Raw genomic sequence first — 115,343 nt, forward strand, 5'->3', positions numbered from 1 at the left:
GTAATATGGGTTGAGGTGAGAAAAATGACACAAAAAAAATTACACCCTACCGTTATACAATTCAAAGAATTTGTTAAAAACAATCCTAAACTTGTCCAGGAAGTACGGAGGGGGAAGGCAACCTGGCAAGAGTTATATGAAGAGTGGTATTTATTGGGGGAAGAGGATACTCGCTGGGAAACGATTGGATCCAATAATGAGTCCGCTGAAGAAGAAAGCACAGAATCGAAAAGTGATTGGATTTCCACGATTATGGGGGTGGTTAAGAAAATGGACCCGAATCAGATGCAAAACCATATTAATAACTTAAGTCAGGCCCTCGGAGCGGTCCAAAGTGTACTTTCGCAATTTCAAGGAAACAATCCAGCTGGGGGCCCAGCAAAACCACAAGAAGGACCAAGACATCCCTTTTTGTTTAGAAAAGACTAATAGGAAGGGGTATTAATTTATGCGTAGAGATGTGCTTGAATATATTGAAAGTCAAAAGGATTTAAAGCAGTTTATCCGCGAACAACCCATCTGGTATCGAAAGTTATCAAGAAATCCATATGATTTACAAGCACTTGAAATTGAGTCGTTACACTATTATAAAAAGACTATTCCAGATCAAGTGAACAAATTTTCAAATAGCGTACAAATGGCTTCTATGATGTATCATATGTTTCAAGCCATGAAAACTCAAAATTAACAAAGTCCACATAATTTATTTTGTGGCTTTTTTTGTTGTTAGCAAGAAGACTAAAAAATGAAATGGAGGCGAACAATACAAGCAAAGAAGGAGTGAATCAAAATGAAAAAGCCGTTTCCGCAGGTAGTCCTTATTATCTTTTTGATTGGAATGCTTTCCGGATTTAATCATATTAAGCCAAGAACCGAAATACCTTCATTATTTGTCCATCACCAAATAAAAGGGGAAACAGTATTAGTTAATTGTATTGTTTCAGGAATTAGTTTTCGAGAAACTGATCATTCAAAGAAGAAGTTAGGAAAGCTTGTTATATGGATTGATGGTAAGAAAAAATCCGAAGTTAATGCGGCGGCATTTATTATAAAAGGGCTAACGCCGGGCAGCCATAGTGTTAAACTTGAAGTGGTCGATTTAAATAATCAACCGTATGGAATGGAAAAAGAATTTATGGTAAATATCTCTAGATAAACTGTATATTTCGCATTACTAACACTTTCATGTTAAAATATCAGTGGAGGTGGGCGTGATCGTGCTTGCTACATTAGAAAGAGTCGAATTATTGGAACAGGCTGAGCAACTAGCAAAAATGGTTCTGGAATCCGAAATTGCAGAACAATATCAAATTTGTTTATATAAATTGCAAAATAATAGGGAGTCACAGCGTAAAATAAAGCGTTTTGTTAGTCTAAAGGAATTGTATGATGAGGTTCAACGCTTTGGGAAATACCATCCTGATTATAAAAAAGTAATGACTCAAATCCGTGAAAGTAAAAGAGAAATGGATTTGGATCCACTAGTAGCGGAGTTTAAATTGGCAGAAAATGACCTGCAAGACCTTCTAGATGCCATCAGCATCATCGTAGGCGGTGCTGTCTCAGAACATATAAAAGTCCCAACCGGCAACCAGTTTTTCGAAACAAAATCTAGCCATAGCAGTGGATGTGGCGGCGGTGGCAGCTGTAATTGCGGGTGAAAAATCAGCTAAAGAAAGCTGACTTTTTCTTTTAGAGTGCGTTATTTTCTTTTGACAGCCATATAATATTGAAATGAAACAAAGTTTGAATTGAAATGAAGCGTTTTTATATGCTAGACTTAGTTAAAATGATGGTTCTGTTGAAGGGGAAATAGTATGTTTGTTCAAAGACAAGGAATGGTGGTTTGGCTTTACTCTTTAAAACAAGCTAAAATGCTTAGACGCTTCGGAAATGTACATTATGTTTCAAAAAAGCTGAAATATGTTGTACTGTATTGTAATCAACAAGAAGTAGATGAGATCATGGAAAAGTTGAATACTTTTTCGTTTGTAAAAAAAGTAGAACCTTCATATAAACCATTCTTAAGAATGGAGTATGAAAATTCAGCACCTGATAAAGCAAAAGAATATGATTATAAAATGGGTATTTAAAAAGGTGAGGGAATATTTAGTCCCTCACCTTTTCTTATTGTAGTGGTAATAAATAATGATTAAGCCTCAGAATACCAATTAGGTATTGGAAATAAAGTTCCTTTTCATAAAAGATAGAAGAGGGCTTTACCGATAGTTCGTGAATTTGTTTATTGTAAGCAGCGGCGGTTTGGGCAAAAAGTTCATACCTTTTATTAGGACAATAATTTGGATTCGGTATGCCCTCACGACAAACATAAAGCGGTTGAAACTTTCCAGGATCAGTAGGTTTTAAAATAACGACTAAGGAAGTCAGTTCCTTACCATCAATCTTTGTGTGAAGTGCAAGCAGATGTTGAAGACGGTGCTGATTGGAATTTATAAGTTCTAGTAATTCATATAAATCTGAATATCCTTCACCTAATTCAATAAAACGCTGGATCAATTAAAACGCTCCTTTATAATGGATCAATTCTTCAATACTTTATCACTTATAATGGATTTTTTGAATAAAAAGCAAAAAAAAAACCTGCAGAACTTTCTGCAGGGTCCTTCTACATCCTCTAAAGGATAGAAGGCAAAGGGAGAGGAGAAACCGGAGGAAGAACTTATGGGGAAACGTAAGTCTTCTCCGCGGTTGGCAACAACATCCTCGAATTGATGTTGTTAATTACATTATTTCCACAACCCAAAAGCTTATACGTGTTTTATGATAAAATTTCGAGATATAACAATCTTTGGTGTGTTTCGATAAAATTAATAAGATATCATCCGCAGAAATTGTCTAGTTTTTATAAATTATGGTAGGATGTATTAAGAAATTATTTCTGAAAAAAATGTGGTGATAGGTAAGTGAGAGTGGTTTCAGGCAGTTGTAAAGGAAGACCGCTGAAAGCAGTTCCAGGGAATACGACGAGGCCGACAACGGATAAGGTCAAAGAAGCTTTATTTAATATGATTGGTCCTTATTTTGATGGAGGGATCGGGTTAGACCTGTTTGCTGGCAGTGGTGGGTTAGGTTTGGAGGCACTTAGTAGAGGATTGGATAAAGTAATCTTTATTGATCGAGAGTCAAAAGCCATTCAAGTGATTCAGGAAAATATAAAAGCTTGTAAATTTGAGGACCAGGCGGAGGTGTATCGGAATGATGCTGATAGAGCACTGAAGGCCCTCATAAAAAGAGAAATCCGCTTCGATTACATATTTTTAGACCCGCCATACAAAAAACAGCAACTGGTCAGTTTAATGGAAAAGATGGATAAACAGAATGTAGTGAACGAGGATGGAATCGTTGTCTGTGAACATAGCTTTGATGTTGAATTACCAAAATCGGTGGGACGATTCAGCCAGATAAAACATGAGAAGTATGGGATAATTGCGGTAACCATTTATATCCGTACAGATATTGAGTAAGGGGGAGTCAAGTTGACAAGAATAGCCGTTTGTCCAGGAAGCTTTGATCCAATTACATATGGTCATTTAGATATTATTAGAAGAGGTGCCAAAGTATTTGATACCGTCTATGTGAGCGTTTTAAATAATTCATCTAAAAATCCGTTATTCACTGTTGATGAGCGAATGAATCTAATAAAGGCTGTAACAAAAGATCTTCCAAATGTTAAAGTAGATGTCCATTCTGGCTTACTTGTTGATTATGCCAAGGCTGTAAATGCTAATGCCATCATCCGTGGATTGCGTGCTGTTTCGGACTTTGAGTATGAAATGCAAATTACTTCAATGAACAGAGTTCTAAATGATGAGATTGAAACCTTTTTTATTATGACGAACAATCAATATTCCTTCTTAAGCTCAAGTATTGTTAAAGAAGTGGCAAAATATAACGGGGACATTTCGTCACTTGTCCCGCCAATCGTTGAAAAAGAATTACAAAAGAAGTTTATAGGGTAAATGAAAAAAAGAGCCAGGCTTGCTGCCAGCTCTTTTATTATTGTTTTTTTAAGCGGGAAAACAAAATAAGCACATACACTAAGAGTGAGATGATGGTGATAATCGGCCCAACGACCATCATTTTATGAAATAGGTGGTCCGCCCATGATCCATCCTCGAAAAAACTAACCGGCAAAGCATTTGAAGGCTGTTCATTCCCATTAAAGCGCAAATAAACAGGCTTCCATAAGATCAATGCAAACAAACTTGCGAAAATACCTTGAAGAATTCTCGCCATAAAAAATGGCTTAAATCTAATATCTGTTTGTGCCAGAATGCTTGCAACCTGGGCTTGGACACTAAAACCACTAAAGGCTAAGATAAAGCTGGTAATCATCGCTTTTTGTAAAAGGGTAGCATCTGGATTTTGACTAGTTAGTTGACTGCCTAAAGTGATCTCAAATAAACCTGAAATAAACGGAATACTTAACATTTCTGGAAAGGACAACGCTGATAGCAGCACCTCAACAGATTTTGCCAATATGGCGGTGATATGTAAATGATAAAGTATTTTGTTTATTACAGAGAATAGAATGATAAACCCGCCAACCATTAATAAGGTTTGAATGGATGAATTAACGGCATCCCCAAGTAGTTTTCCAATTGGTCGATTATCTTTTAATCTCGTTTGATGCAAAGCTGATAAAGCGGAACGGATTTTGAACTTATTCCTTTTTGATGTGATTTCATCAGGTGATTCTTTTCCATAAAAGCGCATGATTACTCCAACACAAATATTTCCCAAATAATGAGATAGTGCAAGGATAACCCCTAAATTTGGATTATAGAAAAATCCTACTGAAACAGCTCCAAAAATAAATAATGGATTTGATGAATTAGTGAAAGAAACAAGTCTTTCAGCTTCAATTCGTGTTAGCTGGCCTTCTTCTCTTAATCTTGCCGTGAACTTTGCTCCAGCAGGGAATCCAGAAGCCATACCCATCGCCCAAACAAATCCGCCCACACCAGGAACCTTAAAAAGGGGTCTCATTAACGGTTCCAATAATACACCAATAAATTTTACAACCCCGAAGCCAATTAACATTTCAGAAACAATAAAAAATGGTAATAAGGATGGAAAAACAATTTCCCACCACATATTTAGACCGCGAATGGATGCATCTAAGGACTCTTGTGGATAAAATATTAGAGAGCCAGCTAGAATGGTGACGGATATGGATAAAAAAATTGTTTTTAATTTGGACCGAAACAATGAAGAGACCTCCTCCCGAGGAAATCGTTGAACTGTGCAATCGATTAAATGAATGGTAAAATAAAGAAATATTCCATCCTGACTTGTCCTCATATAACTCAAATATACTCATAGAACGTTTATTTAGACCATAAGATTGAACGAGATTTCACTTTTACATGGAAGGAATTCGTAAAGTCCGTCAATTAAGAAATCAATTATTTTGATTAGGTATTGATAGGAGGTCTACAATTATGGAGCACCCAAAAATAGGTTTGGCGCTTGGTTCAGGAGGTGCACGCGGGTTTGCTCATTTAGGTGTCATTAAAGCATTAATAGATGCTGAAATTCCGATTCATCTAATTGCAGGCAGCAGTATGGGAGCACTAGTTGCCAGTTTTTACGGTGCAGGTATTGATATGGATCGGTTATATAAATTATCCACTGCCTTCAAGAGGAAGTACTTTTTGGACTTTACAGTTCCAAAAATGGGCTTTATTTCAGGAAAAAAAGTAAAAGAATTTATCAAGGTATTTACCCACGGGAAAAATATTGAGGAGCTTTCGATTCCAATTGGAATCGTTGCTACTGATTTATTGACGGGGGAAAAGGTGGTATTTAAAACGGGTTCTGTCGCAGAGGCTGTCCGAGCAAGCATTTCGATACCTGGAATTTTTGTACCGGAAAAATATAATGGCAGAATTCTTGTAGATGGCGGCGTATCTGATCGTGTTCCTGTTTCTGTCGCTAAGGAAATGGGGGCGGATATCGTTATCGCAGTCGATGTTTCCAGGGTAAAGCGTAATGCCGAAATTACCTCTATTTATGATGTCATCATGCAGAGCATAGATATTATGCAAGCAGAAATAATTAACAATCGGGAAATTGCTGCTAGTGTAATGATTCGCCCTCCTGTCGAAATCTATAGTTCACGAGCCTTCACAAATATAGAGGAGATTATTAATCTAGGTGAGGCAGAAGCGAAAAAACACTTAACGCAAATAAAAACCGTGATTGAACAGTGGAAGGGGTAAATACTGCGATGCGCAAAAAAATATATATAGGTTCTGCTCTAATTATTACGATTCTTTTTATTTGGGGTATGTTTTATTCATTGCCATATTATGTCTCCAAACCGGGAATGGCGAAGGAACTTGGACCAATCATTACTGTTGAAGGCGGGGATAAGGATGAAGGGAATTTTATGCTTACGACGGTTAGAATGGGTAGAGCCAATATATTCTCTTATATAGAAGCAAAGGTTAGAAATTATGAAGAGCTTTATCCACTTGATATGATATTAAATAAAAAAGAAACCGAGGAAGAATACAATGCGAGACAGCTTCATCTTATGGCGGGGTCGAAACTAAATGCAATAGAGGTAGCTTACCGGAAAGCGGGGTTGCCTGTAAAATACAAATATAAAGGGATCTATGTGGTCCAAGTGATTCCTGATATGCCTGCATATGGGAAACTTTCCGCGGGTGACCGGATTTTTAAAGTGGATGGGAAGCAATTACCTTCATCGGAAAAATTCATTGATTACGTAAGTAAGAAAAATGCGGGTGACAAGGTAGAATTAACATATTTACGAAATAAAAGTACAAAGACTGTCACATTAAAACTTCAGGCTTTTAAGGAGGATCCTCAAAAGGTTGGAATTGGGATTTCGCTCGTTGATGATAAAGAAATAGTAGTTGATCCAAAAGTTAAGGTAAAAACGGATGAAATTGGCGGACCTTCCGCAGGGTTCATGTTTTCTTTAGAAATTTATAACCAGTTGGCTGAAGGAGACTTGACAAAAGGTTATCAAATTGCAGGAACAGGGACTATCGAAGTGGACGGGACTGTTGGTCCTATTGGCGGAATTGAACAAAAAATTGTTGCAGCAGACAAGGCAGGCGCGGAAATCTTTTTAGCCCCTAATGAAAAAGGAATAAAGAATTCCAATTATCGGGATGCAGTAAAGACCGCCCGTGAGATAAAAACCAAAATGAAAATTGTTCCTATTGATACATTTGACGAAGCTGTTAGTTATTTAGAAAAGCTAAAGGAAAAATAAAAAGATGGTGCACACACATCATCTTTTTATTTTGGTTAAGTTGGGAAATATTGTTTTATTTTGGCGCCCTGTTTAACAGAGCTTTTTACTTTATATAAATAGGTGGCTGCTCATATTCTTGATGGATCATTTTATTTTTTAAATGACTTGGGATGCCGAGAGAATAAATCCGTGCTGCCTTAATATCTAGGTTAATCTCTTTTCCTTTATAAGAAGAAAGTTTCGATATTAGAGGGAGACTGAGATGAGCCTTGTTTTTATTTAGATATTCCTTGCCCCTTGTAGTCATACCAAGAAGTCTTAAATAAGAGGCTTTTTCTGAGATTATTGCCATGTCCACTTTTTTCGAATTAGTTAAAATATGAACACATAACCTCTGCAGTCTTGTCCAAGTATAACGTTTCGTTTTAATTTTCTGCATAAACTCAAGAAAAGTATCAGCCTCCCTTGCTGCAGAGAGAAGTCTATTTTCAAGCCCCTCTTCCATTTCATAAATATCTCTCAGCTCTTCCGGGCTAGCATGAATTAAACGAAATTGAAGATAACTCCAATAGTTTTCCCATTGGTGAAATACTTGATAAGATTGTAAATATTCTTTTAGCAACTGTTTGGTCGGCTGTGGTACATATTGGTCAATAGCAGATTCACCATCGCTGTCAGCAAAGATGGCTTTCCTGATACTGGTTGCACTTGCAATTGTTGCAGAGGTAAAATCTTGATCATGGTAGTTAGCATTTTTTCGAGCAATCGTCATTGGGATGACAGTCGACTTTTGTTGTTTTATAGCTTTTATGTATTCGAGTCCTAGAATATTATTTGGCTTAGCTAAATCCAAAAATTTATCCGAATCTGGCAATTGCTCATAAGCAAGGGATAAAGCTTTTGGATAACTGACACCTGTGTCCAGGTACTGTTTAATGTTTTTATTAAATGGATGATGCTTCTCTTCTAAGTATTCTATTGTTTGAAGGAAATCATTTATGTCTCCGCTTTCACTCCCGAAACAGAGGCAATGAGTGCCCACTGCATCCAACATTGACACCGCACCATTTGCAAAGGTTTCCGCTTTCTGAGTTGCAAAGCAATATGGAAGTTCAAGAACAATATCTACACCATTAAGCAATGCCATTTTAGCTCGCTGCCATTTGGATACAAGTGCAGGTTCCCCGCGTTGTAAAAAGTTACCACTCATTACTGCAATAACAATATCAGCTTCTGCTGCTTCCTTAGATGATTGTAAATGATAGGCATGCCCATTATGAAAAGGGTTGTATTCCACGATTAATCCAACAGCTCTCATTTGTACTCTCCTTATAACCTTAAATTCTCATATGCTTCCGCTTTTCTTAACATTATAGCAATATTTTAAGGAAACCAATCAAATTATATGGTAAGATATTAAGGATGTTTGCAAAAGACGTATCTGGTTAAACTAGTATAGAAAACAGGTAGGTACATTTTGCTTTTTTAATCATCTGACGGGGTGTAAAGAAAAAACATTGACAAAAAATTTATCGAAGGCTATAATTACCTTTGTTGCCTTGGGGTGATTCAATTGAAATGGACATTAAGTCAATTACAAAAATATCGAAACAAGGAATTTATTATTGATGAGATAGTTCGTGTGGACGAGATTAAACAAGATGATCCAACCATCCGAGAAGTTTCTCCGATGCATATTACTGGTCGGGGCGATATCGATTCAACCAAAGTAACATTCCATTTAACAATAGAAGGTTACTTAATACTTCCATGTTCTCGTACTTTAGTGGATGTTAAACTTCCAATTAATGTCGAAACAACTGAAACGTTTCTCTTACAAGGTTCAGTTTATGAAGCTGAAGAGGAAGCATATCAAGTGAAAGGTGAAGTGATTGATGTAATGCCAATCCTTCGAGAGATTCTTTTACTTGAGGTACCAATGCAAGTTTTTTGCGAAGATGTTAATCGTGAAGATGCTGCTCCACAATCTGGCAAGGATTGGGAAGTTGTTCATGGAGAAGATCAATCTAAAAAAATTGATCCGAGACTAGCAGGTCTCGCAAAGTTTTTCGATGAAAACAATTCTTCTTCGTAAATTTAATCGACAAATCTAAGAAGCAAAGTGAAGACCCAGAATTCCTGGCCTTCATTACTTTCTTAATACTCTTTAAGGAGGTGGGAAGAATGGCTGTACCTTTTAGAAGGACTTCTAAAACTGCAAAAAGAAAACGTCGTACTCATTTTAAATTAAACGTACCTGGTATGGTAAGCTGCCCAAACTGTGGTGAAATGAAACTTTCACACCGTGTATGTAAAGCTTGCGGAACATACAAAGGAAAAGACGTAGTGAACGACTAATTTTCGATAAGATAAAAAGCACAAGGGTTTAATTCCCTTGTGCTTTTGTCGTTTCTTTGGATTTATACATACTCATCTTTGCGAAAATAATAACGAAGGGCTGTGTTGTAGGTTGTCGTACAAGATAGAAAAGCGTGATATGGGTTTTTTGATATTTACTATTACTAGAAGTGAAAAAAGAAATGCTATTAATTTTGACGTTATGGAAGGATTGGCAGAAGCAATAAAAAGATCTTTTCACCCTGATATTAAGGCACTGGTTATTACCGGAGAAGATGATCGCGCTTTTTGTTCAGGTGGAGACTTATCTGTTTTTCACTCTCTTCGCACAAAGGAAGAAGCTTATGGGATGCTCTCAAAAATGGCAAATATTCTTTATTCGCTGCTTACACTTCCTATTCCGACGGTTGCTCTCATTAATGGAACAGCCGTTGGCGGCGGTTGTGAACTTGCGGCTGCCTGCGATTTTCGCATAGCGCGAGAAGGTATATTGGCAGGGTTTGTGCAAGGGAAGCAAGGAATAACAACGGGATGGGGAGGAGGTTCAATTTTAGCAGAGAAGTTGCCTGTTGCCAGTGCAATGAAGCTCTTAATGGAAGCAGAACTCCAAACAGCCTCATATTTAAAGGAAATTGGGTTTATTAACTCTCTATATATTGATCAATCTCTTCAGGCTTGTGAAACATACCTTGGACAATTGATATCTAGAGATGTAAATGTACTGAAATCCTATAAAAGGATTTGGATTAAAAAGTGGGAAGAAACAAATCTGCGCGAAAGAATAGAGGAAGAGGTTAGGAATTGTGCTATCTTGTGGGAAAGCGATATCCATCATGAATATGTAAGTGCGTTTATACAAAAAAACAATGAATAAAGATGAAAAACACAAGGCTTGATTAAGTCTATCTTTTCTAGTAGATGCATATGTATTATAAAAACACTAGGAGGGATGATTTAATGTCACCAACTCGACAAGATGCATGGTCCCAAGATGAAGACTTGTTGCTTGCTGAGGTTGTGTTACGACACATCCGGGAAGGCGGGACGCAACTGCAAGCATTCGAAGAAGTAGGAAAGCAGCTCACGCGTACCTCAGCAGCCTGTGGCTTTCGTTGGAATTCGTTTGTAAGAAAACAGTATAAATCAGGCATAGAGCTGGCTAAAAAGCAGCGTAAAGAGTTGAAAAAACAGCCAGTGTTGAATGAAATAGAAACCTATGAAGAACCAGTTAAAGTAGAAGCTGTTCCTTCACCAACAGGAAATGAACAAGGAGGCACGATTACATTTACGGCGGTGATCCATTATTTAGAGGGGCTTCAACAAAAAGCACAAGCCTCATCTAACAATGAAGCGGAACGGAAGAAATCGAATGAAAAAATCAAAGAGTTGGAAAAAAAGGCATACTATTTGGCCGCAGAAAACGAAAGATTATCTAAAAATTTAAAAGCAATCGAAGAGGACTATCGATCATTAATTGAAATTATGGAAAGAGCTCGGAAAATGGTAGTTCTTCAAGATGAGGACCGACAACAAAAAGTAAAATTCCAAATGGACAAAAATGGTAATCTTGAAAGAGTAGAAAAGTAGAAAAAGCGGACTCAATGTCCGCTTTTTTTATCGTTTAGAAGATATATTTATTGTATTGTAGATAATTGTAATAGCTCTCTGAATCCAGCTCCAGCGCCCAGCGGCTAGTGTACTTCGCTCTCCGCCCTACGATAAGTCAAGCACGAATGCGCTATCGCTTTTCGTGTTTCCTTTATCTCAGTTGGAGTGCTCCAGTCCATACGCCGCTAAACGGGCGCTTGCGCTTTTTAATGATGTTGTGCCTCTACTCCTGAAGGGTACCAAACCAATGGATTTTCGCCACGGTCACGCTCCATATCGTAATCTACATTCGCAAAGCCCATCTTTTCCCAAAAATCTCTTGATTGTACTCTTGGATTCGTCTTAATCGGGAGACCATAGCTTTTTGCAAATTCGACAAGCGCCATGCCATAACCCTTACCTTGATAATCGGGTAGTACCTCAAGTTTCCATAACTCTAAGTAATCTTGAGGCGGATAGAAATAGCGGTCAAACTTGGCATCAATTTGGTATAAACTCATTCGAGCTACTAATTTGTCTCCAAAATAAATTCCGTAAAAAGGGGAGTCACTATTATTATCAACCATATTTGCTTCAAGATCTTCAAGCATTGATAATTCTTGAATCCCATATTCTTTAAATTTTTTAAATTCTTCTAGTGTTTTAAAATTAACCTTGAGTCTTTCCACTTTTACTGCCATAGTCAACCTCCTAAATATGATTACTCAAAATCTTGTATATATTCTTTTGCTCTTGAATAACATGAAATGAACTAATTTTGGCATTTTTCAAATGAATCCCTTTCATTATATAACAAAAACTCAAAAAATTCTTCTTATAAGTTCGGAAAGCGTTTTCAAAAATTTGCAGGAAATTAAGAGAATCATGTAGAAACATATAAATGGTGGAATAAAAAGGGGACGAAAGGGGAAAAAGTGTGCAAAAAATTTTAATTGCTAATCGAGGAGAAATTGCCCTTCGGATTATTCGAACCTGTCAGGAGATGGGGATTGAAACAATTGCTATTTATTCCGAAGCTGATAAGGATATGCCCTTTGTAAAAGAAGCAACGATGGCTTTCTGTGTGGGGGAACCTCCTGTAAACAAGTCCTATTTACAAGTTGATAAAATTTTAGAAATAGCAAAACGGGAGAAAGTAGATGGAATTCACCCTGGTTACGGCTTTTTATCTGAAAATGCTGCATTTGCTAAACGAGCAATGGAGGAAGGTATTATTTTTATCGGCCCGAACCCGGGAACTATTGAATTAATGGGTGATAAAATTATTTCGCGTCGAACGATGGAAAAGGCGGGGGTCCCGGTCGTTCCCGGCAGTGGCTGCGGTTTAAAAACCAGTGAGGAAGCAATTGCTCTTGCAGATACAATCGGCTACCCTGTGATGCTGAAGGCAAGCAGCGGCGGCGGCGGGATTGGAATGGTATTTTGTGAAGATGAGCAAGCGCTCGATAAGTCTTTTGCTCAGACTAAAGCCAGAGCAATGGCCTATTTTGGCTCAGACGAAGTCTTTATCGAAAAATATATCAAAGATGCAAGACACGTTGAAGTCCAGGTGTTTGGAGACAGCCATGGAAATGTCGTCCACTTGTTTGAAAGAAATTGTTCGATTCAAAGAAGACATCAAAAAGTAATCGAGGAATCTCCGTCACCTAGTTTATCGGACGATTCACGAAACAAGATGTTTGAAACAGCCTTAAAAGCGGCGAGTGCTGTTAATTATACAAATGCAGGGACAATTGAATTTATAGTTGATGAGAACGAAAATTTTTATTTTCTAGAAATGAATACCCGCCTCCAGGTTGAACATCCGGTGACTGAAATGATAACTGGTCTCGATTTAGTGAAATGGCAAATCCTCATCTCTCGTGGTGAACGGTTACCGTTGCTCCAGGATGAAATCACTTTGTCAGGCCACGCCATTGAATTTAGGCTTTATGCTGAAGACCCTGTCCGCTTTTTACCGTCGCCAGGTAAAATCAACACGCTTGATTGGAGTCATTCTGCGGGAGTGAGAATTGATACAGGTTATGATGAAGGTGGAACGGTTACACCGTTCTATGATCCAATGATTGCGAAAATTATTATTCACAATGAAACACGTGAAAAAGCATTAGAAGAAGCGGTTCGCTTCTTTAAAGACCTGAAAATCGAAGGAATTAAAACAAATGCACCACTTTTCCTTAATGTACTAACAGATAATGACTTTCAAAAGGGGAAGTACAACACAAGCTTTTTAACAAAAAATTTAGTGAACTAAGGGGAGAATGAAAATGAAAGAAATAACAGCAAGCATGGCAGGTACAGTTTTAAACATATTCGCGGCAAAAGGGAATCAAGTTCAACTTGGTCAGGAAGTGGTGATGCTTGAATCTATGAAAATGGAAATTCCGATTGAAAGCAATGCAGAAGGTTTGGTATTAGATGTAAAAGTAAACATTGGTGATTTTGTTAATGAAGGCGACGTACTGATCGTCCTAGAATAAAAGTTTTGAGGGGGGAAAATTGTGTCTGTTACCAATACATTGAATGAGCAATTAAATGAGAATCGTAAACTGATTGAAGCTGGCGGGCATCCAAAATATCATCAGAAAGCTAAAGAGCAAAAAAAGTTATTTGTACGTGAGCGACTTTCCTTATTGTTTGATGAGGGAAACTACGAGGAAGATGGTAAATTTGCCAATTTTAAAGCTGGTGATCTGCCTGCAGATGGTGTTGTCACAGCAATTGGGAAAATTAATGGCCAAACGGTTTGTGTTATGGCGAATGATTCAACGATCAAAGCTGGTTCATGGGGAGCAAGAACCGTTGAAAAGATTATTCGCATTCAAGAAGTTGCAGAAAAATTAAAGGTCCCGTTATTCTATCTTGTCGATTCTGCAGGGGCAAGAATAACTGATCAATTAGAGATGTTTCCAAATCGCCGGGGAGCAGGAAGAATCTTCTACAACCAAGTGAAACTTTCCGGGATGATTCCGCAGGTATGCATTTTGTTTGGCCCTTCCGCGGCTGGTGGAGCCTACATTCCTGCCTTTTGTGATATCGTCATAATGGTCGACCAAAACGCATCTATGTATTTGGGGTCACCAAGGATGGCTGAAAAGGTAATTGGCGAAAAAGTAACACTTGAGGAAATGGGCGGTGCAAGAATGCATTGTTCAGTTAGCGGCTGCGGGGATATTCTTGCCTATAGTGAAGAAGAAGCGATTGAATCAGCCAAAAAATATATCAGCTACTTTCCTGCTAGTTTTAAAGATAAACCAAAAATGACTGCTGGTGTAGAAGCAAAACAGGGTCGTGAATTAGAAGCAATTATTCCTGAAAATCAAAATGCACCGTTTGATATGTATGAATGTATTGATAGGCTTGTGGACAATGCAAGTTTTTATGAAATAAAAAAATTGTTTGCCCCTGAATTGATAACGGGGTTTGCGAGAATCGATGGAAGACCAATTGGAATTATTGCTAATCAACCGAAGGTGAAAGGCGGTGTTTTATTTGTAGATTCTGCAGATAAAGCTGCAAAATTCATTCAACTCTGTGATGCCTTTCATATTCCTCTTTTATTTTTGGCAGATGTACCTGGTTTCATGATTGGAACAAAGGTGGAGCGTGCGGGCATTATCCGTCATGGAGCCAAGTTAATTGCAGCGATGAGTTCAGCAACGGTCCCGAAAATTTCTGTCATTGTTAGAAAAGCCTATGGTGCTGGTCTCTATGCTATGGCTGGCCCAGCTTTTGAGCCGGATTGCTGTATCGCTTTACCGACCTCACAAATTGCCGTTATGGGACCGGAAGCAGCAGTAAATGCGGTTTATTCCAATAAGATTAATCAAATCGAAGATCCGAAAGAAAAAATCGCGTTTGTCCAAGAAAAGCATAAGGAATACAAAGAACATATCGACATTTATAAGTTGGCGTCTGAATTAATTGTAGATGAAATTGTCGCACCTTCAGAATTACGAAATGTTCTGATTCAACGCTTTGCCTATTATGAAACCAAGGAATTAAATTTTAGCATGCGTAAACATCCGGTATACCCAGTCTAACTTTTTTGGCCCTATTCGGTGTTTGTCGAATAGGGTTTAATTTTTTCGAATTCTTAGTAACAAACTATCGGCAGCTTCTGATAAAATATGGGTAAAGACGACTAAAAGAGGGGTTACCATGAGGGTTGGAATTATTGGTGCAGGGTCGATTGGCCTGTTATTCGCAGCATATTTTAGTAGAATATTAGATGTTACGGTATACACCAGAACACCAGAACAAGCAAAAGAGATAACTAAATATGGAATTGTGCTGAAGAAAAAAGAAGAACAAACGATATCCAAAATAAAGGCTTTGCCAATAAATGAATGGAAGGGAAATGAGAATCTTACCATCATTTCCGTTAAGCAATATCAACTTCAGCCAATTATTGAAAAAATTAATCAGTTGCCCATTCTTCCTAACAATCTCTTATTTTTACAGAATGGTATGGGCCATTTAAAACAGATTGAAACCATCCCGTTCACTAATATTTTTGTTGGTTCAGTTGAGCACGGTGCGCTGAAAGAAAATTCATATACCGTTTCCCATAATGGTGAAGCTGTGACAAAAGTTGCAGTATTTAAAGGGGACCCAGCACTGTTGTTTAAATGTATCTCTTTTGCACCATTGGAATTTCCACTTGTTTTTAAGGAGGATTATTTTACAATGCTGCTGAGTAAACTAGTTGTCAATGCCGTTATTAATCCATTAACTGCCATCCTCGAGGTGGAAAATGGCAAATTAATAAAAAATGAATACTATTTTCAGGTCCTAAAAAATTTATATTCCGAGGTATCTTCGATTTTAAATCTAGAAAATACAGAAGAACAATTGCAGCAAATTATTACTATTTGTAAAAATACTTCTGCTAACCGTTCCTCCATGCTTAAAGATATAGAAGCGCACAGGATTACAGAAGTGGATGCAATTTTGGGATATATCTTAGAGGAGGCTGAGCATAAAGGTTTGAAAGCTCCACAAGTTGAGAACCTATATTATTTAATTAAAGGAAAAGAAATGATAAAGGAGGATTACGTTTGATTACTTTTCTATCCTATTTCATCTCTATTTTCTTTGCCATCCCATTTTTAGGATTTTTATTTGTTTTTATGGTAATGAAACTTGTGACAAAAAACACGCGAAAGGCAGTTCATATGTCACTAGATTCTACAACATTTTTATTTATTATATCCGTTCATTTTTTAATTGTTACTATATGGGAAAAATCATATTTTTGGTTAATAATATTAATAATGATTTTAATTGCGATGATTTTTGTGTTGGTTCATTGGAAAGTAAAAGAAGAAATTATCTTAAAAAAAGTGATAAAGGGTTTTTGGCGTTTTAATTTTCTCCTTTTTCTTCTTGCATACCTCACCTTAACATTTTATGGATTAATTCATCGAGCATTGATTTTTACTTTTACCAACTGAAATATAAGCCAAAGTTTTTTTCAAATTTGGTTGGTAGTGGTATACTCTTAACAGAATGAATTTGGGTGATCAGAAAGGAAGTACATGAATGGAGATTTTAAATCTCTCTTTACCAGCAACCAATCGGTTTGCTTCGAATTATTTGGAACAATCTCCAGAAATCCAGCCTTTTTTTCATTACCGGTTTAATGATGGAACCGATGATGCCAAACGAGTTGCTGAACTTAGTAACCGATCATTTCCTCGCTTAGAGGTTGCTGAACACATTGAGAGCTTTATGAAGCGGTTTCCATCGTCAGAAGCTGTTATAAAGTCAATCGATAAACTAAAATCAAATAATAGCCTCGTTGTTATTGGGGGACAGCAGGCAGGTATTTTAACCGGCCCGTTATATTCAATACATAAGGTTATCTCTATTATTAAATTGGCGGAGCAAAAAGAGGCACAGCTAGGCGTGCCGGTGATTCCTGTTTTTTGGATTGCTGGAGAAGACCATGATTTCCATGAAGTTAATCATGTGTTTGTACCAGCGAACCAAAAGGCTGATAAATGGACATACCCTGCAAGAATGCTTCAAAAGAAGATGGTCTCTGATATTCAGCTAAACAAAGAAGACTGTCTTACTTGGGTACACAATTTAATTGAAAACTTCGGTGAGACAGAACATACGAATACATTATTAAAATTCGCTGAAGAACAAATATCGAAATCAACCACCTTCGTCGATTTCTTTGCCAACATTATAATGGAATTGTTTAAGGATTACGGGTTATTAATTGTTGATTCTGGAAACAAAGAGTTTCGAATGCTGCAGAAAGAATTTTTTAAAAAGCAAATCCTACACCATGAAGCGATTACAAACAAATTATTGGAACAACAAAGGCGAATTGGCGAAAAAGGTTTTCCGATAACAATTGATGCAAGTGAAAGGAATGCGAACCTTTTCTTTTATGACCAGAAAATGCATGACCGGAATTTACTTGAATATGATCGCGATAATGATTGTTTTGTGGGGAAGAATGGGGCTTTATCATTTTCAAGAGAACAACTAGTGGAGTATGCAGAGGAGAATCCAGCTTCTTTAAGCAATAATGTGGTGACTCGGCCATTAATGCAGGAATGGCTCTTCCCATCCATTGCTTTCATTGCGGGACCGGGAGAAATTTCTTACTGGGCAGAACTAAAACTAGTCTTTGAGCATTTTCATATTAAGATGCCTCCTATTGTTCCTCGTTTGAACATTACGATCTTTGATCGATCTGTTGAAACAGATGTTACTGATTTACATTTAAACTTAACCGATATATTAAGCAATGGAATGGAAAAAGAGAGAAATCAATTTCTAGAAAAAATAAAAGATAAAGAAGTGGTTTCGCTATTTTCGTTAGCGAAAGAACAATTAGTAAATCAGTACCGATTAATAGAAGATAAGACAGTTGAGTTGGACCGCGGTTTATTACCTTTGTTAAAGAAAAACGAAGGTTACTTACTTAAAGAAATCGAGTTTATGGAAACCAAATTATATGAGGCAGGAAAGCTGAAACACGATAATATCCTTAAAAAATATGACCGTGTGGAACTGTCATTAAGGCCGGATGGCTTTCCCCAAGAAAGGGTTTGGAATATATTTTATTACCTAAATCAATATGGGTTGAATTTTATTCATGACTTAATGTCAGGTACATTTGAATTTGATGGCCGGCATAAGGTAATGAAAATGTAGAAAACTTCACAGCTGTGAAGTTTCAGACTGTCGACAAATCCGATGGATTTGTCGACAGTCTTTTTTGTTTTGGCTAATTAAACTAGTCTGTTGATTTCCGTTTCAGGCGGCTTCGCTTTCCGCGGGCGGTTCGGGGAGCCTCCTCGCCGCTTTCAGCGCCTGCGGGGTCTCCCCTGTCCCGTACTCCCGCAGGAGTCTTCGCCGCCTGGAACGAAGGTCAACAGGTGTATTCAATAAAGTTCTGCAATACAATAAAGAATAAAAATATGTGGTGAATTCAATGTTTAAGCCAAATATGTCTAGTCAAAGCTGGAATCGCTAACATCGTATTAAAGATAGAATTTTCTTTCAGAATACTAGTGAAATGGTTCTCCTTATTGCATCTCCCAAAAATAATAAAGATTGCAACCCATTTAGCAAGAGTATATAAAGAGTGTGGGAAATGATTAGGTTGATTTACCTCTCTGTTGATTGAAGCGAGTGACCGGATCGGAAATCAACAGGCCAGTTTGCATAGACACTCCTGAGAACCTTTCTCGATAATCTGAACTTCACAGCTGTGAAGTTTTTTTTTTTTTTGAGAAATTTCTGGATAAAAAAGGATTTCAGGGTTTTAAGAAGAATAGTTTAAAAATGGGTGGTGGAAAGTGGGGGAATGTGGTACATTTTTAATAGAAAGTGGGGGTCGAGGGTATGTTCATGGGTGAATACCATCACAGCATTGATAATAAAGGCCGACTGATCGTGCCCTCCAAATTCCGTGATGAGCTTGGTGACATGTTTATCATTACACGTGGATTGGATCAATGTTTGTTTGGTTACCCGTTATCAGAGTGGGGGCTGATTGAAGAGAAATTAAAAGGCTTACCTCTGACAAAAAAAGATGCCCGGGCTTTTACTAGATTCTTCTTTTCAGGAGCAACAGAGAGTGAACTTGATAAACAAGGAAGAATTAATATCCCTGCACCACTTTTGCAATATGCAAAGTTGGAAAAAGAATGTGTAATTTTAGGTGTTTCCAATCGAATTGAAATTTGGAGCAAGCAGATTTGGGAAGACTATTTTACCGAGTCAGAAGAATCTTTTGCAGAAATTGCAGAAAATATGATTGGCTTTGATATATAATGGATAAATTATGTTAATATATTTTCTGTTATATATCGTTCGATTGGAAAAGGTGGTTACTACATGTTTGAACATACAACTGTATTGTTAAAAGAAGCTGTTGATGGCTTAAATATTAAGCCTGATGGAATTTATGTTGATTGTACTTTGGGTGGCGCGGGGCATAGTTCACTTATTCTTTCAAAACTTGGAGCCCAAGGTAAACTATTTGCATTTGACCAAGATGAAACAGCAATTGCACACGCAAAAGAGAAGTTAGCTGAATATGGGGATCGTTTAGAAATTATTAAAAGCAATTTCTTATACTTGAAAGAAGAACTTGAAAATCGAGGAATTGTTAAAGTGGATGGAGTTCTTTACGACCTAGGAGTTTCCTCTCCGCAATTGGATACTCCCGAAAGAGGTTTTAGCTATCACCATGATGCACCACTTGATATGAGAATGGATAATGAAGCCGATATTTCTGCCTACGACGTGGTTAATCATTGGGCCTATGAAGACTTGGTTCGCATCTTTTTTCGCTATGGGGAGGAGAAATTCTCTAAACAAATAGCTCGAAAAATAGAAGCAGCAAGGATGGTAAAGCCGATTGAAACCACGGCAGAATTAGTAGAGTTGATTAAGGATGCGATTCCAGCCCCTGCCAGAAGGAAAGGTGGACATCCGGCGAAGCGAGTTTTTCAAGCAATCAGAATTGCCGTGAATGATGAATTAGCGGTGTTCGAACAGTCAATAAATCAAGCGATTGACTTGCTAAACCCTGAGGGAAGAATAAGCGTTATTACCTTCCACTCACTTGAGGACAGGATTTGTAAGGCAGCCTTTAAGAAGGCAAGTGAGACTCCTAATTTACCCCCAGGTTTACCAATCATTCCAGATGAATTTAAACCAATATTAAAGTTAATTTCACGGAAGCCGATCCTTCCATCTGATGAAGAATTAGAGCAAAATAATCGCGCTAGATCTGCTAAATTAAGAGTTGCCGAAAAGCTGTGAGAAAAAATCCAGAAATTCAAACCTAGATTTAAAAATAGATAATAAGCTGGAGGGGAAAAGTTTGAGTAATCTTGCCAGGAAGAAATTAGAACAGCAACACACGGAGCAGGAAGTCCAACAAAAGAGACAAGTCATTATTAAAAAATCCTGGCTCACTCCAGGGGAAAAAATTATTGGAATAGCTTTTGCCGGATTTGTATGTTTTGGTGCGGTCCATATTATTTCAAATCAAGCCAAAATTTATGATGTTAACAAAGATATACAAATTATGGAAGCAAAAGTGTCGGAACAACAGAAAGTAAATAGTGATTTGCAGGTTCAAGTAAGTGAATTGAGTGCGTACGATCGAATTTATAAGAAGGCCAAGGAAATGGGTCTTATAAAAAACGAAAATAACGTCAAGGTAGTGCATTAGAAATGAACAAGAAACAGCCCTATATGAATGCAGGAGCAACCCTTTTATTTGGATTTTTTGGTTTGCTCTTTTTTGTTTTACTCTTCAGATATTTTTCAATTCAAATCACTGGTGAGGTTGATGGACAGCCTCTTGCTGCAAAGGCGCAAGAAAAATACAGCAGGGAAGGGAATTTGGCTGCTTTAAGGGGCGATATCTTAGACCGGAATGGCGAAGTAATTGCTGAAGATACCAATGCCTATACGTTAATTGCTATATTAGATAAAAAGATGACAACTAATTCCAAAAAGCCTCAGCACGTAAAAGATCCAGAGAAAACGGCAAAAGAATTAGCTAAATATCTAGAGATGGACGAATTAGAGATTTATAGTATCTTATCAAAAGGAATAAAAAATCATAAATTTCAGGTTGAATTCGGCAAAGAAGGCAGAGATATTACCCACGAAACAAAGAGTAAGATTGAGAAACTTAAACTTCCCGGCATTACATTTATCCGTGATTCCAAACGCTTCTATCCTAATGGTGTATTTGCTTCCCACTTAGTGGGTTATGCTGACCGGATTGAGCAAAAGGACAAAAGTATTAAGTCAGTGGGTAAAATGGGCATTGAGAAAAGTTTAAATGATGAATTAACGGGGACAAATGGGAAGGTTAATTTTGAAAGTGATTTGTGGGGGTATATCCTTCCTGATGGAAAAGAAAAAATTACACCTGCCCAAAATGGGAATGATGTTTATTTAACCATTGACCAAAAAATTCAAACCTTTTTAGAAGATGCAATGAACAAAGCAGCAAAGGAATATAACCCGGAAAAAATCATTGCGATTGTTGCGGACCCGAAAACTGGTGAAATATTAGCAATGGGACAACGTCCTTCTTTTGATCCAAAAACAAAAGAAGGAATTGAAGACGGCTGGCATAATGAAGCGATTGAAACTTCATTTGAACCTGGTTCAACCATGAAAATTTTTACGCTTGCAGCAGCTGTCCAGGAAAAGGTGTTCAATCCAAACGAAACCTATCAATCTGGTTCATATCAAGTAACGAAAAGGGATAAAGCAATTCATGATCATAATTACTCTGGATGGGGTCAGATCACCTATCTAGAAGGTGTACAGCGTTCATCAAACGTTGCTTTTGCAAAAATAGCAAAAGAGAAGCTTGGTTTTGAAAAGTACCGAGAATATTTAACAAAGTTTGGCTTTGATAAGCCCACAGGAATTGACCTTCCCAACGAAACATCAGGGAAAATTCAATTTACCTATCCGATTGAAAAAATTACTACTGCTTACGGGCAGGGAACAGCAATAACACCTATACAGCAAATTCAAGCGGCAACAGCCATTGCAAATGGTGGGAAAATGATAAAACCGCATGTGGTTAAAAAAATTGTCAATCATGATACAGGTGAGGTCATTAAATCATCATCCTCTCAAGTTGTTTCAACACCAATCACAAAAGAAACGGCCAAAGAGGTTCGAGATATCCTTGAAACTGTTGTTACCTCACCAAAGGGTACTGGCGGCCGTTATAAAATTGATGGATACAGTGTTGCTGGAAAGACGGGAACAGCTAATATCCCTGGACCGAATGGCGGGTATTTACAAGGTGCTAATAACTATATGTTCTCATTTTTAGGGATGGCACCAAAGGATGATCCGGAATTAATAGTTTATGTTGCGGTTCAACAGCCTAAATTAGAAGGGCTTGAAACTGGTCAAGGTGCTATTCCTGTTTCGGCAATTTTTAACCCAGTCATGAAAAACAGCCTTCATTACTTAAACATTAAGCCTTCTCAACTTGAGGAGGCAAAAATGGATAAACTAGAAGATTTTAAGGGCAAATCGGTTGTTGAAACCGTAGCTGCTCTAAAAGGAAAAGGTATTGAACCTGTCGTAATTGGAAAAGGATCAAAAGTTATTAGGCATCTGCCAGAGTCTGGGACAACAGTTTTACAGGGTGAGAAAGTAATCATACAAACGAATGGTGAAATTATTGCCCCTGATATGACAGGTTGGTCACTTAGAGATGTAATGAAAGTAGCGAATATTGCTGGATTAAAGTTAAATTCAAAGGGCAAAGGGTTTGTAACCCAGCAGAATATAAAACCGAAAACACATGTTCAAAAAGGAGATTTTTTAATCGTAGACTTAAAGACTCCTGAAGAACAGTGGAATCAGGAAAATAATGAAAAAACAAATGCCCAGGAAGAAAATACTGAAGAACCAGTCCAGGATTAATAGAAGATCCCGCTGTCTTAGCGGGATTTTTCCTATCTAATCACCCTAACCAGCGTTCTAAGGGAAAAAGTACAAGCATATAAATGAACGATAGAAAAAGGAGGGTCGTTCAAACTATGCGTGTTTCAAATGTTACTGTTCGTAAACGATTAATGATTGCACTATTCCTTGGTATTCTCACCTTCTTAATTATTGATGTCCGGCTAGGATATGTTCAATTTGTCCTTGGTGATTGGTTAACAGCAGGTGCTAAAGACTCTTGGAGCCGTAATATTCCCTTTGAACCTGAACGAGGAGAAATTGTTGACAGGAATGGCGTACCGCTGGCAACAAATATTAGTACTCCAACCGTCTGGGTTGTTCCAAGACAAATTAAAGACCCGGCAACAACAGCGGAAAAGCTTGCTTCCGTTTTAAATATGTCAAAAGAAAAGGCTTATAGGGATATTACCCTGAGAGAAAGGATTGTTCGAATCAAGGAAGGCAGAAAAATTTCACATGAAAAGGCTAAGGAAATCAGGTCATTAGGACTTGAAGGTGTCTATATTGGTGAAGATTCTAAGCGGCATTATCCAATGGGGAGCTATCTATCACATGTTCTTGGGTTTGCAGGAGTGGACAACCAGGGATTGATGGGCTTAGAACAATATTATGATAAAGAGCTAAGTGGTGAACGGGGCTCAGTTAAATTTTATGCAAATGCTAAAGGGGAAAGAATGAACGATATGGCAGATGATTATGAGAAGCCGACAAATGGTCTCGCATTGAAGCTGACAATCGATTCAAAAATCCAAACAATAGTGGAAAGAGAGTTGGATATCGCAGACGCAAAATATAACCCGGACGGGATTGTTGCAATTGCAATGAACCCAAACAATGGAGAGATATTAGCCATGTCGAGCAGACCGACCTTTGATCCAGCTAATTTTCAAAATGTACCACAAGAGGTTTATAACCGCAATCTCCCTGTATGGTCAACGTACGAACCAGGATCTACTTTTAAAATTATTACCCTGGCAGCAGCCTTGAATGAAGGAAAAGTGAATTTAGAAAAGGAACATTTCCATGATTCAGGGTCGGTTCAGGTAGCGGGAGCTAGATTAAAGTGCTGGAAACGAGGCGGTCACGGCGATCAGTCCTTTTTAGAAGTTGTGCAAAATTCCTGCAACCCTGGGTTTGTCGAATTAGGACAAAGACTTGGGAAAGAAAAATTGTTTAAATATGTGAAGGATTTTGGTTTTGGTCAGAAGACCGGTATTGATTTACAAGGCGAAGGAACGGGGATTTTATTCAATTTAGATCGTGTAGGGCCTGTTGAACAAGCAACGACAGCCTTTGGACAAGGGGTATCAGTTACACCTATCCAGCAGGTTACGGCTGTATCAGCAGCCATTAATGGCGGGATATTATATAAGCCGTATATTGCAAAAGAGCTCGTAGATCCAATTACCAACGAAGTCGTAATGAGAAATTCCCCAGTTGAAAAACGCCGGGTAATTACGGAAGAAACTTCAAAAGAAATCCGCCATGCTCTTGAGAGTGTAGTTGCCCAAGGGTCCGGTGGAAGGGCATTTGTTGATGGTTACCGAGTAGGTGGAAAAACTGGAACAGCCCAAAAAGCGAAAAACGGAAGATATTTAGAAAATAATTTTATCGTTTCCTTTGTTGGATTTGCTCCTGCAGATGATCCACAAATTGTTGTCTATGTGGCAGTCGATAATCCAAAAGGAGTAACAGCCTTCGGTGGAACAGTCAGTGCTCCAATTGTTGGTAATATAATGAAGGATAGTTTGAGCCAGATGGGGATTAAACCTCGAAAGGGTCAAATTGAAAAGGAACTGAAATGGCCAGATACACCGTTAATAAAATTACCTGATTTCACAGGATTAACAAAAATGGAGCTAATGGATCAACTGATAAATCTAAAAATTGATGCTAGTGGTGAGGGTGATGTAGTCGTAAGGCAATCTCCCGAAGCAGGCGCCAAGGTTAAAGAAGGGTCAAAAATTAGGCTTTATTTTGGTAAAGAAGATTAATGCAACTAAAAGTTCATGTAAGAAGAGGCGGTCGGAATGATTTCCGCCGCCTAATTTTTTCATTAAGCTTTGATTACTAAATAGCAAAATAAAATGTTTTAATGTAAAATAAGATGGAACTTTCTTAAGAGGAATTTCCAAAGGTGAAAATTAGTCATATGTATGTACGGTTATGAGAGGATTTGAGAGAAATGAAGCTACAAAAGCTGCTTAAGAATTTGCATCTTCTAGTTCCTTATCTAGGTGAGGATCCAGAGATAACTTCGATTGAGAACGATAATCGGAAGGTGCAAAACGGGAGCTTATTTATTTGTATTAAGGGATACACAGTAGACGGTCATGATTTTGCTGAATCTGCTGTGAAAAGCGGGGCAGCAGCCGTATTAGCTGAGCGTCCGTTATCACTAGATGTACCTGTCATTCTTGTTAAAGATACAACGAGAGCAATGGCAGTGCTAGCTGATGCTTTTTATGAGCAGCCAACGAAAAACCTGCACTTGATCGGAATTACCGGAACAAACGGAAAAACAACCACCAGCCATTTAATTGAGAAAATATTCGCCGATGCCAATCAAAAAACAGGTCTAATTGGCACGATGTATACTAAAATAGCTGACAAGACGATTGAAACTAAAAACACAACCCCGGAAAGTTTAACACTTCAAAAAACCTTTAGACAAATGGTTGAAGCAGGTGTTGATATAGCAGTAATGGAGGTTTCCTCGCATGCGTTAGATCTTGGCAGGGTACATGGCTGCGATTATGATGTGGCTGTGTTTACAAACCTTACGCAGGACCATTTGGATTATCATAAAACAATGGAAGAATATAAGCGTGCAAAGAGTTTATTATTTGCCCAGCTTGGTAATACATTTGATCACCAAAAACCTAAATTTGCCATATTAAATGCTGACGACCCAGCTTCTGATATGTATCGCAGGTCGACTGCTGCACATGTTATTACATATGGAATCGACAATAAAGCTGATCTTCAAGCGAAGAACATCCAAATGACTTCTTCAGGTACCCAGTTTGAGCTTGTTGTCCAATCGGAAAAATATCCAATTAAGATGCAATTAATTGGTAAATTCAGTGTTTATAATGTTTTAGCAAGTATTGCGGCTTCCGTTGTGTCCGGCATTGATATTAAGGCAGTTATTCAGTCGATTGAAAGTGTAAAAGGCGTATCAGGTAGATTTGAGCTTGTAAATGCAGGACAGGAATTTACGGTTATTGTTGATTATGCCCACACACCTGACAGTCTTGAAAATGTATTAAAAACGGTTCAGCATTTTGCAAAGAAGAAGGTTTTCGTTATTGTTGGCTGTGGTGGTGACCGTGATCGGACGAAGAGACCGTTGATGGCTCAAATAGCATGTCAGTTGGCCTCCGACCCAATCCTAACCTCGGATAACCCAAGAAGTGAGGACCCGATAGCAATATTAAAGGACATGGAAGCAGGAGTGCAAGGTTCAGCATACCGAATGATCCCTGACCGCAAAGAAGCAATCCAAACTGCTGTTCGAGAGGCATCAGCAGGTGATGTGATTTTAATCGCAGGTAAAGGCCATGAAACCTATCAAATTATTGGCAATGTAGTTCACGATTTTGACGATCGGTTAGTTGCTAGGGAAGCGATTGAGGGGAGATAGCTATGTACTTAGCTTTAAAAGACTTGACAAGTCTATTTGAGAATAGTCGTGGAGTCAAAGATAACCTGCTATTTTTTACAGTTTGCGACCATGCTCACACAGCACAGCCAAAAGGATTATTTGTATCATTAACTAAAAACGCAGGGGAACTTTCTGAGGCAATTTCTAACGGAGCAATAGCCGCGATTTGGGAGGAAGGAAACGAAGTTCCAAGCTATACACCGAACCATTTTCCAATATTCTATACACCAGACCAGGCAGAGGCGATTGTAACTATCCTAAATCGTTATATTGAAAAATTAAATGGAGAAACAGATGAAATTATGGAAATAACTAACTTTAAAATTACAAATAAAAAACTTCTTAATAAAAATAAAGAAACATATGATATAGCTGAGATGTTAAATGAAATTACTAGCAAATACGACGCTGAAAGGAGGGAATAAAATGCTCGAGCAAGTTATTTTCTTCACAATAATTATGGGATTTCTTATCTCAGTATTGCTTTCTCCAGTTTTTATTCCCTTCTTAAGAAGGTTGAAATTTGGACAAAGCATTCGTGAGGAGGGGCCAAAATCCCATCAAATAAAATCAGGCACACCCACCATGGGTGGTGTAATGATTTTGTTTTCGATTGTTATTACGACACTTGTAATGACAGGTAAGTTTTCTGAACCGACGGTTAAAACTTATTTGCTGCTTCTTGTTACACTTGGTTTTGGATTGCTGGGGTTTTTAGATGATTTTATCAAAGTTGCTCTTAAAAGGAATTTAGGATTAACTTCTAAACAAAAACTGGCAGGACAAATCATTATTTCAGTAATTTTTTATCTTATTTATAAACAACAAGGTTTTTCTACCGAAATAAGCATTCCCTTTACGGATTCCACATTTGATTTAGGATGGTTTTTCATTTTCTTCATCATATTCTGGTTAGTTGGGTTTTCCAATGCTGTTAATTTAACAGATGGACTGGATGGCTTGGTGTCAGGCACCGCAGCTATTGCATTTGGTGCACTTGCTGTCCTTGCGTGGAATCAATCTCAGATGGAAATTGCTATATTTTCTGTGGCGGTGGTAGGCGCTGTACTAGGATTCTTGGTATTTAATGCCCATCCTGCTAAGGTTTTTATGGGAGATACAGGTTCACTTGCACTTGGTGGTGCAATTGCAACGATTGCTATTCTTACCAAGCTTGAAATTTTACTTATTATCATTGGTGGAGTATTTGTTATTGAAACGTTATCGGTTATTTTACAGGTTATTTCCTTCAAAACGACGGGTAAACGGATTTTCCGTATGAGCCCATTACATCATCATTATGAATTAGTTGGCTGGTCGGAATGGCGGGTGGTTGTCACTTTTTGGAGTGTAGGATTAATTCTTGCGATATTAGGAATCTATATTGAGGTGTGGTTATAATTGAAACAGAATAACTCTTTCAGTCATAAAAAAATTCTTGTCCTAGGTTTGGCGAAAAGCGGGGTAACAGCTGCCGCCCTATTACATAAGCTTGGTGCATTTGTAACTGTTAATGACAAAAAGCCATTTTCGGAAAATCCAGAGGCTCAGGGATTACTAGAGCTAGGAATTAAAGTAATTTGTGGTGATCACCCAATTGAGCTGCTTGATGAAGGATTCGAGTTAATTGTCAAGAATCCTGGTATTCCATATAACAACCCAATGATTTCAGGTGCTATAGAAAAAGGGATCCCTGTAATTACTGAGGTCGAACTTGCTTATGAAATATCTGAAGCCCCGTTTATTGGGATCACAGGGACAAATGGGAAAACAACAACGACAACTTTGGTTTATGAAATGCTAAATGAGGGTCAGAAACACCCGTTAATCGCAGGGAATATCGGTACCGTTGCATCAGGGGTAGCCGAGGAGGCAACGGCAGAGAATACAATTGTCATTGAATTATCTTCTTTTCAGTTAATGGGAATTGACACGTTTAAACCTAAGATCGCCATACTTACAAACCTTTATGATGCCCATTTAGATTATCATGGGACAAAAAAGGAATATATTGCTGCAAAGGCAAACATTACAAAAAATCAAACTGAAGTTGACTATCTTATTGTTAATGCGGATCAAGAAGAAACATTAGAAGTTGCACGTCACTCTAAGGCCAAAATTATTCCTTTTTCGACAAAGAAGAAGCTGACTGAAGGTGCATATCTATCTAATGGCTGGATTATGTTTAATAATGATAAAGTAATGGAAATTGAGAACATAGCTTTGCCGGGCAATCACAACCTTGAAAATATCTTATCTGCTATGGCTGCAGCAAAGCTTTCAGGTGTAGAAAATAGCGCCATCCAGCAGGTTCTCCGAACGTTTACTGGTGTCAGGCACCGTCTGCAATACGTAAGAGAAGTGAACGGAAGAAAGTTTTACAATGATTCGAAAGCAACGAACATTTTAGCGACGGTTAATGCCTTGGCTGCTTTTGAAGCCCCGGTAATTCTCCTTGCAGGTGGTTTGGATCGCGGAAATGAATTTGATGAACTACTTCCTTATTTAAAAAATGTAAAAGCAATGATAACCTTTGGGCAAACTGCACCTAAAATGGAACGCATTGGGAAGGAAGCGGGAATAAAACAGATTAACCGTGTCGATAATGTTGACAAGGCTGTGCCTGAGGCTTATCGATACTCTGAATCAGGTGACGTGATATTATTATCTCCAGCATGTGCCAGCTGGGACCAATATAAAACTTTTGAGGTCAGGGGAGACATTTTTATCGATGCGGTGCATAAGCTTAAGTAAGGGCTTGTCCATTGGGCGCTAGAGCTAGACGTTCATCTAAGTTCAGCTTAAAACTATAACTACTAGCTAAGCCCTAAAACTAGCAGTTGAGGTGTATGGTGGTGCCGACAAAGAGAACAACTCCTGATTTTATTTTATTGATTGTAACATTCACGCTTCTGGCAATAGGACTTATCATGGTTTACAGCGCAAGTGCTATTTGGGCTGAATATAAATTTAATGATTCCTTTTTCTTTGCAAAAAGGCAAACTCTTTTTGCCGGAGTTGGAGTTGCTGCCATGTTTTTCATAATGAACATCAATTATTGGACGTGGCGGACCTGGTCCAAAACCTTTTTACTAGTTTGTTTTGTGTTACTTATTCTTGTGTTAATTCCTGGGATTGGAAATGAAAGAAATGGTTCTCGTAGTTGGATTGGTGTTGGTGCCTTTTCAATCCAGCCTTCGGAATTTATGAAACTGGCAATGATTGCTTTTTTGGCTAAGTATCTTTCCGAACGGCAAAAGTTAATTACTTCGTTTAAGAAGGGTCTTATTCCTTCATTAGGTCTTGCTTTTCTAGCCTTTTCAATGATCATGCTTCAACCGGATTTAGGCACAGGCACAGTGATGATGGGAACCTGTGTTGTGATGATTTTTATTGCAGGTGCTCGTGTAAGTCATTTTGCCTTTCTGGGACTGTTAGGAGTCGCTGGATTTATTGGTCTTATTGCCTCCGCTCCATACCGAATTAAACGGATCACATCTTTTTTGGATCCATGGTCGGATCCGTTAGTGACAGGATTTCAAATTATTCAATCACTCTATGCGATTGGTCCTGGCGGATTGTTTGGGCTCGGACTTGGCGAGAGCAGGCAGAAGTTCTTCTACCTGCCTGAACCTCAGACAGACTTTATCTTTGCGATTCTTTCTGAAGAACTAGGCTTTATTGGTGGTTCATTCATATTACTTTTGTTTGCACTGTTATTATGGAGAGGGATTCGAATCGCATTAGGTGCACCGGATTTATATGGCAGTTTTCTAGCAGTAGGTATCATCGCCATGGTAGCGATTCAAGTTATGATTAATATTGGTGTTGTTACAGGTCTTATGCCTGTTACAGGCATTACCTTGCCATTTTTAAGCTATGGAGGTTCTAGTTTGACCTTGATGTTAATGGCGATTGGTGTACTCCTTAATATCAGCAGGTATTCGAGATTATGAACCTTCCCCCTGTTTAGCGGCAGGGTTCTTTTTATTTTAGGCTGTGATAATTTACAATTAGATAACATTCTTTTTTCATTTGCGTTATTACGATTGTTTTTATAGTAAGATAGGGTAGGCATTAGGTGTTAAATAGTTAATGAGGTGGAAAAAATGAAAATAGTTGTTAGTGGTGGAGGGACAGGCGGGCATATCTATCCTGCTCTCGCACTCATTCGTGAAATACAAAAACAGAACAAAGAGGCACAATTCTTATACATAGGAACAACTAATGGCTTGGAAAGCAAATTAGTTCCGAGGGAAAATATTGATTTTAAAGCGATTCATATTACAGGTTTTAAGAGAAAACTCTCCTTTGAAAATGTAAAAACGGTACTTCGCTTCCTAAAAGGTGTGAAAGACAGTAAAAGAATGTTAAAGGAATTCAGACCAGACATTGTCATCGGAACAGGCGGATATGTTTGCGGGCCTGTTGTGTATGCTGCATCTAAGCTTGGCATCCCTACGATCATTCACGAACAAAATAGTGTTCCGGGCTTAACAAATAAATTTTTAAGCAGATATGTAAACAAGATTGCCATTTGTTTTGATGAGGCAAAAGAGTACTTTCCAGCACAGAAAACAGTTTTTACAGGGAATCCTCGTGCATCTGAAGTAATTGGCAAGGACGGGATTCAAGGTCGTCTTGCTGCTGGGCTTAGTGCAACCATGCCGGTGGTTTTAATCTTCGGTGGCAGTCGAGGTGCCAGGCCGATAAATGAGGCAGTGGTTAAGGCATTCGCTGATTTGGCTGAGAAACCATATCAAGTACTTTATATTACGGGAGACGTCCATTTTGAGGATGTCAAAAAGGAAGTTGACTTGATTGGAAACCCTAAAAATGTAGTCATTAAACCGTTTATTCATAATATGCCAGAAGTACTTGCCGGGGTAGATTTAGTGGTATCGAGAGCAGGAGCGACGACACTTGCAGAAATAACCTCACTTGGTATCCCAAGCATCTTAGTCCCAAGTCCATATGTAACAAATAATCATCAAGAGAAAAACGCTCGGTCATTAAGTGACCATGGTGCTGCAGAACTATTATTAGAAAAGGACTTAAACAATAATAGTCTTGTGAATCATATTGATCGCATTCTTTTAAATAAAGATAAATTAAAAGAAATGAAAGTAAAGGCTAAAAAAATGGGTGTGCCGGATTCAGCTTCAAGACTTTATTCCTTAATGCAAGAACTGGTAAACACAAATCAAAAGTAGCCCAAAAAGATTTTTAGCATAAACTGATTTAAATGCTTCTAGGAAAGTAAGGGTGGTAATTATGGACGGAATCTTAAATGAGTTAATAGCTTTAAATATCGGAAAGGTTAAGGAAAATGAACCGTTAGCTAATCATACGACGATGAAAATAGGGGGTCCTGCAGACCTTTTTATTGAACCGTCTTCGGTTGAAAATTTAAAAACCGTCATGAGTGTGATAGAAAAACATGGATTGCCATGGCGTGCAATTGGCCGTGGGTCGAACCTGCTAGTGTCAGATAGGGGGATTGAAGGGGCTGTTATTAAACTTAGTTCTGGAATGGATCACCTTGAGATTAACGATACAAGTATTACAGTTGGCGGTGGTCATTCACTTGTCAGTTTATCGACACTTATAAGCAAAAAGGGCCTCGCAGGACTGGAGTTTGCTAGTGGGATTCCTGGCTCAGTTGGTGGGGCTGTATATATGAACGCAGGAGCCCATGGTTCGGATATTAGTAAAATCTTAACCAAAGCACATATTTTATTCGATGATGGAAAATTGGAATGGCTCTCAAATCATGAAATGGGGTTCTCCTATAGGACCTCTGTGCTTCAAAAAACTCGTCCTGGAATTGTGGTGGAAGCCATTTTTGACCTTGTGAAAGGTGATCGAGCAGCCATTGTGGCGCAAATGCAAAAAAACAAAGATTATCGAAAAGAGACCCAGCCATGGAATTTTCCGTGTGCTGGAAGTATTTTTAGAAATCCACTCCCGAATTACGCTGGGAAATTAATTGAAACCGCTGGATTAAAGGGATTTAGCATTGGCGGTGCAAAGATTTCGGAAATGCATGGGAATTTTATTGTAAATGCTGGAGGTGCCACTGCGGAGAATGTGCTGGCATTAATTCAACATGTCAAGGATACCATCTATAGCCTATATGAAGTAAAAATGGAAACTGAGGTTGAAATAATCGGTAGGGAGTAAGAATGATGGAAGGATTTATACAAAATTTCCAAAGAAATTATCCTTACTTTTCTTGTAAGAAATGTCGTCCGAATGACAAATATTGTGATATAATTACTGATAATATTATAGGTGCAACCTCGAAAAAGTTAGAGACGGCATGGTTTTTCGTGCCGTTGTTTCTCTTTTCGAGGTAACACTATCGAATGTTGGACAGGCTTAGTCTATTTATTTTAGAGCAGCTGCTTTTTATGTGGAGGAATTTAAATGGAAAAAGGTAAAATTGTAGCTCTCGAGGACCGTATTCCTAAGCTAAAGGAGCAAAGACGACGAAAAGCAAACCGACGCCTTGTTCTCCTGTTAATTCTGTTTTTTACAATGATAGTAGTTATCGCCTATTCACAATCACCCTTAAGCCATGTAAAGACGATAACGATAAAAGGAAATGGTGTGTATTCTGATACGGAATTGATCAGTCAGAGCGGCCTTTCGAATAATACGAATATTTGGAAAATAAAAAAGGATGAAACGGCATCGAGAATAAAACGTCTATCTGAGATAAAGACAGTTACCATCAAGACTCATTGGCCCAATACAGTGGTCATCCAAGTAAAAGAACATAAAAGAATTGCTTATCTTAAAAAAGCAAATAAGTTCTTACCAATTATGGAAAATGGGAAAATAGTGAACGAAAATGCAGCAGAAAAAATTCCTGTAAATTCTCCAATTTTATTTGAGTTTAAAGAGGGGGCAGCCCTCAATAAAATGGTGAAAGAGTTAGAGAAACTTCCAAGTGAAATATCCAACTCTATCTCTGAAATCCATTATACTCCGAAAAAAACTGATCAATATCATATTTCCTTATTTATGAATGATGGATTTGAGGTTAGTGCCACATTAAGAAGCTTCTCTGAAAAAATGGTACATTATCCATCAATTATCTCTCAAATTGATCCTAAGAAGAAGGGAATTATTGACCTAGAAGTAGGAACGTATTTTAAGGCCTTTGAAACCGAAGTGGAGGAAAAAGAAGTTGAGCAAGATAAGGGTGAAGGGTAAGCATGTTGTTATGTCCCTGGTCTGCCTTGTATTAGGATTTATGCTGGCCTTTTCCTATCATTTAACACAAATGGAAATGAATAAAGGGAAACCTAAAGTGTCTGATAAACAGTGGGAACAGACCCTTGCACTACGAAACCAATTAATTGCCGAGGAAAAGAGCAATCGCGAATTGCAAAAGGAATTAAATCAAAAACAAGAGTTGGTCCTAAAAAATGAGAAAGACCTCTCGAAAGAAGCAGAGGTTTATGAGAATCTCGCTGAGAATGCTGAGAAATATCGGATGTTCTTGGGGAAGGTGAAGGTAAAGGGTAAAGGAGTAAAGATTACACTTACAGACGGTGCTTATGATCCGAAAGAGGATAATATTAATAATTATCTTGTTCATGAACACCATGTCTTTAAAGTAGTTAATGAGCTTTATATTTCCGGGGCAGCAGCAGTTGCTATAAATGGACAAAGGTTGACTAGCCATTCTTATATTATTTGTAATGGACCTGTTATTACGGTTGATGGAGTCGAGCATCCAGCCCCCTTCATAATTTCAGCAATTGGTGATCCTGATGTTCTTTCATCTTCAATTAACTTAATCGGAGGGGTTAAAGATCAGTTAGTAAACGATAACATTGTTTTCACAATGGAAAGAGATGATGAAATGGTACTAGATCCAATCCTAGGTAGTTAGTTATGAAGTAATGTCCACGGTATGATAATTTAAAAGGTTAGGTGAAAAAAGTGGACAAAAAAAAAATAAATGTAAGTTTTACATTGATCTCAGTCTTGGTAGGATTCATGATAGCGATCCAATTTCAAACAGTCCAAAAACCTGCTGAACGTGATACCCGTGATATTTGGCAACTTCGTGAAGCAATACTGAAAGAAAAAGAACTACAATCCAACTTATTAAGTGAAATTCGTTCAAATGAGGAAAAACTAGCAGCCTATGAATCTAAACGAAAACAAAGCAAGGAACAAGTCTTAAGTGATACATTAAAAGAATTAAAGCTAGAAGCTGGACTGACTGAAATTACTGTTCCTGGTATTAAATTAAAGATTGAACCAGTAATCGAAGAAATAAAGACGGGTACTCCTGTTAATAGAGTTATTCCACCGGAACTTCTAACGAGATTACTAAACGAATTGAATATGTACGAAGCGAAATATGTAGCAATTGATGGGAAGAGAATTATTAATACCACTGTGATTCGAGACATTAATATGGAAACAAAAATTGATGGGCATACCATTGAAAGGCTGCCAATTGAAGTTGTTGTCGGTGTAGACGATAACTCTACAGCTGAAAAATTATATAATCGGATGAAAGTATCAAAAGCAACGGAAGAATTTTTTATTGAAAATCTAAGACTTTCGATTTCAAAACCAATTCCGAACTTAACGGTACCAGCCTACGATGATTCCATTCGCATCCGATATATGGAACCGACAAAAGAAGGAGGCGATTCTTAATGTGGCTTCCATTCATAGGATTAATAATTGGGATTATTTTGGGGCTGTTAACAGAAATACGCATTCCTGAAGAATATTCCAATTATTTGTCGATTGCTGTCTTAGCGGCATTCGACACTCTTTTCGGTGGGATCAGGGCATACCTGCAAAATATATATGATGAAAAAGTGTTTGTATCAGGGTTTTTCTTTAATATTATACTTGCTGCAAGTTTAGCTTTTCTCGGTGTTAATCTTGGTGTAGACTTATATTTAGCGGCAGTTTTCGCGTTTGGTGTCAGATTGTTTCAGAATATTGCTGTAATTAGGCGAATATTATTGACAAAATGGTCAACGAACAAAGAAAAAGTAGAAAAAAATTGAATTTTTTTAAAGGGAATCATTTAGTTGTGACGAATAATTTTATATGATATGAATATTGAACTTTTATTGGACAAAAAAAATATAGTTGTTGTTCAACTTAAGGAAATCTAAAGGAGGTGCCAAAGAATGAACAGCAATGAAATATATGTTAGTCTTGACATCGGTACATCCAGTGTAAAAGTAATCATTGGTGAAATGGTCAATGACTCGGGTAAAGACTCATTAAATATAATTGGTGTTGGAAATGTGAAATCTGAAGGATTACGCAAAGGTTCAATTGTTGACATGGACGACACCGTTCATTCGATTAGAAGGGCGATAGAGCAGGCAGAAAGAATGATTGGGATGGAAATCAGAGATGTGGTGGTTGGCATTTCAGGTAACAATGTTATGCTTCAACATTGTCATGGTATTGTAGCTGTTTCCAGCCAAAATAGAGAGATTACGAATGAAGATGTCATTCGTGTCATTGAAGCGTCTCATGTTGGTTCGATCCCGCCTGAAAGAGAAAACATCGGAGTTATTCGAAAACAATTTATCCTAGATGGTAAAGATGAAATCAACGATCCCCGCGGTATGATAGGAGTTCGTTTGGAAATGGATGGTACACTCATTACCGGCTCCAAATCAATTATCATTAATACCCTTCGATGTGTTGAACGTGCCGGTCTTGAAATAGTGGATATTGTTCTGCAGCCGTTGGCAGCTGGTGATTATGCACTGTCAAAAGATGAGAAAAACCTCGGTGTTGCTCTTATCGATCTTGGTGGCGGCTCAACAACAATAGCTGTTTTTGAAGAAGGATTTATCACACAAACTAGTGTTATGCCTGTTGGCGGTGATTATATCACAAAAGATATATCTGTAGGGTTACGGACCTCAACGGAAGATGCAGAAAAAATAAAAATAAAACATGGACATGCATTCTATGATGAAGCCTCAGAAGATGAAGTGTTCAGTGTACCAATCATTGGCAGTGATCAGCACCAACAATTTAATCAGCTGGAAATTTCGGATATTATTGAAGCAAGAATGGAAGAGATATTCGAACTAGTACTACATGAAATGAAACGCTTAGGATATAGTGACCTGCCAGGCGGTTATGTATTAACTGGCGGTATTGCAAATATGCAAGGTGTTCTAGAACTTGCTCAGGTAATTCTTCAAAATCGAGTCCGCATTGCCGTGCCTGACTATATTGGTGTAAGAGAACCTCAATATACCACAGCGGTTGGTTTAATTAAATATGCGTACAAGAATGCTAGATTGCCAGGTGGACACGTTGGTTCTTCAACCATTTCTGAACCTGCTGAAAAGAGAGTACCTAAACAACAACAACAACAACCTAAACAACAAAAAGCAGAAAAACATCCGGAAGATAAGATGTCATCAAAAGTAAAAAAATTCCTTGGTTACTTTTTCGAATAGGCTAATCGAATAGGTACCGACGAATTAGGAGGATTGTCATGTTAGAATTTGATACAAATTTAGATTCTCTTGCAACTATAAAAGTAATCGGTGTCGGCGGCGGTGGCAATAACGCGGTAAACCGAATGATTGAACATGGCGTTCAGGGAGTAGAATTTATCGCTGTTAATACTGATGCTCAAGCACTAAATCTTTCCAAAGCAGAAGTTAAGATGCAAATTGGTGCTAAACTGACTCGTGGACTAGGAGCAGGTGCTAATCCAGACGTTGGAAAGAAAGCGGCCGAAGAAAGTAAAGAGCAATTGGAGGCAGCATTAAGTGGTGCGGACATGGTATTTGTTACTGCAGGAATGGGCGGAGGCACAGGTACTGGTGCAGCACCAGTTATTGCTCAAATTGCCCGTGACCTAGGTGCATTGACTGTTGGTGTAGTAACTCGTCCGTTCACATTTGAAGGAAAAAAACGCTCCGGACAAGCATCAGGTGGAATTGGTGCCATGAAGGATGCGGTTGATACACTTATTGTGATTCCTAATGATCGTCTCCTTGAAATTGTTGATAAAAGCACCCCAATGCTGGAAGCATTCCGTGAAGCAGATAATGTTCTTCGTCAAGGTGTACAAGGTATATCAGATTTAATTGCTGTACCAGGTCTTATTAACTTGGACTTTGCTGATGTTAAAACAATCATGTCTAATAAAGGGTCTGCTTTAATGGGTATTGGTGTATCTGCTGGTGAAAATCGTGCCGCAGAGGCTGCTAAGAAAGCAATTAGTTCTCCATTATTAGAAACATCTATTGATGGAGCACAAGGTGTACTAATGAACATTACAGGCGGTACAAATTTGAGTCTTTATGAAGTTCAAGAAGCTGCTGATATCGTAGCAACCGCTTCTGATCAGGAAGTAAATATGATATTTGGTTCTGTTATTAATGAGTCATTAAAAGATGAGATTATCGTTACTGTCATCGCTACTGGATTTAAAGAAGAAACCTTGCAGCCAAAAGCTACTCGTCCTACTTTTGGTCAAACTAAACCTCAGATGGGTAATGTTAAACGAGAACAGCCAAAACGCGAAGAGGTTCAGCAAGAGCCTGTCCGCCATACCCAAGTTTCCCAAGAAGAAACATTAGATATTCCAACCTTCTTACGGAACCGTAATCGTAGAAGGTAAAAAGTGAATACTTATACAAAAGACACGGCCTGTTTTGGGTCGTGTCTTTTGTATTTAAGCTAATTTAAATTGTGTTGATATAATTAGCACCTGTTGATTGGAGTGGAAAGCGAAGTGCGTGGAGCGGAAATCAACAGCCGTGTTTTATGTATGACAAAATTCATCTGACAAAATACGTTGTGAATAGTGGAAATTTTTGTTTATTTGATTACAGAAAGTGACACACTTCAGCCATGCAAGTACGATATACTTTTTCGTAAACAGAAAGGAAAAGCTGATAAATTTTTAGAGAGGAAGCTGGTAACTATTTATTTAGATGTGATCTGGGCTCTAAATTTATTCTTTGATAGTCTGCTTCTATATTTAACAGCTATTTTTCTAAAAAGAGAGATTAAAATAGGGAGACTAGCCGCTGGTGGATTTATTGGTTCATTGATAATTTTATTATCATTTACGCCATTAAATGTCTATACAAGCCATCCCATATCAAAATTCTTATGCTCAATCCTAATGGTGTTAATAACGTTTGGATATAAGCGGATGACTTTTTTCTTTAAGGCGTTAATGACACTTTATGTGTCCACCTTTTTAATCGGCGGGGCATTAATGGGGGCCCATTACTTTATTCAGTATGATTCTGAGTTAACAACCAAGGTCCTCGTTTCTAGTACAAAAGGGTTTGGCGATCCGATAAGTTGGATATTTGTTCTAATTGGATTTCCCGTCGCTTGGCACTTCTCAAGAAAAAATGTTGAAAGCATGGAGATGACAAAAATTCAATTTGATCAAATTGTTAAAGTCAGAGTCAATATAAATAACGAAACCCTTATCTTTAAAGGATTAGTGGATAGCGGGAATCAGCTTTATGATCCATTGTCAAAGCAACCTGTGATGTTTGTCTCCATTAAAAACATTCAAGAAACGATCCCAGAATCAATAAAGAAACTTGCCGATGACCCAGAATTACTTATCAATGGCAGTGGAGACCTTCCAGAGGAGTGGCAAAATAGGATCCGAATTGTTCCTACTCGCGTGATTGGACAAGAGCATCAACTAATAATTGCTGTAAAACCTGAAAGCATTTTTATTGAACATAAAGAAACTCAATATCTATGTGAAAAAGGTCTAGTTTCCTTTACAACAAAGCAACTCTCAAGCGAAGATGCATTTCAATGTATTGTTCATCCAAAGATGCTCACAGGTCCTAGGCAGCAAATAAAAACCATTAAGGTGAGTTAGTATTACTATACTCAGAAAAACATATTTTAGAAGGAGGAACACACATGAAAAAATGGAGGCTTCGCCTATCATACTACTGGTATAAACTATTAATGAAATTGGGTTTAAAAACAGATGAAGTTTATTATATTGGTGGTAGTGAGGCCTTACCGCCTCCTTTAAGCAAAGATGAAGAAGAGATGCTGCTGAAAAAATTACCTGGTGGTGATAAAGCAGCAAGGTCAATATTAATTGAACGAAATCTTCGTCTTGTTGTTTACATTGCTAGAAAATTCGAGAATACCGGGATTAATATCGAAGATTTAATTAGTATCGGAACTATTGGATTAATTAAAGCCGTCAATACCTTTAATCCCGAGAAAAAAATAAAACTTGCTACATATGCCTCACGATGCATCGAAAATGAGATTCTCATGTACTTAAGGCGTAATAATAAAATCAGGTCAGAAGTATCCTTTGATGAACCCTTAAATATTGATTGGGATGGGAATGAACTATTATTATCTGACGTTCTAGGAACTGATGATGATATTATTACAAAGGATCTAGAAGCGAACGTGGACCGAAAGCTCTTGACAAAAGCACTTCATCAACTGACTGACCGTGAAAAACAAATTATGGAACTTCGGTTTGGTCTTACAAATGGAGAAGAAAAAACCCAAAAAGACGTAGCTGACATGCTGGGAATATCCCAATCTTATATTTCCCGCTTAGAAAAAAGAATTATAAAAAGGCTGCGAAAAGAATTTAATAAAATGGTGTAAAGAAGAAAAAAATTTTTCCATTAAAAAACCTATGATTTTCATGACTTAATTGCATTTTTCGACAAATGTGCACTTGTCCACCATCGTGGATAAGTGCATATTTTTCCTTCTCAAGGAGATACTGTTTTTTGTACAGCAACTCCTGTGAGGAGGGAAAAGGATTGACTCGAAATAAAGTTGAAATTTGCGGTGTGGACACAGCAAAACTTCCTGTCTTAAAAAACGAAGAAATGAGAATACTCTTCAAGCAAATGCAAGAGGGCGATATTTATGCCAGAGAAAAGCTCGTCAACGGTAATTTACGACTCGTATTAAGTGTCATTCAACGTTTTAACAATAGAGGCGAGTTTGTTGACGACTTGTTTCAAGTTGGCTGTATTGGGCTGATGAAATCTATCGATAACTTTGATTTGGGCCAAAATGTAAAGTTTTCAACCTATGCGGTTCCAATGATTATTGGTGAAATTCGAAGGTACTTGCGTGACAATAATCCAATTCGCGTTTCTAGATCTTTGAGGGATATTGCATATAAAGCCCTTCAGGTAAGAGAGCGATTGATGAGCGAAACTTCAAGGGAACCAACCGCGGAAGAAATTGCGAAGGTCTTAGAAGTTCCACATGAAGAAATCGTTTTCGCCCTTGATGCCATTCAGGACCCAGTGTCCCTTTTCGAGCCAATTTATAATGATGGCGGCGACCCAATTTATGTAATGGACCAATTAAGCGATGAAAAAAATAAAGATATCAATTGGATTGAAGAAATTGCCTTAAAAGAAGGAATGCGCAGGCTAAACGATCGCGAAAAGTTAATTTTACGGAAACGATTCTTTCAAGGAAAAACACAAATGGAGGTCGCAGATGAAATTGGGATTTCCCAAGCACAAGTTTCTCGGTTAGAAAAAGCTGCGATAAGACAAATGAATAAAAATATCCAAAGTTAGGCTGTCCTTAGGGCAGCTTTATTTTTATTCCTTTTACTAAAAGTCTTAGAGTAAACATATATTTTATAGAAATAAAACCGGGAGTGAGAAAAGATGGTAAAAATTTCTGAGTTCCAAATAAAAGATGTGGTTAATGTAGCAGATGGAAAAAGGCTTGGAAATATTGGTGATATTGAGATAAATTTATCAACAGGAAAAATTGAAGCAGTCGTCATTAGCGGCAGTGGAAGAGTGCTTGGCTTTTTTGGTAAAGATGACGATGTAGTTATTCCTTGGAAGAATATTTTAAAAATAGGTCAAGATGTTATTTTGGTCAGATATAAAGGCAGTACAGAAAATATAACGGAAGAAGCAGAAGTTTAACTATTTTATTTGCGGTGACCAATTTTTCTTTTCATGGTAAACTATAGAAAAAACATTAGAGGTATGAAAATGGAACCCTTTGTTTTAAAAAATCAATCCTTTTTAACTATCGAAAACTGGGTAAGCAAATATCCAGGTTTAGTTGCGGGAATAACAACTACTAATGGCGGAGTAAGCAAAGGGGTTTACGAATCCCTTAACCTTGGTTTTCACGTTGGTGATAATCAAAGCGATGTTTGTTCCAACCGAGAAAAAGTTTCAGACTTGCTCACATTTCCGCTAAAGAATTGGGTCGGAGCTGAACAAACACATGGGATTCAACTTAAAAAAATTTCTAAACATGACCGTGGCAAAGGCTCAAATTCCTATGAAAATGCTATTAAAGATACAGATGGTTTTTATACCAATGAGGAGGGCGTCTTGTTAACACTCTGCTATGCCGACTGTGTCCCTCTTTTTTTTATTGCACCTGAATCAAAAATGATAGGGGTTGCCCATGCTGGCTGGAAAGGGACCGTAGGTCAAATTGCAAGGGAAATGATCATTGCGTGGAAAAGAGAAGGAATTAACCCAGAACAGATTCTAGTTACAATTGGCCCATCCATTTGTGAAAAATGTTATATTGTTGATAAGTATGTTATAAACTTGGTCGAAAATACACTAGAAGATGTCGAAATTTTACCCTATAATTTAATTAAAGACGGCCAATATTCCTTAGATTTACGTGAAGTAAATAGACAAATACTAATGAAGTCTGGTGTACCAGATACGAATATCCAGTTGACTAACTTTTGTTCTAGTTGTGATAAAGAGTTTTTTTCCCACCGTCGTGACCAAGGGAAAACAGGAAGAATGTTAACTTTTATGGGCTGGAAGGAGACTATGTAAAGTTTATGAGGGTAGCAGAAAAATACGAGATAATAAAACAACAAATAAATGAGGCCTGCCTTCGAGTCAAGCGAAACCCTGAAGAAGTCAGGGTGATTGCGGTTACGAAATATGTTAGTACTGAGAGAGCAAATGAAGCACTACATGCAGGTATAATAAATTTAGGCGAGAATCGGGATGAGGGACTCCTTCGTAAGTGGGAAGAACTCAAGGACAAGCCTGTATGGCATTATATCGGTTCACTTCAGACACGAAAAGTAAAAAATATCGTTAATATTGTTGAGTATATACATTCTTTGGACAGGATTTCTCTTGCAGAAGAAATTAATAAACGGGCAGAACATAAGGTGAAATGCTTGGTACAAGTTAATGTCTCTGGAGAAGAATCAAAGCATGGCTTACCGGCAGAAGAAGTGCTAACCTTTATTGAATCACTTCGTAACTTTGAACATATAAGTGTTGAAGGTTTAATGACAATGGCTCCACTTACTGATAATGAATCTCAAATACGTGAATGTTTTCATAAATTAAGAGAACTTCATAAACAAGTCCAAGCCTTAAATTTGGATTATGCTCCTTGCACAGAACTTTCGATGGGCATGTCCAATGATTTTGAAATTGCTATTGAAGAAGGGGCTACAATGGTAAGAATAGGCACTGCGCTTGTTGGTGAAGATGGTTAGGAGAGAAAATCATGACGATTAAATCGAAATTAAAAACATTTTTCTTTTTGGATGATGAATATGATGATAGCAAAGTTGAATATCCAGAAGTAGTTGAGCCACTTCCTGTAAAACAAAAGCAACAACCTGTGGTAAAGAACCAAAACGTTGTCAGCTTGCAAACCGTGCAAAAATCTGCCAATTCTACAAAGTCATCCAAAGTAATTTTAGTTGAACCACGTTCTTATTCTGAGTCAACTGAAATTGCTGACCATTTAAAAAACCGCCGCGCAGTTGTCGTGAACCTGCAGCGAATTGACAGTGACCAGGGCAGACAAATTGTCGATTTTCTAAGTGGTGCTGTTTATGCAATTGGTGGAGACATTCAAAAGATTGGTTTTAGTATATTCTTATGTACACCTGATAATGTTGAGGTTTCAGGAAATATATCAGAACTTATTCCTGACTTTGAAAATCAAAATACGAGGTGGTAATGCTTAATGGCACTTGTTTTTAGTTTATTACAGAAGCTAATACAACTTTATTCGTATGCCTTAATTATATATATTTTAATGTCTTGGTTTCCAAACGCTAGAGGGACATCTATTGGACAATTCTTTGCAAAAATTTGTGAACCATATTTAGAGCCATTTAGACGAATCATTCCACCCATTGGTATGATGGACATCTCTCCAATCGTTGCTTTTCTTGTTCTTAATTTTGCTCAAAGTGGATTATCAAGTGTCTATCGTTTTCTTGTTTCTTAAGAATATTGAATCTAGGTTGTGTTTTGAAAAATGAATATCTATCAGCACTTTCGTCCAGAAGAACGAGAATTTATTGATCAGGTGTTAAATTGGAAGAATTATGTTGACACACAATATACTCCTAAATTAACCGATTTCCTTGATCCAAGAGAACAACATATTCTAAGAATGTTGATTGGTGAACATGGAGAGGTAAAGTATAAACTTTTTGGCGGCAGCACGGAGGTAGAACGAAAACGAGCCCTAATTTTTCCAGATTACCTAACTTCGATTAATAATGATGAATTTCAAATAAGCCTTTTCGACATCCACTATCCAACCAAGTTTGTTACGATCGAGCACCGGCAGGTATTGGGAACACTTATGTCCCTAGGTCTGAAGCGGGGAAAGTTTGGGGATATCCTCAATATAGATGGGAAATGCCAATTTTTTGCCGCAAAGGATATTAGCGATTATATCCTAAACAATGTTGAAACAATTGGCAGGGCAGGCGTAAAACTAACTGAAACGAATATAGAAAATGCACTTTCCACCAATGAAAAATTGGTGGAAAGTGACTTAACGATATCTTCCCTACGGCTTGATACTGTCATTTCAGGAATTTATCATGTGTCACGGCAGAAATCACAACTTCTTATTCAACAAGGACTCGTGAAGGTGAATTGGACAATAATTGAAAATCCTTCATTTGAATGCGGTGTGGGTGACATGATTTCAGTTAGAGGAAGTGGCCGAGCAAAGATTCTTGCCATTCAAGGGAAAACGAAAAAAGAAAAATGGCGACTAAATGTCGGAAAACAAAAATAACTATATAAATAAAGAAGGAAAATCGATGAAAGATGTCGAATTCTTGTATATACATATAGAATTAGAGATTGTATGGAGGTGGCATCATGCCGTTAACACCGTTGGATATTCACAATAAGGAGTTTAATAAGGGTTTTAGAGGATATGATGAGGATGAGGTCAACGAGTTTCTCGATCAGGTAATCAAGGATTATGAATTAGTACTTAGAGAGAAAAAAGAATTAGAAGAACGCTTGAACGATATGAATGAGCGTCTTGGTCACTTTGTTACGATTGAAGAAACTCTAAATAAATCTATCATCATTGCTCAAGAAGCGGGTGAAGATGTTAAACGAAATGCTCAAAAGGAAGCAAAGTTGATTATTAAAGAAGCGGAGAAAAATGCGGATCGGATTGTCAATGAATCCCTATCAAAAGCAAGGAAGATTGCTCTTGAAATCGAGGATTTAAAAAAGCAGTCTAAAGTATTCCGTACACGTTTTAAGATGTTGATTGAGGCTCAGCTTGATATGTTGAATACCGATGATTGGGATCACCTATTAGAATATGAGGTAGATGCAACAGAACTAAAAGTTCATGAAGAAGAAGATTCATTAGCTTGACGAAAAGCGTTTTTATAGCATATAATTTCTTAACAGTTATAAAGAATGGTCAATGACGATGATAGGGACAGTATAATTTTTCTAGGACTTTTTTAGCGAGCCAGGGGCGGTGTGAGCCTGGTAAAGTTGAAAAATTGAAGATCACCCTTGAGTTCCATAGCCCAACCTCCTTATTTAAGGATAGTAGGCTTAGGCGTGTTATTCACGTTACGAATGCTAAAGAGGATAGACGATTTGATTCGAACTATCTATCAGGGTGGTACCGCGGGAATAAAACCTTCTCGTCCCTATTTTGGGATGAGAGGGTTTTTTTATTTGTCTATTGGCTATTCTGTTATATGAAGAGGATTACAGGAGGAAGAAAAAATGGAGTATAAAAATACGTTATTAATGCCACAAACTGAATTTCCGATGCGTGGCAATCTTCCACAAAGAGAGCCGGAGATTCAGGCGAAATGGGAAGAATTAAATATTTACAAAAAAGTTCAGGAACGAACCAAAGGACGTCCGATGTTTGTATTGCATGATGGTCCTCCATATGCCAATGGTGACATCCATATGGGGCATGCCCTTAATAAAATTTTAAAAGATATGATTGTTCGCTATAAGTCAATGAGTGGTTTCCATGCACCATACGTACCAGGCTGGGATACACATGGTCTTCCAATTGAGCAAGCGTTAACCAATAAAGGTGTGAAACGTAAAGAAATGACGGTCGCAGAATTCCGTCAACTTTGTACAAAATATGCACTAGAACAAATTGATAATCAGCGTGAACAATTTAAACGTCTTGGTGTACGCGGTGACTGGGAAAATCCTTATATTACCCTAAAGCCGGCTTATGAAGCACAACAAATTAAAGTCTTTGGTGAAATGGCTAAGAAAGGTTATATTTATAAAGGACTCAAGCCTGTCTATTGGTCACCATCCAGTGAATCTGCACTTGCTGAAGCTGAGATTGAATACCAAGACAAAAAATCCGCATCCATTTATGTGGGCTTTAAGGTGAAGGATGGAAAAAATGTTCTAGATACAGACACCCAAATTATTATCTGGACAACAACTCCATGGACAATTCCGGCGAACTTAGGTATTTCCGTTCATCCGGATCTAACATATGTTGTGGTTGCGGCAAACGGAAAAAAATACCTAGTTGCTGAAGCTCTTCTCGAATCAGTTTCGAAGGAAATTGGCTGGGAAGAAGTAACCGTTGTTAAAAAGGTAAAAGGAAATGATTTAGAAAATATTTTAGCTGTTCATCCTCTTTATGGCCGCGATTCATTGGTGATGTTAGGAGAACATGTAACAACAGATGCAGGTACTGGCTGTGTCCATACAGCACCTGGTCACGGGGAAGATGACTTTTATGTAGGCCAAAGATATGGATTAGATGTCCTATGCCCTGTCGATGATAAAGGTGTGATGACGAGTGAGGCGCCAGGTTTTGAAGGATTATTTTACGATAAAGCAAATAAACCAATCACACAAGCATTAGAAGATGCAGGTGCATTACTCAAACTTTCTTTTATTACCCATTCTTATCCACACGATTGGAGAACGAAAAAACCGGTAATCTACCGTGCGACAGCACAATGGTTTGCATCTATTAAAGATTTCCGAAATGAATTACTAGATGCAGTCAAGGAAACAAAATGGATTCCTGCTTGGGGTGAAACGCGTTTATTTAATATGGTTCGTGACCGAGGGGACTGGTGTATTTCTCGTCAACGTGTCTGGGGAGTACCAATTCCTGTTTTCTACGCAGAAACTGGCGAAGAAATCATTACAGATGAAACGATTAATCATGTTTCAGATTTATTCCGTGAATTTGGTTCGAATGTATGGTTTGAGCGTGAGGCAAAAGAATTACTACCTGCTGGCTTTACTCATCCAGGAAGTCCAAACGGTATTTTTACTAAAGAAACAGATATCATGGATGTATGGTTTGATTCAGGATCTTCCCATCAAGCTGTTTTACTTGAAAGAGATGATTTAGTTCGACCAGCTGATCTTTATCTTGAAGGCTCGGACCAGTATCGCGGCTGGTTTAACTCATCATTATCTACTGCTGTAGCCGTGACAGGTGAAGCACCATACAAAGGAGTATTAAGCCACGGGTTTGCACTTGATGGTGAAGGCAGGAAGATGAGCAAGTCCATCGGTAATGTCGTTATCCCTGCAAAAGTAATGAACCAGTTAGGTGCAGATATTTTACGCCTTTGGGTTGCTTCAGTTGATTATCAAGCAGATGTTCGTGTTTCAGATGCAATCTTAAAGCAGGTCGCTGAGGTTTATCGTAAAATTCGTAACACCTTCCGTTTCTTATTAGGAAATTTAGCTGATTTTACTCCAGCCGATAAAGTGGCATATGAAAATCTGCGCGAAGTCGACCAATTTATGCTTGTTAAATTAAATAAGTTGATTAAAAATGTTCGCAATGCCTATGAAAACTATGAATTCGCTGGTATCTATCACGCGATTAATAATTTCTGCACCCTTGATTTAAGTTCATTTTATTTGGATTTTGCGAAAGATGTCCTTTATATTGAAGCTACAAATAATCATGAGCGACGTGCTATCCAGACAGTGTTATATGAATCGCTGCTTGCTTTAACAAAATTAGTTTCACCTATCCTTTCACACACTGCTGATGAAGTGTGGAAGTTTATCCCAGCGGTAACAGAAGAGAGTGTTCAGTTAACTGACCTTCCTGAATATCAGGAATTAAAAAATGCTCAAGGTTTAGAGGAAAAGTGGACTGAATTCATGAAACTTCGTGATGATGTGTTAAAGGCTCTTGAGGAAGCGCGTAATCAAAAAGTGATTGGGAAATCGTTAACTGCAAAGGTTACGCTTTATGTCAATGAAAAATCAAAAGCTTTATTAGACTCGATTGAAGAAAATATGAAACAACTCTTTATTATCTCAGGCTTTGAAGTAGCAGGTGCCTACGAGGAAGCACCTGAAAATGCAATCAAATTAGAAACTGCAGCCATTGTTATAACAAAGGCTGAGGGTGAAACATGTGAGCGTTGCTGGATTGTAACACCAGAAGTAGGTCAAGATCCAGAACACCCATCACTTTGCCCGCGTTGTGCTGAAGTAGTAAAAGCTAACTATACTCATAATTAATCATAAAAGCCCTGTGCAATTGCATAGGGCTTTTAAATTTTTCCTTCTCCGTTAATTGTTGTTGTAGTTGTCAAATGTTTTTCCGAGTCGGTTAATGGATGCCGGAAATAATAAGACAAATGAAACACGGAGGTAACAACTATGAATGCCACGCAGGAACAGCTGTTTTTGGAACTCCGTCAAACGAAAGAAGAAATTGAATATTCCTTAAGAAACAAACCGAAGCAGGACTGGTTTACATCCGTTTTAGAAGAGGAATTATCAGATATTAATACAGCAATTCAAAAGCTTAAAAATGGAAATTTTGGGCAATGCGAAATTTCTGGAGAATTTTTGCCTAATGAATTATTAAAAATCATTCCTACCTTAAAGTCAGTAAAGGATTCAGAGTATTTAATGCATTATTACAAAAAACCGATTTATTGATCTTTTCATAAAGTTACATTTTCGTTTAGCGAAAAAGTATGCTAAAATGCTTAAGAAGTATGATAAGCGAAAGCGTCTAGACATGATGAGTCTAGCTGATGTGGAGGTATTTCTTAGTGTTTTATTACTTAATCGCTCTTTTTGTTATTTTATTAGATCAAATTACGAAATGGCTTATTGTAAGTAAGATGTATTTAGGGGAGAGTATACCTATCATTGATAATATTTTCTATATTACTTCTCATCGCAATCGTGGAGCGGCGTGGGGAATATTACAAGGACAAATGTGGCTCTTTTATGTTATTACCATTGTTGTAATAATCGCAATTATGTATTATCTATACAAAGCTGCAAAAGGTAAAAGGATACTAGGTGTATCTTTAGCATTGATGCTTGGAGGCGCGATCGGAAACTTTATTGACCGTGTCATTCGCAAGGAAGTTGTTGATTTCATTCATACGTATGTTTTTGGCTATAATTTCCCTGTCTTTAACATCGCAGATTCAGCTTTAGTGATCGGTGTCATCTTGTTAATGATTCAAATGGTACTAGAAGAGAGAGAAACAAAGGAGAAATCATATGGAGAAAATGGAACACATCATTCTTGAGGAGCAAAAAGGGGATCGGATTGATAAGGTGATCTCTGGTCTTGATGAAGAATGGTCAAGAACTCAAGTACAGCAATGGATTAAAGAAGGCAATATAACGGTAAACGGGCAACAGATTAAAACAAATTATAAATGTAACGTAGACGACCAAATAGAAATTACGATTCCGGACCCCGAAGAGTTAGATGTGGTCCCAGAAGATCTTAATTTAGAAATTTACTATGAAGACAGTGATGTTTTGGTAGTAAACAAGCCGAGGGGTATGGTCGTTCATCCAGCGCCAGGTCATATGTCTGGAACATTGGTCAATGGTTTAATGTATCATTGTAAGGATTTATCAGGGATTAACGGTGTGTTAAGACCAGGGATTGTACATCGGATTGATAAGGATACATCTGGACTATTAATGGTGGCTAAAAATGATTTGGCTCACGAAAGTCTTGTCAATCAGTTAGTGGCCAAATCGGTTACCCGTAAATATAAAGCGATTGTCCATGGAGTCATTCCCCATGACTTTGGAACTGTTGATGCTCCACTTGGCAGAGATACGAAAGACCGACAAAGCATGACAGTCGTTGACCATGGCAAACATGCGGTCACACATTTCCATGTTCTTGAACGCTTTAAGGATTTTACATTTGTTGAATGTCAATTAGAAACAGGTAGAACACACCAAATCCGTGTTCATATGAAATACATTGGCTACCCTCTCGCTGGAGATCCAAAATATGGTCCGAAAAAGACGCTCGAAATTAATGGACAAGCATTACATGCAGGTGTGCTTGGTTTTAACCACCCGAGAACTGGCGAATATTTAGAATTTGAAGCCCCACTTCCAGAAGATATCGAGTTATTACTTAATCAGCTTCGAAATAATCGTTGACACAGTCGTTAATTTGAAGTAAGATAATTTTAGCTTAATAAGCCTTTAAAACAGTCCCGTGAGGCTGAGAAGGAAACGGTTAAGATCATGGGGAGAACTATACCCATATCTGTAAATTAACTAGTTAACCTCTCGCCAGAATTGGGTGAGAGGTTTTTTATTTTTACAAAAGAAGAAGGTGTAGTATGAACCAAAAAGCAGTTGTCCTGGATGAACAAGCCATTAGCAGGGCCTTGACTAGAATTGCCCACCAAATTATTGAAAAAAACAAAGGTATAGATGATAGTATTTTGGTTGGTATTCGAACGAGGGGCATTTATTTGGCCAATCGACTTGCAGCCAAAATTGAGGAGATTGAGGGAAAAGCAATCGCTGTTGGTGAGTTAGATATTACCCTTTATCGAGACGATTTAACAAAGAAAACAGATAATCAAGAACCACTGGTTAAAGGATCAGATATTCCGGTGGGGATAAATAATAAAAAAGTGATACTTGTTGATGATGTTCTATATACGGGGAGGACAGTCCGAGCTGGTCTAGATGCTTTAATGGATATTGGACGACCTGCAGTCATTCAACTGGCGGTCTTAGTCGACCGCGGACACCGGGAACTTCCAATCCGGGCAGACTATGTGGGGAAAAATATTCCGACCTCAAGTGAAGAAAAAATTGTAGTTGAGTTAGCTGAAGTGGATCAGGTCGATCAAGTCAGTATTTTTGAAAAATAAATAGTTACCCTTTTAAAAGTAGTCCTGTGAGGCTGACAAAGGGGAATATGCCCAAAGAATCTATATTTAGGCATGTCCAAACCCTCTTTGTACCCTCACGGATAAAGAGGGTTTTTTTATGGGAAAAATAAAAAACTAAAGCAAAGCATTATACAAAATGGGGGAAATCACAGTGACCAATAAACCTATCTTAGACGTAAAAGATATTCCTAAACCCTTTCAATGGATCACATTAAGCTTACAACACTTATTCGCCATGTTTGGAGCCACTATATTAGTACCTTACCTTGTGGGATTAAGCCCAGCGATTGCACTTATATCAAGTGGACTTGGCACATTAGCATTTTTATTAATAACTAAATTCCAAGTTCCAGCTTACTTAGGCTCATCCTTTGCATTTATCGCACCTGTGATTGCCGCTAAAGCAGCTGGGGGACCTGGCGGCGCCATGGTGGGTACTTTCATTGCAGGACTTGTTTATGGACTGGTTTCACTTATCATCAGCAAGGCAGGCCATCGCTGGATCATGAATCTTCTCCCGCCAATTGTTGTCGGACCAGTTATTATTGTCATCGGATTAGCCCTATCCGGAACCGCCGTGAATATGGCTATGAACAATCCTGTGAGTGGAAAATACAGCATGCTTCATTTCTCTGTAGCCCTTGTCACGCTAATAGCAACGATTATCTTTTCGATATATGCAAAAAAAATGTTAAGTATGATCCCAATCTTAGCGGGGATTATTGTCGGATATATCTACGCACTAGTGGTTGGAGTGGTCGATTTTAAACCAGTATTAGAGGCTAAGTGGTTTGAAATGCCTGAATTTATTATTCCGTTTGTAAGCTATAAAGTAAAATTCACTTGGGATTTAGTACTGTTAATGGTACCAGTTGCGATTGTTACACTATCAGAGCACATCGGACACCAGTTGGTGCTAAGTAAGGTAGTCGGCAGAGATTATATTGAAGAACCTGGCTTACATCGCTCGATCCTTGGGGATGGAACAGCAACGATGATTTCCGCTCTGATTGGCGGACCGCCAAAAACAACTTATGGTGAAAACATCGGTGTCCTTGCCATTACTCGAATTTACAGTGTGTATGTCATTGCTGGTGCTGCAATCTTCGCGATCATCTTTGGCTTTATTGGAAAAATAACTGCTCTAATCAGCACCATTCCAACTCCGGTTATGGGCGGAGTTTCAATCCTTCTTTTCGGAATTATAGCTTCCTCTGGTTTACGTATGCTAGTGGATAGCAAAATTGATTTTGGCAACAAACGTAACCTTGTCATTTCATCTGTCATCTTGGTGGTTGGCATCGGTGGAGCTGTCATAAAAGTATCAGAGTCATTACAAATACAAGGGATGGCACTAGCAGCCATTTGCGGGGTATTGTTAAACCTTATCCTTCCTGGCAGAGAAACAGCAAATGAAAATATGCTTGAGGAGATTGAATCCTCTGATAAGCGGAAAACTGCATAATTAAGTTTCAACTCTTTAAATAAATCCAGTGAGGTTTAAAAGGGTGTATGCTTAATACCATGATTTTGACTCATGGATTATCTTGGCATACATACACCCTGAACTTTCTGGTCAGGGTGTTTTTTTATTCAAAATGAGGGAGGCGGATGATTGATGTTAAGTCACTTACTAACCACGAATGAATTAAAGGTGGATGAGATTTATCAAATCTTAACAGATGCTCATAACTTTAAAAACGGAATGAAATGGTCTCCGGACAGGCAAATGTTTACTGCCAATCTATTTTTTGAACCGAGCACAAGAACCAAGAGCAGCTTTGAAGTGGCCCAAAGGAGATTAGGATTAGAAGTAATCCCGTTTGAAGTACTTACTTCAAGTGTCCAAAAAGGCGAAACACTTTACGATACGGTAAAAACATTAGAATCAATCGGTGTCAACTCCATTGTCATTCGTCACGAACAAGATCGCTATTTTGATGAATTGGTTGGTAAGGTAAACATTCCAATCATAAATGGCGGGGATGGATGCGGGCATCATCCGACTCAATCACTTCTTGATCTATTGACAATCCAGCAAGAGTTTGGACAATTCACAGGCTTAAAAATTGCCATTATCGGCGACATTCGTCATAGCCGGGTAGCTCGTTCCAATGCAGATGTTCTAACAAGGCTGGGAGCAGAAGTGATTTTTTCGGGACCAAAAGAGTGGTTCGATACTAGGAGTACAGATATATCAAGGTATAGGCCGATTGATATGGCCGTCCAAGAAGCCGATGTAGTCATGCTACTTCGTGTACAGCATGAACGGCATCAACAAAAAAGCAGCTTTACGGCAAATGAATATCACAAACAATATGGTCTTACACTAGAAAGAGAAAAGATGATGAAGCAGGGCAGCATTATCATGCATCCTGCACCTGTTAATAGGAATGTAGAAATAGCTGATAGCCTTGTAGAGTGCAAGCGATCAAGGATATTTAAACAAATGGAAAACGGTGTATACGTCAGAATGGCAGCCATTAAAAGATCAATCGAAAGCCTTGAAGGAGGAAACCAAAATGAAACTACTTATTCAGAACGCGTGCTACATAGCATCTAATAGAGAAAAGAAACAAGCTGATATATTAATTGAAGAAGGAATAATAACTAAGATTGAAACACAAATTGACGCAATTGTGGATCGCACAGTGAACGCGGAAGGTAAATTAGTTTCACCTGGATTTATCGACCTACATGTCCACCTTCGTGAACCAGGCGGAGAAAAAAAGGAAACCATCGCAACCGGAACACAAGCCGCAGCAAGAGGCGGATTTACCACTATTGCCAACATGCCAAACACAAGACCGGTGCCTGACACCATTAATAATATGGAGGACTTGCAAAAGCGCATTAAGGATACTGCGAAAGTTAGAGTGTTGCCGTATGCGTCCATCACAATCCGCCAGTTGGGTCAGGAGTTAACGGATTTTGAGGGCTTGAAAGCTAAAGGTGCATTTGCCTTTACAGATGACGGAGTAGGCGTGCAGTCAGCTGCAATGATGCTAGAGGCAATGCGTAAAGCTGCTGCACTAGATATGGCGATTGTTGCACACTGTGAGGAAAATACATTAATCAATAAGGGCTCAGTCCATGATGGTTCATTTGCTAGAAAACATGGATTAAATGGAATTCCATCTATTTGTGAATCAGTTCAAATTGCAAGGGATGTACTCCTAGCCGAAGCAGCAGACTGTCATTATCATGTCTGCCACATCAGCACAAAGGAATCTGTCCGGGTAGTTAGAGATGCTAAACGGGCAGGAATAAAAGTTACTGCAGAGGTAACGCCGCATCACTTATTGTTATCTGAAGATGATATCCCAAGCTTGGATGCAAACTTCAAAATGAATCCGCCACTTCGTGCTGAAGAAGACCGTAAAGCCTTAATAGAAGGGCTCTTAGACGGAACCATTGATTTCATTGCAACTGATCATGCTCCACATACAACAGAAGAAAAAGCGGAGGGAATGACACTTGCACCGTTCGGTATTGTTGGGCTCGAAACAGCATTCCCATTACTATATACGCACTTCGTTTTAAAGAATATCATCACACTCGAACAATTAATTGAGTATCTAACCGTCAAGCCAGCCGAAGCATTTGCGCTTCCGTACGGGAAAATTGAAGTGGGAGCACCGGCAGACTTAGTACTCTTGAACTTAGAAGAAGAACGTGAAATTAATACAGAAGAATTCTTATCAAAAGGAAAGAATACACCATTTAGCGGTTGGAAATGTAACGGATGGCCTGAGATGACAATCGCTGGAGGAGAAATTGCTTGGGAAAAAGGGAGTGTCTTAGTATGAAAAAACAACTTATATTAGAAGATGGTACCATTTTTATCGGTAAAGGCTTTGGAAGTGATACGGAAACAATTGGTGAAGTTGTTTTTAATACAGGGATGACAGGCTATCAAGAGATTATATCCGACCCTTCTTATTGCGGACAGATTGTTACATTAACCTATCCACTAATCGGAAATTACGGAATTAACCGAGACGATTTCGAATCAATCAATCCGGCAATAAAGGGTTTAATTGTGAAAGAAGCAGCAGACTTCCCTTCCAACTGGAGAAACGAATACACATTAGATGAATATTTTGACATGAAAAAAATCCCAGGGATCGCAGGAATCGATACACGAAAATTAACTCGGATTATCCGTCAATATGGGACTCTGAAAGGTGCAATCTGCAGCATTGAAAAAGATCCGAATGAAGTCATAACTCAGTTACGAAAAGCACCGCTTTCAACAAATCAAGTCAAACAAGTTTCCACAAAAAATGCTTATCCAAGCCCAGGTCGAGGCAAGCGAGTAGTCTTAGTTGATTTTGGAATGAAGCACGGAATCTTAAGGGAACTAAACCATCGGGATTGTGATGTGGTTGTTGTCCCTTATCATACAACAGCTGACGAAATCCTCCAGTTACGTCCGGACGGAATTATGCTTTCTAATGGACCTGGGGATCCAAAAGACGTTCCAGAAGCAATTGATATGCTAAAAGGTGTATTAGGCAGAGTACCATTGTTTGGAATTTGTCTTGGTCATCAGTTATTTGCCCTAGCATGTGGAGCTAATACGGAAAAAATGAAGTTCGGTCATCGCGGTTCCAACCATCCAGTTAAAGACCTATCGACAGGAAAGGTTGCGATTACCTCGCAAAATCACGGCTATACAGTAGAGGAAGACTCTATTAAGAATACAAGATTAGAAATTACTCACATCGCAGTAAATGACGGAACAGTCGAAGGACTGCAACACCTGGATTACCCAGCATTTACTGTTCAGTATCATCCCGAAGCATCTCCAGGACCAGAAGACGCAAACGGCTTATTCAATCAATTTCTTGACTTGATGGAAAAGAACAAACAGGAGGTTACAGCAAATGCCTAAACGTACAGATATCAACTCCATTTTAGTAATCGGTTCAGGACCCATTGTCATTGGGCAGGCAGCAGAGTTTGACTATGCTGGTGCCCAAGCATGTATCGCTCTGAAAGAAGAAGGCTACCGTGTTATTCTAGTTAACTCAAATCCGGCTACCATCATGACGGATACAGAGATGGCAGATGCTGTTTATATCGAACCCTTGACTGTGGAATTCGTCAGCAGAATCATTCGCAAAGAACGTCCAGATGCACTGCTCGCGACTCTTGGTGGACAAACAGGTCTTAACCTAGCGGTGGATCTTACAAAATCAGGCGTCTTAGCTGAATGTGAAGTAGAAATTCTTGGCACGAAACTTTCAGCGATTAACCAAGCAGAGGATCGCGACCTTTTCCGCAGCCTAATGAATGAATTAAACGAACCAGTTCCAGATAGTGAAATCATTCATGAATTAGCAGAAGCAAAAGCATTTGTTGAAAAAATTGGCTTCCCTGTCATTGTCCGTCCAGCGTTTACATTAGGAGGAACAGGCGGCGGTATCTGTCATAATGACGAGGAATTAGAAGAAATCGTTACTAGCGGCTTAAAGCACAGCCCTGTAAATCAATGTTTACTAGAAAAAAGTATCGCAGGCTTCAAGGAAATAGAATATGAGGTAATGCGTGATGCAAACGACAATGCCATTGTTGTTTGTAACATGGAAAACATCGATCCTGTCGGCGTACACACTGGAGATTCCATTGTTGTAGCGCCGAGCCAAACATTAAGTGACCGTGAGTACCAGCTGCTTCGCAATGTTTCATTAAAAATTATTCGTGCCTTAGGAATTGAAGGCGGCTGTAATGTTCAGCTGGCATTAGATCCATACAGCTTCAACTACTATATTATTGAAGTAAATCCACGAGTTAGCCGTTCTTCGGCATTAGCGTCAAAAGCAACCGGTTATCCAATTGCTAAGCTTGCAGCTAAAATCGCCGTTGGCTTAACACTTGATGAAATGTTAAATCCGGTAACAGGAAAAACCTATGCAAGCTTTGAACCGGCACTAGATTATATCGTAACCAAAATCCCTAGATGGCCGTTTGACAAGTTTGAATCAGGTAACCGTTCCCTAGGGACACAAATGAAAGCAACGGGAGAAATTATGGCGATTGGCCGTACATTTGAAGAATCTCTTTTGAAAGCGATCCGCTCCCTTGAGGCAGGGGTTTACCATTTCGAATTAAACGACGCTTTAGTAATCGATGATGAATTACTCGAAAAACGGATACGCAAAGCAGGGGACGAACGCCTCTTTTACATCGCAGAAGGGTTAAAACGTGGATTAACCATAGAGAAGATTCATGACTGGAGTAAAATTGACTTATTCTTCCTAAAGAAGATGGAAGGAATTATCGAACTGGAAAAAGAAATTGCTGCAAATCCTTTTGAAACGGAAATCTTCATTGAAGCAAAACAAAAAGGCTTTACAGATAAAAAAATTGCTCAGCTATGGAATACATCTGAACAAGAAATTAATAAGACTAGAAAAGATCTCGGAATTATCCCAGTATATAAAATGGTTGACACATGTGCAGCTGAATTTGAATCAGCAACACCATACTACTATGGCACCTATGAAGAAGAAAACGAGTCAATTGTAACGTCGAAAAATAGTGTTATTGTTCTTGGTTCCGGTCCAATCCGCATCGGCCAGGGCATTGAATTTGATTATGCGACCGTACACTCTGTAAAAGCCATTAAAGAAGCAGGCTATGAAGCGATTATCATTAATAATAATCCAGAAACAGTATCAACGGATTTCAGTATTTCTGATAAGCTATACTTCGAACCACTTACGATCGAAGATGTGATGAGTATTATTGACTTAGAGAAACCAATAGGGGTAGTCGTCCAGTTTGGCGGACAAACCGCAATCAACTTAGCTGCTAAACTTGAAGAAAACGGCGTGAAAATTCTTGGAACAAGCTTAGAAGACTTAGACCGTGCTGAAAATCGTGATAAATTTGAACAAGCGCTTGTGCAGTTAAACATCCCACAGCCATTAGGGAAAACAGCTATGTCAGTGGAACAGGCACTTGTGATTGCCACCGAAATCGGTTATCCGGTCCTTGTCCGTCCGTCCTATGTACTAGGTGGAAGAGCAATGGAAATTGTTTACCGTGAAGAAGAACTTCTTTACTATATGAAAAACGCTGTTAAAGTGAATCCAGAGCATCCAGTCTTGATTGACCGATATTTAACAGGAAAAGAAATTGAAGTTGATGCTATCTGCGACGGTACTAATGTCTTAATCCCAGGTATCATGGAACATATCGAACGAGCTGGTGTCCACTCAGGTGACTCGATTGCAGTTTACCCTTCGCAAACTTTAAGTGAAAAAGTGAAACAAACACTTGTGGAGTATACAGAGAAATTAGCGAAAGGGTTAAATATTATTGGATTACTTAACATTCAATATGTTCTTGCAGGAGACGAAGTGTTTGTTCTAGAGGTGAACCCAAGATCAAGCCGTACCGTTCCTTTCTTAAGTAAAATTACGAATATCCCAATGGCAAAAATTGCGACAAAAGCAATCCTTGGGGTATCGATTCTCGACCAAGGCTACATCCCAGGTCTTGTCACTGAAAAAGAAGGAGTATATGTCAAAGTTCCTGTATTCTCTTTCGCCAAACTGAAGAGTGTCGATATCACGCTTGGGCCAGAAATGAAGTCAACTGGAGAAGTCATGGGTAAGGATGTAACATTGGAAAAGGCTTTATATAAAGGATTAGTTGCATCAGGCATGAAAATTCAGCCATTCGGCACTGTATTGTTTACAGTTTCCGATAAAGATAAAGAAGAAGCATTAAAGCTTGCGAAGCGTTTCTCTGCAATCGGCTATCGTTTAATGGCAACAAGCGGTACAGCAGCTGTTCTAGAATCTGCAGGCCTAAGAGTAAAATTGGTTGGAAAAATTGGTTCAGAAGGAAAAACGCTGTTAGATGTAATCCATAATGGAGAAGCCCAGTTCATTATCAATACACTAACGAAGGGCAAACAGCCTGAACGTGACGGGTTTAGAATTCGCCGGGAAGCAGTTGAAAATGGAGTCCCATGCTTAACTTCACTTGACACGGCTGATGCGATCTTAAAAGTAATTGAATCAATGAACTTTTCAGCAGAACCAATGGCAGCGATGAAAAAGGAGGCCGTGTTTGCATGATCCAAAAAGAGTTATGCAAAGTACTCAGCCAAAAAGAAATTGCCTCAGATATCTATGAGCTGACCATTGAAGGAGAGTTGGTTACGCAAATAACGGAGCCAGGTCAATTTGTCCATATTAAAGTAACAAATGGCTTGGATCCACTGTTAAGAAGACCAATTAGTATTTCCTCGTATGATTATGAACAGAAAAGTTTAACAATGATTTATCGTAAAGATGGAAGAGGAACTTCCATGTTGGCAGACTTAAGACCAGGGATGCATGTCGACATCCTTGGTCCACTAGGAAATGGTTTTCCAGCTGAAGAAGTCAGCAAGGGAGAAACTGCCTTACTCGTTGGCGGCGGAATTGGAGTTCCTCCATTATATGAATTATCCAATCAGTTAGTCGCAAAAGGGGTTAAAGTCATCCATGTGCTTGGCTTCCAAACTGCATCAGCTGTCTTTTACGAAGAAGAGTTTTTGAAAAATGGGGAAACCTATGTAGCGACTGTTGATGGTTCTTATGGTAGAAAGGGCTTTGTGACGGATGTAATGAAAGAATTGCAATTTGATTGTATCTATACATGCGGACCAACTCCGATGTTAAGAGCAATTGAGCAGAACTACCAGGATAAAAAAGTTTTCTTATCACTAGAAGAGCGTATGGGCTGCGGCATTGGTGCCTGTTTTGCCTGTGTATGTAAAAAGAAAGACGATTCAACAGGAGTTTCCTATAAAAAAGTATGCAGTGATGGTCCTGTATTCCGAGCAGGGGAGGTATTGATATGAGTCGATTAAACATTGAATTACCAGGCTTACACTTAAAAAACCCAATCATGCCTGCATCCGGCTGCTTTGGGTTCGGCAGAGAATACAGTCAGTTCTATGATCTGAGTGTTCTCGGCGCGATTATGATTAAAGCTACAACGGTAGAACCAAGGTTCGGAAACGCAACGCCTCGTGTCGCCGAAACTTCTGCAGGAATGTTAAATGCCATTGGCCTGCAAAATCCAGGTTTAGAAAAAGTCCTTAGCGAAGAGCTTCCTTTTTTATCTCAGTACGATGTACCAATTATTGCAAATGTGGCCGGCTCGCTTGAAGAGGATTACGTGGAGGTAGCCCGTCAAATATCTAAGGCTCCAAATGTTCATGCACTTGAACTGAATATCTCCTGCCCTAACGTAAAAACAGGCGGGATTGCTTTTGGAACCATTCCTGAAATCGCGAAACAATTAACCCGTAAGGTTAAAGAGGTTTCAGAGGTACCAGTATATGTGAAGCTGTCGCCCAATGTAACAAACATTGTCGAAATGGCAAAGGCTGTTGAAGCTGGGGGTGCAGATGGGTTGACCATGATTAATACCCTTATCGGAATGAGACTTGATTTAAAAACAGGCAAACCGATTCTTGCCAATCGAACCGGTGGATTGTCTGGCCCAGCGATAAAGCCAGTGGCGATCCGGATGATTCACGAAGTCAGCCAAGCGGTCGAGATTCCGATCATCGGTATGGGCGGCGTTGAGACGGCTAGTGATGTCATCGAGTATTTTTATGCAGGAGCAAGTGCAGTCGCAGTCGGTACGGCCAATTTCGTTGACCCATTTGTTTGTCCGACAATCATTGAAGAACTGCCTGAACTGCTTGGAAAATTAGGATTTGAACACATCAGTGAATGTACAGGAAGGAGCTGGAAGGAACATGGACAACTCGCTTATCATCGCGCTTGATTTTCCCGGCATAAACGAGGTTAATCAATTTCTAAAGCCGTTCGCTGGCAAAGAGCTTTTTGTAAAAGTGGGAATGGAGTTGTTTTACCAGGAAGGCCCCTCAATTATTCATCAATTAAAAGAGCAAGGTCACCGTATTTTCCTGGATTTAAAGCTTCATGACATTCCAAACACAGTGAAAAGTGCAATGAAGGGTCTTGCGCGTTTAGAGTGTGATTTGGTTAATGTTCATGCTGCCGGTGGAATTGATATGATGCAAGCGGCACTGGAAGGTTTAGAAGCAGGTACCCCTGCAGGACAGAAACGGCCTAACTGTATCGCTGTAACACAATTAACAAGTACGTCTGAGGAACAAATGAAAAAAGAACAACTTATTCCGGTCTCCTTAAAGGAATCGGTGCTTCATTATGCCTCCATAACGAAACAAGCAGGCTTAGATGGAGTGGTTTGCTCCGCATGGGAAGCCGCTTTAATAAAGGAAACGGCCGGACAATCATTTTTGACAGTATGCCCGGGGATTCGAATGACGTCAGATCAGGTAGGAGATCAAAAGCGTGTCACAACTCCTGAATTAGCACGGACAATGGGGGTAAGTGCGATTGTGGTAGGCCGCTCAATTACCCGTTCACAAGACCCTGTTACGAGTTATCAACAATGGATAGAAGCATGGAAGGGAGTAACACAATGAAAAATTTAATTGCAGAAAAATTACTAGAAATCAACGCGGTTGCCTTGAAGCCCGAGGAGCCCTTTACATGGGCATCAGGACTTCGTTCCCCAATCTATTGTGATAATCGCTTAACACTATCCTACCCTGAGGTAAGAAAAGCAATTGCTGCAGGACTGAAGCAGCTGATTGAAGAAAATTTTCCTGGGACGGAGGTCATTGCAGGAACTGCAACGGCTGGTATCCCTCATGCGGCATGGGTCAGCGACCTAATGGACCTTCCTATGTGCTACGTTCGTTCGAAAGCAAAAGGTCATGGTAAAGGGAATCAGATTGAAGGAAAAGCAGAGGCAGGTCAAAAGGTAGTTGTTGTAGAAGATTTAATCTCAACTGGAGGCAGTGTGATCACCGCTGTTCAAGCATTAAAGGAAGCTGGCTGTGACGTGCTTGGAGTAGTATCCATTTTTACATATGGCCTTGAAAAGGGAAAAGAACTACTTCAGGAAAATGAGATTGCTAGTAAATCACTGACTGATTTTGAAACATTAATAGAAGTAGCGATTTCTAAGGGTATCGTTACTGAAGATGATCAGAAGAGTCTCCTGTTATGGAGTAAAAACCCCGCTGAATGGAGCAGTCAGTTCTTGGAAACACAGATTCGTTGATAAACAGAAAAGAGGGCATCCAAGACTTTGCGGATGCCCTCTTTTTCTATTTCTTCAATTTAAGTACCATTTCCTCATCTGGCGTGACATATACTGTCTGTTGATTATCATAAATCACAAACCCTGGCTTTGCCCCACTTGGTTTTTTTACAAATCGGACCTTTGTAAAATCAACAGGGACAGAGCTGGAATTGCGCGCCTTACTGAAATAGGAGGCTAAAATGGCAGCTTCTCGAATCGTTTCACTAGATGGTTCTTTGCTGCGAATTACCACGTGTGAGCCAGGGATATCTTTTGTATGAAGCCAAATCTCATCCCTTGCTGCCAATTTATTTGTTAAATAATCATTTTGCTTATTATTTTTGCCAACGATAATATCTGTACCATCACTAGATAAAAAATAATCTAATACTGGCTTGGCATTCTGTGCCTTCTTCAATTTCTTTTTTTGCCGTTCCCGAATATAGCCGCCCTCTACAAGTTCTTCCCGAATCTCTTGAATATCCTTAGGGGAGGCAGCTTGTACCTGCTGTAATAAATTATCAAAGTAGGAAACTTCAACTTGGGCTTTCTCGATTTGCTCAATAACAATTTCAACTGCATTTTTTGCCTTCTGGTATTTGGAAAAATACTTTTGGGCATTTTCAGATGGTGTCTTCCGCGGGTCTAATGGAATGATAATCGTCCCACCTAATTCATCATAATAATCGAGCACTTCAATTTCACGCATTCCTTTATTGGCTGCATATAAATTTGCCGTTAACAGTTCTCCATAGCGTTGAAATTGTTCTGCACGCTCAGCTTCTTTTAATGTAACGTTCAGTTTGTCAATTTTCTTTTCATTCTTTTCTTTTTCATTATGAATAAATCGTTCAATATCATTTCCTTGCTGTTTAACCCGATCTCTTTCGGCTTTGCCAAAATAAAAACGGTCAAGCATTTCACTTAGCGTGGGATATGTTTTTATTTCTCCTCTCAGATGCTCAAGTGGAAATAAGTAAAATGCGTCCTTCCCGCCTGCCGAGATAATGGAGGGGAAAATATCACCTGATTCAACTTTTTTAACCATACTTATAAACGTTCCCGGGACAGTAGCACGATTGGCAAGGCCACTTTGGAATATTACTTCTTTAGCGAATAGGGGTGAAATCCCAGCAAATTGTTCAACTAATTGGCGGTCAATCTTCCCTGCATTGAAATCAATTTTTCTTAATAGATCGTCTTGGTCACAATGGAATGGATTTTGCTTATGCTGTTCTGGTGGAAAAACATAAGGCTGTCCTGGCATAATTGCCCTGTGGCTGTTCACCGCAAAGGAGACATGCTTGATGCTGTCAAGAATGATATTCCGGGATTTATCAACGAGGACAATATTGCTGTGTCTACCCATAATTTCAATAATTAATTGTTTGTAGCTAATATCCCCAATCTCATTCCGGCCCTTAATTTCTAGAACAATCATTCGATCGGTTTCTTTTTGATATAAATCCTCTAATATATAACCCTCGATATGTTTCCTGAGCAGCATACAAAACATTGGCGGTTCACTTGGATTTTCATACGCCTCTTCCGTGAATTGAACTCGTGCATAGCTTGGGTGCGCCGATAATAGCAGTTTTTGATTTACCCCATTGGCGCGAATGGTGAGAATCACTTCATTTTTATAGGGCTGATGAACTTTATTAATCCTTCCGCCCTTTAACGAACGGACAAGTTCATCGACCATTGCTTTTGTAAATAAACCATCAAATGACATGGAAAACATCCTTTACTACATTCATATGAATTAATTATAGCTTACTAAAAAAAGACTGTCTTATTTTAACTTATTATCTAATTTATCTTTCACTATATCATAGCATTTTTTGGGACGACCCTGAATAAGCTTTCTTTAGGAATGAAAAGCGGAAACGCCTGGTCAGCCCCGACAAGCGCTGGAGGGCATGACGGTGAAGTCGTTCTTTGACTTCATCGGCAGGACCGAAGCGACCTCGAGGGGCTAGGCGTTGGAGCTAGACTAAACAAGGTATTAAAGGGGGAAGTGAGATGGTCGGATGAAATTCCATGAAATGAAGATAGATCAAGTAGAAAAGGCCCTAGAAACCGACTTTTCTTCTGGATTATCGCAGGAAGAAGTAAAAAAACGGGTGAAGCTGCACGGTCTAAATGAATTGGACGAAGGAGAAAAGCAATCAGCTTTACTCTTATTTTTTAGTCAATTTAAGGATTTTATGGTCTTAGTTCTACTTGCTGCTACACTGATATCTGGGTTGCTTGGTGAATACATTGATGCCATTGCGATTATCGCCATCGTCATTATTAATGGCTTTCTAGGCTTCTATCAAGAAAGAAGAGCAGAGAAATCACTTCAGGCTTTAAAGGAATTATCTGCTCCACAAGTTTCAGTGCTTCGGGATGGACAGTGGATCAAGATCCCATCGAAAGAAATTGTTATTGGGGATGTTTTGAAGTTTACTAGCGGGGACCGAATTGGTGCAGATGTGAGGGTAATTGAATCAAAAAGTTTAGAGATTGAAGAATCGGCCCTTACAGGTGAGTCTGTTCCTGTTTCTAAACATATCGAAGCATTAGCTAATCCAAACCCAGGAATAGGTGATATGGAGAATATTGCCTTTATGGGTACAATGATTACGAGGGGTAGCGGTGTTGGAGTCGTCATTGCAACAGGAATGAAAACAGCTATGGGGCAAATTGCTGATTTACTCCAAAATGCAGAGACACAGGATACACCATTACAGCGGCGCTTAGAACAATTGGGAAAAATTTTAATAACTGTCGCATTGTTGTTAACTGTTCTGGTTGTAGTGGTTGGTGTTTTAAGGGGCCACGACATCTATGAGATGTTTTTAGCAGGTGTTTCACTTGCTGTTGCCGCCATTCCAGAGGGGCTCCCAGCGATTGTCACAGTAGCATTATCCCTTGGTGTCCAAAAAATGATTAAGAAAAATGCGATTGTTAGGAAGCTTCCAGCGGTTGAAACACTTGGCTGTGCATCGGTCATTTGTTCAGATAAAACGGGAACGATGACGCAAAACAAAATGACCGTTACCCACTTATGGAGCGGAGGGCAAACCTGGACTGTAGATGGTGTCGGTTATCAACCCCAAGGAAATTTTTATAGAAATGAACGAAATATTAACCCTAGAGATGAAAAAGCACTGCAGCAGATGCTGATTTTTGGGATGTTATGCAATCATTCAGATTTAGTTGTCAGGGATGATGATTATTTTCTTGATGGAGATCCAACTGAAGGAGCACTATTAGTAAGTGCTATGAAAGCAGGCTTTGATCGTACAAAATTATTAGATGAATTTACAATTATTAAAGAATTCCCCTTTGATTCCGCACGTAAGATGATGAGTGTGCATGTTCAAGACAAGCAGGGACGGAATTTCATTGTCACCAAAGGGGCGCCAGATGTCCTATTAGGAATTAGTGAATCTGTCCTTTGGGACGAGAGAACCCAATTTTTAAATAAAGAAACACAGGTTAAAGTACAAGAGGCAATAAACGGTCTTGCGTCACAGGCTCTTCGAACAATTGCGATTGCCTTTAAACCAATTCAGGCTAATACCGTTATATTAAGTGAGCATGAGGCAGAGAAGAATCTAACCCTAATTGGTATCCAGGGAATGATAGACCCGCCAAGACCTGAAGTGAAAAAGGCTGTCAAGGAATGTAAGGAGGCAGGCATAAAAACAGTTATGATTACTGGTGACCATGTGATCACAGCAAAAGCAATTGCCTCCCAACTTGGAATCATAACCAATAAGAGTAAGGTTATTGATGGAAATGCCCTATCGCAAATGTCTGTAGAAGAATTGGAAGAAGTCGTTGATGATGTTTCCGTCTTCGCCAGAGTATCACCAGAGCATAAACTGAAAATTGTAAAAGCAATACAAAATCGCGGCCATATTGTTGCGATGACGGGTGATGGAGTAAATGATGCTCCAGCCATTAAAGCAGCTGATATTGGAGTAGCGATGGGAATTACCGGTACAGATGTTGCAAAAGAGGCATCTGCACTAGTTCTGTTGGACGATAACTTTGCGACAATTAAGGCAGCGATTGTTGAAGGTAGAAATATATACGAAAACATCCGAAAATTTGTCCGATACTTACTAGCTTCCAATGTTGGTGAAATTTTGGTTATGTTGTTTGCGATGGTTTTAGCGCTGCCACTCCCGCTGATCCCTATACAAATTCTATGGGTTAATTTGGTAACAGATGGATTGCCAGCGATGGCACTTGGACTTGATAGACCAGAAGAAAATGTGATGAAACGTAAGCCACGCAGCCCAGATGAAGGTGTTTTTTCGCGCGGGTTAGGCTGGAAAGTTGTATCGCGGGGCTTTTTAATAGGGGTTGTAACATTATTGTCCTTCATTGTTGTCTATCATAACGATCCGACACAGTTGCAATATGCACAAACTGTTGCTTTTGCAACACTCGTTATGGCACAGCTCATTCATGTATTTGATTGCCGCAGTGAAAAATCAGTTCTTTCGAGAAATCCTTTTGGAAATCAGTATCTTGTTTGGGCGGTGATTTCGTCACTAGTGTTGATGCTGGTAGTTATCTATTACCAGCCATTACAGCCTGTTTTTCATACGCTCCCGATTGCAGCTAAGGATTGGTTGCTGATTGTTGGGTTATCATCGATTCCAACTTTTTTACTAGCAGGTTCATTTTTGTTAAGAAAAACAAAATAAAGTGTGTTATAATCCAAAAGGTAATAGATTCCACTCTATTACCTTTTGTCTTTTTTGAAAAATTTAGGGAGCAGATCAATTTTTCAAGAGATTGGATGTGCACAAAATGGTAACTAGTATGACGGGGTTCGGAAGAGCTAAGGCAGAGTCAGATTTATTCTCTGTTAATGTGGAAATAAAAACAGTAAACCACCGTTTTTGTGAAATGAATATCCGCATGCCCAGGCAGCTATTAAAAATAGAAGATCGTTTGAAAAAGAAACTAAGTCAGTATATCCGCCGTGGCAGAGTTGAAGTTTATGTCAGCTTAGAGGGTGAAGGTAGCGTAACCCGGAAAGTACATGTTGATTGGAAACTCCTTGATGAATATTCTCAAATTATCAATCAGGTACATGAAAAGTATAATGTTGAAGGAATAGTCACACTTCAGGATTTACTTAGTCGAAGTGAACTCTTACATATTGAAGAAAGTGAAATCGGCAATGATGAGCTTGAAAAGCTAGTTCTAGAAGCAACAGAGGAAGCTGCCAATTTATTAAAACAAATGCGATTGGCAGAAGGAGATGAATTAAAAAAGGATTTGCTCGCTATCTTGTCACAATTAGAATTTAATGTGATAGAACTTCAAAAATTCGCTCCACTCGTTGTTCAATCATATAAAGAGCGCTTAACAAAAAGGATGGAAGAATTCGTTAATGGCCAATTGGATGAAACGAGGATATTAACCGAAGTTGCCGTTTTTGCTGATAAAGCAGATATCAGTGAAGAAATTACCCGGTTAAAAAGCCATATTCAACAGTTCTTGCATACCCTGCAAAGTATGGAACCAATTGGAAGAAAGTTAGACTTTATCGTTCAAGAAATGAACAGAGAAGCAAATACGATTGGATCAAAAGCAAATGACTCCAACATTGCTAAACAGGTGGTTGATATTAAAAGTTTGCTCGAGAAGCTGAAGGAACAGGTTCAAAATATCGAGTGAACCTTGTTTAGAAAAGGTTTGAGACGGTCAAAATATATTATTAATGATTGGATGAAGACCATGTCGATTAAATTAATTAATATTGGATTTGGCAATATCGTTTCTGCCAATCGAATTATTTCAATTGTCAGCCCTGAATCTGCTCCAATTAAAAGAATTATTCAGGATGCCCGCGACCGCGGGGCATTAATTGACGCCACTTACGGTAGACGGACACGAGCAGTAATTGTTATGGATAGTGACCATGTTATTCTATCAGCCGTTCAACCAGAAACGGTTGCACACCGTTTAGCTGATCGTGATGAAATAATTGATGAAGGGTAGGATTTTTAAAAATGCAGGAAAAAGGATTGTTAATTGTACTTTCTGGGCCATCTGGGGTTGGAAAAGGAACGGTACGGAAAGAAATTTTTTCACATCCGGATACAGCTTTTGAGTATTCCATTTCGATGACAACCCGCTCACCTCGAGAAGGGGAGATTGATGGAGTAGATTACTTTTTTAAGTCAAGGGCAGAGTTTGAACATTTAATCAAGCAGGGAAAGCTGTTAGAGTATGCCGAATTTGTGGGCAATTATTATGGTACTCCTGTGGACTATGTTCGTGAAACATTAGATGCTGGAAAAGACGTCTTTTTAGAAATTGAAGTAAAAGGTGCCCGTCAGGTACGTGAAAAGTTTCCTGAAGGTTTATTTATATTCCTTATGCCGCCAAGTTTAACCGAATTAAAGAACCGAATTGTCACAAGGGGAACAGAAACAGATGACATTATCCAAAACCGGATGTTGTCTGCCCGAGAAGAAATTGAAATGATGGAATTATATGATTATGTCGTTGAAAACGACCAGGTAGAGCGTGCTTGTGAACGAGTGAAAGCTATTGTCACTGCAGAACATTGCCGCAGAGAACGTGTAGAACATCGCTATAAAAAATTACTGGAGGTTGAATAAGATGTTATATCCTTCTATTGATTCTTTGCTTGAAAAAATTGATTCTAAATACTCACTAGTGTCCGTAGCTGCAAAACGTGCACGGGTAATGTCCCAAGTAAAGGATGAAAGATTACCAAAATATGTTTCCCATAAGCATGTTGGTAAAGCACTTGAGGAAATTTATAGTGGTGAATTAACGTACCGGATTTCTAAAAAGGCAGATGCATCTGCTGAATAATATATAATTATATGATTAGAAATCATTAGAGAAGGCGTGACAACAGGGAGAAACCTTACGTGTCAGCCTTTTTTATTTTGGAGATTCTATTTTTAGTGGATTTTGTCGAATGATAGTAGGTAAAAGATGAAAATTTGCATTCATTCTTGCATAATAAAAGAAAGACTAATGGACTAAGAAGCGGGGGAAGCAATGATGAAAGATAAAAAAATATTATTATGTGTGACAGGTGGAATAGCTGTCTATAAAGCAGCAGCACTAACAAGTAAGCTTGTTCAAACTGGAGCACAAGTAAAAGTTATTTTAAGTGAATCAGCTCAAAAGTTTGTTACCCCATTAACCTTTCAGGCATTATCCCGCAATGAAGTGTATGTTGATACTTTTGATGAAATCAATCCGCGAGTCATTGCACATATTGATTTAGCAGATTGGGCTGATTTAATTCTAGTTGCTCCGGCTACGGCAAATACGATTGGGAAAATTGCGAGTGGTATCGCTGATAATATGATAACAACAACACTGCTTGCAGCCACCTCACCTGTTTGGATTGCCCCTGCTATGAATGTACATATGTACGATCATCCTGCTGTGAAAAAAAACCTATCACTTTTAGCTGAATATGGTTATCAATTCATCGAACCTAGTGAAGGATATCTTGCCTGTGGCTATGTTGGAAAGGGACGCTTAGAAGAACCGGAAAAAATTGTGGATCTCATCCGGGAATTTTTTATCAACCAGGATCACCAGCCATTAAAAGGAAAAACTGTGGTGGTAACAGCAGGTCCAACACGTGAAAAGATTGATCCTGTTCGTTTTATTTCAAATCATTCGACAGGAAAAATGGGGTATGCCCTAGCTGAAGAGGCAAAAAGACAAGGGGCTCATGTGGTATTGGTTTCAGGTCCGGTCAATCTTTCAGCTTCTTTAGGAATCGAAGTGGTGAAAGTGGAAAGCGCTGAAGAAATGTACAAGGCTGTTTTGGAATATTATTCATTAGCGGATGTTGTCATAAAAACAGCAGCCGTTGCGGATTACCGTCCGAAAAACACCTATGAACATAAGGTAAAAAAGCAAGTTGGTGATTCGAGTATTGAATTGGAAAGAACAAAAGATATCCTGATGGAACTGGGAAAGAGGAAGAAGAACCAAGTGCTTGTTGGCTTTGCCGCTGAAACAGAAAATGTGGAAGAGTATGCAAGAAAAAAATTAGCTGCCAAGAATGCTGATATGATTGTCGCCAACAATGTGAAAGCGGAAGGGGCAGGGTTTGGAACGGACACGAATATTGTGACCCTGTATAAACGCTCAGGAACCTCAGTCGATTTACCACTTATGTCAAAAAGCAATGTAGCAAAAATGATTATTGAAGAAATTACTTCCCTTTTGAAGGATATGGATGAAAATGGAAATAGCTAGTGTGATTGTGGATGTACCGACAAAACAAACGGACCGGGCCTTCGATTATTTGATTCCAGAGCAGTGGAGCGAAGTGATCAAGCCTGGAATGAGAGTAATCGTCCCATTCGGTCCTCGAAAGATCCAAGGGTTTGTCACTTCATTAAAATCACAATCAGAATTTAAAAAGTTAAGAGAGATTATCGAACCAATGGAGCTCGAGCCTGTTTTAAACAAAGAATTATTAGAACTTGGCGATTGGCTGACCGAACATACACTTTGTTTTAAGATTTTTTCCTATCAGGTGATGCTTCCCGCTGCATTAAAAGCAAAGTATGAAAAAAAAGTGAAACTTGCTGAAGGGGTACAACTGGCTGATTTATCAGAACCCCTCCAAGCTCTTTTTGAAAATAAAGTAATGGTTGATTGGGAAGTCGCATTAAAAAATGGAATGGTTCCCTTATTACAAAAAGAGGCAACCAGAGGAAAACTGGAAGTCACATACCTTGTTAAGGAAAAAGTCAAAAAGAAACAACTTAAGTTTGTCCGTCCATTAACTTCTGTTGATGAATTAAAAGAGGTCATTGAGAGTTTCCCCAAGAAAGCAGAAAAACAAAAACAAGTATTAAGTTATTTTGTCGATCACTTTGAACCAGTCGAATTAAGACAACTGGTCGCGGAAATGAAAACGACATCCTCAACCATTAAAGCGCTTGTCGAAAAAAAGCTCCTAATTGAGTATGACATGGAGGTATATCGTAATCCATTTGAAGATAAGACGTTTAAAAGAACGAAGCCTTTACCATTAACCAATTCCCAACAAACCGCGATTGCGCCAATTCTTAACTCCATTGAAGCCAATCGACATGAGGTATTTTTGCTGTACGGGGTAACAGGAAGTGGAAAAACAGAAATCTACCTTCAATCAATCCAAGAGGTGATTGAGAGAGGACAGGAGGCGATTGTTCTTGTACCGGAAATTTCGCTTACCCCTCAAATGGTTAATCGTTTTAAAGGAAGATTTGGGGATTTAGTAGCTGTTTTGCACAGTGGTTTATCTGCAGGAGAAAAATATGACGAATGGCGCAAGATTCAACGTAAGGAAGTAAAAGTAGCAGTTGGGGCTAGATCCGCAATTTTTGCACCATTTGAGAATTTAGGCATCATTATCATTGATGAGGAACACGAAACAAGTTATAAGCAGGAGGAAATGCCTCGTTATCATGCCAGGGATGTAGCCATCGAAAGGGCAAAAAACTATCACTGCCCAGTGGTACTTGGAAGTGCAACCCCATCGCTCGAATCATTTGCTAGGGCTCAAAAGAAGGTGTATCATCTTTTATCACTTCCTAATCGGATGAATAATCAATCCCTGCCTTCAGTGGAGATCATTGACATGCGCGAAGAGCTTCGGAATGGAAATCGTTCGATGTTTTCTAGCAAGCTTTTTGAAATGTTAAAGGACCGTATTGAAAAAAAACAACAATCTGTTTTATTTTTAAATAAACGTGGACATTCCTCATTTGTGATGTGCCGGGATTGTGGGTTCGTGATGAATTGTCCTAATTGTGATATATCGCTAACCTACCACCGTGTTCACGAACAAATGAAATGTCATTATTGTGGCTATGAAAGCCATGTGCCGACGCAATGCCCTGAGTGCTCCAGTGAATATATCCGCTATTTTGGGACCGGTACACAAAAGGTGGAAGATGAGTTGGGAAAAATTCTTCCAGAAGCTAGGGTAATTCGTATGGATGTGGATACAACAGGACGAAAGGGGTCTCACGAACGATTATTAACCGATTTTCAGAATGGGAAAGCAGATATTCTCCTCGGGACACAAATGATTGCTAAAGGCTTGGATTTCCCCAATATCACCTTAGTTGGTGTGCTCTCGGCTGATACTATGCTTCATTTACCAGATTTTCGTGCCTCTGAAAAAACCTTTCAATTATTAACACAAGTAAGTGGGAGGGCAGGACGACACCAGTTGCCAGGAGAGGTGATTATTCAAACCTATACTCCTGAACATTATAGTGTTGAGCTTGCTGGGACACAGGATTATGATCTCTTTTATCAACAAGAAATGATGATGCGTAAAACACATCATTATCCACCCTTTTATTATCTATCATTGATTACTGTCAGTCATGAACAGTTAATGACAGTCGTCACAGCTACCGAGAAAATTGTTAATTATGTCCGCTCCCAGGTTTCAAATGCTGCCGTCGTTTTAGGGCCAGCTGCCTCTCCAATTCCTAGGATAAATAATAGATATCGCTATCAATGTCTGATAAAATACAAGCGGGAACCGAACTTGACAAAAATGTTAAAAACCATTTTGGATCAATATCAAACAGACACAAAGAGTGGCTTACTGGTAACAATAGATGTGAATCCATTTATTTTAATGTAACCAGCTTAAGACCAGATGCTTCCAAAGGTTAATATTTTGCATTTTTGGTGAAAATGTAAGCAATAAAAAAATTTAGCTGTGTTATTCTAGCCATGTTGATTGGAGCGGAAGGCGCGAGACTCCTGCGGGAGGACGGGGCAGGAGAGACCCACAGGCGCATAGCGCCGAGGAGGCTCACCGGACCGCCCGCGAACCGCTCGTGCCTGGAGCGCAAATCAACATATATTTATAGCGTAGCATTTATGGGGGAAATGATTTGCCAATCCTAAAAGTAGTAAATTACCCAGCTGAAATACTTGAACAGACTTGCAAGACAGTTGTGAAGTTTGATAGAAAGCTGGCCAAAGTACTTGATAATATGTATGACACAATGATTGAATATGATGGGGTAGGCCTTGCTGCCCCGCAAATTGGATTAGACCAACGCATTGCAATTGTTGATATCGATGATGAATTAGGGACAATTGAAATGATAAACCCAGTAATCTTAGAAACATCTGGTGAACAAACTGGACCAGAAGGTTGTCTAAGTTTCCCTGGATTGTTTGGTGAAGTGACAAGACCCAATATTGTTAAAATTGAGGCATTTGATCGTAAAGGGAGAAAATATACATTAGAAGCAGAGGGCTTCCTCGCAAGAGCCATTCAACATGAAATCGATCACCTTGATGGGATTTTATTTACAACCAAGGTGACAAGATATCTAGAGGAAGATGAGTTAAAAGGAGTAGAAGCTGAATGACCAAAATTGTTTTTATGGGCACCCCGGATTTTTCCGTGCCGGTTTTACAACAAATTATTAATGACGGATACGATGTCATTGGTGTAGTGACACAACCAGACCGACCAGTTGGCAGGAAAAAGATATTGACACCTCCTCCAGTAAAGGTTGAGGCTTTAAAACATGATATTCCGGTCTTTCAGCCAGAAAAAATACGTCAAGAACAAGAACTCGAGAAGATCCTATCATTGAAACCTGATTTAATTGTTACGGCAGCGTTTGGTCAAATCTTACCAAATAAATTATTGGAATCTCCAAAATACGGCTGTATCAATGTTCATGCATCCTTGCTTCCCGAACTTCGCGGCGGCGCTCCTATCCATTACGCTATTATTCAGGGAAAACAGAAAACAGGTGTGACAATCATGTATATGGTTGAGAAATTAGATGCTGGGGATATCTTAACAAGTGTAGAAGTTCCAATAACTGAGGAAGACAATGTCGGAACACTTTTCGACAAACTAAGTGACGCAGGGGCTAAATTATTATCTGAAACCTTGCCGCTTCTTCTTGAGGGCCGACTTACGCCAAAGCCGCAGAACCATGCTGATGCGACCTTTGCATCCAACATTAAACGAGAACAAGAAAAAATTAACTGGACAAAAACCGGTGAAGAAATCTATAACCATATTCGTGGATTAAACCCTTGGCCTGTTGCCTTTACCACCTTAAATGGCCAAGTGGTGAAGATATGGCAGGCTAAGAAAGAAGCAGGGCAGAGTGGAGAAGTCCCTGGTACTGTCCTTAAGGTAGAAACTGATAGCTTCACTGTTAGTACGGGAAATGATACAGCCATTAAAATCATTGAACTTCAGCCTTCTGGGAAATCAAAAATGCCTTCTGAACAATTCTTACGAGGTTCTAAAATTTCAGTAGGCACGAGACTAGGAGAATAGCAATGACATCAACAATAAATAATGTACGAACCATTGCAATGGACATGCTAGTTGCTATTGAGAAGAATCAAGCTTACAGCAATTTACTTCTAAATTCTACCATTGAAAAAAACGAGCTGCCTGCCAAAGATGTCGGTCTCTTAACAGAATTAGTCTATGGAACATTACAAAGAAGAATGGCGCTTGATTATTTTTTAGAGCCTTTTGTCAAAGAAAATAAAAAGTTAGCAAATTGGGTTCACCATTTGTTAAGGCTCACCCTATATCAAATGGTATACCTTGATCGAATACCTGACAGAGCTGCAATATACGAAGCAGTTGAAATTGCCAAAAAACGTGGTCATAAAGGAATCGGCAGTTTGGTAAATGGAGTTTTAAGGAGCATCCAAAGAGAAGGACTCCCGTCACTTTCGGAAATTGCCGATCCAAATAAGAGACTCGCGCTTGAAACTAGTCATCCGGAATGGCTTATTACTAGGTGGGTAGATCAATTTGGATATGATAAGACAAAAGAAATGTGTGAGGTTAACTTAACCGCACCATTGCAAACGGCACGAGTTAATCTAACAAAAATTTCAAGAGACGAATGTATTTCCATATTAGAGGAAGATGGTTTTCAAATCGAAAAAAGCCCGATCATCCCTGAGGCCATTCGTTCTTTAAAGGGAAATCTTGCTTCAACCATTTCCTTCAAATACGGAATGTTTACCATCCAAGATGAAAGTTCGATGCTTGCAGCCTATGCATTAGGTGCATCCCCGAACGAATATGTCCTTGATGCCTGCGCCGCACCAGGTGGTAAAAGTACCCATATTGCTGAAAAAATGGACAATACCGGTGAAGTGATCTCGGTAGATCTTCATCAGCATAAGGTAAGATTAATTAATGACAACGCCAAGCGGTTAGGTTTAGAAAATATAAAAACAAGTGTCTCTGATTCAAGACATTTACAGGAAAAGTTTAAGATTGAATCATTTGATCGAATTCTTCTCGACGCTCCGTGCTCCGGCCTCGGCGTAATGAGGAGAAAGCCAGATATGAAATATACCAAAACAGAGATGGATATAAAGCGGCTAAGTACAATTCAACAAGACTTATTAACGTCCGTAACTCCTTTACTGAAAAAGGGCGGCATTCTTGTTTATAGTACATGTACAGTTGATAAAGAAGAAAATGAATATACGGTTAAAACATTTCTAGAAAACAACCCTGAATTCGAAGGGGATGTAACATTTAAAAAACGAATGCCTGAAGCAATTCAGCCATTAATTACAGGTTTTGATTTACAAATATTTCCACAAGATATTGGGTCAGATGGTTTCTATATTGCAGTATTAAGAAAGAAGGTGTAACAGTTGGAACAATTAAATACAACTGAGACAAACACAACAGCGGAAGTTAAGAAAAAATCAATTTATTCATTACAATTACAAGAATTAAAGGATTGGCTTTCAGAAAATGGTGAAAAGCCATTTCGTGCCGAACAAATCTTTGAATGGCTTTATAAAAAAAGAGTTACAACTTTTGAGGATATGAGTAATGTCTCGAAGGGGCTTAGAGAAAAGTTAGAAAGTAATTTTGTGCTAACTACATTAAATACGGCAATTCAACAAACCTCATCTGATGGAACTATTAAGTTTCTTTTTGAACTTCATGATGGATATTCGATTGAGACTGTATTAATGCGTCATGATTATGGGAACTCCGTTTGTGTCACGACCCAGGTAGGCTGTCGAATTGGTTGTACCTTTTGCGCTTCTACATTGGGCGGATTAAAAAGGCATTTGGAAGCAGGCGAAATTGTTGCTCAAGTTGTGAAAGTCCAACAAACACTTGATGAAACTAATGAGCGTGTTAGTTCAGTGGTTATAATGGGTATTGGAGAGCCGTTCGATAATTATGATAATATGATGTCATTTTTAAAAATAATTAATCATGAAAAAGCGCTTAACATTGGGGCACGACATATTACCGTATCAACGAGTGGAATTGTCCCGAAGATTTATAAGTTTGCCGATGAAGACACACAAATTAATTTTGCGATTTCTCTGCACGCTCCAAATACAGAATTACGATCGAGGTTAATGCCTATTAACAAGGCATATAAACTTGATGACTTAATGACGGCAGTAAGGTATTATATCGATAAGACAGGGCGTCGAATCAGCTTTGAGTATGGTCTTTTTGGCGGAGTTAATGATTCAGTTGAGCATGCAGAAGAATTAGCTGAATTATTAAAAGGATTGAAGTGCCATGTGAATCTAATTCCTGTCAACTATGTTCCTGAAAGGGATTATGTACGGACGCCAAGAGATAAAATTTTTGCCTTCGAAAAAACATTGAAAAACCAAGGTATAAATGTAACGATTCGCCGAGAGCAAGGGTCAGATATAGCTGCAGCATGTGGGCAACTTCGTGCAAAGGAGCGGAAAGAGGAGACGAGGTGACAAGAGTGAAAGCTGTTTTTAAAACAGACCAAGGAAGAGTTCGTCAAAATAATGAAGATAGTGGTGGTACTTTTGTAAATCGGGACGGACACCGCCTTGCCATCGTTGCAGATGGTATGGGCGGTCACCTTGCCGGTGATGTTGCAAGTAATATGACGGTAACACATTTACAAGAAATGTGGGAGAAGTCTGAAGGGATTCAAACAGCTGATCAAGCTGAAGCATGGTTAAAAACGCATGTTCTTCAAGTGAATCAATTGCTTTTTAATCATTCCAGAAGCCATGTGGAGTGCGAAGGGATGGGCACAACGATTGAGGCTGTCATTGCATCAGAGAATTTTACAACCATTGCCCATGTCGGTGATAGTCGTTGTTATATTTTAAATGATGCGGGATTCAAGCAGCTTACGGAGGACCATACGCTTGTCAACGAATTAGTTCGGACCGGACAAATCTCGAAAGAGGATGCGGAGCATCACCCAAGGAAAAATTGGATTCTAAGAGCCCTAGGAACGGAACAAGATATTAAAATCGATTTTAAAACAATCATGTTTGAAGAAGGAGATTATCTTTTACTATGCTCTGATGGATTGTCCAATAAAGTAAATGAAAAAGAAATGATTCAAATTCTCCAAAATGAAGATTCTCTTGAACAAAAGGCATCTACATTAATTAAGATTGCCAATGAGAATGGTGGAGAAGACAATATTACCCTAATTATATTAGAATATGCTAACGATCATGAATTGGGTGATCATCAGTGATTATTGGGAAGAGAATAAGCGGCCGCTATAAAGTTCTTGAAATGATTGGCGGAGGCGGTATGGCTAATGTTTATTTAGCACATGATATGATTTTAGACAGGGAAGTTGCTGTTAAAATGCTCCGCCTTGATTTTGTGAATGATGAGGAATTTATTCGCCGTTTTCATAGAGAAGCACAGTCAGCTACCAGTCTTACCCATCCCAATATTGTTAGTATATACGATGTTGGTGAAGAGGATTCTCTTTACTATATCGTTATGGAATATGTGAATGGGCAAACATTAAAGCAATACATAAACCAACATGCATCACTTCGTGTCGAAAAAGCTTTAGATATTATGATGCAATTAACTTCAGCCATATCTCATGCCCATCAAAATCATATTATTCATCGTGATATTAAACCACATAACATACTTATTGATCGGAATGGCAATGTAAAAATCACTGATTTTGGAATTGCAATGGCATTGAGTGCAACAAGCATTACTCAAACTAATTCGGTTTTAGGCTCGGTACACTATTTGTCACCAGAACAAGCTAGAGGCGGTATGGCAAATAGGAAATCAGATATTTATTCTCTTGGGATTGTTATGTTTGAAATTTTAACAGGAAGGCTTCCATTCTCTGGGGAATCGGCTGTTTCGATTGCATTAAAGCATCTTCAATCAGAAACGCCGTCTGTAAGAAGGTGGAATTCAAACATCCCACAAAGTGTAGAGAATATTGTTTTGAAGGCAACTGCAAAAGATCCATTTCATCGTTATAACAGTGTAGATGAAATGGAAGAGGATATAAGAACAGCACTTGATCCAGAAAGAATGAATGAACCTAAGTTTATCATTCCAATCGATGATGAAGCAACAAAGGCAATACCCATTATTACCGATGACCGTCCTCATAAAAATCTTGATGAAACATTAGTTCATAGTGCGGATAAAACTGTCCAAACAAAAAAAGAGACACCTGGGAAAGAAAAAGAGACTAAGAAAAAGCGGAAAAAATGGCCGACTGTCTTAATTGTAACTTTCCTTACCCTTGCTATTCTAGGTCTATTAACTATAACCTTTTTACCTGGTTTATTGTCTGCTAAAGATATCAAAATCCCGGATGTAAGTGGGATGGAATTGGATGATGCGATTTCCAAACTTAAGTTAAATGGGTTAGAGGTAGAGAAACAAATCGAAATTTCAGATGATGTGGTTGATCAAGGTGAAGTCATTAAGACAGATCCAGAAATTGGCGCAACAGTCAAGGAAAACACAAAAGTTAACCTATATATAAGTACAGGCAAAGAAAAAATGGAACTATCGGATTATGTTAGAAGACAATACGATGATGTTTTTCTTTTATTAGAGAATCGAAATTTTAAAGATATTAAGAAGACAGAAGTATATGATGAAAGTGAACCAGGAACGATCCTTAGTCAAACACCTCCAGGTGGTGAAAAAGTTGTCCCTGAAGACACTGTATTAGTGTTTGAAGTTAGTAAGGGACCAGAAACAATCGAACTTAAGGACTTAACACAATACACCTTAAAAAGTGCAGAGGACTATGCCTCTTTAGTAGGACTCGAGATCAAGACTGAAGAAAAATATGATGAAAAAGTTCCTGCCGACATGGTGATTTCACAAAAACCAAAACCTGGAACGGTAATGACTAAGGGCGATACCATAACCGTTATTATTTCAAAAGGTAAAGAAGAAAAGCCGCCAAAAACGGTAGTGAAGGAAATAACCATTGATTACGAACCAACCGTTCCAGTTACGGGTGAACCTATTCCTAAACAGGAAGTTCTTATTTACATCGAGGATATGAATCACAGTATGACGGAACCGGCAGAAACCTTTTATATTACCGAAACAACCAAAAAACAAATTGAGTTAACAATCCCATACGGCGGAAAAGCTGGCTACAGAGTAATCCGGGACACCAAGGTAATAGCAGAGGATGTAATTAACTATTCTGAAACAGAATAATGATAGTTGAGGTTTTCTAATTGAAAGGCAAGGAGTGTGGCTATGCCGGAAGGAAAAATTGTTAAAGCACTTAGCGGATTTTATTATGTACTTGGAAACGATAAGTTAATCCAATGCCGTGGAAGAGGGGTATTTCGAAAAAATAAAATTACCCCTCTAGTAGGGGATGAGGTAGTTTTTCAAGCAGAAAATGACTTGGAAGGATATATCATGGAGGTAAAGTCTCGCAAGAATGAGTTAATACGTCCACCGATTGCAAATGTTGACCAGGCTATTCTAGTGTTTTCAGCTGTTGAACCTGAATTCAGTACTGTCCTATTAGATCGATTCCTAGTACTGGTTGAATTTAATCGAATTGAACCACTTATTTGTATTACCAAAATGGACCTTACCAACGATGATGAGCAAAAGATGATTAAGAAATACAGAGAGCAATACTCAGCAGCAGGATATAAAGTAATCCTTACTTCTTCCGAAACTGAAGCAGGAATTGAGCTGCTAAGTCCGCATGTCGATAATAAAATATCTGTTTTTGCCGGTCAATCTGGTGTTGGGAAGTCATCGTTACTGAATGTCCTTAGACCGGACCTTGAATTAAAAACAAATGATATTTCATCGCATCTAGGCAGAGGAAAGCACACAACCAGACATGTGGAATTAATTAAGATTGGCAATGGTCTAATAGCAGACACGCCAGGGTTTAGTTCATTGGAATTTACAAATATTGAAGCCGAAGATTTGACTTTTTGTTTTCCAGAAATTCAAACAGCAAGTGAAAATTGCAAATTCCGGGGCTGTTTGCATGTGAGTGAACCTAAATGTGGTGTGAAACAAGCCGTTGACTCAAATGAAATCCCAGGATATCGTTACGAACATTATTTGGACTTCCTACAGGAGATAAAAGATAGAAAGCCGAGGTACTAAACATGGTTAAAATAGCACCATCCATACTTTCAGCCGATTTTTCAAAATTAGGTGAAGAAATTTTAGCAGTGGAAAAAGGAGGAGCTGACTACATTCATATTGATGTTATGGATGGTCACTTTGTCCCTAATATTACAATTGGACCCCTGATTGTTGAATCGATTCGTCCAATCACCAAACTGCCACTAGATGTACACCTTATGATTGAAAACCCTGATCAATATATTGAGGCATTTGTTAAAGCTGGAGCTGATTATATTACTGTCCATGTTGAGGCATGTCGTCACTTACATCGCACGATTCAAAATATTAAATCCTTTGGTATTAAGGCAGGTGTAGTCTTAAACCCAGCAACACCTGTTGAATCGATTCAGCACATAATCGGTGAAATTGACATGGTCTTATTAATGTCAGTCAATCCAGGGTTCGGCGGGCAAAAATTCATACCTGAAGTTCTTCCAAAAATAAGAAAAGTAAAAGAAATGGCAGAACAAAAAGGTGTAGCCATGGAGATTGAGATTGACGGCGGTGTTAACCCAGAAACGGCAAAGCTTTGCATGGAAGCAGGTGCAAATGTTCTTGTGGCAGGCTCAGCTATTTATAATCAAGAAGATTATGCGGAGGCAATTTCGCTGATAAGAGGTTAATGGGGAAAGCCAGCTTACATGCTGGCTTTTTGCATACTGAAAAAAGGAGAATTTTTATGATTATCAATATTGTAGCAGGAGGCCCTGAAGAGCTTTTGCCAGATTTAACGGAATACATAGTAAATGATGCAATTTGGGTAGGAGTTGATCGCGGTGTATATCATTTATTAAAAAGAAACATTTCTCCCTCTATTGCTTTTGGTGATTTTGATTCTGTGTCAACAGATGAGTTAATATATATTGAAGACCGGGTTACAGAATTGAAAAAGTATAAACCGGAAAAGGATGAAACTGATATGGAGCTAGCCCTTAATTGGGCACTTAATCAGCATCCAAGCACCATTCGTTTATTTGGGGCAACTGGAGGCAGGCTGGATCATTTATTTGCGAATGTTCACTTATTGCTCACTCCGTTCCAAGAAAAAAATGAAGTGGATATTTGCATCATTGACCGTAATAATATTGTTTTTATTAGAGAAGCAGGCAGCTATAAGATTGAAAAAATGGATTCAAAAAAATATATTTCCTTTGTTCCTGTAACATTAAATATCCGCAATCTTACCCTAGAAGGCTTTAAATTTCCTTTGAAAAATCGTCATATTTCAATTGGTTCAACACTATGTATTAGTAATGAACTTATTGATGATTATGGTACTTTTTCATTTTCTGAAGGCATATTAATAGTGATAAGAAGTCATGATTAATATGTTTTAGTAACTAACTCAGAATGGTGCCTACAATGTTTTTGGTACTGATTTCGTTCGTTTGAATAAAATGGTAGGGCGTTCGAAAAATGTTGAGTTGAAATAAGCTGGGGAGATTTGTGAGGAGGGACAGTATGAAATTTTATACGATTAAACTGCCGAAATTTTTAGGCGGACTTGTCCGTGCGATGATTGGAGCGTTTAAAAAGAACGAATAGCATAAGTATGTATGTTGATATCGTTTTACAATGGCACCCGTTTAATTTGGGTGCTTTTTATTTTGTTAATTGGGGAATACTATACGAATAGTTTCCTGAAGAGAAAATTGTACTATTTTATACAAAAAGAAAAGACACCCTTATCGGATGTCCATTCTAAACGGTTTATTAAACGCGTTCTACTTTACCGGATTTCAACGCTCTTGCAGAAACCCAAACACGCTTAGGCTTTCCATCAACAAGAATACGTACTTTTTGTAGGTTAGCACCCCATGTACGCTTGTTTGCGTTCATAGCGTGAGAACGTGCGTTACCAGTTGTTGTTTTCTTTCCAGTTACAACACATTGACGTGGCATAATGATTTCCCTCCTTAACTACCAAAAGCTTTATACAGCAATCTTTAAGATCCTCATCTGGAAAAAGAAAATTGTTTGAACAAATTTTCTAGACTTGAGATACCTTAATAATTTATCATACAACTTATTTGATTGCAATAGTTACCTTTCAAGAAAAAAGCCTTGACATCACTTTATATAAAATGCTCAGATAGTAAACAGACAGGAATAACTTTTAATATTGCAGTGATTATAGTAAAATGACTATAGTCAAGGAGCAATTTTTTCAGGAGGGGGAACGATTCATGTCCATTGAATTAAAAACAAAGTTCGGACAAATTGATATTTCTAACGAAGTAATCGCGACCATTGCCGGAGGAGCGGCGATCGAATGTTATGGAATCGTCGGTATGGCCTCAAAGAATCAAATTAAAGATGGAATTACGGAAATACTACGTAAAGAAAATTTCACTCGGGGCGTGATTGTCCGCCAAGAGAACGAGGCATTACATATTGATATGTATATTATTGTTAGCTATGGAACGAAAATTTCCGAAATTGCCCACAACGTGCAATCAAAGGTTAAATATACCCTCGATAAGACTGTTGGACTTGCCGTTGACTCGGTCAATATTTACGTTCAGGGAGTTCGAGTGACGAACCCGTAAGTTTGTGCTACGAACTCTCGTAGAGGAGGAAAGTTTGTGTCAATAACAGCTTTAGATGGAAAACGTTTTGCCGAGATGGTGATTCAAGGTGCCAATCATTTGTCAGCAAATGCGAAAATGGTTGATGCTTTAAACGTTTTTCCCGTACCCGATGGTGATACTGGAACTAACATGAATTTATCAATGACATCCGGGGCAAAGGAAGTAAAAAATAATGTTCAAGATCATATTGGAAAAGTAGGAGTAGCCCTTTCCAAAGGATTGCTAATGGGAGCGCGCGGCAATTCAGGAGTAATCCTTTCACAGTTATTCCGTGGTTTTTCAAAGGCGGTTGAATCGAAAGCGAAAATCTCAGGGACTGATTTTGCCGAAGCTCTTGAAGCTGGAGTAGAGACAGCCTATAAAGCAGTAATGAAGCCCGTTGAAGGAACCATTTTAACTGTCGCCAAGGATTCTGCTAAAAGGGCCGTCCAAGCTGCCCAGCATTCAAATGACGTCATTGTGATTATGGAAGAAGTTTTAAAAGAAGCAAAAGCTTCATTGAAACGCACTCCTGACCTGCTTCCTGTTTTAAAGGAAGTTGGCGTAGTTGACAGTGGCGGTCAAGGTCTTGTATTTGTGTACGAAGGATTTCTTGCGGTCCTAAAAGGTGAAAAGCTTCCTGATACTCCTACAGCGGCTCTTTCGATGGATGAGTTGGTCAATACTGAACACCATAAGAGTGTCCAAGGACATATAAACACAGCAGACATTGAATTTGGGTATTGTACTGAATTTATGGTGAGATTTGAACAAGAAAAGACTGCAAAACATCCTTTCGATGAAGGTACTTTTAGAAACGACCTAAGCAAATTAGGCGATTCTTTATTGGTCATAGCGGATGAAGATGTGGTGAAAGTTCATATTCATTCCGAACAACCTGGAGAAGTACTTAGCTACGGGCAAAAGTATGGAAATTTAATTAATATGAAAATAGAAAACATGCGTCAACAACATACCAATATTGTTGGCGAACAACAAAGTGCAACAGTTGCAGACCGTCATAAATCAGCAAAAGAACAGCAAGAATACGGAATCGTTGCTGTTTCAATGGGCTCCGGGATTGCAGATTTATTCAGAAGTATTGGTGCACATGCAGTGATTGAGGGCGGACAAACGATGAATCCAAGTACGGAGGATATCGTTCAGGCAGTGAAAGAAGTGAATGCTAAAAAAGTATTTATCTTACCGAATAATAAAAACATCATTATGGCAGCTCAGCAGGCCGCCGATGTTTCTGAAGAGGACATATATGTGATCCCTTCCAAAACGGTTCCGCAAGGACTATCAGCTTTGTTAGCATTCAATCCAACTACTGATCTTCAGACGAATGAAAAATCTATGAATGAGGCACTAAAACATGTGAAAACTGGTCAAATCACCTTTGCTGTTCGGGATACTCAGATTGATGGTTTAGAAATCGAAAAAGATGATTTTATGGGTATTGCTGAAGGAAAAATCGTTGTTAAAAACAAAGACAAAGGCAAAGTTGCCGAGGACCTGCTTTCACAAATGCTGGATGAGAATTCAGAAATATTAACCATCATTTATGGGGAAGACATTAACGAAGATGATGTAAACCAGCTATCAAAATATGTTGAAGAAAATTATGGAGATGTTGAAGTGGAAATCCATAATGGTCATCAGCCGTTATATTCATATATCTTTTCAATTGAATAATGAAAAGCTAAAATAGAAGGGAGCATCCCTTCTTTTTTTGTGCAAAAAAAAGCAAGTGGAAAAATACAAAAATAATAACAGGTTTAACGATGCCATCTACACTAAGGGAAACTGGGCAGGGAGGGTTGGCGGCAGTACCGACAGATCGTAAACTGGAAGCTAAGATCTTCGGTATACCGCAAAGTAATAGTGAATCCACATCTTAATCAATCAATAACCGTCATAAAGGGAATTGGTGAAGAAACTGCTGAAATTTTGTCAGAAATGAAAATCTTTACGATAAAAGATTTATTAGAGTATTTTCCTTATCGTTATGAAGATTACCGCCTCCGTGAAATAACAGAGGTGCAGCATGATGAGAAAGTAACAGTGGAAGGGAAGGTTCACAGTGAGCCTTCTCTTAGCTATTTTGGCAGGAAGAAATCAAAACTTATGTTCCGGCTTTATGTTGGAGCTCATTTGATTAAAGTAGTCTTTTTTAACCAACCTTATTTAAAAAATAAAATTATCATCAATGAAACCATTACGATCACAGGAAAATGGGATGCCCATCGGCAAACGATTACCGCAAATGAGATGCAGATGGGAACAAATGCAAAAACAAAAGATTTTGAGCCTGTTTATTCGTTAAGAGGAAAATTAACGACAAAGGGAATACGGAAATTTATCAGCATTGCTTTTCAACAGTATGGACATTTTATTGAAGAAACGCTGCCAATTGCTTTTTTAAAAAAATATCGATTACTTGATAGGCAGGCAGCATTCAAAGCTATGCATTTTCCAGATAGCCAAGAAGAGGTTAAACAGGCTAGAAGGCGTATTGTTTATGAAGAGTTTCTTTTGTTTCAATTAAAAATGCAGGCATTAAGAAAATTTGAACGCGAGCATTCACCTGGAGTTTGCCAAAACTATAATGTAACAAAAGTAAAGGAATTTATTAATAGCCTTCCTTTTCCATTAACAAATGCACAAGCACGTGTGGTAGATGAAGTGTTAACAGAACTAAAATCACCACTACGCATGAATCGATTGCTGCAGGGAGATGTTGGTTCGGGAAAAACAGTGGTTGCGGCAATTGGCTTATATGCCAGTGTTACGGCAGGTTTTCAAGGTGCGCTTATGGTACCAACAGAAATTCTGGCAGAGCAGCATGCAGAAAGTTTAAAAAGAATGTTAGAACCTTTTAATGTCAGGTGTGAACTTTTGACGAGTTCGATAAAGGGAAAACGAAGAAAGGAAGTCCTCCAACACCTAGCAGATGGGAACGTTGATATATTAATTGGTACACACGCACTAATTCAGGATGAGGTCACCTTCAAGAGACTCGGTTTTGTCATCACGGATGAACAACATCGCTTTGGCGTGGAACAACGAAGAGTACTGAGAGAAAAAGGTGAGAATCCAGACGTATTGTTTATGACGGCTACGCCAATCCCTCGAACACTCGCGATTACGGTATTTGGTGAAATGGATGTTTCAATCATTGATGAGATGCCAGCTGGAAGAAAAACGATAGAAACCTATTGGGCCAAACCAGAAATGCTTGAACGGGTACTGGCTTTTGTTGAAAAAGAATTACAAAAAGGCCACCAAGCCTATGTTATTTGTCCGCTCATTGAAGAATCAGAAAAGCTCGATGTTCAAAATGCCATTGACGTGTACAATACATTAAGTCATTATTTTCAAAACCGATTTAAAGCAGGTCTTATGCATGGCCGCTTAAGCTCAGAAGAAAAGGACTCGGTAATGAAGGCATTTAGTGCGAACGAAGTACAGGTCCTAGTTTCAACGACCGTTGTTGAGGTGGGGGTAAATGTACCGAACGCGACCATGATGGTTATTTATGATGCTGAAAGATTTGGTCTTTCACAGCTTCACCAGCTGCGCGGCAGAGTTGGACGCGGTAGTGATCAATCCTACTGCATTTTACTGGCAAGTCCAAAATCAGAAGTGGGCCAAGAACGAATGCGGATCATGACCGAAACGAACGATGGCTTCGTGTTAAGTGAAAAAGACTTAGAACTTAGAGGGCCAGGCGACTTTTTTGGCAGAAAACAAAGCGGGGTTCCTGAATTTAAAGTGGCAGATATGGTTCATGATTATCGAGCCCTAGAAACTGCAAGAAATGATGCAGTGATGTTGATTCAGTCTAAAGCATTTTGGACAGCCCCAGAATATCAATACCTAAGAAATATCCTCGATGAATCAGGTGTTTTAGAAGGGGAAAAACTAGATTAAATCAAACTTTTTTCCTCTTAAGGGGGTTCTTTGATGGAAAAAGCAGAGAGGCAGGATAAAAACTATTTCTTGCAATCTGCTTTTTCAAATTTTATACTACTATTAGTACCTAGTCATAAGATCGCGGACGGTGTAAACATACATGAGAAAAAGTAAAAAAGAGCGACAACAATTGTTGACCACGACAATTAAAGATAATCCTTTTATTACGGATGAAGATTTAGCTGAAAAGTTTCAAGTAAGTGTACAAACCATACGTCTTGACCGTTTAGAATTATCGATTCCTGAACTTCGTGAACGGATTAAGACTGTAGCTGAGAAACGATTTGATGATGAAGTCCGCTCATTACCGCTAGAAGAAGTGATTGGTGAAATTATTCATATAGAATTGGATCAGAATGCCATTTCGATTTTTGATGTAAAAAAAGAGCATGTCTTTATTCGAAATAACATAGCACGTGGCCATCATGTATTTGCTCAGGCTAATTCTTTAGCTGTAGCTGTAATAAATGATGAACTGGCGCTAACAGCCAAAGCGAATATTCAATTTAAACGTTTGGTAAAACTGAATGAGCGGGTTATTGCCAAGGCAAAGGTTACAAAAATTGATCGGAATCAAGGTAGAACCAGTGTTGAAGTAACAAGTTTTGTAAATAATGAAATTGTTTTTACCGGAGAATTTGAAATGTACCGTTCGAAAAATCGGTAGAGGATGAGGAAAATGAAATTAGCAATCGATGCCATGGGCGGCGACAATGCTCCAAAAGAAATCGTATTAGGGGCACTTAAAGCTGTACAAGCATTTTCAGATATACATATTACCCTTGTCGGGGATGAAAATAAAATAAAAGAAACCTTAACAAATCACGAAAGGATCTCTGTCATCCATACAACGGAAGTAATCCTCGGAACAGATGAGCCTGTTAAAGCGGTTCGCCGCAAAAAGAATGCTTCAATGGTGCTAGCTGCTGGGCAAGTCGCAGATGGATTGGCAGATGCATGTATCTCAGCAGGAAATACAGGTGCGTTAGTAGCAGCTGGACTTTTTGTTGTAGGAAGAATTTCTGGGATACACCGCCCAGCCTTAGCACCTACACTGCCGACCATAGGCGGCGAGGGTTTCTTGTTATTAGATGTCGGAGCTAATGCGGATGCCAAGCCAGAGCATCTCCTCCAATATGGACTAATGGGCTCGATTTATTGTGAGAAAGTAAGAGGCATTTCCAAGCCAAGAGTCGGTCTTTTAAATATTGGGACAGAGGAAAAGAAAGGGAATGAACTAACCAAGCAAGCTTTCGAAATGTTGAAAAATGCCGATATTAATTTTGTGGGAAATGTTGAAGCACGGGATTTATTAGATGGTGTGGCGGATGTGGTTGTGACCGATGGGTTTACGGGAAACATGGTCCTAAAGACGATTGAAGGAACGGCACTATCCATGTTTAAAATGTTAAAAACTGCATTGATGAGCAGCTTTACAAGTAAATTAGCAGCAGCTGTGCTAAAACCGAATCTTAAAACATTAAAAAATACAATGGATTATTCTGAATATGGCGGGGCAGCTTTGTTTGGGTTGAACGCTCCTGTGATTAAGGCACATGGGTCATCAAATGGTCAGGCAATATTTAGTGCAATCAGGCAAACAAGAGAAATGGTAAGTAACGATGTTGTCGGTTTAATTAAGATGTCATCTGAAGATGCAGAACGAGAAAAAGTAGAACGGTAAAGGAGTTTTCAAATGAATAAAATAGCATTCGTGTTTCCAGGACAAGGGTCACAAACTGTCGGAATGGGAAAAGAATTAGCAGATAAACACTCTAAGGTTATGGATTATTTTAGAAGAGCGGATGAAAAGCTTAATATTCCACTGAGTAATCTAATTTTTGAAGGACCGAAGGAAGAATTGACTATTACCTTCAATACACAGCCTGCCCTATTAACAACAAGTATTGCTATTTTAGATTACTTCCAAAAATTTGGAATTAAGGCTGATTACGTGGCTGGTCACAGCTTAGGGGAATATACGGCGTTAGTTGCTGCCGGCACCCTTTCTTTTGAAGAAGGAGTTTATGCCGTCAGAAAACGCGGCGAATTTATGGAAAATGCAGTCCCAAATGGAGAAGGGTCAATGGCAGCCATACTAGGGCTTGACCGAGATAGTCTTCTTGCAGTAACAAATGAGGTAAGTGAATCTGGTAATCCCGTTTCACTCGCAAACTTAAATTGCCCTGGCCAAATCGTCATTTCTGGTTCAAGAAAAGGGGTCGAGTTGGCAAGTGCAAAAGCAAAAGAAGCAGGAGCAAAAAGGGCTCTTCCTCTAGAAGTTAGCGGCCCGTTCCATTCCACTTTAATGAAGCCTGCTGCAGACCAGTTGCGTGAAGTTCTGGATGGCGTTGAAATGAAGGATGCCGAAGTCCCGATCGTTGCAAATGTTACTGCAGAACCGATTAGATCAGCAGCTGAAATGAAGGATAAATTAATTGAGCAGCTCTATTCCCCTGTATTATGGGAAGATTCCGTTCGCAAAATGATTGAGTTAGGTGTCGATACTTTCATTGAAATTGGTCCTGGAAAAGTTCTTTCAGGTTTAATCAAAAAAATTGATAAAACAGTTACCACTTTCTCAGTCTCGGACGAGGAAAGTGCACAATCTGTTATTGATGCATTAAAGGAGGAGAAAATATGAATCTTGAAGGTAAAGCAGCCCTTGTAACAGGTGCATCAAGAGGAATCGGCAGAGAAATTGCTCTTGAACTTGCGAGGCAAGGAGCAAATGTAGCCGTAAATTATTCAGGCAGTGAAGCAAAAGCAAATGAGGTTGTCGATGAAATCAAAGCACTTGGCAGAGAAGCATTCGCTGTAAAATGTAATGTATCAAACTCTGAAGAAGTTGCTGAGATGGTTAAAGGAACAATAGACAATTTTGGTAAACTTGATATTCTAGTCAATAATGCAGGGATTACAAAGGATAATTTGTTGATGAGAATGAAAGAAGAAGAATGGGATGATGTTATTAATATCAACCTTAAAGGTGTATTCCTTTGTACTAAGGCGGTAACAAGGCAAATGATGAAACAGCGGGTAGGTCGGATCATTAATATTGCATCAATTGTTGGCGTTAGTGGGAATCCAGGACAGGCCAACTATGTTGCTGCTAAAGCCGGGGTCATCGGATTGACAAAAACAACTGCGAAAGAACTGGCGTCCCGCAACATTACAGTTAATGCAATCGCACCAGGCTTCATCACAACAGATATGACCGATAAACTGTCAGAAGACGTAAAAGCTGAGATGTTAAAACAGATACCATTGGCAAGATTGGGAGAGCCTAAAGATATCGCCAAAATCACTGCATTCCTAGCATCAGACGATTCTGCCTATATGACAGGACAAACTCTTCATATTGATGGCGGCATGGTAATGTAATAAGAAAGGCGGAAGCGCCTAGGCGCTGAAGCTAGACAGTTAAAAAGTTAAAAATGCAAATAGTAATAAAAACCTAGTGTATTATTTTGTTGAAATACTCTATAATAGCTTGAGGGGAGGTGAACAGGCATGGCAGAGGTATTAGAACGTGTAACAAAAATCATCGTTGACCGCTTAGGTGTAGATGAGTCTCAAGTTAAACTTGAAGCTTCATTTAAAGATGATCTTGGTGCTGATTCCCTTGACGTAGTTGAACTAGTTATGGAATTAGAAGATGAGTTCGATATGGAAATTTCTGACGATGATGCTGAAAAAATTAGCACAGTTGGTGACGCTGTTAATTACATACAAAGCACAAAGTAATCGTTGGATTTATTCACAAAAGCTCCGTTTTCAAACGGAGCTTTATTCTGTAAAATAGAACTTGGCTTCCAACAGTGATGCCAAGTTTCTTTGCGTTTTGTGAAAAACTTTTTTAAACTAGAATGTAGAAGTGTGTAAATTATTTGATGCAAGGTGGAGAAGTTTTGTATGCGCAAGAACAATAATGAAAAAGAGTTGAATAATCGCGCAAAAGAAAATCTTTTTAAAGATTTTCAACATACGATTGGTATTTCGATGGAGAACGAAAAATTATTAAAACAAGCATTTACTCATTCATCCTATGTGAATGAGCATCGCAGAAAGCCTTTCGAAGACAATGAGAGACTTGAGTTTTTAGGGGATGCGGTTCTAGAACTAACTGTTTCACAATTCCTTTACAAAAAATATCCAACGATGACAGAGGGCGAATTGACGAAACTTCGAGCAGCCATTGTTTGCGAGCCGTCTCTTGTATCTTTTGCCAATGAATTACATTTTGGAAAATTAGTTTTGTTAGGTAAAGGAGAAGAGATGACAGGTGGAAGAGAACGTCCAGCTTTATTAGCTGATGTTTTTGAAGCATTCATCGGGGCCCTTTATTTAGACCAAGGAATTGAAACAGTAATTAGTTTTCTTGAGAAAGTAGTCTTCCCTAAGATAAATGCTGGTGCTTTTTCTCATGTGATGGATTATAAAAGTCAATTACAGGAACTCATTCAGCGAGATGGTACAGGGACAATTGAATATCGTGTACTTCAAGAAATAGGACCTGCCCACAACAAAGAATTTGTTTCAAAAGTTTCCTTAAATGGTAAGGAATTAGGTGTAGGAACTGGAAAATCAAAGAAGGAAGCCGAACAACATGCCGCCCAAATGGCTTTAGACATATTAAAGGCTAAAACAACTTAGAATGACAAAATGTTTGCAGGGAGTCCGACTTGCATGCATAGGGAGGATTAAGAAATGTTTCTAAAACGGTTGGACATTATTGGCTTTAAGTCCTTCGCTGATCGTATAGGTGTTGATTTTGTTCCAGGCGTAACGGCAGTGGTAGGTCCCAATGGCAGTGGAAAAAGTAATATAACTGATGCCATCCGTTGGGTTTTGGGGGAACAATCAGCTAAATCGCTAAGAGGCACCAAAATGGAGGATATTATTTTTGGCGGAAGCGACACAAGGAAGCCTCTGAATTTTGCTGAAGTGACACTTACCTTAGATAACCAAGACCAAGGCTTGTCCCTTGATTATAACGAGGTAAGTGTGACTAGAAGAGTAACCCGATCGGGTGAGAGTGAATTCTTAATAAATAAACAGCAATGCCGTCTAAAAGATATTATTGATTTATTCATGGATTCTGGGCTGGGACGAGAAGCATTTTCGATTATCAGCCAAGGAAAAGTGGAAGAAATTTTAAATAGCAAAGCAGAAGAACGACGAACGATATTTGATGAAGCTGCTGGGGTTCTAAAGTATAAACAACGTAAGAAAAAAGCGGAAGTGAAATTGTTTGAGACTCAGGACAATTTAAACCGTGTAAATGATATACTTCACGAACTCGAAAGCCAAGTTGAGCCATTAAAAATACAGGCATCAATGGCCAAGGATTTTCTGGAGAAAAAAGAGGAACTTGAAAAGTTTGAAGTTTCCTTAACCGTTTATGAAATCGAGGATCTCCATCAAAAATGGGAAGACCTTTCAAAACAGTTAAAAGTACACCAGGAGGATGAACTCAAAATCTCATCTGAACTGCAAGTAAAGGAAGCTAAAATTGTTGAAAAAAGAGATCAGATAGCTGCATTCGATGAGTCAATTACTGACCTGCAAAACGTCCTTCTTCATGCAACAGAGGAACTAGAGAAACTTGAGGGGCGAAAAGAAGTCTTAAAAGAGCGTAAGAAAAATGCCTCCCAAAATAAAGAACAGCTTCAAACGAACATCACCGAATTAACTGATAAAATTAGCCAGTTAAAAAGGAATCGCGACAGTTTTTCTAAAACGGTTGAGGACCTTGGAAAACAAGTAAATCTATTACAAGTCCAATTAAAAGAAAAACAGGCAAAACTGCAATTATTTAATGAAAATATTGAAGAAAAAATTGAGAACTTAAAAAGTGAATATATTGAAATACTTAATGATCAAGCTGGTGCAAAAAATGAATTGAAATACATTGAACAGCAGCTTGAACAGCAGGAAAGAAAAAGTTCCCGTCTTGACGTTGAAAATGACAAGTTTATTGAAGAGCGGTTAATCGCGAAAGGTAAGAAATCAAAAATCCAATCCTCATTAAACGAAATACAACAAAAAATAGAGGGCCAAGTCGGTACTTATAGAGAAAAGCAGCGAAAGCTTGAAACATCAAAAAACAATTATCAAAAACAGGAAAAGACTTTGTACCAGGCATATCAAATTCTTCAGCAGGCACAGTCAAGAAAAGATATGCTTGAAGAAATGGAAGAAGATTACTCAGGCTTCTTTCAAGGTGTCAAAGAGGTTCTTAAAGCACGAGGAAAAACCCTTAAGGGAATTGAAGGGGCTGTTGCGGAACTTGTTACCGTTCCAAAAGAGTATGAAACTGCATTGGAAACTGCTTTTGGCGGAGCACTCCAGCATATTGTGGTGGATAATGAACCAAATGCACGTTCAGCTATTCAATATTTGAAACAAAATTCTTTTGGCAGGGCTACATTTTTACCTTTAAGTGTCATTAAGGGGAGAGCATTGTCTTCAGTCCAATTATCTTCGATTCAAAATCATCCATCCTTTATTGGTACAGCCGTCAGTCTTGTGAAATTTGATCCAAAATTCGCGGAGGTTATGAGCAGCCTTCTTGGAAATGTGGTAATAACGAGAGACTTAAAAGGTGCCAATGAATTAGCAAAAATTCTTCAATACCGCTGCCGGATGGTTACACTTGATGGGGATATCGTCAATCCTGGCGGTTCAATGACAGGTGGGGCGGTTAAGCAAAAAAACTCTTCTTTATTAACTCGTAAAGGGGAACTTGAGGAATTAAAAGAAAAGTTAATTGTGATGGAAGAAAAAACAATCCAGTTAGAGAATCTTGTAAAGTCATTAAAAACAGAGGTTCAAGATTTAGAGACTCTGCTGGATGAAATGCGAAAAAATGGCGAAGATTTGAGATTAAAGGAACTAACCTTAAAGGGAGACCTTCGCCAAGCAGAGCTTGAAGAAAAAAATATTAATGAACGATTAGCTATTTATGACCTTGAAAAAGGGCAATTTTCTGATGAGAAAACGACCCTTACCAATAGAAAAAATGAATTATCTGCTGCAATGGATAACTACAAAACGTCTCTAGCAGAATTAGATGCTCAAATAGCGAAACTTTCGGAACAAAAGTCGAATGATCTGACTTCAAAAGAAGCACTTTCGAATGAAATAAATGATTTAAAAGTTACCTTTGCCTCCAAGAATGAACAGTATATGAGTACACAAGAACGTTTAACACAATTACAAGCGGATTTAGATGAGAGTGAACAAAGGCTTTCTCTGTATAGCGAAGACCTCAATCTGTTAACTTCGGAAATGACAAATAGTTCATCCGGTGAGGAACAGTTAGAAACTGCTGCAATTAGAAAACAACAGGATAAAGATGCCGCGTTGCAGTTAATTTCTGCACGAAGAGAAGAACGTTTAACCTTAAAGACGACATTAGAAGATTTAGAGTTGGAAGTAAAAGAATTAAAACGACTTCAGCGTGGGCTGATTGTTGTTTTAAAAGACGAGGAAGTAAAAATTAACCGTTTGGATGTAGACCTTGAAAACCGTTTTGCCCGCTTAAGGGAAGAATATCTTTTATCGTTTGAAGGAGCTAAGGAGCAATATCCATTAACCATACCGCTAGAAGAGGCTAGAAAGAAGGTGAAGCTCATCAAACTGGCCATAGAGGAACTTGGAAATGTGAACATCGGAGCGATTGATGAATATGATCGTGTCTCTGAACGATATGAGTTTCTCAATGAACAAAAGACAGATCTCCAAGAGGCCAAAGAAACTCTTTACATGGTTATTGAGGAAATGGATGAGGAAATGAAAAAACGTTTTGAACAAACCTTTAATGGTATTCGAGAGCATTTTGAGCCAGTATTCAGGTCACTCTTCGGTGGTGGCAGAGCAGACTTAGTACTTACGATACCAGGAGATTTATTAAATACAGGTGTCGAAATTGTTGCACAGCCTCCGGGGAAAAAGCTGCAAAACTTAGGCTTATTATCAGGTGGAGAACGAGCATTAACAGCTATTGCACTCCTCTTTTCAATTTTAAAAGTCCGGCCTGTTCCATTCTGTATTCTTGATGAGGTTGAAGCTGCCTTGGATGAAGCGAATGTCCAGCGCTTTAGCCAATACTTAAAACGATATAGTACGGAGACACAATTTATTGTGATTACTCACCGCAAAGGTACAATGGAGGAAGCGGATGTATTATATGGGGTAACCATGCAAGAATCAGGCGTCTCAAAGCTAGTATCTGTTCGTCTAGAGGATACCAAAGAGCTTGTTGAAACTTAATAATTGTCATTGTTAAAAGTCGTAGTTGATTGGAGCGGAAGGCGCGAGACTCCTGCGGGAGGACGGGACAGGGGTGACCCCACAGGCGCTTAAGCGCCGAGGAGGCTCCCCGGACCGCCCGCGGAAAGCGAAGCGCCTGAAGCGGAAATCAACAACTAAATTTAACATAGCAAAAATAATAGGAAGTGATAAAATGAGTTTTTTTAAAAAATTAAAAGAAAAAATCACCAAATCAACCGATTCAGTTACAGAGAAGTTTAAGGAAGGTCTTACGAAGACAAGAGATAATTTTTCAGGAAAAGTAAATGATCTAGTCGCAAGATACCGCAAAGTAGATGAAGACTTTTTCGAAGAATTAGAGGAAATCATGATCCAAGCCGATGTCGGTTTTGATACCGTAATGAAATTAATAGAAGAGTTGAAAATGGAGGTCAAACGCCGGAACATCCAAGACCCACAGGAAGTTCAAAGCGTAATTTCCGAGAAATTGGTTGATATCTATAATGCTGGTGAAGAGCAATCCTCCAAATTAAACATTCAAGAGAATGGTCTCACAGTTATCCTATTTGTAGGGGTTAATGGTGTCGGGAAAACCACCACAATTGGTAAATTAGGTTACAAATTTAAAAATGAAGGAAAGAAAGTTCTATTGGCTGCAGGTGATACCTTCCGTGCAGGTGCGATTGAACAGCTGGAAGTTTGGGGAGATAGAGTCGGTGTTGACGTCATCAAGCAAGCAGAAGGGTCAGATCCTGCAGCAGTTATGTATGATGCCATTCAGGCAGCGAAGTCTCGGAAATCCGATATTTTGTTATGTGACACCGCTGGGCGTTTGCAAAACAAAGTTAACCTAATGAAAGAATTAGAGAAGGTTAAGCGTGTCATCGAAAAAGAAGTTCCTGGAGCGCCGCATGAAGTAATCCTAGTTTTAGATGCAACAACGGGTCAAAACGCGTTAATCCAGGCAAAAACATTTAAAGAAGTGACAAATGTAAGTGGGATCGTGCTTTCAAAATTGGACGGGACAGCCAAAGGTGGAATCGTCCTTGCGATTCGCAATGAATTAAAAATACCTGTTAAATTTGTTGGTCTGGGAGAAAAAATGGATGACCTTCAGGAATTTGATGCAGAGAAATATGTATATGGATTGTTTGCGAATGAAATTGAACAAACGGAATAAGTGATGTAAAGGGATTATCTTGACAGATAATGTCTGACCCTGTAAACTACTTATGTAAAGGCTTTTCACTTAACATACGTGTTGGAGGGGATTGGCATGCTTGAAAAGACAACACGAATGAATTATCTTTATGATTTTTATCATTCGTTGTTAACACCAAAGCAGCAAAGCTATATGTCTCTCTATTATTTAGATGATTTCTCATTAGGGGAAATAGCCGAAGAGTATGATGTCAGTCGACAAGCCGTTTATGATAATATTAAGCGGACCGAGACAATGCTCGAGGAGTATGAAGAAAAGCTGCTGTTATTTCATAAATTTCAAGAGCGTAGTAAACTTTTAAGAAATGTGAAAGAATTGCTTAACGAGGACGACCCTTCAAAGCAGGCAATGCTAGAAGCTGTTGCCGAGTTGGAGAATTTAGATTAGGAGGCGGCATGAATGGCATTTGAAGGATTAGCCGACCGACTGCAGAATACAATTCAGAAAATCCGCGGAAAAGGGAAAGTCTCAGAAGCGGATGTTAAAGAAATGATGCGGGAAGTGCGTCTCGCTTTACTAGAAGCAGACGTAAACTTTAAGGTAGTTAAAGATTTTGTGAAAAAAGTCAGTGAACGTGCCGTTGGGCAGGAAGTACTGAAAAGCTTAACACCAGGGCAGCAAATTATTAAAATCGTTAATGAAGAATTAACGGAATTAATGGGTGGAGAACAAAGCAAAATCGCTGCATCAAATCGTCCCCCTACTGTCATTATGATGGTCGGATTACAGGGTGCTGGTAAAACGACAACTTCGGGAAAACTTGCTAATTTACTTCGCAAAAAGTATAATCGCAAGCCATTGCTTGTTGCGGCTGATATTTACCGACCTGCTGCCATTAAACAACTTGAAACCCTTGGTAAACAATTGGACATGCCCGTTTTCTCACTCGGTGATCAAGTAAGCCCCGTAGAGATTGCTAGGCAGGCTATTGCAAAAGCAAAAGAAGATCACAATGATTATGTCCTCATTGATACAGCTGGTCGACTTCATGTGGATGAAGCATTAATGGGTGAGTTAAAAGACATTAAAGAATTGACAAAACCTGATGAAATCTTCTTAGTTGTCGATGCCATGACTGGTCAAGACGCAGTTAATGTTGCTCAAAGCTTTAATGAACAACTCGGTTTAACTGGTGTTGTATTAACCAAGTTGGACGGTGATACAAGGGGTGGAGCTGCGCTTTCGATACGCGCTGTGACGCAAACACCGATTAAATTTGTCGGTTTAGGTGAGAAGTTAGACGCTCTTGAACCGTTTCACCCTGAACGGATGGCATCAAGGATCCTGGGTATGGGTGACGTGCTTACGTTGATTGAAAAAGCACAGGCTAATGTAGATGAAGAAAAAGCCAAAGAGTTGGAACAAAAAATGCGGACAGCGTCTTTTACGCTCGAAGACTTTTTGGATCAGCTTGGTCAAGTCCGTAATTTAGGACCGCTTGACGAATTATTAAAGATGATGCCTGGTGCAAACAAAATCAAAGGGTTAAATAATCTTCAAATTGATGAAAAACAAATTGCCCATGTAGAAGCAATCATCCGTTCAATGACGAAGGCTGAAAAAAATAATCCTGAGATCTTGAACGCGAAACGGAAAAACCGGATTGCTAAGGGCAGCGGTCGTTCTGTAACAGAAGTAAACCGTTTGTTGAAGCAGTTTGAAGACATGAAAAAAATGATGAAACAAATGACTGGAATGCAGCAAAAAGGCAAGAAAAAAGGTGGATTTAAGTTCCCATTTAATCCATTTTAACCTGTTTTGTTTTTGAAAAAATTGGTAATACTGTATGTAAAGAAAAAACACTTTACAAACTATAAAAGAATTGATAATATACTATCTTGTGTGAAACTATTCGGAGGTGCTTTTTTAAAATGGCAGTTAAAATTCGTTTAAAACGTATGGGAGCTAACAAAACTCCTTTCTATCGTATCGTAGTAGCAGATTCTCGTTCACCACGTGATGGACGTTACATCGAGGTTGTTGGAACTTACAATCCAGTTGCACAACCAGCAAAAGTTGAGATCAACGAAGAACTAGCTCTTAAATGGTTACAAGACGGTGCAAAACCATCTGATACAGTTCGTAACCTTTTCTCTAACCAAGGCATCATGGAAAAATTCCATAATGCAAAATTAAGTAAGTAAAACGGTCGACGATGAAACAATTAGTCGAAACGATTGTTAAGCCCCTTGTAGATTTTCCAGAAGACGTCCATGTGGATGTTAAGGAAGACGACACCCGGATTACTTATCAGCTGTCTGTGAATAAAACAGATATGGGGAAAGTAATTGGTAAACAAGGGCGTGTTGCAAAGGCCATTAGAACTGTTGTTTATGCAGCAGGATCATCACAACAAAAGAAAATTTTTCTAGAAATTGGTGAATAGCTTTTTGCACCTAGATGAAAGGGAGGAATTAATTCCTCCCTTTTTTGCTATAAGAAAAGCGGAAGCGCCTTGCTTATGACCCCGAGCCCCTAGGCGCTGGAGCTAGACAGAGAAGGGCAGAACTTTTAGGGAGGCATTTTCTTTGCAAATCATTCAAACTGTTGTGGTTAAACAAATTCTAACGGAAGATAGTAAGAAAAAATTATTCGATCAATATGAGGCTAAAAAACAGCAGCTTCAACGGGAAAACAGTCAGCTTCAATTTGAGTTGAAGCGGATGGAAAAAACAAAGAATTTTTCACCTGGTGCATTGAAGAATCATTTTGAAAAAGAAATCAATAAAAGATTAGAAAAAGAAAAGCTTCTTGAGTTTCAAATCGAACAATTACATATGCTACCTTTAGGCAGTGAATTAAAGGAAAAGGAAGTCCAGGCGCTTATTGAGGTAAAAGTAGGCGATTCGTGGAATGAACGTCGGGGACAGTCCGAGATCATCATTAAAGACGGTATAATTGAGGAAATCAGAGAAGGTGAATAAAGAAATGGAAAAATGGTTTAATGTAGGGAAAATTGTTAATACACAGGGCATTAAGGGGGAAGTCCGGGTTATATCAAAAACTGACTTCCCTGAAAAACGCTATAAGGCTGGAAATGTATTATATTTGTTTATGCCGGGTTCAAGTTCGCCGATTGAATTAACAGTTAAAAGCCACCGAACCCATAAAAATTTTGAATTACTTACATTTGAAGGGTATAACAATATCAATGAAGTTGAAAAGTTTAGGGAAGGAATTTTAAAAGTACCAGAATCACAACTAGGTACACTTAAGAAAGATGAGTTTTATTACCATGAGATTATTGGATGTCTTGTTGCTACAACAAAAGGCGAGGAACTTGGAAAAGTCACTGAAATTCTATCACCTGGCGCAAACGACGTATGGGTAGTTAAGGGTAAAGGCGGCAAAGAATTATTAATCCCTTACATCCATGATGTGGTCAAGAAAGTAGATGTGAAAGAAAAAGTCGTCCTAATCGAACCGATGGAAGGGCTGCTTTCATGATGCAGATTGATATCCTTACCCTTTTCCCGGAAATGTTTTCCGGGGTATTTGGTCAATCAATTTTGAATAAAGCTGCTGAAAAATCTGCAGTAAACTATTCAGTCATAAATTTTCGTGAGTATGCAGATAACAAACATTCTACTGTTGATGATTATCCCTATGGCGGCGGTGCAGGAATGGTTTTAAAACCGCAGCCGATCTTTGATGCCGTATCAGCACTAAGGGATAGAGCTAAAAGTAAGAATCCAAGGGTAATTCTTCTTTGCCCCCAAGGTGAACGCTATGAACAGCGAAAAGCTGAGGAATTGTCAAAAGAAGAGCATTTAATTTTTATTTGCGGTCATTATGAGGGATACGATGAACGAATAAGGGAACATGTGGTAACAGATGAAATCTCAATTGGTGATTATGTCCTGACTGGTGGTGAACTTGGTGCAATGGTGGTAGTTGATAGTGTAGTCCGCCTTCTGCCAGAAGTGTTAGGTAATCAGGAATCACATATGAAAGACTCCTTCAGTACGGGACTGCTAGAACATCCTCACTACACAAGACCGGCTGATTTCAGAGGCATGAAAGTACCTGATGTTCTAATATCAGGGAATCATAAGTTAATAGAAGAATGGCGCAATAAAGAAGCATTACGTAGAACACTTGTAAGACGCCCAGACCTTTTGGAAAAAATAGAATTAACAGATGAGCAGGAAAAATGGCTTAAAGAAATAAAAAAAGAATACAAGTAGTATTGCACGTGCCTAGTAATTATGGTATGATACTACTTGTGACTTGAGCTGATACCTATCAGATTGTAGTCTTATAACGATGTTCCGCTGCAATGGATTTAGAAGTTTGATGTGCATGAGCGTCTGTTGGAAGGAGTTGAAAACGATGCAAAAATTGATTGAAGAAATCACAAAAGAACAACTTCGTACTGATCTTCCTGCTTTCCGTCCTGGTGACACTGTACGTGTACACGTTAAAGTTGTCGAGGGTACTCGTGAGCGTATTCAGTTATTTGAAGGTGTTGTGATTAAGCGTCGTGGTGGTGGAATTAGCGAAACTTTTACAGTTCGTAAAATTTCTTACGGAGTAGGCGTTGAGCGTACTTTCCCAGTACACACACCAAAAATTGCGAAGCTAGAAGTACTTCGTCGCGGTAAAGTTCGCCGTGCTAAGCTTTACTACTTGCGTAATCTTCGCGGTAAAAAAGCAAGAATTAAAGAGATTCGATAATAAAAAAGAAGAAGAGCTTGCTCGGAAGCAGGCTCTTTTTTACGTATATTGATTACCCATTATTGCTTGTTTTTTAACAAATTATTAAAGTTTGATTAAAAAATATGATCCCATCGTGTTAAATTTGTTGAAGTTATGTAAAATAAGCTTTATAAAAACTTTTTTTTACAGAGATTGGCGGGGATTGTTATGACAAAAAAGAAAAATGAACTGTGGGAATGGACAAAAGCCCTTTTGATTGCCGTTATCTTAGCTGCAGTCATTCGTTACTTTCTATTTGCTCCGATTGTTGTTGATGGGTTATCGATGATGCCGACATTGAAGGACCAGGATCGGATGATAGTAAATAAATTTAGTTACAATATTGGTGAGCCAAAGCGATTTGATATCATTGTCTTTCATGCTCCAGAGCAAAAGGATTACATAAAGCGCGTAATTGGACTGCCCGGCGACACCATTGAGTATAAAGATGATATATTATATGTTAATGGAAAAGCGTATAAAGAACCATATTTGGATAAGTATAAAAAAGAAGTACAAGATGGACCATTAACAGATGCATTCACTTTGGAAGAAAAAATAGGTCGAAAAACAGTTCCAGAAGGTGAATTATTTGTGATGGGCGACAATCGCCGTTTCAGTAAAGATAGTCGTCACATTGGGACCGTTCCATATAGTAAAATAATCGGTAAAACAAGCTTCGTTTACTGGCCTTTAAATGATGCACATATCGTAACAGTGAAATAAAGTTTACTATTCAGCGAAAGCGCCTAGCCCCTCGAGGTCAAAAGCCAATCCGACATGAAGGTTAAGAAGCAACCTTCATGCCAGCTTGGCTTTTGCTTGTCGGGGCTGGTCAAGGCGCTTTCGCTTTTAAGGGAGGTGGCCAACGATGACGATCCAGTGGTTTCCTGGCCATATGGCAAAAGCTCGCAGAGAGGTCACAGAAAAGTTAAAGTTAGTTGATATTATATTTGAATTGGTGGATGCGAGGATTCCCTATTCTTCGAGAAATCCAATGATAGATGAAATCATTCAACATAAGCCTAGGCTTGTCTTGTTAAATAAAGCAGACATGGCTGATCGAGAAGCAACAAAGGAATGGATTCAGTTCTTTGCCGAAAAAGGAATTAAAGCAATAGCAATTAATTCTCAGGCTGGAGAAGGTATGAGAGAAATTGCGCAAGCTTCACAAGAAATATTAAAAGAAAAATTTGACCGTCTTAGAGCAAGAGGGGTGACAAATCCACGGGCAATTCGTGCAATGATAGTCGGAATTCCCAATGCGGGTAAATCTACTTTGATTAATCGGTTAGCGAAGAAAAATATCGCTAAAACTGGTAATACTCCAGGTGTTACGAAAGCCCAACAATGGATTAAAGTAGGAAAGGAAATGGAACTTCTCGACACGCCAGGAATATTATGGCCAAAGTTTGAGGACCAAGAAGTTGGCAAAAAACTGGCCGTTACAGGGGCTATCAAAGATACATTACTGAACCTCCAAGACCTCACAGTTTATGTCCTTAGGTTTTTAGAACGGGAATATCCAGAGCGCTTAAAGGAGCGTTACAGTCTTGAAACTCTACCTGAAGATGTGGTAGAGATGTTTGATAAAATAGGTGTACTGCGCGGATGCCTTGCGGCTGGTGGCATTGTTGATTATGATAAGGTATCTGAATTGGTCATCAAGGAAATTAGATCCGAGAAATTTGGCCGGATTACATTTGAACGACCTGATGATTTAATTTCTGAATAAAGAATTAGTTTTTACTCTCCGGACGGAGAGTCTTTTTTATGTATTTTTCCCAGTATTTATCGAAGGCTATTTTGCCTTTTTTCTTGTAATATTATTGTATAGAAAGTAAAGGAGCGTCCTATATGAAATATCGTTCTGCATTTGATATTATTGGTCCTGTCATGATTGGACCATCGAGCTCACATACAGCAGGCGCAGCACGAATTGGCCGGGTAGCAAGAACATTATTCGGTCAGTTGCCAAAGAAAGCAATCATCTCATTGTATGGTTCGTTTGCAAAAACCTATAAAGGACACGGAACAGACTTTGCCATTGTGGCTGGACTTTTAGATTTGGATACATTTGATGACCGAATGCCAAAATCTTTGGAAATTGCAAAAGAAATGGGTTTAGAGGTGACCTTTCGTACGGAAGAGGCGGTAACAGATCACCCAAACACCGTGAAAATAAATTTGTATCATGAAGATAACAAACTTGAATTGGTTGGAATTTCAATTGGCGGTGGAACAATCGAGATTACTGAAATAAATTCATTCCCATTGAAACTTTCGGGTGAACACCCTGCAATTTTAGTTATTCATCAAGATCGTTTTGGTATCATTTCAGCTGTAACAAGTGTGTTATCAAAATATGAAATTAACATTGGCCATATGGAAGTTTCGCGATTAGAAAAAGGGGAAATGGCTTTAATGGTTATTGAGGTCGACCAGAAGATTGATGACAAGGTCATAGTGGAATTACAGAATCTTTCAAATGTATCACAAATTATTCGCATGGCTGATTAAATAAACTTACTTGACATCAGGAGGTGCTCAAATGTTTCGAAATGTAGACGAACTTGTTCAACTTGCAGAAAGCAATCAGGTTAAAATTGCAGAAATCATGATTCGTCAAGAAATCGAGGTTTCTGGTCTTTCTAGAGAAGAAATTCTAGGTAAAATGAATAGGAACCTAGTGGTAATGGAGCAAGCGGTGGAAAGAGGTTTAAAGGGAGTACATTCCCATACAGGCCTAACTGGCGGCGACGCAGTGTTGCTTCAAAACTATATTAAGAGTGGCCAAGCCCTAGGGGGAACAATTTTGTTAGATGCCGTTAGTAAGGCAGTGGCAACTAATGAAGTGAACGCAGCAATGGGTGTTATTTGTGCTACACCAACGGCAGGTTCAGCAGGAGTAGTACCAGGAACTTTATTTGCGTTAAAAGAAAAATTAAATCCAACGCGGCAAGAAATGATTGAATTTTTATTTACGGCAGCCGCTTTCGGTTTCGTTGTCGCTAATAATGCCTCTATTTCTGGCGCGGCAGGTGGATGCCAGGCAGAAGTAGGTTCAGCGAGTGGAATGGCTGCAGCAGCGATTGTTGAATTAGCAGGCGGCTCGCCAAAGCAGGCTGCCGAGGCGATGGCGATCACTCTGAAAAATATGCTTGGATTAGTATGCGATCCAGTTGCTGGTTTAGTTGAGGTTCCTTGTGTAAAACGGAATGCAATGGGTGCCTCTAATGCTATTACGGCAGCAGATATGGCGTTGGCGGGAATTACAAGTAGAATCCCTTGTGACGAAGTCATTCATGCGATGTTTTTAATAGGCCAATCTATGCCTTCTGCTTTAAGAGAAACAGCCGAGGGCGGACTTGCAGCGACTCCTACAGGAAAAAGATTGGAACAAGAAATTTTCGGCATGGACAAACCATTCAAATTAAAAGACTTAGTATTATCCTAATGTGAATAACACCCAATGCTAAAGAAAATTGGGTGTTATTTTGTTTGTTATAAAAATGATAACGTATCAAAATAGCGGGTGATAGAATGAAACAATTAACAATCGCAGAGATTGAACAACGATTAGAAAATATCGCGATCGAATCTGATCCATTCTTATTAGACCTTTTTCGAGATGAGCGCAAAGGTGTCCAACAGTTGGTACATAAATGGAAAAAGAAATATGCTGAGAAACAACAGCTAAAAGAAAAGTTTGAGGAAATGAATGTTTATGAACATAATTGGCGCTTAAAAGGATTTGAAATGATTGCAGGTGTTGACGAAGTCGGAAGAGGACCACTTGCTGGTCCAGTAGTTGCGGCAGCTGTCATTTTGCCAAATGACTTTTTTCTTGCGGGTATTGACGACTCTAAAAAGTTGTCTGAAAAAAAACGTTTAGAATACGATTCAATCATTAGAAAAGAAGCCATTTCTTATAGCATTTCGATGATTCATGCTCAGGAAATTGATGAAATGAATATTTATCAAGCGACAAAAAAAGCAATGAATGCTGCGATTGCATCTTTAGACCCAAAACCAGACTTTTTACTTATTGATGCAATGAAACTTGATATTCCCTTCCCCTCTGAATCTATTATTAAGGGTGATGCAAAAAGTATTTCAATCGCTGCTGCATCAATTATAGCAAAAGTAGCTAGAGATACACTGATGAAAGAAATTTCACAAACCTATCCAGTCTATGGATTTCAGCAAAACATGGGATATGGAACAAAGGAACACATCGAGGCAATCAAACAACATGGGATCACATCCTATCACAGAAAAACATTTGCACCAGTCAAGGACTTTATTTGAGGAATATACAATAATAAAAAACAGGCAATGCCTGTTTTTTATTATTATATTAGAAAACAAATTATTCCAAATGAGGCGCAAACTTCCTACGTAAAATCGGGAGAAAATAATTGACAATTTAGAGTATTTCTAAGAAGTATATAATTTTTTAGCATAATGGTAGACAAGGTATGTATCATTATATAAAATGAAAACGGAGTCAGTTTTTAGAAGAGTTTGAATAGGAGGATGGGAAATGAATATCCATGAGTATCAAGGGAAAGAGATCCTCAGAAAATACGGGGTTGCGGTTCCAAATGGTAAAGTAGCGTTCACTGTAGAAGAAGCAGTGGAAGCAGCGAAGGAATTAGGTACACAGGTTTGTGTAGTAAAAGCACAAATCCATGCTGGTGGACGGGGTAAAGCCGGCGGTGTTAAAGTAGCAAAAAACCTTGATGAGGTTCGTACATATGCAAGCGAAATCCTCGGAAAAACTTTAGTAACACACCAAACAGGTCCAGAAGGTAAAGAAGTGAAACGCCTGCTTATTGAAGAAGGCTGTGATATCAAAAAAGAATACTATGTTGGACTAGTATTAGACCGTGCGACTTCTCGAGTTGTTTTAATGGCTTCAGAAGAGGGCGGTACGGAAATTGAAGAGGTTGCTGAAAAGACTCCAGAGAAAATTTTCAAAGAAGAAATTGATCCAGTTGTAGGGTTACAACCTTATCAAGCACGTCGCATTGCATTCAATATTAATATTCCAAAAGAATTAATTAATCAAGCTGTTAAATTTATGACAGCTCTATACAATGCTTATATCGAAAAAGATTGCTCAATCGCAGAAATTAACCCGCTTGTTGTTACAGGTGATGGTAAGGTAATGGCTCTTGATGCAAAATTAAACTTTGACTCAAATGCTCTATATCGTCAAAAAGACGTGCTTGAGTATCGTGACCTTGAAGAAGAGGATGCAAAGGAAATCGAAGCCTCTAAATACGACTTAAGCTATGTTGCGTTAGATGGAAACATTGGTTGTATGGTTAACGGTGCAGGTCTTGCCATGTCAACGATGGATATTATTAAACATTACGGCGGCGACCCGGCTAACTTCCTTGATGTTGGGGGCGGCGCAACTGCTGAGAAGGTTACAGAAGCATTCAAAATTATCCTTTCTGATCCAAACGTAAAAGGTATTTTCGTTAATATCTTTGGTGGAATCATGAAGTGTGATGTTATTGCTGAGGGTGTAGTAGAAGCAGCTAAGCAAGTTGGGCTAAGTGTTCCGCTTGTTGTTCGATTAGAGGGAACAAATGTTGAATTAGGTAAGAAAATCTTAGCTGAGTCAACTGTTGAAATTATTGCTGCTGAATCCATGGCTGATGGCGCACAAAAAATCGTTTCATTAGTGAAATAGGATCAAAGAAAGGGGAATTAACGTGAGCGTTTTTATTAATAAAGATACAAAAGTTATTGTTCAAGGGATTACTGGTTCAACAGCCCTTTTTCATACAAAACAGATGCTTGAATATGGAACCCAAATTGTTGGTGGGACATCTCCAGGTAAAGGCGGAATGGAAGTAGAAGGCGTTCCTGTCTTTAATACTGTTAAAGATGCAGTTGTCGCAACAGGCGCTACAGCTTCTGTTATTTATGTACCTGCACCATTTGCAGCCGATGCAATTATCGAAGCTGTCGATGCTGAGTTGGATCTTGCCATTTGTATCACTGAACATATTCCAGTTTTAGATATGGTAAAAGTAAAACGTTATATGGAAGGCAAAAAGACCCGCTTAGTTGGTCCAAACTGCCCAGGTGTTATCACTGCTGATGAATGTAAAATCGGGATCATGCCTGGTTACATTCATACAAAAGGACATGTCGGCGTTGTATCCCGTTCTGGAACATTAACCTACGAGGCTGTTCATCAATTAACTCAAGCTGGTATTGGTCAAACAACTGCAGTTGGTATTGGTGGCGACCCTGTGAATGGGACAAACTTCATCGATGTTTTAAAAGCTTTTAATGAAGATCCTGAAACATACGCTGTGATCATGATTGGCGAAATCGGCGGTACAGCTGAAGAAGAAGCAGCTGAATGGGTGAAAGCGAATATGACAAAACCTGTTGTCGGCTTCATCGGTGGACGTACAGCTCCTCCAGGGAAACGTATGGGACATGCAGGTGCGATTATCTCTGGTGGTAAAGGTACAGCAGATGAAAAGATCCGTGTCATGAACGAATGCGGAATTAAAGTTGCTGATACACCATCTGTTATGGGTGAAACTTTAATTGAAGTATTAAAAGAACAAGGATTATACGAAAAGTGTAAAACACACTAATATTTTCTGCTAGTCTTTAACAAATAGTCCCTCATAATTGAGGGGCTATTTGTCTAACTTTATTTTTATAAGGAGGCAATTATAAAAATGGACGACTTTAAAGAGAACCTGATTTCTTTGTTGCATTATCCAGATATTTCTTGGATTGCCGTTTTACAAATGCTGAAAAAAGATCCAACCCTGAAAAACGTCTATAAGTCAAAAATTCAATTTCCACACCAGACTAGTTTATTTCCACCTAATACCTCAAGTAACTCTTCAGAAAAATCTTCTAGCATTATACCAAATCCCGACATCATTCGTGACCAAATCCGCCAATACGAAACTAATGATATTGCCGTCATCACAATTTTGGATAAAGAATATCCCCCTTTGTTAAAAGAAATTTATCAACCACCATGGGCATTGTTTGCCAAGGGTGATCTCTCCCTGCTCGAAAAAGACCCCAAACTTGCCGTAGTTGGTTCTCGTCAGGCTACCCAATATGGAAAAAATGCCATTCGAATGATCTTTCCAGGTTTAATAGATCAAGGGGTACTAATAGTAAGTGGTTTAGCAAGAGGAATTGATGCACTCGCCCATGAAAATGCGATAAAAAATGGTGGAAAGACCATTGCCGTGATTGCTGGTGGGTTTTATCATATTTATCCCAAGGAAAATATGAACTTAGCTTTAGATATGATGAAAAATCAACTTGTTCTTTCAGAGTATCCTCCCGATACAAAGCCTCTAAGATGGCATTTTCCATCGAGAAATCGAATCATTAGTGGTTTGTCTAAGGGGACCTTTATTATAGAAGCAAAGCGAAAAAGCGGCTCCCTGATCACTGCCAATTTTGCTGTCAATGAGGGAAGAGATGTATTTTCCTTACCTGGAAGCATATTTAATCCATATTCAATAGGTGCAAATGAATTAATTCAACAAGGGGCAAAGCTGGTAACAGATGCGGAGGATATATTAGTTGAAATTAGATAAAACTCTAGGTTAGCAATAATTTTTTAGAAAAATTGTTTATTTTTAAAGGTTTTTATGAATAAATGGAGAAATTAGCTTAAAAAGGTTGCAATAATTTCTAATTTGTTATACATTTTCCAACAGATGTTCGAAAAAAAGAATATTTGCACATGGAATAAATAATTATGTAAAAAACATATAAAAGAAAAACTTTGGGATAGGGCAGTTTTGTAAAGTATTTTCTCCGGTCAATTTAGGTAAAACTGGTATATAGGAAAGCTTCTCAAATGAAAAGCACCTTAGAAACAGAAATTTTGCCAGATTCGGGGCGCTTCTACACTTTCCCTCTTAAGGAGGATAATTAAATGGCAGATTTTCTTGTAATCGTTGAATCGCCGGCAAAAGCGAAAACGATTGAACGATATTTAGGAAATAAATATAAAGTAAAAGCATCAATGGGACATATTCGCGATTTGCCACGGAGCCAAATGGGGGTTAATGTAGAAAATAGCTATGAACCAAAATATATTACGATTCGTGGAAAAGGTCCTGTTTTAAAAGATTTAAAAACAGCAGCTAAAAAAGCGAAAAAAATCTATCTCGCAGCTGACCCGGATCGTGAAGGGGAAGCAATTGCATGGCATTTAGCCCATAGTTTATCAGTGGACATTAGTTCTGATTGTCGAGTCGTTTTTAATGAAATAACAAAAGATGCGATTAAAGAGTCATTTAAACATCCACGTCCAATTAATATGGATTTGGTGGATGCCCAGCAGGCACGTAGAATTCTCGACCGGCTTGTAGGTTATAATATCAGTCCTCTTCTTTGGAAAAAGGTGAAGAAAGGGTTAAGTGCAGGCCGAGTTCAATCTGTTGCCGTCCGTCTAATTATCGATCGGGAAAATGAAATCAAAGCCTTTGTCCCTGAAGAATATTGGACGATCGATGGCGAGTTTTTAAAAGGAAAAGACCATTTCAGTGCCCAATATTTTTCATTAGCTGGCAAAGAAAAATTTGAACTTAAATCAGAACAAGATGTCCAAAGTATCCTAAGCCAAATGGATGATAATAAGTTTAAAGTCATGTCAGTTACAAAAAAGGAACGAAAAAGAAACCCTGCACCACCTTTTATTACTTCATCCTTACAACAAGAGGCAGCCAGGAAACTAAATTTTCGAGCTAAGAAAACGATGATGCTTGCACAGCAGTTATATGAAGGAATTGAGCTTGGAAAAGAAGGAACGGTTGGTCTGATTACATATATGAGAACGGATTCAACACGGATTTCAGAAGTGGCACAAACCGAGGCTGCTAGCTACATCCGCTCAGAGTATGGAGAAGATTATTTAAAAGATGAGCAAAGAAAAGAGAAGAAACAATCGAACGCTCAAGATGCACATGAAGCGATTCGACCGACGAGTACTTTGAGAGACCCCAATAGCTTAAAATCATTTTTATCAAGAGACCAACTACGTTTATATAAATTAATCTGGGAACGGTTTTTAGCGAGCCAAATGGCACAAGCTGTGATGGATACAATGAGCGTAGACTTACAAAATGGGAATGTCCTATTCCGAGCTAATGGTTCAAAAATAAAGTTTCCTGGATTTATGAAACTTTATGTTGAGGGTTCAGATGACAATGTAGATGAAAAGGATAAAATGCTTCCAAATCTAGAAGTTGGGGATGAAGTGTTTAAAAAGGACATCGAGCCGAAGCAGCACTTCACCCAGCCTCCGCCAAGGTATACGGAGGCAAGACTGGTTAAGACACTCGAAGAACTGGGAATCGGCCGTCCGTCGACATATGCACCAACCCTCGACACAATTCAAAAGCGAGGCTATGTTGCACTCGATAATAAAAGATTTGTACCAACCGAGCTGGGTGAAATTATCGATGAGTTAATTTTAGAGTTTTTCCCAGATATTCTGGATGTCGAATTTACAGCAAAAATGGAACAGGGGTTGGATAATATCGAAGATGGTAAGGTCCCTTGGGTCAATATTATCGATGAGTTTTATCAAGATTTTGAAATTCATTTAAAAAAAGCTGAAGAAGAAATGCAATCTGTTGAAATCAAAGACGAGCCTGCAGGGGAAGATTGTGAGAACTGTGGTAACCCAATGGTCTTTAAAATGGGCCGATATGGGAAATTTATGGCTTGCAGTAATTTTCCTGATTGCCGGAATACAAAACCAATTGTCAAAGAAATCGGAGTAACTTGCCCGAATTGTAAAGAAGGACAAATCATTGAGCGTAAAAGCAAGAAAAAGAGATTATTTTACGGTTGCACCAAATACCCTGAATGTGAATTTATCTCCTGGGATAAACCACTGCCAAGGGAATGCCCTAAATGTGAAGGCATGCTAGTTGAAAAGAAATTAAAAAAAGGCGTGCAAGTTCAATGTGTTAGTTGTGATTACAAAGAGGAACCGCAAAACTAAGGGGGAGAGTGGACAAAGTCCACTCTTTTCATTTTGTTATTATCATAATTAAAAATATTTCCAAGTTGCTTAAAACTTTTTTCTTTTTCATTCGTATAGTACAATGCAAGTTGGACTTAATTGTGGGAAAGGTAATGATAGGTATGTGAACTTAACCACATTTACATAAACCAAGATTAATATTAGGAGGATAATAAATGAACGATGGAACGATAAATGTAATCGGGGCTGGCCTTGCAGGTAGTGAAGCAGCATGGCAAATTGCAAAACGCGGGGGAAAAGTAAGACTATATGAGATGAGACCAGTTAGGCAAACTCCTGCACACCATACTGATAAATTTGCAGAATTAGTTTGCAGTAATTCTTTACGTGCTAATACATTAACAAATGCAGTAGGCGTATTAAAAGAAGAAATGAGAAAGCTTGATTCCGTCATCATCGCAGCTGCAGATGCTTGTTCTGTACCTGCTGGGGGTGCGCTAGCAGTCGATCGCCATGAATTTGCAGCAAAAGTAACTGAAATGGTAAAAAATCATGAAAATGTGACGGTGGTAAATGAAGAAGTAACGGAAATTCCTGAGGGTATAACAGTTATTGCCACAGGACCGTTAACAAGTCCGGATCTTTCTGAAAAACTTAAGGGGCTGACAGGCGAGGAATATCTTTATTTCTACGATGCCGCTGCACCAATACTTGAAAAAGATAGTATTGATATGGAAAAAGTTTATTTAAAATCCCGTTATGATAAAGGGGAAGCAGCTTACTTGAACTGTCCAATGTCCGAAGAAGAATTTAACCGTTTTTATGAGGCGCTAATCTCAGCTGAAACAGTTCCTGTAAAAGAATTTGAAAAGGAAGTTTTTTTTGAAGGGTGTATGCCGATTGAAGTAATGGCGTCTCGAGGAAAGAAAACGATGTTATTTGGTCCATTAAAACCTGTAGGATTAGAAGACCCAAAAACAGGGAAAAGGCCTTTTGCGGTAGTTCAGCTTCGTCAAGATGATGCGGCAGGAACACTTTTTAATATTGTCGGTTTTCAGACACATTTAAAGTGGGGGGCGCAAAAGGAAGTTATTCAATTAATTCCTGGATTAGAAAATGCGGAAATAATCCGTTATGGTGTGATGCATCGTAATACGTTTATTAATTCTCCAAAGGTCTTAAAAGCCACTTATCAATTCCGCAACCGGGAAGATTTATTCTTTGCTGGTCAAATGACAGGGGTAGAAGGATATGTCGAATCGGCTGCAAGCGGGTTAATTGCTGGAATAAATGCCGCACGTTTAAGCCAAGGTTTGGACCCACTTGAATTTCCTGCTGAAACAGCGATCGGAAGCATGGCACATTATATTACGACAACCAACGCAAAGAATTTCCAGCCAATGAATGCAAACTTTGGTTTATTTCCCGAACTGCCGGTAAGAATTAAAGGAAAGCAAGAGCGTAATTTACAGCACGCAAATAGAGCGCTGGAAACAATTCAGAACTTTGTGAAAGTTTTGTAAAGTTTATTGCAAGGGAATTAGAAGTATGTTACGATTTAGTAGCCCTTGCGAGAAGAATATTATGACAAATGTGAATATTTTCTTAAAGTTAATTATAGAGTATTTACAAATTGGAATTTCACATGTTACATAATTATCTATGCGAAAATGTAATCGAAATCACTCCAAAAGGAGGTTCATTTTTATGAACCAATTTCATGCGACAACGATATTTGCAATCCATCATAATGGTGAATATTCAATGTCAGGTGATGGACAAGTGACATTTGGTAATGCGGTAGTGATGAAACACACAGCAAGAAAAGTTAGAAAGATATTTAATGGAAAAGTACTTGCTGGTTTTGCCGGATCTGTTGCAGATGCATTTACCCTTTTTGAATTATTTGAGGGAAAATTAGAAGAATTTAACGGAAACCTTCAAAGAGCTGCGGTAGAGCTTGCCAAAGAGTGGAGAAGCGATAAAGTGCTCAGAAAGCTTGAAGCAATGCTCATTGTTATGAATCGTGAATATTTACTGCTTGTATCAGGAACTGGAGAAGTAATCGAACCTGATGATGGAATTCTTGCGATTGGCTCTGGCGGTAATTATGCGTTATCCGCGGGACGTGCGCTAAAGAAATATGCGGGAGACCACTTATCTGCAAAGGAAATAGCGAAAGCTTCTTTAGAAATAGCAGCGGAAATATGTGTGTACACGAACCATAACATTATTGTGGAAGAGCTATAACGGAAGGAGACGTATATTATGGGAAGAACCACTAATTTAACCCCTCGTCAAATAGTTGAAAAACTTGATCAATATATCATTGGACAAAAGGATGCTAAGAAAGCAGTGGCTGTTGCCCTTAGAAATCGATTCAGAAGAGGATTGTTAAATGAAAAACTTAGGGATGAAATTATCCCTAAAAATATTTTGATGATCGGGCCAACTGGCGTGGGGAAAACGGAAATTGCCAGAAGGATTGCTAAAATAGTTGGTGCTCCTTTTATCAAAGTGGAAGCTACCAAGTTTACTGAAGTGGGCTATGTCGGGCGAGATGTTGAATCCATGGTTAGGGATCTTGCTGAAACCTCTGTACGTCTAGTGAAAGAGGAACGAATGCAAAGTGTGAAGGAACGGGCTGAAGAGAATGCAAACAACCGACTTGTCGATTTACTAGTTCCATCCGCTAAAAAGGCAAATAACTTTAAAAATCCACTAGAGATGCTTTTTGGCGGCGGCAATCCATCAACTGAAACAGAAACTCAGCAAGAAGATTATTCGATCACAGAAAAACGGAAAATTGTCAAAGAAAAATTGGCACTAGGGCAGCTTGAGGAAGAAATCGTTACAGTCGAGGTAGAAGAGCAAACACCATCAATGTTTGATATGCTTCAAGGCTCAGGAATTGAACAAATGGGGATGAATATGCAAGATGCCCTAAGCAGCTTTATGCCAAAAAAACGCAAAAAGCGCAAATTGACTGTTCGTGAAGCTAGAAAAGTGTTAACTAGTGAAGAAGCTTCTAAGCTGATTGACATGGATGAAGTATCGTCAGAAGCAATCTACCGAGCTGAACAAAATGGAATTATTTTTATTGATGAGATTGATAAAATTGCTAGCAAGAACTCTGGAGGTTCTTCAGCGGATGTATCAAGAGAAGGTGTCCAACGTGACATTTTACCTGTTGTTGAAGGTTCAACAGTGGTAACAAAATATGGGTCAGTGAAAACGGATCATGTGTTATTTATTGCAGCCGGCGCGTTTCACATGGCCAAACCTTCAGATCTAATTCCGGAACTTCAAGGACGCTTCCCAATTCGGGTTGAATTAACGAAGCTGACTGTGGAAGATTTTTTCAGGATCTTAATCGAGCCGGATAATGCACTAATTAAGCAATATCAAGCATTATTGGAAACTGAAGGTATACAAATTGAATTTTCTGACGATGCTATTCGTAGAATTGCTGAAGTTGCATATGAAGTGAATCAAAATACAGATAATATTGGTGCAAGACGTCTTCATACCATACTAGAAAAGCTTTTAGAAGATTTATCTTTTGAG

At 38.7% G+C, this 115,343-nt stretch carries 115 protein-coding genes, 1 pseudogene and 1 other annotated feature (1 of these 117 cut by a window edge); of the genes and pseudogenes, 110 read left to right on the top strand and 6 right to left on the bottom strand.

Annotated features, from left to right (window positions below; all coding sequences use genetic code 11):
* Positions 1-24 precede the first annotated feature (24 nt).
* The 5 genes from QNH17_RS08180 (at position 25) to QNH17_RS08200 (ending at position 2,093) form a co-directional block, all read left to right on the top strand.
* On the top strand, positions 25-429 hold the full coding sequence (locus QNH17_RS08180; protein WP_283878224.1) for a YlbD family protein: 405 nt from the start codon (positions 25-27) through the stop codon (positions 427-429).
* A gap of 19 nt (positions 430-448) precedes the next feature.
* Entirely contained in the window at positions 449-688 is a 240-nt protein-coding gene (locus tag QNH17_RS08185) for a YlbE-like family protein (protein WP_144548817.1), read from the top strand.
* A 102-nt stretch (positions 689-790) separates the two neighbouring features.
* Positions 791-1,156, top strand: a complete 366-nt coding sequence (locus QNH17_RS08190) for a hypothetical protein (RefSeq protein ID WP_283878225.1) — start codon at positions 791-793, stop codon at positions 1,154-1,156.
* A gap of 61 nt (positions 1,157-1,217) precedes the next feature.
* Positions 1,218-1,661 (top strand): YlbF/YmcA family competence regulator, encoded by a 444-nt coding sequence (locus tag QNH17_RS08195; protein ID WP_144548821.1) that lies wholly within the window; start codon positions 1,218-1,220, stop codon positions 1,659-1,661.
* A gap of 156 nt (positions 1,662-1,817) precedes the next feature.
* Positions 1,818-2,093, top strand: a complete 276-nt coding sequence (locus tag QNH17_RS08200; RefSeq protein WP_283878226.1) for a YlbG family protein — start codon at positions 1,818-1,820, stop codon at positions 2,091-2,093.
* A 34-nt stretch (positions 2,094-2,127) separates the two neighbouring features.
* Here QNH17_RS08200 and QNH17_RS08205 read toward each other — a convergent pair whose 3' ends face one another.
* Entirely contained in the window at positions 2,128-2,517 is a 390-nt protein-coding gene (locus tag QNH17_RS08205; RefSeq protein WP_283878227.1) for a DUF7147 family protein, read from the bottom strand.
* Positions 2,518-2,924: 407 nt separating this feature from the next.
* On the opposite strand from QNH17_RS08205, the gene rsmD reads away from it, so the two are divergent.
* Both rsmD and coaD read left to right on the top strand, forming a co-directional pair.
* On the top strand, positions 2,925-3,485 hold the full coding sequence (gene rsmD, locus QNH17_RS08210) for a 16S rRNA (guanine(966)-N(2))-methyltransferase RsmD (RefSeq protein ID WP_283878228.1): 561 nt from the start codon (positions 2,925-2,927) through the stop codon (positions 3,483-3,485).
* A 12-nt stretch (positions 3,486-3,497) separates the two neighbouring features.
* Positions 3,498-3,980, top strand: a complete 483-nt coding sequence (gene coaD / locus QNH17_RS08215) for a pantetheine-phosphate adenylyltransferase (protein ID WP_283878229.1) — start codon at positions 3,498-3,500, stop codon at positions 3,978-3,980.
* A 37-nt stretch (positions 3,981-4,017) separates the two neighbouring features.
* Here the strand turns inward: coaD and ylbJ are convergent, their stop codons facing one another.
* A complete protein-coding gene (ylbJ, locus tag QNH17_RS08220; protein WP_283878230.1) occupies positions 4,018-5,232 on the bottom strand; it encodes a sporulation integral membrane protein YlbJ in 1,215 nt (404 codons plus the stop codon).
* 233 nt (positions 5,233-5,465) lie between these two features.
* On the opposite strand from ylbJ, the gene QNH17_RS08225 reads away from it, so the two are divergent.
* Together QNH17_RS08225 and QNH17_RS08230 are read left to right on the top strand one after the other, a co-directional pair.
* Positions 5,466-6,245, top strand: coding sequence for a patatin-like phospholipase family protein (locus QNH17_RS08225; protein WP_283878232.1), 780 nt, complete (start codon positions 5,466-5,468; stop codon positions 6,243-6,245).
* A gap of 8 nt (positions 6,246-6,253) precedes the next feature.
* Positions 6,254-7,273: a SepM family pheromone-processing serine protease gene (locus tag QNH17_RS08230; protein ID WP_283878233.1), complete on the top strand. Its 1,020-nt coding sequence runs from the start codon at positions 6,254-6,256 to the stop codon at positions 7,271-7,273.
* A gap of 85 nt (positions 7,274-7,358) precedes the next feature.
* Here the strand turns inward: QNH17_RS08230 and QNH17_RS08235 are convergent, their stop codons facing one another.
* On the bottom strand, positions 7,359-8,573 hold the full coding sequence (locus QNH17_RS08235; RefSeq protein ID WP_283878234.1) for a nucleotidyltransferase: 1,215 nt from the start codon (positions 8,571-8,573) through the stop codon (positions 7,359-7,361).
* A gap of 255 nt (positions 8,574-8,828) precedes the next feature.
* On the opposite strand from QNH17_RS08235, the gene QNH17_RS08240 reads away from it, so the two are divergent.
* The 4 genes from QNH17_RS08240 (at position 8,829) to QNH17_RS08255 (ending at position 11,200) form a co-directional block, all read left to right on the top strand.
* Positions 8,829-9,350, top strand: coding sequence for a YceD family protein (locus QNH17_RS08240; protein ID WP_144548856.1), 522 nt, complete (start codon positions 8,829-8,831; stop codon positions 9,348-9,350).
* 89 nt (positions 9,351-9,439) lie between these two features.
* Positions 9,440-9,613: a 50S ribosomal protein L32 gene (gene rpmF / locus QNH17_RS08245; RefSeq protein ID WP_026566356.1), complete on the top strand. Its 174-nt coding sequence runs from the start codon at positions 9,440-9,442 to the stop codon at positions 9,611-9,613.
* Between the two features lie 112 nt (positions 9,614-9,725).
* Positions 9,726-10,487 (top strand): enoyl-CoA hydratase/isomerase family protein, encoded by a 762-nt coding sequence (locus QNH17_RS08250; RefSeq protein ID WP_283878235.1) that lies wholly within the window; start codon positions 9,726-9,728, stop codon positions 10,485-10,487.
* A gap of 83 nt (positions 10,488-10,570) precedes the next feature.
* Entirely contained in the window at positions 10,571-11,200 is a 630-nt protein-coding gene (locus tag QNH17_RS08255; protein WP_283878236.1) for an RsfA family transcriptional regulator, read from the top strand.
* A 227-nt stretch (positions 11,201-11,427) separates the two neighbouring features.
* On the opposite strand, the gene QNH17_RS08260 is transcribed toward QNH17_RS08255, so the two are convergent.
* Positions 11,428-11,901, bottom strand: coding sequence for an N-acetyltransferase (locus QNH17_RS08260; RefSeq protein ID WP_283878237.1), 474 nt, complete (start codon positions 11,899-11,901; stop codon positions 11,428-11,430).
* 236 nt (positions 11,902-12,137) lie between these two features.
* Here QNH17_RS08260 and QNH17_RS08265 point away from each other — a divergent pair, with 236 nt between their 5' ends.
* From QNH17_RS08265 to pyrE, 48 genes are all read left to right on the top strand, one after another.
* Positions 12,138-13,475: an acetyl-CoA carboxylase biotin carboxylase subunit gene (locus QNH17_RS08265; protein ID WP_283878238.1), complete on the top strand. Its 1,338-nt coding sequence runs from the start codon at positions 12,138-12,140 to the stop codon at positions 13,473-13,475.
* Positions 13,476-13,488: 13 nt separating this feature from the next.
* Positions 13,489-13,701, top strand: a complete 213-nt coding sequence (locus QNH17_RS08270; RefSeq protein ID WP_144548865.1) for a biotin/lipoyl-containing protein — start codon at positions 13,489-13,491, stop codon at positions 13,699-13,701.
* A 21-nt stretch (positions 13,702-13,722) separates the two neighbouring features.
* A complete protein-coding gene (locus QNH17_RS08275) occupies positions 13,723-15,264 on the top strand; it encodes an acyl-CoA carboxylase subunit beta (protein ID WP_283878239.1) in 1,542 nt (513 codons plus the stop codon).
* 118 nt (positions 15,265-15,382) lie between these two features.
* Positions 15,383-16,285 carry a 2-dehydropantoate 2-reductase gene (locus QNH17_RS08280; RefSeq protein WP_283878240.1) on the top strand — a complete coding sequence of 301 codons (903 nt, stop codon included), beginning with the start codon at positions 15,383-15,385 and terminating at the stop codon, positions 16,283-16,285.
* Positions 16,282-16,677, top strand: coding sequence for a DUF3397 family protein (locus tag QNH17_RS08285; RefSeq protein WP_026566364.1), 396 nt, complete (start codon positions 16,282-16,284; stop codon positions 16,675-16,677). Before QNH17_RS08280 ends, QNH17_RS08285 begins: the two co-directional genes overlap by 4 nt.
* An 88-nt stretch (positions 16,678-16,765) precedes the next feature.
* Positions 16,766-18,400, top strand: coding sequence for a bacillithiol biosynthesis cysteine-adding enzyme BshC (gene bshC / locus QNH17_RS08290; protein WP_283878241.1), 1,635 nt, complete (start codon positions 16,766-16,768; stop codon positions 18,398-18,400).
* A 693-nt stretch (positions 18,401-19,093) separates the two neighbouring features.
* Positions 19,094-19,525, top strand: a complete 432-nt coding sequence (gene mraZ / locus QNH17_RS08295) for a division/cell wall cluster transcriptional repressor MraZ (protein ID WP_144548875.1) — start codon at positions 19,094-19,096, stop codon at positions 19,523-19,525.
* Positions 19,526-19,588: 63 nt separating this feature from the next.
* Positions 19,589-20,521 carry a 16S rRNA (cytosine(1402)-N(4))-methyltransferase RsmH gene (gene rsmH / locus QNH17_RS08300; RefSeq protein WP_283878242.1) on the top strand — a complete coding sequence of 311 codons (933 nt, stop codon included), beginning with the start codon at positions 19,589-19,591 and terminating at the stop codon, positions 20,519-20,521.
* A 61-nt stretch (positions 20,522-20,582) separates the two neighbouring features.
* The gene (gene ftsL, locus QNH17_RS08305; RefSeq protein WP_283878243.1) at positions 20,583-20,936 is read left to right on the top strand and encodes a cell division protein FtsL; all 354 of its coding nucleotides are present in this window, start codon (positions 20,583-20,585) and stop codon (positions 20,934-20,936) included.
* A 2-nt stretch (positions 20,937-20,938) separates the two neighbouring features.
* Complete coding sequence (locus QNH17_RS08310) at positions 20,939-23,176, top strand: penicillin-binding protein (RefSeq protein ID WP_283878244.1); 2,238 nt, start codon at positions 20,939-20,941, stop codon at positions 23,174-23,176.
* A 116-nt stretch (positions 23,177-23,292) separates the two neighbouring features.
* On the top strand, positions 23,293-25,212 hold the full coding sequence (locus QNH17_RS08315; RefSeq protein WP_283878245.1) for a stage V sporulation protein D: 1,920 nt from the start codon (positions 23,293-23,295) through the stop codon (positions 25,210-25,212).
* Positions 25,213-25,403: 191 nt separating this feature from the next.
* On the top strand, positions 25,404-26,864 hold the full coding sequence (locus QNH17_RS08320) for a UDP-N-acetylmuramoyl-L-alanyl-D-glutamate--2,6-diaminopimelate ligase (RefSeq protein WP_283878246.1): 1,461 nt from the start codon (positions 25,404-25,406) through the stop codon (positions 26,862-26,864).
* A 2-nt stretch (positions 26,865-26,866) separates the two neighbouring features.
* Entirely contained in the window at positions 26,867-27,310 is a 444-nt protein-coding gene (locus tag QNH17_RS08325) for a hypothetical protein (protein WP_283878247.1), read from the top strand.
* 1 nt (position 27,311) lies between these two features.
* Positions 27,312-28,286: a phospho-N-acetylmuramoyl-pentapeptide-transferase gene (gene mraY / locus QNH17_RS08330; protein WP_283878248.1), complete on the top strand. Its 975-nt coding sequence runs from the start codon at positions 27,312-27,314 to the stop codon at positions 28,284-28,286.
* Positions 28,287-29,639 (top strand): UDP-N-acetylmuramoyl-L-alanine--D-glutamate ligase, encoded by a 1,353-nt coding sequence (murD, locus tag QNH17_RS08335; RefSeq protein ID WP_283878249.1) that lies wholly within the window; start codon positions 28,287-28,289, stop codon positions 29,637-29,639. It abuts the gene before it with no gap.
* A 95-nt stretch (positions 29,640-29,734) separates the two neighbouring features.
* Positions 29,735-30,841, top strand: a complete 1,107-nt coding sequence (spoVE, locus tag QNH17_RS08340) for a stage V sporulation protein E (protein ID WP_481858582.1) — start codon at positions 29,735-29,737, stop codon at positions 30,839-30,841.
* A gap of 153 nt (positions 30,842-30,994) precedes the next feature.
* Positions 30,995-32,098, top strand: a complete 1,104-nt coding sequence (gene murG, locus QNH17_RS08345) for an undecaprenyldiphospho-muramoylpentapeptide beta-N-acetylglucosaminyltransferase (RefSeq protein WP_283878251.1) — start codon at positions 30,995-30,997, stop codon at positions 32,096-32,098.
* Between the two features lie 61 nt (positions 32,099-32,159).
* Positions 32,160-33,068 (top strand): UDP-N-acetylmuramate dehydrogenase, encoded by a 909-nt coding sequence (murB, locus tag QNH17_RS08350; RefSeq protein ID WP_283878252.1) that lies wholly within the window; start codon positions 32,160-32,162, stop codon positions 33,066-33,068.
* A gap of 246 nt (positions 33,069-33,314) precedes the next feature.
* On the top strand, positions 33,315-34,106 hold the full coding sequence (locus QNH17_RS08355) for a cell division protein FtsQ/DivIB (RefSeq protein WP_283878253.1): 792 nt from the start codon (positions 33,315-33,317) through the stop codon (positions 34,104-34,106).
* Between the two features lie 10 nt (positions 34,107-34,116).
* A complete protein-coding gene (locus QNH17_RS08360) occupies positions 34,117-34,791 on the top strand; it encodes a DUF881 domain-containing protein (RefSeq protein WP_283879459.1) in 675 nt (224 codons plus the stop codon).
* Positions 34,792-34,841: 50 nt separating this feature from the next.
* Entirely contained in the window at positions 34,842-35,573 is a 732-nt protein-coding gene (locus QNH17_RS08365; protein ID WP_283878254.1) for a DUF881 domain-containing protein, read from the top strand.
* Positions 35,573-35,935 carry a small basic family protein gene (locus QNH17_RS08370; protein WP_026566380.1) on the top strand — a complete coding sequence of 121 codons (363 nt, stop codon included), beginning with the start codon at positions 35,573-35,575 and terminating at the stop codon, positions 35,933-35,935. The genes QNH17_RS08365 and QNH17_RS08370 overlap by 1 nt, the downstream gene beginning before the upstream one ends.
* 126 nt (positions 35,936-36,061) lie before the next feature.
* Positions 36,062-37,363, top strand: a complete 1,302-nt coding sequence (gene ftsA / locus QNH17_RS08375; RefSeq protein ID WP_283878255.1) for a cell division protein FtsA — start codon at positions 36,062-36,064, stop codon at positions 37,361-37,363.
* A 38-nt stretch (positions 37,364-37,401) separates the two neighbouring features.
* Positions 37,402-38,538: a cell division protein FtsZ gene (gene ftsZ / locus QNH17_RS08380; RefSeq protein WP_283878256.1), complete on the top strand. Its 1,137-nt coding sequence runs from the start codon at positions 37,402-37,404 to the stop codon at positions 38,536-38,538.
* A 204-nt stretch (positions 38,539-38,742) separates the two neighbouring features.
* Complete coding sequence (spoIIGA, locus tag QNH17_RS08385; RefSeq protein ID WP_349632567.1) at positions 38,743-39,777, top strand: sigma-E processing peptidase SpoIIGA; 1,035 nt, start codon at positions 38,743-38,745, stop codon at positions 39,775-39,777.
* Between the two features lie 44 nt (positions 39,778-39,821).
* Entirely contained in the window at positions 39,822-40,541 is a 720-nt protein-coding gene (gene sigE, locus QNH17_RS08390; protein ID WP_026566384.1) for an RNA polymerase sporulation sigma factor SigE, read from the top strand.
* 161 nt (positions 40,542-40,702) lie between these two features.
* The gene (gene sigG, locus QNH17_RS08395) at positions 40,703-41,482 is read left to right on the top strand and encodes an RNA polymerase sporulation sigma factor SigG (protein ID WP_283878257.1); all 780 of its coding nucleotides are present in this window, start codon (positions 40,703-40,705) and stop codon (positions 41,480-41,482) included.
* A gap of 93 nt (positions 41,483-41,575) precedes the next feature.
* Entirely contained in the window at positions 41,576-41,845 is a 270-nt protein-coding gene (locus QNH17_RS08400) for a YlmC/YmxH family sporulation protein (RefSeq protein ID WP_283878258.1), read from the top strand.
* Between the two features lie 69 nt (positions 41,846-41,914).
* Positions 41,915-42,733 (top strand): peptidoglycan editing factor PgeF, encoded by an 819-nt coding sequence (gene pgeF / locus QNH17_RS08405; RefSeq protein ID WP_283878259.1) that lies wholly within the window; start codon positions 41,915-41,917, stop codon positions 42,731-42,733.
* A 5-nt stretch (positions 42,734-42,738) separates the two neighbouring features.
* A complete protein-coding gene (locus QNH17_RS08410; RefSeq protein WP_283878260.1) occupies positions 42,739-43,416 on the top strand; it encodes a YggS family pyridoxal phosphate-dependent enzyme in 678 nt (225 codons plus the stop codon).
* 11 nt (positions 43,417-43,427) lie between these two features.
* On the top strand, positions 43,428-43,889 hold the full coding sequence (locus QNH17_RS08415) for a cell division protein SepF (protein WP_283878261.1): 462 nt from the start codon (positions 43,428-43,430) through the stop codon (positions 43,887-43,889).
* A gap of 6 nt (positions 43,890-43,895) precedes the next feature.
* Positions 43,896-44,162, top strand: coding sequence for a YggT family protein (locus QNH17_RS08420; protein WP_283878262.1), 267 nt, complete (start codon positions 43,896-43,898; stop codon positions 44,160-44,162).
* 30 nt (positions 44,163-44,192) lie between these two features.
* Positions 44,193-44,969, top strand: a complete 777-nt coding sequence (locus tag QNH17_RS08425) for a YlmH family RNA-binding protein (protein WP_283878263.1) — start codon at positions 44,193-44,195, stop codon at positions 44,967-44,969.
* 86 nt (positions 44,970-45,055) lie between these two features.
* On the top strand, positions 45,056-45,571 hold the full coding sequence (locus QNH17_RS08430; protein WP_026566392.1) for a DivIVA domain-containing protein: 516 nt from the start codon (positions 45,056-45,058) through the stop codon (positions 45,569-45,571).
* Between the two features lie 49 nt (positions 45,572-45,620).
* Positions 45,621-45,863: a binding site (T-box leader), on the top strand.
* 74 nt (positions 45,864-45,937) lie between these two features.
* Positions 45,938-48,703: an isoleucine--tRNA ligase gene (ileS, locus tag QNH17_RS08435; RefSeq protein WP_283878264.1), complete on the top strand. Its 2,766-nt coding sequence runs from the start codon at positions 45,938-45,940 to the stop codon at positions 48,701-48,703.
* Between the two features lie 141 nt (positions 48,704-48,844).
* Positions 48,845-49,129 (top strand): hypothetical protein, encoded by a 285-nt coding sequence (locus tag QNH17_RS08440; protein WP_283878265.1) that lies wholly within the window; start codon positions 48,845-48,847, stop codon positions 49,127-49,129.
* A gap of 98 nt (positions 49,130-49,227) precedes the next feature.
* Entirely contained in the window at positions 49,228-49,737 is a 510-nt protein-coding gene (gene lspA, locus QNH17_RS08445; RefSeq protein ID WP_283878266.1) for a signal peptidase II, read from the top strand.
* Positions 49,709-50,620 (top strand): RluA family pseudouridine synthase, encoded by a 912-nt coding sequence (locus QNH17_RS08450; protein ID WP_283878267.1) that lies wholly within the window; start codon positions 49,709-49,711, stop codon positions 50,618-50,620. The genes lspA and QNH17_RS08450 overlap by 29 nt, the downstream gene beginning before the upstream one ends.
* A gap of 185 nt (positions 50,621-50,805) precedes the next feature.
* On the top strand, positions 50,806-51,348 hold the full coding sequence (gene pyrR / locus QNH17_RS08455; protein WP_283878268.1) for a bifunctional pyr operon transcriptional regulator/uracil phosphoribosyltransferase PyrR: 543 nt from the start codon (positions 50,806-50,808) through the stop codon (positions 51,346-51,348).
* 172 nt (positions 51,349-51,520) lie between these two features.
* Positions 51,521-52,834, top strand: a complete 1,314-nt coding sequence (locus QNH17_RS08460; protein WP_481858583.1) for a solute carrier family 23 protein — start codon at positions 51,521-51,523, stop codon at positions 52,832-52,834.
* 153 nt (positions 52,835-52,987) lie between these two features.
* Positions 52,988-53,932 carry an aspartate carbamoyltransferase catalytic subunit gene (locus QNH17_RS08465; protein ID WP_283879461.1) on the top strand — a complete coding sequence of 315 codons (945 nt, stop codon included), beginning with the start codon at positions 52,988-52,990 and terminating at the stop codon, positions 53,930-53,932.
* Positions 53,892-55,178 carry a dihydroorotase gene (locus QNH17_RS08470; protein ID WP_283878270.1) on the top strand — a complete coding sequence of 429 codons (1,287 nt, stop codon included), beginning with the start codon at positions 53,892-53,894 and terminating at the stop codon, positions 55,176-55,178. The genes QNH17_RS08465 and QNH17_RS08470 overlap by 41 nt, the downstream gene beginning before the upstream one ends.
* Positions 55,175-56,266, top strand: a complete 1,092-nt coding sequence (locus QNH17_RS08475; RefSeq protein ID WP_283878271.1) for a carbamoyl phosphate synthase small subunit — start codon at positions 55,175-55,177, stop codon at positions 56,264-56,266. The genes QNH17_RS08470 and QNH17_RS08475 overlap by 4 nt, the downstream gene beginning before the upstream one ends.
* Positions 56,259-59,465 carry a carbamoyl-phosphate synthase large subunit gene (gene carB, locus QNH17_RS08480; RefSeq protein ID WP_283878272.1) on the top strand — a complete coding sequence of 1,069 codons (3,207 nt, stop codon included), beginning with the start codon at positions 56,259-56,261 and terminating at the stop codon, positions 59,463-59,465. The genes QNH17_RS08475 and carB overlap by 8 nt, the downstream gene beginning before the upstream one ends.
* Positions 59,462-60,235 (top strand): dihydroorotate dehydrogenase electron transfer subunit, encoded by a 774-nt coding sequence (locus QNH17_RS08485; RefSeq protein WP_283878273.1) that lies wholly within the window; start codon positions 59,462-59,464, stop codon positions 60,233-60,235. The genes carB and QNH17_RS08485 overlap by 4 nt, the downstream gene beginning before the upstream one ends.
* A complete protein-coding gene (locus QNH17_RS08490) occupies positions 60,232-61,173 on the top strand; it encodes a dihydroorotate dehydrogenase (RefSeq protein WP_283878274.1) in 942 nt (313 codons plus the stop codon). The genes QNH17_RS08485 and QNH17_RS08490 overlap by 4 nt, the downstream gene beginning before the upstream one ends.
* Entirely contained in the window at positions 61,145-61,861 is a 717-nt protein-coding gene (pyrF, locus tag QNH17_RS08495; RefSeq protein ID WP_283878275.1) for an orotidine-5'-phosphate decarboxylase, read from the top strand. The genes QNH17_RS08490 and pyrF overlap by 29 nt, the downstream gene beginning before the upstream one ends.
* Complete coding sequence (gene pyrE, locus QNH17_RS08500) at positions 61,858-62,505, top strand: orotate phosphoribosyltransferase (protein WP_283878276.1); 648 nt, start codon at positions 61,858-61,860, stop codon at positions 62,503-62,505. Before pyrF ends, pyrE begins: the two co-directional genes overlap by 4 nt.
* A 46-nt stretch (positions 62,506-62,551) precedes the next feature.
* Here the strand turns inward: pyrE and QNH17_RS08505 are convergent, their stop codons facing one another.
* On the bottom strand, positions 62,552-64,261 hold the full coding sequence (locus QNH17_RS08505; RefSeq protein WP_283878277.1) for an Rqc2 family fibronectin-binding protein: 1,710 nt from the start codon (positions 64,259-64,261) through the stop codon (positions 62,552-62,554).
* Between the two features lie 298 nt (positions 64,262-64,559).
* Here QNH17_RS08505 and QNH17_RS08510 point away from each other — a divergent pair, with 298 nt between their 5' ends.
* The 17 genes from QNH17_RS08510 (at position 64,560) to spoVM (ending at position 82,564) form a co-directional block, all read left to right on the top strand.
* Positions 64,560-67,238: a calcium-translocating P-type ATPase, SERCA-type gene (locus QNH17_RS08510; RefSeq protein ID WP_283878278.1), complete on the top strand. Its 2,679-nt coding sequence runs from the start codon at positions 64,560-64,562 to the stop codon at positions 67,236-67,238.
* A gap of 106 nt (positions 67,239-67,344) precedes the next feature.
* The gene (locus tag QNH17_RS08515) at positions 67,345-68,220 is read left to right on the top strand and encodes a YicC/YloC family endoribonuclease (RefSeq protein ID WP_283878279.1); all 876 of its coding nucleotides are present in this window, start codon (positions 67,345-67,347) and stop codon (positions 68,218-68,220) included.
* Between the two features lie 60 nt (positions 68,221-68,280).
* On the top strand, positions 68,281-68,544 hold the full coding sequence (gene remA, locus QNH17_RS08520) for an extracellular matrix/biofilm regulator RemA (RefSeq protein ID WP_026566410.1): 264 nt from the start codon (positions 68,281-68,283) through the stop codon (positions 68,542-68,544).
* Positions 68,545-68,555: 11 nt separating this feature from the next.
* A complete protein-coding gene (gmk, locus tag QNH17_RS08525) occupies positions 68,556-69,170 on the top strand; it encodes a guanylate kinase (RefSeq protein ID WP_283878280.1) in 615 nt (204 codons plus the stop codon).
* A gap of 1 nt (position 69,171) precedes the next feature.
* Positions 69,172-69,390 (top strand): DNA-directed RNA polymerase subunit omega, encoded by a 219-nt coding sequence (gene rpoZ / locus QNH17_RS08530; protein ID WP_283878281.1) that lies wholly within the window; start codon positions 69,172-69,174, stop codon positions 69,388-69,390.
* A 192-nt stretch (positions 69,391-69,582) separates the two neighbouring features.
* A complete protein-coding gene (gene coaBC / locus QNH17_RS08535) occupies positions 69,583-70,806 on the top strand; it encodes a bifunctional phosphopantothenoylcysteine decarboxylase/phosphopantothenate--cysteine ligase CoaBC (protein WP_283878282.1) in 1,224 nt (407 codons plus the stop codon).
* On the top strand, positions 70,793-73,204 hold the full coding sequence (priA, locus tag QNH17_RS08540) for a primosomal protein N' (protein ID WP_283879462.1): 2,412 nt from the start codon (positions 70,793-70,795) through the stop codon (positions 73,202-73,204). The genes coaBC and priA overlap by 14 nt, the downstream gene beginning before the upstream one ends.
* Positions 73,205-73,460: 256 nt before the next feature.
* Positions 73,461-73,946: a peptide deformylase gene (gene def / locus QNH17_RS08545; RefSeq protein ID WP_144548958.1), complete on the top strand. Its 486-nt coding sequence runs from the start codon at positions 73,461-73,463 to the stop codon at positions 73,944-73,946.
* Positions 73,943-74,881 carry a methionyl-tRNA formyltransferase gene (fmt, locus tag QNH17_RS08550; RefSeq protein WP_283878283.1) on the top strand — a complete coding sequence of 313 codons (939 nt, stop codon included), beginning with the start codon at positions 73,943-73,945 and terminating at the stop codon, positions 74,879-74,881. Before def ends, fmt begins: the two co-directional genes overlap by 4 nt.
* 2 nt (positions 74,882-74,883) lie before the next feature.
* Positions 74,884-76,233: a 16S rRNA (cytosine(967)-C(5))-methyltransferase RsmB gene (gene rsmB / locus QNH17_RS08555; protein ID WP_283878284.1), complete on the top strand. Its 1,350-nt coding sequence runs from the start codon at positions 74,884-74,886 to the stop codon at positions 76,231-76,233.
* Between the two features lie 3 nt (positions 76,234-76,236).
* Positions 76,237-77,328 (top strand): dual-specificity RNA methyltransferase RlmN, encoded by a 1,092-nt coding sequence (gene rlmN / locus QNH17_RS08560; protein WP_283878285.1) that lies wholly within the window; start codon positions 76,237-76,239, stop codon positions 77,326-77,328.
* A gap of 5 nt (positions 77,329-77,333) precedes the next feature.
* On the top strand, positions 77,334-78,092 hold the full coding sequence (locus QNH17_RS08565; RefSeq protein ID WP_283879463.1) for a Stp1/IreP family PP2C-type Ser/Thr phosphatase: 759 nt from the start codon (positions 77,334-77,336) through the stop codon (positions 78,090-78,092).
* On the top strand, positions 78,089-80,071 hold the full coding sequence (gene pknB, locus QNH17_RS08570; RefSeq protein ID WP_283878286.1) for a Stk1 family PASTA domain-containing Ser/Thr kinase: 1,983 nt from the start codon (positions 78,089-78,091) through the stop codon (positions 80,069-80,071). The genes QNH17_RS08565 and pknB overlap by 4 nt, the downstream gene beginning before the upstream one ends.
* Positions 80,072-80,113: 42 nt before the next feature.
* On the top strand, positions 80,114-80,995 hold the full coding sequence (gene rsgA / locus QNH17_RS08575; RefSeq protein WP_283878287.1) for a ribosome small subunit-dependent GTPase A: 882 nt from the start codon (positions 80,114-80,116) through the stop codon (positions 80,993-80,995).
* A 2-nt stretch (positions 80,996-80,997) separates the two neighbouring features.
* Positions 80,998-81,642: a ribulose-phosphate 3-epimerase gene (gene rpe, locus QNH17_RS08580; protein ID WP_283878288.1), complete on the top strand. Its 645-nt coding sequence runs from the start codon at positions 80,998-81,000 to the stop codon at positions 81,640-81,642.
* Between the two features lie 56 nt (positions 81,643-81,698).
* Positions 81,699-82,346 carry a thiamine diphosphokinase gene (locus QNH17_RS08585; protein WP_283878289.1) on the top strand — a complete coding sequence of 216 codons (648 nt, stop codon included), beginning with the start codon at positions 81,699-81,701 and terminating at the stop codon, positions 82,344-82,346.
* Positions 82,347-82,480: 134 nt separating this feature from the next.
* Positions 82,481-82,564, top strand: a complete 84-nt coding sequence (gene spoVM, locus QNH17_RS08590) for a stage V sporulation protein SpoVM (protein ID WP_035445740.1) — start codon at positions 82,481-82,483, stop codon at positions 82,562-82,564.
* 168 nt (positions 82,565-82,732) lie between these two features.
* Here spoVM and rpmB read toward each other — a convergent pair whose 3' ends face one another.
* Positions 82,733-82,921: a 50S ribosomal protein L28 gene (rpmB, locus tag QNH17_RS08595; protein WP_026566424.1), complete on the bottom strand. Its 189-nt coding sequence runs from the start codon at positions 82,919-82,921 to the stop codon at positions 82,733-82,735.
* 284 nt (positions 82,922-83,205) lie between these two features.
* On the opposite strand from rpmB, the gene QNH17_RS08600 reads away from it, so the two are divergent.
* The 32 genes and pseudogenes from QNH17_RS08600 to hslU form a co-directional block, all read left to right on the top strand.
* Positions 83,206-83,568 carry an Asp23/Gls24 family envelope stress response protein gene (locus QNH17_RS08600; protein WP_026566425.1) on the top strand — a complete coding sequence of 121 codons (363 nt, stop codon included), beginning with the start codon at positions 83,206-83,208 and terminating at the stop codon, positions 83,566-83,568.
* Between the two features lie 36 nt (positions 83,569-83,604).
* Positions 83,605-85,287 (top strand): DAK2 domain-containing protein, encoded by a 1,683-nt coding sequence (locus QNH17_RS08605; protein WP_283878290.1) that lies wholly within the window; start codon positions 83,605-83,607, stop codon positions 85,285-85,287.
* An 80-nt stretch (positions 85,288-85,367) separates the two neighbouring features.
* Positions 85,368-85,493 (top strand): annotated as a pseudogene (locus QNH17_RS08610) (L-serine ammonia-lyase, iron-sulfur-dependent, subunit alpha); the annotation flags it as partial.
* Positions 85,477-87,525 (top strand): ATP-dependent DNA helicase RecG, encoded by a 2,049-nt coding sequence (gene recG, locus QNH17_RS08615; protein WP_283878291.1) that lies wholly within the window; start codon positions 85,477-85,479, stop codon positions 87,523-87,525. The pseudogene QNH17_RS08610 and the gene recG, both read left to right, overlap by 17 nt.
* A 142-nt stretch (positions 87,526-87,667) precedes the next feature.
* Positions 87,668-88,234, top strand: a complete 567-nt coding sequence (gene fapR, locus QNH17_RS08620; protein ID WP_283878292.1) for a transcription factor FapR — start codon at positions 87,668-87,670, stop codon at positions 88,232-88,234.
* Positions 88,235-88,246: 12 nt separating this feature from the next.
* Positions 88,247-89,251 carry a phosphate acyltransferase PlsX gene (plsX, locus tag QNH17_RS08625; RefSeq protein ID WP_283878293.1) on the top strand — a complete coding sequence of 335 codons (1,005 nt, stop codon included), beginning with the start codon at positions 88,247-88,249 and terminating at the stop codon, positions 89,249-89,251.
* Positions 89,252-89,263: 12 nt separating this feature from the next.
* Positions 89,264-90,211 (top strand): ACP S-malonyltransferase, encoded by a 948-nt coding sequence (gene fabD, locus QNH17_RS08630; RefSeq protein ID WP_283878294.1) that lies wholly within the window; start codon positions 89,264-89,266, stop codon positions 90,209-90,211.
* A complete protein-coding gene (fabG, locus tag QNH17_RS08635) occupies positions 90,208-90,951 on the top strand; it encodes a 3-oxoacyl-[acyl-carrier-protein] reductase (protein WP_283878295.1) in 744 nt (247 codons plus the stop codon). The genes fabD and fabG overlap by 4 nt, the downstream gene beginning before the upstream one ends.
* A gap of 129 nt (positions 90,952-91,080) precedes the next feature.
* Entirely contained in the window at positions 91,081-91,314 is a 234-nt protein-coding gene (gene acpP, locus QNH17_RS08640) for an acyl carrier protein (RefSeq protein WP_026566432.1), read from the top strand.
* 168 nt (positions 91,315-91,482) lie between these two features.
* On the top strand, positions 91,483-92,223 hold the full coding sequence (gene rnc / locus QNH17_RS08645; protein ID WP_283878296.1) for a ribonuclease III: 741 nt from the start codon (positions 91,483-91,485) through the stop codon (positions 92,221-92,223).
* Between the two features lie 54 nt (positions 92,224-92,277).
* Positions 92,278-95,844, top strand: coding sequence for a chromosome segregation protein SMC (gene smc / locus QNH17_RS08650; RefSeq protein ID WP_283878297.1), 3,567 nt, complete (start codon positions 92,278-92,280; stop codon positions 95,842-95,844).
* 193 nt (positions 95,845-96,037) lie between these two features.
* Positions 96,038-97,024, top strand: a complete 987-nt coding sequence (gene ftsY / locus QNH17_RS08655) for a signal recognition particle-docking protein FtsY (RefSeq protein WP_283878298.1) — start codon at positions 96,038-96,040, stop codon at positions 97,022-97,024.
* A 96-nt stretch (positions 97,025-97,120) separates the two neighbouring features.
* The gene (locus QNH17_RS08660; protein ID WP_098571669.1) at positions 97,121-97,453 is read left to right on the top strand and encodes a putative DNA-binding protein; all 333 of its coding nucleotides are present in this window, start codon (positions 97,121-97,123) and stop codon (positions 97,451-97,453) included.
* Between the two features lie 12 nt (positions 97,454-97,465).
* Positions 97,466-98,818, top strand: a complete 1,353-nt coding sequence (gene ffh / locus QNH17_RS08665; RefSeq protein WP_283878299.1) for a signal recognition particle protein — start codon at positions 97,466-97,468, stop codon at positions 98,816-98,818.
* Between the two features lie 119 nt (positions 98,819-98,937).
* On the top strand, positions 98,938-99,210 hold the full coding sequence (gene rpsP, locus QNH17_RS08670) for a 30S ribosomal protein S16 (RefSeq protein ID WP_144549000.1): 273 nt from the start codon (positions 98,938-98,940) through the stop codon (positions 99,208-99,210).
* Between the two features lie 11 nt (positions 99,211-99,221).
* Positions 99,222-99,452, top strand: coding sequence for a KH domain-containing protein (locus QNH17_RS08675; RefSeq protein ID WP_026566439.1), 231 nt, complete (start codon positions 99,222-99,224; stop codon positions 99,450-99,452).
* Positions 99,453-99,594: 142 nt separating this feature from the next.
* Positions 99,595-99,990, top strand: a complete 396-nt coding sequence (locus tag QNH17_RS08680) for a YlqD family protein (RefSeq protein ID WP_283878300.1) — start codon at positions 99,595-99,597, stop codon at positions 99,988-99,990.
* Between the two features lie 4 nt (positions 99,991-99,994).
* A complete protein-coding gene (gene rimM / locus QNH17_RS08685) occupies positions 99,995-100,513 on the top strand; it encodes a ribosome maturation factor RimM (protein WP_283878301.1) in 519 nt (172 codons plus the stop codon).
* Complete coding sequence (gene trmD / locus QNH17_RS08690) at positions 100,510-101,253, top strand: tRNA (guanosine(37)-N1)-methyltransferase TrmD (protein ID WP_283878302.1); 744 nt, start codon at positions 100,510-100,512, stop codon at positions 101,251-101,253. The genes rimM and trmD overlap by 4 nt, the downstream gene beginning before the upstream one ends.
* Before the next feature lie 145 nt (positions 101,254-101,398).
* The gene (gene rplS, locus QNH17_RS08695; RefSeq protein ID WP_026566443.1) at positions 101,399-101,743 is read left to right on the top strand and encodes a 50S ribosomal protein L19; all 345 of its coding nucleotides are present in this window, start codon (positions 101,399-101,401) and stop codon (positions 101,741-101,743) included.
* 189 nt (positions 101,744-101,932) lie between these two features.
* A complete protein-coding gene (lepB, locus tag QNH17_RS08700; RefSeq protein WP_283878303.1) occupies positions 101,933-102,490 on the top strand; it encodes a signal peptidase I in 558 nt (185 codons plus the stop codon).
* Between the two features lie 145 nt (positions 102,491-102,635).
* Complete coding sequence (gene ylqF, locus QNH17_RS08705) at positions 102,636-103,499, top strand: ribosome biogenesis GTPase YlqF (protein WP_283878304.1); 864 nt, start codon at positions 102,636-102,638, stop codon at positions 103,497-103,499.
* A 122-nt stretch (positions 103,500-103,621) separates the two neighbouring features.
* A complete protein-coding gene (gene sdaAB, locus QNH17_RS08710) occupies positions 103,622-104,284 on the top strand; it encodes an L-serine ammonia-lyase, iron-sulfur-dependent subunit beta (protein ID WP_283878305.1) in 663 nt (220 codons plus the stop codon).
* A gap of 31 nt (positions 104,285-104,315) precedes the next feature.
* Complete coding sequence (gene sdaAA, locus QNH17_RS08715) at positions 104,316-105,221, top strand: L-serine ammonia-lyase, iron-sulfur-dependent, subunit alpha (protein WP_283878306.1); 906 nt, start codon at positions 104,316-104,318, stop codon at positions 105,219-105,221.
* 86 nt (positions 105,222-105,307) lie between these two features.
* Entirely contained in the window at positions 105,308-106,075 is a 768-nt protein-coding gene (locus QNH17_RS08720) for a ribonuclease HII (protein WP_283878307.1), read from the top strand.
* 235 nt (positions 106,076-106,310) lie between these two features.
* On the top strand, positions 106,311-107,471 hold the full coding sequence (gene sucC, locus QNH17_RS08725; RefSeq protein ID WP_283878308.1) for an ADP-forming succinate--CoA ligase subunit beta: 1,161 nt from the start codon (positions 106,311-106,313) through the stop codon (positions 107,469-107,471).
* A 22-nt stretch (positions 107,472-107,493) separates the two neighbouring features.
* Positions 107,494-108,396, top strand: a complete 903-nt coding sequence (sucD, locus tag QNH17_RS08730) for a succinate--CoA ligase subunit alpha (protein WP_098571679.1) — start codon at positions 107,494-107,496, stop codon at positions 108,394-108,396.
* Positions 108,397-108,483: 87 nt separating this feature from the next.
* Positions 108,484-109,371 (top strand): DNA-processing protein DprA, encoded by an 888-nt coding sequence (gene dprA / locus QNH17_RS08735; protein WP_283878309.1) that lies wholly within the window; start codon positions 108,484-108,486, stop codon positions 109,369-109,371.
* Between the two features lie 344 nt (positions 109,372-109,715).
* Positions 109,716-111,794: a type I DNA topoisomerase gene (gene topA, locus QNH17_RS08740; RefSeq protein ID WP_283878310.1), complete on the top strand. Its 2,079-nt coding sequence runs from the start codon at positions 109,716-109,718 to the stop codon at positions 111,792-111,794.
* Positions 111,795-111,991: 197 nt separating this feature from the next.
* Complete coding sequence (gene trmFO / locus QNH17_RS08745; protein WP_283878311.1) at positions 111,992-113,299, top strand: FADH(2)-oxidizing methylenetetrahydrofolate--tRNA-(uracil(54)-C(5))-methyltransferase TrmFO; 1,308 nt, start codon at positions 111,992-111,994, stop codon at positions 113,297-113,299.
* Positions 113,300-113,483: 184 nt separating this feature from the next.
* On the top strand, positions 113,484-114,026 hold the full coding sequence (hslV, locus tag QNH17_RS08750; RefSeq protein ID WP_026566454.1) for an ATP-dependent protease subunit HslV: 543 nt from the start codon (positions 113,484-113,486) through the stop codon (positions 114,024-114,026).
* Between the two features lie 18 nt (positions 114,027-114,044).
* On the top strand, positions 114,045-115,343 hold the 5' portion of the coding sequence (gene hslU / locus QNH17_RS08755; RefSeq protein ID WP_283878312.1) for an ATP-dependent protease ATPase subunit HslU. The gene runs 105 nt beyond the window's last position; only the first 1,299 of its 1,404 coding nucleotides appear in the window; its start codon is at positions 114,045-114,047; its stop codon lies beyond the right edge, outside the window.

Source organism: Neobacillus sp. SuZ13 (assembly GCF_030123365.1).
Lineage (GTDB): Bacteria > Bacillota > Bacilli > Bacillales > Cytobacillaceae > Neobacillus.

Bases quoted from the DNA above. Each gene is read 5' to 3' on its own strand.
- hslV (WP_026566454.1), top strand. From the start codon at position 113,484: ATGAACCAATTTCATGCGACAACGATATTTGCAATCCATCATAATGGT.
- QNH17_RS08190 (WP_283878225.1), top strand. From the start codon at position 791: ATGAAAAAGCCGTTTCCGCAGGTAGTCCTTATTATCTTTTTGATTGGA.
- QNH17_RS08310 (WP_283878244.1), top strand. From the start codon at position 20,939: ATGAACAAGAAACAGCCCTATATGAATGCAGGAGCAACCCTTTTATTT.
- fapR (WP_283878292.1), top strand. From the start codon at position 87,668: ATGAGAAAAAGTAAAAAAGAGCGACAACAATTGTTGACCACGACAATT.
- ylqF (WP_283878304.1), top strand. From the start codon at position 102,636: ATGACGATCCAGTGGTTTCCTGGCCATATGGCAAAAGCTCGCAGAGAG.
- QNH17_RS08270 (WP_144548865.1), top strand. From the start codon at position 13,489: ATGAAAGAAATAACAGCAAGCATGGCAGGTACAGTTTTAAACATATTC.
- rpmF (WP_026566356.1), top strand. From the start codon at position 9,440: ATGGCTGTACCTTTTAGAAGGACTTCTAAAACTGCAAAAAGAAAACGT.
- QNH17_RS08230 (WP_283878233.1), top strand. From the start codon at position 6,254: ATGCGCAAAAAAATATATATAGGTTCTGCTCTAATTATTACGATTCTT.
- QNH17_RS08660 (WP_098571669.1), top strand. From the start codon at position 97,121: ATGCTTGAAAAGACAACACGAATGAATTATCTTTATGATTTTTATCAT.
- QNH17_RS08260 (WP_283878237.1), bottom strand. From the start codon at position 11,901: ATGGCAGTAAAAGTGGAAAGACTCAAGGTTAATTTTAAAACACTAGAA.
- QNH17_RS08515 (WP_283878279.1), top strand. From the start codon at position 67,345: ATGGTAACTAGTATGACGGGGTTCGGAAGAGCTAAGGCAGAGTCAGAT.
- remA (WP_026566410.1), top strand. From the start codon at position 68,281: ATGTCGATTAAATTAATTAATATTGGATTTGGCAATATCGTTTCTGCC.
- QNH17_RS08600 (WP_026566425.1), top strand. From the start codon at position 83,206: ATGTCCATTGAATTAAAAACAAAGTTCGGACAAATTGATATTTCTAAC.
- QNH17_RS08585 (WP_283878289.1), top strand. From the start codon at position 81,699: ATGATTATCAATATTGTAGCAGGAGGCCCTGAAGAGCTTTTGCCAGAT.
- dprA (WP_283878309.1), top strand. From the start codon at position 108,484: ATGGACGACTTTAAAGAGAACCTGATTTCTTTGTTGCATTATCCAGAT.
- ftsY (WP_283878298.1), top strand. From the start codon at position 96,038: ATGAGTTTTTTTAAAAAATTAAAAGAAAAAATCACCAAATCAACCGAT.
- murG (WP_283878251.1), top strand. From the start codon at position 30,995: ATGAAAATAGTTGTTAGTGGTGGAGGGACAGGCGGGCATATCTATCCT.
- sdaAA (WP_283878306.1), top strand. From the start codon at position 104,316: ATGTTTCGAAATGTAGACGAACTTGTTCAACTTGCAGAAAGCAATCAG.
- QNH17_RS08225 (WP_283878232.1), top strand. From the start codon at position 5,466: ATGGAGCACCCAAAAATAGGTTTGGCGCTTGGTTCAGGAGGTGCACGC.
- lspA (WP_283878266.1), top strand. From the start codon at position 49,228: ATGTGGAGGTATTTCTTAGTGTTTTATTACTTAATCGCTCTTTTTGTT.
- QNH17_RS08675 (WP_026566439.1), top strand. From the start codon at position 99,222: ATGAAACAATTAGTCGAAACGATTGTTAAGCCCCTTGTAGATTTTCCA.
- rnc (WP_283878296.1), top strand. From the start codon at position 91,483: ATGCGCAAGAACAATAATGAAAAAGAGTTGAATAATCGCGCAAAAGAA.
- carB (WP_283878272.1), top strand. From the start codon at position 56,259: ATGCCTAAACGTACAGATATCAACTCCATTTTAGTAATCGGTTCAGGA.
- QNH17_RS08475 (WP_283878271.1), top strand. From the start codon at position 55,175: ATGAAAAAACAACTTATATTAGAAGATGGTACCATTTTTATCGGTAAA.
- sdaAB (WP_283878305.1), top strand. From the start codon at position 103,622: ATGAAATATCGTTCTGCATTTGATATTATTGGTCCTGTCATGATTGGA.
- QNH17_RS08280 (WP_283878240.1), top strand. From the start codon at position 15,383: ATGAGGGTTGGAATTATTGGTGCAGGGTCGATTGGCCTGTTATTCGCA.
- spoVM (WP_035445740.1), top strand. From the start codon at position 82,481: ATGAAATTTTATACGATTAAACTGCCGAAATTTTTAGGCGGACTTGTC.
- rpmB (WP_026566424.1), bottom strand. From the start codon at position 82,921: ATGCCACGTCAATGTGTTGTAACTGGAAAGAAAACAACAACTGGTAAC.
- ftsA (WP_283878255.1), top strand. From the start codon at position 36,062: ATGAACAGCAATGAAATATATGTTAGTCTTGACATCGGTACATCCAGT.
- rpsP (WP_144549000.1), top strand. From the start codon at position 98,938: ATGGCAGTTAAAATTCGTTTAAAACGTATGGGAGCTAACAAAACTCCT.
- spoVE (WP_481858582.1), top strand. From the start codon at position 29,735: ATGGTGGTGCCGACAAAGAGAACAACTCCTGATTTTATTTTATTGATT.
- mraY (WP_283878248.1), top strand. From the start codon at position 27,312: ATGCTCGAGCAAGTTATTTTCTTCACAATAATTATGGGATTTCTTATC.
- QNH17_RS08485 (WP_283878273.1), top strand. From the start codon at position 59,462: ATGATCCAAAAAGAGTTATGCAAAGTACTCAGCCAAAAAGAAATTGCC.
- QNH17_RS08440 (WP_283878265.1), top strand. From the start codon at position 48,845: ATGAATGCCACGCAGGAACAGCTGTTTTTGGAACTCCGTCAAACGAAA.
- QNH17_RS08420 (WP_283878262.1), top strand. From the start codon at position 43,896: ATGGCACTTGTTTTTAGTTTATTACAGAAGCTAATACAACTTTATTCG.
- QNH17_RS08410 (WP_283878260.1), top strand. From the start codon at position 42,739: ATGAGGGTAGCAGAAAAATACGAGATAATAAAACAACAAATAAATGAG.
- plsX (WP_283878293.1), top strand. From the start codon at position 88,247: ATGAAATTAGCAATCGATGCCATGGGCGGCGACAATGCTCCAAAAGAA.
- bshC (WP_283878241.1), top strand. From the start codon at position 16,766: ATGGAGATTTTAAATCTCTCTTTACCAGCAACCAATCGGTTTGCTTCG.
- smc (WP_283878297.1), top strand. From the start codon at position 92,278: ATGTTTCTAAAACGGTTGGACATTATTGGCTTTAAGTCCTTCGCTGAT.
- QNH17_RS08315 (WP_283878245.1), top strand. From the start codon at position 23,293: ATGCGTGTTTCAAATGTTACTGTTCGTAAACGATTAATGATTGCACTA.
- ftsZ (WP_283878256.1), top strand. From the start codon at position 37,402: ATGTTAGAATTTGATACAAATTTAGATTCTCTTGCAACTATAAAAGTA.
- QNH17_RS08320 (WP_283878246.1), top strand. From the start codon at position 25,404: ATGAAGCTACAAAAGCTGCTTAAGAATTTGCATCTTCTAGTTCCTTAT.
- QNH17_RS08180 (WP_283878224.1), top strand. From the start codon at position 25: ATGACACAAAAAAAATTACACCCTACCGTTATACAATTCAAAGAATTT.
- QNH17_RS08720 (WP_283878307.1), top strand. From the start codon at position 105,308: ATGAAACAATTAACAATCGCAGAGATTGAACAACGATTAGAAAATATC.
- coaBC (WP_283878282.1), top strand. From the start codon at position 69,583: ATGATGAAAGATAAAAAAATATTATTATGTGTGACAGGTGGAATAGCT.
- QNH17_RS08415 (WP_283878261.1), top strand. From the start codon at position 43,428: ATGACGATTAAATCGAAATTAAAAACATTTTTCTTTTTGGATGATGAA.
- QNH17_RS08425 (WP_283878263.1), top strand. From the start codon at position 44,193: ATGAATATCTATCAGCACTTTCGTCCAGAAGAACGAGAATTTATTGAT.
- QNH17_RS08430 (WP_026566392.1), top strand. From the start codon at position 45,056: ATGCCGTTAACACCGTTGGATATTCACAATAAGGAGTTTAATAAGGGT.
- QNH17_RS08355 (WP_283878253.1), top strand. From the start codon at position 33,315: ATGGAAAAAGGTAAAATTGTAGCTCTCGAGGACCGTATTCCTAAGCTA.
- fabG (WP_283878295.1), top strand. From the start codon at position 90,208: ATGAATCTTGAAGGTAAAGCAGCCCTTGTAACAGGTGCATCAAGAGGA.
- pyrR (WP_283878268.1), top strand. From the start codon at position 50,806: ATGAACCAAAAAGCAGTTGTCCTGGATGAACAAGCCATTAGCAGGGCC.
- QNH17_RS08470 (WP_283878270.1), top strand. From the start codon at position 53,892: ATGAAACTACTTATTCAGAACGCGTGCTACATAGCATCTAATAGAGAA.
- QNH17_RS08255 (WP_283878236.1), top strand. From the start codon at position 10,571: ATGTCACCAACTCGACAAGATGCATGGTCCCAAGATGAAGACTTGTTG.
- QNH17_RS08490 (WP_283878274.1), top strand. From the start codon at position 60,232: ATGAGTCGATTAAACATTGAATTACCAGGCTTACACTTAAAAAACCCA.
- rsmB (WP_283878284.1), top strand. From the start codon at position 74,884: ATGACATCAACAATAAATAATGTACGAACCATTGCAATGGACATGCTA.
- murB (WP_283878252.1), top strand. From the start codon at position 32,160: ATGGACGGAATCTTAAATGAGTTAATAGCTTTAAATATCGGAAAGGTT.
- rplS (WP_026566443.1), top strand. From the start codon at position 101,399: ATGCAAAAATTGATTGAAGAAATCACAAAAGAACAACTTCGTACTGAT.
- acpP (WP_026566432.1), top strand. From the start codon at position 91,081: ATGGCAGAGGTATTAGAACGTGTAACAAAAATCATCGTTGACCGCTTA.
- QNH17_RS08360 (WP_283879459.1), top strand. From the start codon at position 34,117: ATGTCCCTGGTCTGCCTTGTATTAGGATTTATGCTGGCCTTTTCCTAT.
- trmFO (WP_283878311.1), top strand. From the start codon at position 111,992: ATGAACGATGGAACGATAAATGTAATCGGGGCTGGCCTTGCAGGTAGT.
- QNH17_RS08185 (WP_144548817.1), top strand. From the start codon at position 449: ATGCGTAGAGATGTGCTTGAATATATTGAAAGTCAAAAGGATTTAAAG.
- pyrF (WP_283878275.1), top strand. From the start codon at position 61,145: ATGGACAACTCGCTTATCATCGCGCTTGATTTTCCCGGCATAAACGAG.
- fabD (WP_283878294.1), top strand. From the start codon at position 89,264: ATGAATAAAATAGCATTCGTGTTTCCAGGACAAGGGTCACAAACTGTC.
- rpe (WP_283878288.1), top strand. From the start codon at position 80,998: ATGGTTAAAATAGCACCATCCATACTTTCAGCCGATTTTTCAAAATTA.
- QNH17_RS08505 (WP_283878277.1), bottom strand. From the start codon at position 64,261: ATGTCATTTGATGGTTTATTTACAAAAGCAATGGTCGATGAACTTGTC.
- pgeF (WP_283878259.1), top strand. From the start codon at position 41,915: ATGGAACCCTTTGTTTTAAAAAATCAATCCTTTTTAACTATCGAAAAC.
- QNH17_RS08450 (WP_283878267.1), top strand. From the start codon at position 49,709: ATGGAGAAAATGGAACACATCATTCTTGAGGAGCAAAAAGGGGATCGG.
- QNH17_RS08370 (WP_026566380.1), top strand. From the start codon at position 35,573: ATGTGGCTTCCATTCATAGGATTAATAATTGGGATTATTTTGGGGCTG.
- fmt (WP_283878283.1), top strand. From the start codon at position 73,943: ATGACCAAAATTGTTTTTATGGGCACCCCGGATTTTTCCGTGCCGGTT.
- lepB (WP_283878303.1), top strand. From the start codon at position 101,933: ATGACAAAAAAGAAAAATGAACTGTGGGAATGGACAAAAGCCCTTTTG.
- gmk (WP_283878280.1), top strand. From the start codon at position 68,556: ATGCAGGAAAAAGGATTGTTAATTGTACTTTCTGGGCCATCTGGGGTT.
- sucC (WP_283878308.1), top strand. From the start codon at position 106,311: ATGAATATCCATGAGTATCAAGGGAAAGAGATCCTCAGAAAATACGGG.
- QNH17_RS08510 (WP_283878278.1), top strand. From the start codon at position 64,560: ATGAAATTCCATGAAATGAAGATAGATCAAGTAGAAAAGGCCCTAGAA.
- ileS (WP_283878264.1), top strand. From the start codon at position 45,938: ATGGAGTATAAAAATACGTTATTAATGCCACAAACTGAATTTCCGATG.
- QNH17_RS08400 (WP_283878258.1), top strand. From the start codon at position 41,576: ATGGTAAAAATTTCTGAGTTCCAAATAAAAGATGTGGTTAATGTAGCA.
- QNH17_RS08235 (WP_283878234.1), bottom strand. From the start codon at position 8,573: ATGAGAGCTGTTGGATTAATCGTGGAATACAACCCTTTTCATAATGGG.
- topA (WP_283878310.1), top strand. From the start codon at position 109,716: ATGGCAGATTTTCTTGTAATCGTTGAATCGCCGGCAAAAGCGAAAACG.
- QNH17_RS08200 (WP_283878226.1), top strand. From the start codon at position 1,818: ATGTTTGTTCAAAGACAAGGAATGGTGGTTTGGCTTTACTCTTTAAAA.
- priA (WP_283879462.1), top strand. From the start codon at position 70,793: ATGGAAATAGCTAGTGTGATTGTGGATGTACCGACAAAACAAACGGAC.
- sigE (WP_026566384.1), top strand. From the start codon at position 39,822: ATGAAAAAATGGAGGCTTCGCCTATCATACTACTGGTATAAACTATTA.
- rpoZ (WP_283878281.1), top strand. From the start codon at position 69,172: ATGTTATATCCTTCTATTGATTCTTTGCTTGAAAAAATTGATTCTAAA.
- ffh (WP_283878299.1), top strand. From the start codon at position 97,466: ATGGCATTTGAAGGATTAGCCGACCGACTGCAGAATACAATTCAGAAA.
- QNH17_RS08465 (WP_283879461.1), top strand. From the start codon at position 52,988: ATGTTAAGTCACTTACTAACCACGAATGAATTAAAGGTGGATGAGATT.
- pyrE (WP_283878276.1), top strand. From the start codon at position 61,858: ATGAAAAATTTAATTGCAGAAAAATTACTAGAAATCAACGCGGTTGCC.
- rsgA (WP_283878287.1), top strand. From the start codon at position 80,114: ATGCCGGAAGGAAAAATTGTTAAAGCACTTAGCGGATTTTATTATGTA.
- QNH17_RS08325 (WP_283878247.1), top strand. From the start codon at position 26,867: ATGTACTTAGCTTTAAAAGACTTGACAAGTCTATTTGAGAATAGTCGT.
- mraZ (WP_144548875.1), top strand. From the start codon at position 19,094: ATGTTCATGGGTGAATACCATCACAGCATTGATAATAAAGGCCGACTG.
- rsmH (WP_283878242.1), top strand. From the start codon at position 19,589: ATGTTTGAACATACAACTGTATTGTTAAAAGAAGCTGTTGATGGCTTA.
- trmD (WP_283878302.1), top strand. From the start codon at position 100,510: ATGATGCAGATTGATATCCTTACCCTTTTCCCGGAAATGTTTTCCGGG.
- rimM (WP_283878301.1), top strand. From the start codon at position 99,995: ATGGAAAAATGGTTTAATGTAGGGAAAATTGTTAATACACAGGGCATT.